Annotated in this window: 125 protein-coding genes, 5 tRNA genes, 2 pseudogenes and 1 riboswitch (2 of these 133 running past the window's edge); of the genes and pseudogenes, 56 read left to right on the top strand and 76 right to left on the bottom strand. The window is 53.7% G+C overall.

All coding sequences use genetic code 11. The annotated features are described in order from the left end of the window. From dgcQ to ACS0RQ_RS10000, 3 genes are all read right to left on the bottom strand, one after another. A protein-coding gene (dgcQ, locus tag ACS0RQ_RS10010; RefSeq protein WP_271849126.1) for a cellulose biosynthesis regulator diguanylate cyclase DgcQ crosses the window boundary here: on the bottom strand, window positions 1-1,330 show its 5' portion. 383 nt of this gene lie to the left of the window's left edge; the window shows 1,330 of its 1,713 coding nt (coding positions 1-1,330); its start codon is at window positions 1,328-1,330; its stop codon lies off the left edge, out of view. Between the two features lie 103 nt (window positions 1,331-1,433). Further along, the gene (locus ACS0RQ_RS10005; RefSeq protein ID WP_041851843.1) at window positions 1,434-1,616 is read right to left on the bottom strand and encodes a YodC family protein; all 183 of its coding nucleotides are present in this window, start codon (window positions 1,614-1,616) and stop codon (window positions 1,434-1,436) included. 79 nt (window positions 1,617-1,695) lie between these two features. Beyond that, window positions 1,696-2,607 (bottom strand): DUF808 domain-containing protein, encoded by a 912-nt coding sequence (locus tag ACS0RQ_RS10000; RefSeq protein ID WP_271849127.1) that lies wholly within the window; start codon window positions 2,605-2,607, stop codon window positions 1,696-1,698. Window positions 2,608-2,799: 192 nt separating this feature from the next. Between ACS0RQ_RS10000 and yedA the strand changes: the two genes are divergently transcribed. Next, a complete protein-coding gene (yedA, locus tag ACS0RQ_RS09995) occupies window positions 2,800-3,711 on the top strand; it encodes a drug/metabolite exporter YedA (RefSeq protein ID WP_271849128.1) in 912 nt (303 codons plus the stop codon). A gap of 3 nt (window positions 3,712-3,714) precedes the next feature. Here the strand turns inward: yedA and ACS0RQ_RS09990 are convergent, their stop codons facing one another. Beyond that, window positions 3,715-4,179 carry a very short patch repair endonuclease gene (locus tag ACS0RQ_RS09990; protein WP_193793812.1) on the bottom strand — a complete coding sequence of 155 codons (465 nt, stop codon included), beginning with the start codon at window positions 4,177-4,179 and terminating at the stop codon, window positions 3,715-3,717. An 18-nt stretch (window positions 4,180-4,197) separates the two neighbouring features. After that, the gene (locus ACS0RQ_RS09985; protein ID WP_271849129.1) at window positions 4,198-4,899 is read right to left on the bottom strand and encodes a phosphohydrolase; all 702 of its coding nucleotides are present in this window, start codon (window positions 4,897-4,899) and stop codon (window positions 4,198-4,200) included. Window positions 4,900-5,676: 777 nt separating this feature from the next. On the opposite strand from ACS0RQ_RS09985, the gene ACS0RQ_RS09980 reads away from it, so the two are divergent. Further along, a complete protein-coding gene (locus ACS0RQ_RS09980; protein WP_271849130.1) occupies window positions 5,677-6,753 on the top strand; it encodes a porin in 1,077 nt (358 codons plus the stop codon). A gap of 161 nt (window positions 6,754-6,914) precedes the next feature. Here the strand turns inward: ACS0RQ_RS09980 and ACS0RQ_RS09975 are convergent. Beyond that, window positions 6,915-7,004 (bottom strand) — tRNA-Ser (locus ACS0RQ_RS09975). 93 nt (window positions 7,005-7,097) lie between these two features. On the opposite strand from ACS0RQ_RS09975, the gene mtfA reads away from it, so the two are divergent. Then, a complete protein-coding gene (gene mtfA, locus ACS0RQ_RS09970; protein WP_271850586.1) occupies window positions 7,098-7,895 on the top strand; it encodes a DgsA anti-repressor MtfA in 798 nt (265 codons plus the stop codon). A gap of 100 nt (window positions 7,896-7,995) precedes the next feature. After that, a tRNA-Asn gene (locus ACS0RQ_RS09965) sits at window positions 7,996-8,071 on the top strand. A gap of 52 nt (window positions 8,072-8,123) precedes the next feature. Here ACS0RQ_RS09965 and ACS0RQ_RS09960 read toward each other — a convergent pair. Continuing rightward, entirely contained in the window at window positions 8,124-9,047 is a 924-nt protein-coding gene (locus tag ACS0RQ_RS09960) for a LysR family transcriptional regulator (RefSeq protein WP_271850587.1), read from the bottom strand. Window positions 9,048-9,138: 91 nt separating this feature from the next. Between ACS0RQ_RS09960 and ACS0RQ_RS09955 the strand changes: the two genes are divergently transcribed. Further along, on the top strand, window positions 9,139-9,615 hold the full coding sequence (locus tag ACS0RQ_RS09955; RefSeq protein WP_271850588.1) for a GNAT family N-acetyltransferase: 477 nt from the start codon (window positions 9,139-9,141) through the stop codon (window positions 9,613-9,615). 50 nt (window positions 9,616-9,665) lie between these two features. Here the strand turns inward: ACS0RQ_RS09955 and cbl are convergent, their stop codons facing one another. After that, window positions 9,666-10,616, bottom strand: a complete 951-nt coding sequence (cbl, locus tag ACS0RQ_RS09950) for an HTH-type transcriptional regulator Cbl (RefSeq protein ID WP_041851852.1) — start codon at window positions 10,614-10,616, stop codon at window positions 9,666-9,668. 101 nt (window positions 10,617-10,717) lie between these two features. Beyond that, window positions 10,718-11,635, bottom strand: coding sequence for a nitrogen assimilation transcriptional regulator NAC (gene nac, locus ACS0RQ_RS09945; protein WP_041851853.1), 918 nt, complete (start codon window positions 11,633-11,635; stop codon window positions 10,718-10,720). 332 nt (window positions 11,636-11,967) lie between these two features. On the opposite strand from nac, the gene ACS0RQ_RS09940 reads away from it, so the two are divergent. Together ACS0RQ_RS09940 and ACS0RQ_RS09935 are read left to right on the top strand one after the other, a co-directional pair. Next, window positions 11,968-12,043 (top strand) — tRNA-Asn (locus ACS0RQ_RS09940). 190 nt (window positions 12,044-12,233) lie between these two features. Beyond that, window positions 12,234-12,422, top strand: a complete 189-nt coding sequence (locus ACS0RQ_RS09935; protein WP_041851854.1) for a YjfB family protein — start codon at window positions 12,234-12,236, stop codon at window positions 12,420-12,422. Between the two features lie 92 nt (window positions 12,423-12,514). Here the strand turns inward: ACS0RQ_RS09935 and ldtA are convergent, their stop codons facing one another. After that, window positions 12,515-13,465, bottom strand: a complete 951-nt coding sequence (gene ldtA / locus ACS0RQ_RS09930) for a L,D-transpeptidase (RefSeq protein WP_041851855.1) — start codon at window positions 13,463-13,465, stop codon at window positions 12,515-12,517. 211 nt (window positions 13,466-13,676) lie between these two features. Here ldtA and acuR point away from each other — a divergent pair. From acuR to ACS0RQ_RS09900, 6 genes and pseudogenes are all read left to right on the top strand, one after another. Beyond that, window positions 13,677-14,383: pseudogene (gene acuR, locus ACS0RQ_RS09925) on the top strand (acrylate utilization transcriptional regulator AcuR). Next, window positions 14,380-15,357, top strand: coding sequence for an acrylyl-CoA reductase (NADPH) (gene acuI / locus ACS0RQ_RS09920; protein WP_420372487.1), 978 nt, complete (start codon window positions 14,380-14,382; stop codon window positions 15,355-15,357). The pseudogene acuR and the gene acuI overlap by 4 nt, the downstream one beginning before the upstream one ends. A gap of 204 nt (window positions 15,358-15,561) precedes the next feature. After that, on the top strand, window positions 15,562-17,016 hold the full coding sequence (locus ACS0RQ_RS09915; RefSeq protein WP_041851859.1) for an AMP nucleosidase: 1,455 nt from the start codon (window positions 15,562-15,564) through the stop codon (window positions 17,014-17,016). Window positions 17,017-17,034: 18 nt separating this feature from the next. Then, a complete protein-coding gene (locus ACS0RQ_RS09910; protein WP_271850589.1) occupies window positions 17,035-18,813 on the top strand; it encodes an aminopeptidase P family protein in 1,779 nt (592 codons plus the stop codon). A 368-nt stretch (window positions 18,814-19,181) separates the two neighbouring features. Beyond that, window positions 19,182-19,805: a helix-turn-helix transcriptional regulator gene (locus ACS0RQ_RS09905; RefSeq protein WP_271850590.1), complete on the top strand. Its 624-nt coding sequence runs from the start codon at window positions 19,182-19,184 to the stop codon at window positions 19,803-19,805. 20 nt (window positions 19,806-19,825) lie between these two features. Beyond that, on the top strand, window positions 19,826-20,605 hold the full coding sequence (locus ACS0RQ_RS09900; protein WP_271850591.1) for an EAL domain-containing protein: 780 nt from the start codon (window positions 19,826-19,828) through the stop codon (window positions 20,603-20,605). Between the two features lie 3 nt (window positions 20,606-20,608). On the opposite strand, the gene ACS0RQ_RS09895 is transcribed toward ACS0RQ_RS09900, so the two are convergent. The 5 genes from ACS0RQ_RS09895 to ACS0RQ_RS09875 form a co-directional block, all read right to left on the bottom strand. Beyond that, window positions 20,609-21,421, bottom strand: coding sequence for a DeoR/GlpR family DNA-binding transcription regulator (locus tag ACS0RQ_RS09895; RefSeq protein ID WP_271850592.1), 813 nt, complete (start codon window positions 21,419-21,421; stop codon window positions 20,609-20,611). A 150-nt stretch (window positions 21,422-21,571) separates the two neighbouring features. Next, entirely contained in the window at window positions 21,572-22,195 is a 624-nt protein-coding gene (locus ACS0RQ_RS09890; protein ID WP_271850593.1) for an HAD family hydrolase, read from the bottom strand. Further along, window positions 22,192-23,703, bottom strand: a complete 1,512-nt coding sequence (locus ACS0RQ_RS09885) for an FGGY-family carbohydrate kinase (protein WP_271850594.1) — start codon at window positions 23,701-23,703, stop codon at window positions 22,192-22,194. Before ACS0RQ_RS09885 ends, ACS0RQ_RS09890 begins: the two co-directional genes overlap by 4 nt. Before the next feature lie 27 nt (window positions 23,704-23,730). Beyond that, the gene (locus ACS0RQ_RS09880) at window positions 23,731-24,531 is read right to left on the bottom strand and encodes a BtpA/SgcQ family protein (protein ID WP_108701022.1); all 801 of its coding nucleotides are present in this window, start codon (window positions 24,529-24,531) and stop codon (window positions 23,731-23,733) included. Window positions 24,532-24,573: 42 nt separating this feature from the next. Then, window positions 24,574-25,431, bottom strand: a complete 858-nt coding sequence (locus ACS0RQ_RS09875) for a DeoR/GlpR family DNA-binding transcription regulator (protein WP_271850595.1) — start codon at window positions 25,429-25,431, stop codon at window positions 24,574-24,576. Window positions 25,432-25,575: 144 nt separating this feature from the next. Between ACS0RQ_RS09875 and ACS0RQ_RS09870 the strand changes: the two genes are divergently transcribed. The 5 genes from ACS0RQ_RS09870 (at window position 25,576) to ACS0RQ_RS09850 (ending at window position 30,692) form a co-directional block, all read left to right on the top strand. Beyond that, a complete protein-coding gene (locus ACS0RQ_RS09870; RefSeq protein WP_052249323.1) occupies window positions 25,576-26,376 on the top strand; it encodes an SDR family NAD(P)-dependent oxidoreductase in 801 nt (266 codons plus the stop codon). 99 nt (window positions 26,377-26,475) lie between these two features. Next, entirely contained in the window at window positions 26,476-27,612 is a 1,137-nt protein-coding gene (locus ACS0RQ_RS09865; protein ID WP_271850596.1) for an ABC transporter ATP-binding protein, read from the top strand. Window positions 27,613-27,621: 9 nt separating this feature from the next. After that, entirely contained in the window at window positions 27,622-28,422 is an 801-nt protein-coding gene (locus ACS0RQ_RS09860; RefSeq protein WP_169039138.1) for a carbohydrate ABC transporter permease, read from the top strand. A 65-nt stretch (window positions 28,423-28,487) separates the two neighbouring features. Beyond that, window positions 28,488-29,762 carry an extracellular solute-binding protein gene (locus tag ACS0RQ_RS09855; protein ID WP_271850597.1) on the top strand — a complete coding sequence of 425 codons (1,275 nt, stop codon included), beginning with the start codon at window positions 28,488-28,490 and terminating at the stop codon, window positions 29,760-29,762. An 18-nt stretch (window positions 29,763-29,780) separates the two neighbouring features. Further along, window positions 29,781-30,692 (top strand): carbohydrate ABC transporter permease, encoded by a 912-nt coding sequence (locus ACS0RQ_RS09850; protein ID WP_271850598.1) that lies wholly within the window; start codon window positions 29,781-29,783, stop codon window positions 30,690-30,692. A 65-nt stretch (window positions 30,693-30,757) separates the two neighbouring features. On the opposite strand, the gene ACS0RQ_RS09845 is transcribed toward ACS0RQ_RS09850, so the two are convergent. The 3 genes from ACS0RQ_RS09845 to ACS0RQ_RS09835 form a co-directional block, all read right to left on the bottom strand. After that, a tRNA-Asn gene (locus ACS0RQ_RS09845) sits at window positions 30,758-30,833 on the bottom strand. Window positions 30,834-30,944: 111 nt separating this feature from the next. Further along, complete coding sequence (locus tag ACS0RQ_RS09840; RefSeq protein ID WP_107224097.1) at window positions 30,945-32,378, bottom strand: EmmdR/YeeO family multidrug/toxin efflux MATE transporter; 1,434 nt, start codon at window positions 32,376-32,378, stop codon at window positions 30,945-30,947. A gap of 88 nt (window positions 32,379-32,466) precedes the next feature. Further along, window positions 32,467-32,559: a DUF5951 family protein gene (locus tag ACS0RQ_RS09835; RefSeq protein ID WP_222556193.1), complete on the bottom strand. Its 93-nt coding sequence runs from the start codon at window positions 32,557-32,559 to the stop codon at window positions 32,467-32,469. A gap of 6 nt (window positions 32,560-32,565) precedes the next feature. Here ACS0RQ_RS09835 and ACS0RQ_RS09830 point away from each other — a divergent pair. The 6 genes from ACS0RQ_RS09830 to ACS0RQ_RS09805 all read left to right on the top strand — a co-directional run bounded on the left by ACS0RQ_RS09830 (window position 32,566) and on the right by ACS0RQ_RS09805 (window position 40,166). Beyond that, a tRNA-Asn gene (locus ACS0RQ_RS09830) sits at window positions 32,566-32,641 on the top strand. 384 nt (window positions 32,642-33,025) lie between these two features. Continuing rightward, window positions 33,026-33,622, top strand: coding sequence for a hypothetical protein (locus tag ACS0RQ_RS09825; protein WP_271850599.1), 597 nt, complete (start codon window positions 33,026-33,028; stop codon window positions 33,620-33,622). Window positions 33,623-34,947: 1,325 nt separating this feature from the next. After that, window positions 34,948-37,455 (top strand): type VI secretion system Vgr family protein, encoded by a 2,508-nt coding sequence (locus tag ACS0RQ_RS09820; protein ID WP_334633521.1) that lies wholly within the window; start codon window positions 34,948-34,950, stop codon window positions 37,453-37,455. 3 nt (window positions 37,456-37,458) lie between these two features. Beyond that, entirely contained in the window at window positions 37,459-38,226 is a 768-nt protein-coding gene (locus ACS0RQ_RS09815; protein ID WP_271850601.1) for a hypothetical protein, read from the top strand. A gap of 5 nt (window positions 38,227-38,231) precedes the next feature. Further along, on the top strand, window positions 38,232-38,894 hold the full coding sequence (locus tag ACS0RQ_RS09810; protein ID WP_334633523.1) for a hypothetical protein: 663 nt from the start codon (window positions 38,232-38,234) through the stop codon (window positions 38,892-38,894). Between the two features lie 60 nt (window positions 38,895-38,954). Next, entirely contained in the window at window positions 38,955-40,166 is a 1,212-nt protein-coding gene (locus ACS0RQ_RS09805) for a KPHS_23130 family T6SS system protein (RefSeq protein ID WP_334312442.1), read from the top strand. A 419-nt stretch (window positions 40,167-40,585) separates the two neighbouring features. Here ACS0RQ_RS09805 and ACS0RQ_RS09800 read toward each other — a convergent pair whose 3' ends face one another. The 3 genes and pseudogenes from ACS0RQ_RS09800 to ACS0RQ_RS09790 all read right to left on the bottom strand — a co-directional run bounded on the left by ACS0RQ_RS09800 (window position 40,586) and on the right by ACS0RQ_RS09790 (window position 41,882). Further along, entirely contained in the window at window positions 40,586-40,759 is a 174-nt protein-coding gene (locus tag ACS0RQ_RS09800) for a hypothetical protein (RefSeq protein ID WP_271850604.1), read from the bottom strand. A gap of 27 nt (window positions 40,760-40,786) precedes the next feature. Next, a pseudogene (locus tag ACS0RQ_RS09795) lies at window positions 40,787-40,906 on the bottom strand (type II toxin-antitoxin system PemK/MazF family toxin); the annotation flags it as partial. 64 nt (window positions 40,907-40,970) lie between these two features. Beyond that, entirely contained in the window at window positions 40,971-41,882 is a 912-nt protein-coding gene (locus ACS0RQ_RS09790; RefSeq protein ID WP_271850605.1) for a LysR family transcriptional regulator, read from the bottom strand. Between the two features lie 100 nt (window positions 41,883-41,982). Between ACS0RQ_RS09790 and ACS0RQ_RS09785 the strand changes: the two genes are divergently transcribed. From ACS0RQ_RS09785 to ACS0RQ_RS09765, 5 genes are all read left to right on the top strand, one after another. After that, window positions 41,983-43,092 (top strand): alkene reductase, encoded by a 1,110-nt coding sequence (locus ACS0RQ_RS09785; protein WP_271850606.1) that lies wholly within the window; start codon window positions 41,983-41,985, stop codon window positions 43,090-43,092. 4 nt (window positions 43,093-43,096) lie between these two features. Beyond that, window positions 43,097-43,306, top strand: coding sequence for a hypothetical protein (locus ACS0RQ_RS09780; RefSeq protein WP_271850607.1), 210 nt, complete (start codon window positions 43,097-43,099; stop codon window positions 43,304-43,306). 85 nt (window positions 43,307-43,391) lie between these two features. After that, window positions 43,392-43,931, top strand: a complete 540-nt coding sequence (locus ACS0RQ_RS09775; protein WP_079496546.1) for an ester cyclase — start codon at window positions 43,392-43,394, stop codon at window positions 43,929-43,931. A gap of 257 nt (window positions 43,932-44,188) precedes the next feature. After that, window positions 44,189-44,479 (top strand): DUF3601 domain-containing protein, encoded by a 291-nt coding sequence (locus tag ACS0RQ_RS09770; protein ID WP_110294448.1) that lies wholly within the window; start codon window positions 44,189-44,191, stop codon window positions 44,477-44,479. Window positions 44,480-44,605: 126 nt separating this feature from the next. After that, window positions 44,606-44,941: a gamma-glutamylcyclotransferase family protein gene (locus tag ACS0RQ_RS09765; RefSeq protein ID WP_041851877.1), complete on the top strand. Its 336-nt coding sequence runs from the start codon at window positions 44,606-44,608 to the stop codon at window positions 44,939-44,941. A gap of 54 nt (window positions 44,942-44,995) precedes the next feature. On the opposite strand, the gene ACS0RQ_RS09760 is transcribed toward ACS0RQ_RS09765, so the two are convergent. Further along, window positions 44,996-46,021 carry an LLM class flavin-dependent oxidoreductase gene (locus ACS0RQ_RS09760; protein WP_271850608.1) on the bottom strand — a complete coding sequence of 342 codons (1,026 nt, stop codon included), beginning with the start codon at window positions 46,019-46,021 and terminating at the stop codon, window positions 44,996-44,998. 149 nt (window positions 46,022-46,170) lie between these two features. Beyond that, window positions 46,171-47,055: a LysR substrate-binding domain-containing protein gene (locus ACS0RQ_RS09755; RefSeq protein WP_334633527.1), complete on the bottom strand. Its 885-nt coding sequence runs from the start codon at window positions 47,053-47,055 to the stop codon at window positions 46,171-46,173. Window positions 47,056-47,155: 100 nt separating this feature from the next. Here ACS0RQ_RS09755 and ACS0RQ_RS09750 point away from each other — a divergent pair, with 100 nt between their 5' ends. From ACS0RQ_RS09750 to ACS0RQ_RS09740, 3 genes are read left to right on the top strand one after another with little or no spacing between them, the layout of a single operon-like run. Continuing rightward, the gene (locus ACS0RQ_RS09750; RefSeq protein WP_271850610.1) at window positions 47,156-47,458 is read left to right on the top strand and encodes a carboxymuconolactone decarboxylase family protein; all 303 of its coding nucleotides are present in this window, start codon (window positions 47,156-47,158) and stop codon (window positions 47,456-47,458) included. A gap of 4 nt (window positions 47,459-47,462) precedes the next feature. Continuing rightward, the gene (locus tag ACS0RQ_RS09745; protein ID WP_271850611.1) at window positions 47,463-47,849 is read left to right on the top strand and encodes a tautomerase family protein; all 387 of its coding nucleotides are present in this window, start codon (window positions 47,463-47,465) and stop codon (window positions 47,847-47,849) included. Further along, window positions 47,849-48,349 carry a DUF4865 family protein gene (locus tag ACS0RQ_RS09740; protein ID WP_271850613.1) on the top strand — a complete coding sequence of 167 codons (501 nt, stop codon included), beginning with the start codon at window positions 47,849-47,851 and terminating at the stop codon, window positions 48,347-48,349. The genes ACS0RQ_RS09745 and ACS0RQ_RS09740 overlap by 1 nt, the downstream gene beginning before the upstream one ends. A gap of 133 nt (window positions 48,350-48,482) precedes the next feature. Here the strand turns inward: ACS0RQ_RS09740 and fusA are convergent, their stop codons facing one another. Further along, window positions 48,483-50,585 carry an elongation factor G gene (gene fusA, locus ACS0RQ_RS09735; protein WP_041851882.1) on the bottom strand — a complete coding sequence of 701 codons (2,103 nt, stop codon included), beginning with the start codon at window positions 50,583-50,585 and terminating at the stop codon, window positions 48,483-48,485. Between the two features lie 241 nt (window positions 50,586-50,826). On the opposite strand from fusA, the gene ACS0RQ_RS09730 reads away from it, so the two are divergent. Continuing rightward, the gene (locus tag ACS0RQ_RS09730) at window positions 50,827-51,138 is read left to right on the top strand and encodes an ArsR/SmtB family transcription factor (protein ID WP_041851883.1); all 312 of its coding nucleotides are present in this window, start codon (window positions 50,827-50,829) and stop codon (window positions 51,136-51,138) included. Window positions 51,139-51,212: 74 nt separating this feature from the next. Here ACS0RQ_RS09730 and cobT read toward each other — a convergent pair whose 3' ends face one another. The 22 genes from cobT to pduF all read right to left on the bottom strand — a co-directional run bounded on the left by cobT (window position 51,213) and on the right by pduF (window position 70,138). Then, a complete protein-coding gene (cobT, locus tag ACS0RQ_RS09725; RefSeq protein WP_271850614.1) occupies window positions 51,213-52,271 on the bottom strand; it encodes a nicotinate-nucleotide--dimethylbenzimidazole phosphoribosyltransferase in 1,059 nt (352 codons plus the stop codon). Between the two features lie 29 nt (window positions 52,272-52,300). Further along, window positions 52,301-53,041: an adenosylcobinamide-GDP ribazoletransferase gene (cobS, locus tag ACS0RQ_RS09720; protein WP_271850615.1), complete on the bottom strand. Its 741-nt coding sequence runs from the start codon at window positions 53,039-53,041 to the stop codon at window positions 52,301-52,303. Then, window positions 53,038-53,583, bottom strand: a complete 546-nt coding sequence (gene cobU, locus ACS0RQ_RS09715) for a bifunctional adenosylcobinamide kinase/adenosylcobinamide-phosphate guanylyltransferase (protein WP_271850616.1) — start codon at window positions 53,581-53,583, stop codon at window positions 53,038-53,040. The genes cobS and cobU overlap by 4 nt, the downstream gene beginning before the upstream one ends. Continuing rightward, the gene (locus ACS0RQ_RS09710) at window positions 53,577-55,100 is read right to left on the bottom strand and encodes a cobyric acid synthase (RefSeq protein WP_271850617.1); all 1,524 of its coding nucleotides are present in this window, start codon (window positions 55,098-55,100) and stop codon (window positions 53,577-53,579) included. The genes cobU and ACS0RQ_RS09710 overlap by 7 nt, the downstream gene beginning before the upstream one ends. Next, window positions 55,097-55,912 (bottom strand): energy-coupling factor ABC transporter ATP-binding protein, encoded by an 816-nt coding sequence (locus tag ACS0RQ_RS09705; RefSeq protein ID WP_271850618.1) that lies wholly within the window; start codon window positions 55,910-55,912, stop codon window positions 55,097-55,099. Before ACS0RQ_RS09705 ends, ACS0RQ_RS09710 begins: the two co-directional genes overlap by 4 nt. Before the next feature lie 8 nt (window positions 55,913-55,920). Continuing rightward, window positions 55,921-56,601 carry an energy-coupling factor ABC transporter transmembrane protein gene (locus ACS0RQ_RS09700; protein ID WP_271850666.1) on the bottom strand — a complete coding sequence of 227 codons (681 nt, stop codon included), beginning with the start codon at window positions 56,599-56,601 and terminating at the stop codon, window positions 55,921-55,923. Beyond that, window positions 56,585-56,866, bottom strand: coding sequence for an energy-coupling factor ABC transporter substrate-binding protein (locus tag ACS0RQ_RS09695; protein WP_041851889.1), 282 nt, complete (start codon window positions 56,864-56,866; stop codon window positions 56,585-56,587). Before ACS0RQ_RS09695 ends, ACS0RQ_RS09700 begins: the two co-directional genes overlap by 17 nt. Before the next feature lies 1 nt (window position 56,867). Continuing rightward, entirely contained in the window at window positions 56,868-57,605 is a 738-nt protein-coding gene (cbiM, locus tag ACS0RQ_RS09690; RefSeq protein WP_271850619.1) for a cobalt ECF transporter S component CbiM, read from the bottom strand. Then, window positions 57,602-58,312, bottom strand: coding sequence for a cobalt-factor II C(20)-methyltransferase (locus tag ACS0RQ_RS09685; protein WP_271850620.1), 711 nt, complete (start codon window positions 58,310-58,312; stop codon window positions 57,602-57,604). Before ACS0RQ_RS09685 ends, cbiM begins: the two co-directional genes overlap by 4 nt. Further along, window positions 58,309-59,103: a sirohydrochlorin cobaltochelatase gene (gene cbiK / locus ACS0RQ_RS09680; protein ID WP_041851892.1), complete on the bottom strand. Its 795-nt coding sequence runs from the start codon at window positions 59,101-59,103 to the stop codon at window positions 58,309-58,311. Before cbiK ends, ACS0RQ_RS09685 begins: the two co-directional genes overlap by 4 nt. 10 nt (window positions 59,104-59,113) lie before the next feature. Further along, window positions 59,114-59,899: a cobalt-precorrin-6A reductase gene (locus ACS0RQ_RS09675; protein ID WP_271850621.1), complete on the bottom strand. Its 786-nt coding sequence runs from the start codon at window positions 59,897-59,899 to the stop codon at window positions 59,114-59,116. Further along, window positions 59,896-60,621, bottom strand: a complete 726-nt coding sequence (locus tag ACS0RQ_RS09670) for a precorrin-3B C(17)-methyltransferase (protein WP_103278899.1) — start codon at window positions 60,619-60,621, stop codon at window positions 59,896-59,898. Before ACS0RQ_RS09670 ends, ACS0RQ_RS09675 begins: the two co-directional genes overlap by 4 nt. Then, window positions 60,621-61,676, bottom strand: coding sequence for a cobalt-precorrin 5A hydrolase (gene cbiG / locus ACS0RQ_RS09665; RefSeq protein ID WP_271850623.1), 1,056 nt, complete (start codon window positions 61,674-61,676; stop codon window positions 60,621-60,623). The genes ACS0RQ_RS09670 and cbiG overlap by 1 nt, the downstream gene beginning before the upstream one ends. Continuing rightward, complete coding sequence (locus tag ACS0RQ_RS09660) at window positions 61,657-62,430, bottom strand: cobalt-precorrin-4 methyltransferase (RefSeq protein WP_107224085.1); 774 nt, start codon at window positions 62,428-62,430, stop codon at window positions 61,657-61,659. The genes cbiG and ACS0RQ_RS09660 overlap by 20 nt, the downstream gene beginning before the upstream one ends. Further along, window positions 62,423-62,992 carry a decarboxylating cobalt-precorrin-6B (C(15))-methyltransferase gene (locus tag ACS0RQ_RS09655; RefSeq protein ID WP_271850624.1) on the bottom strand — a complete coding sequence of 190 codons (570 nt, stop codon included), beginning with the start codon at window positions 62,990-62,992 and terminating at the stop codon, window positions 62,423-62,425. The genes ACS0RQ_RS09660 and ACS0RQ_RS09655 overlap by 8 nt, the downstream gene beginning before the upstream one ends. Then, window positions 62,982-63,587, bottom strand: coding sequence for a cobalt-precorrin-7 (C(5))-methyltransferase (locus ACS0RQ_RS09650; protein WP_222556203.1), 606 nt, complete (start codon window positions 63,585-63,587; stop codon window positions 62,982-62,984). Before ACS0RQ_RS09650 ends, ACS0RQ_RS09655 begins: the two co-directional genes overlap by 11 nt. Continuing rightward, the gene (cbiD, locus tag ACS0RQ_RS09645; protein ID WP_271850625.1) at window positions 63,581-64,720 is read right to left on the bottom strand and encodes a cobalt-precorrin-5B (C(1))-methyltransferase CbiD; all 1,140 of its coding nucleotides are present in this window, start codon (window positions 64,718-64,720) and stop codon (window positions 63,581-63,583) included. The genes ACS0RQ_RS09650 and cbiD overlap by 7 nt, the downstream gene beginning before the upstream one ends. Beyond that, window positions 64,717-65,349, bottom strand: a complete 633-nt coding sequence (locus ACS0RQ_RS09640; RefSeq protein ID WP_271850667.1) for a cobalt-precorrin-8 methylmutase — start codon at window positions 65,347-65,349, stop codon at window positions 64,717-64,719. Before ACS0RQ_RS09640 ends, cbiD begins: the two co-directional genes overlap by 4 nt. Before the next feature lie 8 nt (window positions 65,350-65,357). Beyond that, window positions 65,358-66,320, bottom strand: a complete 963-nt coding sequence (cbiB, locus tag ACS0RQ_RS09635; protein WP_271850626.1) for an adenosylcobinamide-phosphate synthase CbiB — start codon at window positions 66,318-66,320, stop codon at window positions 65,358-65,360. Next, a complete protein-coding gene (locus tag ACS0RQ_RS09630; protein WP_271850627.1) occupies window positions 66,317-67,696 on the bottom strand; it encodes a cobyrinic acid a,c-diamide synthase CobB in 1,380 nt (459 codons plus the stop codon). The genes cbiB and ACS0RQ_RS09630 overlap by 4 nt, the downstream gene beginning before the upstream one ends. A 99-nt stretch (window positions 67,697-67,795) precedes the next feature. Further along, a riboswitch (cobalamin riboswitch) is annotated at window positions 67,796-67,974 on the bottom strand. A gap of 218 nt (window positions 67,975-68,192) precedes the next feature. Further along, on the bottom strand, window positions 68,193-69,104 hold the full coding sequence (pocR, locus tag ACS0RQ_RS09625; protein ID WP_271850628.1) for a transcriptional regulator PocR: 912 nt from the start codon (window positions 69,102-69,104) through the stop codon (window positions 68,193-68,195). A 224-nt stretch (window positions 69,105-69,328) separates the two neighbouring features. Beyond that, window positions 69,329-70,138, bottom strand: a complete 810-nt coding sequence (gene pduF / locus ACS0RQ_RS09620; RefSeq protein WP_271850629.1) for a propanediol diffusion facilitator PduF — start codon at window positions 70,136-70,138, stop codon at window positions 69,329-69,331. Window positions 70,139-70,665: 527 nt separating this feature from the next. On the opposite strand from pduF, the gene pduA reads away from it, so the two are divergent. The 22 genes from pduA to ACS0RQ_RS09510 are packed head-to-tail and all read left to right on the top strand — an operon-like array spanning window position 70,666 to window position 88,163. Continuing rightward, window positions 70,666-70,950 (top strand): propanediol utilization microcompartment protein PduA, encoded by a 285-nt coding sequence (gene pduA / locus ACS0RQ_RS09615; RefSeq protein WP_271850630.1) that lies wholly within the window; start codon window positions 70,666-70,668, stop codon window positions 70,948-70,950. After that, entirely contained in the window at window positions 70,947-71,759 is an 813-nt protein-coding gene (gene pduB / locus ACS0RQ_RS09610; protein ID WP_071196325.1) for a propanediol utilization microcompartment protein PduB, read from the top strand. Before pduA ends, pduB begins: the two co-directional genes overlap by 4 nt. Before the next feature lie 18 nt (window positions 71,760-71,777). Beyond that, window positions 71,778-73,442, top strand: a complete 1,665-nt coding sequence (gene pduC / locus ACS0RQ_RS09605; RefSeq protein WP_334633537.1) for a propanediol dehydratase large subunit PduC — start codon at window positions 71,778-71,780, stop codon at window positions 73,440-73,442. Between the two features lie 10 nt (window positions 73,443-73,452). Next, entirely contained in the window at window positions 73,453-74,124 is a 672-nt protein-coding gene (locus ACS0RQ_RS09600; protein WP_041851907.1) for a propanediol/glycerol family dehydratase medium subunit, read from the top strand. Window positions 74,125-74,136: 12 nt separating this feature from the next. Further along, entirely contained in the window at window positions 74,137-74,664 is a 528-nt protein-coding gene (pduE, locus tag ACS0RQ_RS09595) for a propanediol dehydratase small subunit PduE (RefSeq protein ID WP_132439144.1), read from the top strand. Window positions 74,665-74,679: 15 nt separating this feature from the next. Continuing rightward, window positions 74,680-76,512, top strand: coding sequence for a diol dehydratase reactivase subunit alpha (locus tag ACS0RQ_RS09590; RefSeq protein WP_271850632.1), 1,833 nt, complete (start codon window positions 74,680-74,682; stop codon window positions 76,510-76,512). Then, a complete protein-coding gene (locus ACS0RQ_RS09585) occupies window positions 76,502-76,840 on the top strand; it encodes a glycerol dehydratase reactivase beta/small subunit family protein (RefSeq protein ID WP_271850633.1) in 339 nt (112 codons plus the stop codon). Before ACS0RQ_RS09590 ends, ACS0RQ_RS09585 begins: the two co-directional genes overlap by 11 nt. A 32-nt stretch (window positions 76,841-76,872) precedes the next feature. Continuing rightward, on the top strand, window positions 76,873-77,148 hold the full coding sequence (gene pduJ, locus ACS0RQ_RS09580) for a propanediol utilization microcompartment protein PduJ (RefSeq protein ID WP_041851911.1): 276 nt from the start codon (window positions 76,873-76,875) through the stop codon (window positions 77,146-77,148). Window positions 77,149-77,170: 22 nt separating this feature from the next. Further along, on the top strand, window positions 77,171-77,662 hold the full coding sequence (locus ACS0RQ_RS09575; protein ID WP_271850634.1) for a BMC domain-containing protein: 492 nt from the start codon (window positions 77,171-77,173) through the stop codon (window positions 77,660-77,662). Between the two features lie 2 nt (window positions 77,663-77,664). Continuing rightward, on the top strand, window positions 77,665-78,297 hold the full coding sequence (locus ACS0RQ_RS09570) for a phosphate propanoyltransferase (RefSeq protein WP_041851913.1): 633 nt from the start codon (window positions 77,665-77,667) through the stop codon (window positions 78,295-78,297). Further along, on the top strand, window positions 78,294-78,785 hold the full coding sequence (pduM, locus tag ACS0RQ_RS09565; RefSeq protein WP_271850635.1) for a microcompartment protein PduM: 492 nt from the start codon (window positions 78,294-78,296) through the stop codon (window positions 78,783-78,785). The genes ACS0RQ_RS09570 and pduM overlap by 4 nt, the downstream gene beginning before the upstream one ends. A gap of 3 nt (window positions 78,786-78,788) precedes the next feature. Further along, entirely contained in the window at window positions 78,789-79,064 is a 276-nt protein-coding gene (locus tag ACS0RQ_RS09560; protein WP_271850636.1) for a EutN/CcmL family microcompartment protein, read from the top strand. Window positions 79,065-79,073: 9 nt separating this feature from the next. Continuing rightward, complete coding sequence (pduO, locus tag ACS0RQ_RS09555) at window positions 79,074-80,078, top strand: two-domain cob(I)yrinic acid a,c-diamide adenosyltransferase PduO (protein ID WP_125124220.1); 1,005 nt, start codon at window positions 79,074-79,076, stop codon at window positions 80,076-80,078. Further along, entirely contained in the window at window positions 80,078-81,469 is a 1,392-nt protein-coding gene (gene pduP, locus ACS0RQ_RS09550) for a CoA-acylating propionaldehyde dehydrogenase PduP (protein ID WP_271850637.1), read from the top strand. Before pduO ends, pduP begins: the two co-directional genes overlap by 1 nt. A gap of 11 nt (window positions 81,470-81,480) precedes the next feature. Beyond that, window positions 81,481-82,593: a 1-propanol dehydrogenase PduQ gene (locus ACS0RQ_RS09545; protein WP_108700995.1), complete on the top strand. Its 1,113-nt coding sequence runs from the start codon at window positions 81,481-81,483 to the stop codon at window positions 82,591-82,593. 35 nt (window positions 82,594-82,628) lie between these two features. Continuing rightward, the gene (locus ACS0RQ_RS09540) at window positions 82,629-83,960 is read left to right on the top strand and encodes a 4Fe-4S dicluster domain-containing protein (RefSeq protein WP_271850668.1); all 1,332 of its coding nucleotides are present in this window, start codon (window positions 82,629-82,631) and stop codon (window positions 83,958-83,960) included. Window positions 83,961-83,962: 2 nt separating this feature from the next. Then, window positions 83,963-84,517 carry a propanediol utilization microcompartment protein PduT gene (gene pduT / locus ACS0RQ_RS09535; protein WP_041851919.1) on the top strand — a complete coding sequence of 185 codons (555 nt, stop codon included), beginning with the start codon at window positions 83,963-83,965 and terminating at the stop codon, window positions 84,515-84,517. Then, window positions 84,517-84,867: a propanediol utilization microcompartment protein PduU gene (gene pduU / locus ACS0RQ_RS09530; RefSeq protein WP_041851920.1), complete on the top strand. Its 351-nt coding sequence runs from the start codon at window positions 84,517-84,519 to the stop codon at window positions 84,865-84,867. Before pduT ends, pduU begins: the two co-directional genes overlap by 1 nt. A 4-nt stretch (window positions 84,868-84,871) precedes the next feature. Next, window positions 84,872-85,324 (top strand): EutP/PduV family microcompartment system protein, encoded by a 453-nt coding sequence (locus ACS0RQ_RS09525; protein WP_271850638.1) that lies wholly within the window; start codon window positions 84,872-84,874, stop codon window positions 85,322-85,324. Beyond that, complete coding sequence (locus tag ACS0RQ_RS09520) at window positions 85,309-86,517, top strand: acetate/propionate family kinase (protein ID WP_271850639.1); 1,209 nt, start codon at window positions 85,309-85,311, stop codon at window positions 86,515-86,517. Before ACS0RQ_RS09525 ends, ACS0RQ_RS09520 begins: the two co-directional genes overlap by 16 nt. Then, window positions 86,514-87,257, top strand: coding sequence for a uroporphyrinogen-III C-methyltransferase (gene cobA / locus ACS0RQ_RS09515; protein WP_271850640.1), 744 nt, complete (start codon window positions 86,514-86,516; stop codon window positions 87,255-87,257). Before ACS0RQ_RS09520 ends, cobA begins: the two co-directional genes overlap by 4 nt. 39 nt (window positions 87,258-87,296) lie before the next feature. Continuing rightward, a complete protein-coding gene (locus ACS0RQ_RS09510) occupies window positions 87,297-88,163 on the top strand; it encodes an L-threonine kinase (protein ID WP_271850641.1) in 867 nt (288 codons plus the stop codon). 26 nt (window positions 88,164-88,189) lie between these two features. Here ACS0RQ_RS09510 and ACS0RQ_RS09505 read toward each other — a convergent pair whose 3' ends face one another. The 12 genes from ACS0RQ_RS09505 to ACS0RQ_RS09450 all read right to left on the bottom strand — a co-directional run bounded on the left by ACS0RQ_RS09505 (window position 88,190) and on the right by ACS0RQ_RS09450 (window position 97,255). Beyond that, window positions 88,190-88,525, bottom strand: coding sequence for a DUF496 family protein (locus ACS0RQ_RS09505; protein WP_041851925.1), 336 nt, complete (start codon window positions 88,523-88,525; stop codon window positions 88,190-88,192). A gap of 162 nt (window positions 88,526-88,687) precedes the next feature. Next, a complete protein-coding gene (locus ACS0RQ_RS09500) occupies window positions 88,688-89,746 on the bottom strand; it encodes an FUSC family protein (protein ID WP_271850642.1) in 1,059 nt (352 codons plus the stop codon). 143 nt (window positions 89,747-89,889) lie between these two features. Then, the gene (sbmC, locus tag ACS0RQ_RS09495; protein ID WP_271850643.1) at window positions 89,890-90,363 is read right to left on the bottom strand and encodes a DNA gyrase inhibitor SbmC; all 474 of its coding nucleotides are present in this window, start codon (window positions 90,361-90,363) and stop codon (window positions 89,890-89,892) included. 110 nt (window positions 90,364-90,473) lie between these two features. Continuing rightward, complete coding sequence (dacD, locus tag ACS0RQ_RS09490) at window positions 90,474-91,637, bottom strand: serine-type D-Ala-D-Ala carboxypeptidase DacD (RefSeq protein ID WP_041851928.1); 1,164 nt, start codon at window positions 91,635-91,637, stop codon at window positions 90,474-90,476. A gap of 407 nt (window positions 91,638-92,044) precedes the next feature. Then, entirely contained in the window at window positions 92,045-92,227 is a 183-nt protein-coding gene (locus ACS0RQ_RS09485; protein WP_317078596.1) for a hypothetical protein, read from the bottom strand. Window positions 92,228-92,242: 15 nt separating this feature from the next. Continuing rightward, complete coding sequence (locus ACS0RQ_RS09480) at window positions 92,243-92,665, bottom strand: tail assembly chaperone (protein ID WP_334633550.1); 423 nt, start codon at window positions 92,663-92,665, stop codon at window positions 92,243-92,245. 1 nt (window position 92,666) lies between these two features. Continuing rightward, complete coding sequence (locus tag ACS0RQ_RS09475; protein ID WP_499079305.1) at window positions 92,667-93,974, bottom strand: gp53-like domain-containing protein; 1,308 nt, start codon at window positions 93,972-93,974, stop codon at window positions 92,667-92,669. After that, complete coding sequence (locus ACS0RQ_RS09470; RefSeq protein ID WP_334634794.1) at window positions 93,974-94,654, bottom strand: baseplate wedge 1 family protein; 681 nt, start codon at window positions 94,652-94,654, stop codon at window positions 93,974-93,976. Before ACS0RQ_RS09470 ends, ACS0RQ_RS09475 begins: the two co-directional genes overlap by 1 nt. Beyond that, a complete protein-coding gene (locus ACS0RQ_RS09465; protein WP_334634792.1) occupies window positions 94,651-95,850 on the bottom strand; it encodes a baseplate J/gp47 family protein in 1,200 nt (399 codons plus the stop codon). The genes ACS0RQ_RS09470 and ACS0RQ_RS09465 overlap by 4 nt, the downstream gene beginning before the upstream one ends. Continuing rightward, the gene (locus ACS0RQ_RS09460; protein WP_334634790.1) at window positions 95,851-96,204 is read right to left on the bottom strand and encodes a contractile injection system sheath initiator; all 354 of its coding nucleotides are present in this window, start codon (window positions 96,202-96,204) and stop codon (window positions 95,851-95,853) included. It lies immediately after the preceding gene. Beyond that, window positions 96,204-96,956 carry a Gp138 family membrane-puncturing spike protein gene (locus ACS0RQ_RS09455; RefSeq protein ID WP_334634788.1) on the bottom strand — a complete coding sequence of 251 codons (753 nt, stop codon included), beginning with the start codon at window positions 96,954-96,956 and terminating at the stop codon, window positions 96,204-96,206. The genes ACS0RQ_RS09460 and ACS0RQ_RS09455 overlap by 1 nt, the downstream gene beginning before the upstream one ends. A 59-nt stretch (window positions 96,957-97,015) precedes the next feature. Next, the gene (locus ACS0RQ_RS09450) at window positions 97,016-97,255 is read right to left on the bottom strand and encodes a DUF4282 domain-containing protein (protein WP_334634786.1); all 240 of its coding nucleotides are present in this window, start codon (window positions 97,253-97,255) and stop codon (window positions 97,016-97,018) included. 141 nt (window positions 97,256-97,396) lie between these two features. Between ACS0RQ_RS09450 and ACS0RQ_RS09445 the strand changes: the two genes are divergently transcribed. Continuing rightward, entirely contained in the window at window positions 97,397-97,585 is a 189-nt protein-coding gene (locus ACS0RQ_RS09445; protein ID WP_334634784.1) for a hypothetical protein, read from the top strand. A gap of 41 nt (window positions 97,586-97,626) precedes the next feature. Here the strand turns inward: ACS0RQ_RS09445 and ACS0RQ_RS09440 are convergent, their stop codons facing one another. The 18 genes from ACS0RQ_RS09440 to ACS0RQ_RS09355 form a co-directional block, all read right to left on the bottom strand. Continuing rightward, window positions 97,627-98,661 (bottom strand): baseplate hub protein, encoded by a 1,035-nt coding sequence (locus tag ACS0RQ_RS09440; RefSeq protein ID WP_334634782.1) that lies wholly within the window; start codon window positions 98,659-98,661, stop codon window positions 97,627-97,629. A 6-nt stretch (window positions 98,662-98,667) separates the two neighbouring features. Then, window positions 98,668-98,970 carry a phage baseplate plug family protein gene (locus tag ACS0RQ_RS09435; RefSeq protein WP_334634780.1) on the bottom strand — a complete coding sequence of 101 codons (303 nt, stop codon included), beginning with the start codon at window positions 98,968-98,970 and terminating at the stop codon, window positions 98,668-98,670. Next, window positions 98,967-99,542, bottom strand: a complete 576-nt coding sequence (locus tag ACS0RQ_RS09430) for a phage baseplate protein (RefSeq protein ID WP_337259689.1) — start codon at window positions 99,540-99,542, stop codon at window positions 98,967-98,969. Before ACS0RQ_RS09430 ends, ACS0RQ_RS09435 begins: the two co-directional genes overlap by 4 nt. Next, complete coding sequence (locus tag ACS0RQ_RS09425) at window positions 99,542-101,824, bottom strand: transglycosylase SLT domain-containing protein (RefSeq protein ID WP_334634698.1); 2,283 nt, start codon at window positions 101,822-101,824, stop codon at window positions 99,542-99,544. Before ACS0RQ_RS09425 ends, ACS0RQ_RS09430 begins: the two co-directional genes overlap by 1 nt. Beyond that, window positions 101,814-101,993 carry a DUF6889 family protein gene (locus ACS0RQ_RS09420; RefSeq protein ID WP_334634704.1) on the bottom strand — a complete coding sequence of 60 codons (180 nt, stop codon included), beginning with the start codon at window positions 101,991-101,993 and terminating at the stop codon, window positions 101,814-101,816. The genes ACS0RQ_RS09425 and ACS0RQ_RS09420 overlap by 11 nt, the downstream gene beginning before the upstream one ends. An 11-nt stretch (window positions 101,994-102,004) precedes the next feature. After that, a complete protein-coding gene (locus ACS0RQ_RS09415; protein ID WP_334634696.1) occupies window positions 102,005-102,448 on the bottom strand; it encodes a phage tail assembly chaperone in 444 nt (147 codons plus the stop codon). A 3-nt stretch (window positions 102,449-102,451) separates the two neighbouring features. Continuing rightward, on the bottom strand, window positions 102,452-102,892 hold the full coding sequence (locus ACS0RQ_RS09410; RefSeq protein ID WP_334634694.1) for a DUF3277 family protein: 441 nt from the start codon (window positions 102,890-102,892) through the stop codon (window positions 102,452-102,454). 9 nt (window positions 102,893-102,901) lie between these two features. Beyond that, window positions 102,902-104,047, bottom strand: a complete 1,146-nt coding sequence (locus ACS0RQ_RS09405) for a DUF3383 family protein (RefSeq protein ID WP_334634692.1) — start codon at window positions 104,045-104,047, stop codon at window positions 102,902-102,904. Window positions 104,048-104,050: 3 nt separating this feature from the next. Continuing rightward, window positions 104,051-104,599, bottom strand: coding sequence for a phage neck terminator protein (locus tag ACS0RQ_RS09400; RefSeq protein ID WP_317078809.1), 549 nt, complete (start codon window positions 104,597-104,599; stop codon window positions 104,051-104,053). Continuing rightward, on the bottom strand, window positions 104,592-104,996 hold the full coding sequence (locus ACS0RQ_RS09395; protein WP_317078810.1) for a head-tail adaptor: 405 nt from the start codon (window positions 104,994-104,996) through the stop codon (window positions 104,592-104,594). Before ACS0RQ_RS09395 ends, ACS0RQ_RS09400 begins: the two co-directional genes overlap by 8 nt. Further along, complete coding sequence (locus ACS0RQ_RS09390) at window positions 104,996-105,613, bottom strand: hypothetical protein (protein WP_317078811.1); 618 nt, start codon at window positions 105,611-105,613, stop codon at window positions 104,996-104,998. The genes ACS0RQ_RS09395 and ACS0RQ_RS09390 overlap by 1 nt, the downstream gene beginning before the upstream one ends. Next, window positions 105,610-106,017: a DUF4054 domain-containing protein gene (locus ACS0RQ_RS09385; RefSeq protein ID WP_317078812.1), complete on the bottom strand. Its 408-nt coding sequence runs from the start codon at window positions 106,015-106,017 to the stop codon at window positions 105,610-105,612. The genes ACS0RQ_RS09390 and ACS0RQ_RS09385 overlap by 4 nt, the downstream gene beginning before the upstream one ends. Window positions 106,018-106,027: 10 nt before the next feature. Beyond that, window positions 106,028-106,351, bottom strand: coding sequence for an STY1053 family phage-associated protein (locus ACS0RQ_RS09380; RefSeq protein ID WP_317078813.1), 324 nt, complete (start codon window positions 106,349-106,351; stop codon window positions 106,028-106,030). Between the two features lie 36 nt (window positions 106,352-106,387). Next, window positions 106,388-107,335 (bottom strand): DUF2184 domain-containing protein, encoded by a 948-nt coding sequence (locus ACS0RQ_RS09375; RefSeq protein ID WP_317078814.1) that lies wholly within the window; start codon window positions 107,333-107,335, stop codon window positions 106,388-106,390. 11 nt (window positions 107,336-107,346) lie between these two features. Further along, window positions 107,347-107,847, bottom strand: coding sequence for a structural cement protein Gp24 (locus ACS0RQ_RS09370; RefSeq protein ID WP_317078815.1), 501 nt, complete (start codon window positions 107,845-107,847; stop codon window positions 107,347-107,349). A 10-nt stretch (window positions 107,848-107,857) separates the two neighbouring features. After that, window positions 107,858-109,126 (bottom strand): DUF2213 domain-containing protein, encoded by a 1,269-nt coding sequence (locus ACS0RQ_RS09365; RefSeq protein ID WP_317078816.1) that lies wholly within the window; start codon window positions 109,124-109,126, stop codon window positions 107,858-107,860. A 265-nt stretch (window positions 109,127-109,391) separates the two neighbouring features. Beyond that, window positions 109,392-109,940, bottom strand: a complete 549-nt coding sequence (locus ACS0RQ_RS09360) for a phage head morphogenesis protein (RefSeq protein WP_317078822.1) — start codon at window positions 109,938-109,940, stop codon at window positions 109,392-109,394. Between the two features lie 55 nt (window positions 109,941-109,995). Further along, window positions 109,996-111,323, bottom strand: the 3' portion of a protein-coding gene (locus ACS0RQ_RS09355) for a DUF1073 domain-containing protein (protein WP_317078817.1). 148 nt of this gene lie beyond the right edge of the window; 1,328 of the gene's 1,476 nt are visible here — the last part of the coding sequence; the start codon falls outside the window, past its right edge — the gene reads right to left on this strand; its stop codon occupies window positions 109,996-109,998.

Here is a 111,323-nt window from a genome sequence, read left to right as displayed (position 1 = left end):
TAACCCGTTTGAAATGGTCGAGGTCGATTTGAATCACCGAGAGCGGGAGATTTTGCGCCGCACACTCAGTTGTCAGCACCTGGGCGCGTTCAAACAACGCGCCGCGATTATTCAGCCGCGTCAATGGGTCATACCAGGCCTGCCATTGCAAGGTATGCTGGAGCTGAAACATGTTGCTGACCATCCGGCGAATCACCCCCCAGGAGAGCAACAGCATGGTGGTAAACAGCAGCCATAATAAAGCCAGGGCGATGCTGATACTGCCAAAATCACCGCGCAACCCCTCATGCAAGGTCTGGATACGCAACACACTGCCTTCGAAATGTTTCATTTTTACCCAGCTCACGAACCGCGTTCCCAACCGCAACCCGCCCGCTGTATCTCTGGACATTTCCCGTTGCAGTTGCGCATGTTCATCAGGGGAAAATTGCTGGCCCGTCGTTCCGTCGTTTGCGGTAGTGGTTAGCAACGCAAACTGCGCATCATATAGCTGGTATTCTCCTTTATCCTGACTCTGTCGTGCTTCGGTCAGCAATGCCTTCATTGACGACACGGGAAAACTCATGGATAGCACGCCATACCAGTAGTTTTGAAAATCCAGCGGTACACTGGCGGTCACCAGCGAATCGGCAATATTCGGTGCGTGTGCTTCATCGCTAAACCAACGTACCCCGCGCAGTCTGTTTTCACGCTCACTTTGCCCACTAAACCAGGGGCTGGTCAGATGCTGGTAGTACTGCTGTACGATTTCATTGTTATTCCCGACAGGCAGAGTAGAGATAAAAAACCCCGCCCGGGAAACATAAAGCGCACGGCGCGGAAACATCGTGGCACTGGAGGAAAAACGGAACAGATACCCGAGTTCCATCGCTGCAGTCAGCTCATTGTGCAACAACGGGTTGTCACGGCTTAGCGAGGCACTTTGGTCAACAAAATAGTCCGACACGCCATATAACGGCAGCGTCCGGCGGTTATCCAGCTCTATTTGCCAGTAAGGAAGTATCCGCTCCTTTTCGAACTCCGCCTGAATGTTACGCAAAACGTCAAAAGCCAGCGGAGTTTGGACCGCAGACTGCATACCATTGCGGAAAAAGAGCAGACGATCGATACCTACCTGCATCTGCCTGTCCAGCACGTTGGCAACGTTATCCAGCGCGTTTCGCTGACTAACGACATAGGCGCCTCGCATCACAATGACTTCACGCCATGTAAGTACCGTAGAACAGACCAGCACAATAACAAAACAGAGATTCACGACCCGGCTGGGAACAAACCAGGTTTTGACAAACGCAAGTCGCGGAGGACTTTTTACGACTTTTTCCTGCCCCACAAAGACTCCCTGAATAAACGCAACGCTGATGCGTTATGCGATCGCCAATGGCAAAAAAACTGTAAGAAGAAAAACGCCCGGACATGCCGGGCGTTTTAGATGGCTATGCCTCTTCGCAAAGCTTTTGTCCTTCACCGGGAACCAATTCATCTTCCCGAAAGGCTTCGCGTTTCACCACGTGACCGTCATACCAGCGGCACTCCACCATTCCACTGGAATAGCCGGTGACAATCATACGTGGCCCACCATTTTTTGCTTTTACTTCATCACTGACCAAAAAGACCATCTTTGCCTCCTGTATCAGGGTGAAACGATTTCACCTTAGACGAAGTTTCAACCTTTTGCGTAGTGGCAAAATCGAGAATTCAGGCATGCGTACCACGCAACCGTGCAATAAGTTTCACCGCCGACAGAACTATCGCACCGATGATAAAACCCAGGACCAGATTAGCCAGCACAGGGAGCAACGCCGCAACGACGGTATTACTGCCTTGAGCCATATGTTCAATGGCGTGGTGTAACGGCGCAATACCATGAACCACAATGCCACCGCCGACCAGGAACATGGCCAGCGTCCCGACGACTGACAATATTTTCATCAGCCATGGCGCAATAAATAACAAGCTTTTACCCAGCGCCTGCGCCAGAGCTGCCCGTTTTTCTGCCAGCCAGTAACCCATATCATCCAACTTGACGATAATGCCCACCAGGCCATACACCCCAATGGTGACCAGTACCGCAATTCCGGACAGAATCAGCACCTGATTTAACAGCGGTGCTTCGGCCACAATGCCCAGAGTGATGGCGACAATTTCCGCCGACAGAATAAAATCAGTGCGGATTGCGCCTTTCACTTTATCGCGTTCAAATTCGCGCGGATCTTGTGCGGCCATCGCGTTCAACCGCTGCTCACGCGCTTGCGCTGTCTCTTTATGCTTACGGGCCTCCAGGCTGTGCAAAACTTTCTCGACACCTTCAAAGCACAGAAATGCCCCGCCAATCATTAATAACGGCGTAACAGCCCAGGGTATAAAGGCGCTTATCAACAGCGCCAGCGGCACCAGAATTACTTTATTGAGCAGTGACCCTTTAGCCACGCTCCAGACGACAGGTAATTCGCGGTTTGCGCGTACGCCAGTAACCTGCTGGGCATTGAGGGAGAGATCGTCCCCCAGTACACCTGCGGTCTTTTTCGCCGCCAGTTTCCCCATCACCGAAATGTCATCCAGCAATGTGGCTATGTCATCGAGTAAAGTTAATAAGCTACTGCCTGCCAAAATGGTCTTCCTTATTGATTGTCTGTAATTTTTTGCCCGTTGATTCCCTTAGTATGATGTAAAAAGGCGGCAGCGAAAATCCTTCGGAGCAATACAACAAAAATTTAACAGATAAAATACAATTAACCGCTCGCCAGGGCGATAGTTTTGGCGTTTACTATATGCTTCCTTTTTATTTCGCTGTGAGGGAGTATGCGTTTCAGGCAGCTTTTACCGCTTATTAGTGCACTTTTCGCGCTGTATATTATTTGGGGTTCCACGTACTTTGTTATTCGCATCGGGGTTGAAAGCTGGCCACCGTTTATGATGGCTGGTGTACGTTTCCTTTCTGCCGGCATTTTGTTAATGGCGTTCCTGCTCATTACCGGCCATAAACTTCCCGCTTTACGTCCCCTGCTTAATGCAGCACTGATTGGCGTGTTACTGCTGGCCGTTGGTAACGGTTTTGTTACCGTTGCAGAACATCAGAACGTCCCTTCCGGCATCGCTGCCGTCGTTGTAGCGACCGTTCCGCTCTTTACACTCTGCTTTAGCCACTTTTTTGGTATCCAGACCCGCAAATTGGAATGGATGGGTATTGCTATTGGTCTGGCAGGTATCATCCTGCTTAATAGCGGCGGCAACCTGAGCGGTAACCCATGGGGCGCCCTGATGATCCTCGTTGGCTCGTTAAGCTGGGCATTCGGTTCCGTCTATGGTTCCCGCATTGAATTACCCACCGGTATGATGGCTGGTGCAATCGAAATGCTGGCGGCAGGCATCGTACTGTTGGTCACCTCGGCGCTCAGCGGCGAGCGGATGACCACATTACCAACCGTGCAGGGCTTTATGGCTGTCGGCTATCTGGCGATTTTCGGTTCAGTGATTGCCATCAATGCCTATATGTATCTGATACGCAATGTCAGCCCGGCTATCGCCACCAGCTATGCCTACGTTAACCCGGTGGTAGCCGTTTTGCTGGGTACCGGTTTTGGCGGCGAGCATCTCTCCAGCATCGAGTGGCTCGCGCTCGGGATTATTATTATGGCTGTCGTACTGGTGACGCTGGGGAAATACCTCTTCCCTGCCCGCCCTGTCGTGACCCCTTGTGAAGCGGAAAAGTAGCGTTCATTGATGAATGCCACGTGTGTCGATCTGCGCGGTGTCGCCTCCCCCGCAGATCCACTCTTCAAGCCGCTCGCCCAGCGCATCGTCCGTTAATTTAAGCCGCCCGCGTAACGCACACTCCCAGACAATTAAGACCCGCCACCCCTGTTCATGCAAAAGTGCGCTATCGCGCTTATCACGCACGACATTTTTACCGATTTTTTCCAGCCAGAATTCAGTTCGCGTCGCGGGGACTTTAAATAAATGGCAGTCGTGGTGATGCCAGAAACAGCCATGGGTAAAAATGACGGCGCGGTACTCATCCAGCACAAAATCAGGGCGCCCGGGTAATGCGGCATCCTGGACACGATATGTCAGGCCTAGTGTTTCCAGCAGCGAAGCAAGCCGTTTTTCAATTGCCGTGTCACGGGTGGCAATGGCACGCATGTTTTTGCTGCGCGTCGCCTTATCGTGGACATCTGCCATTCGCTCCCCCTCACGTTATCAGTCGGGTTGGTGATGAGCAAAACGATGTAATACATCATTGTCCAGCCCGTGATAATCACCCTGCAATTCGGCGCTGATTTTCGCCATAAATTGCACCAGATAATCGGCATTATGCTGCGCCAGCGCCCTACCCTTTTCCGTCTGCATGGTGGCAGGTAACGTCAGCAGCTTGGTCTGAAAATGATCAAGCGCATAACGTTTATCATTGAGTTCGCGCCCGTCGGCGAAGGGATCGTTGCTATCAAATAGCACCACACCCAGCGAACCGGCCACCGCAAAAACGCGCGCAAGCCCAATCGCACCCAGGGCTTCAAGCCTGTCGGCATCCTGGACAATTTTCGCTTCCAGCGTTTGTGGCACGATCCCGGCGCTATAGCTGTGCGCCTCAATAGCATGGCGTACCGCAGAGTAGCGCTCTTCCGGAAAGAGTGGAAAATCTGCGCGCAGGATCGCTGTCGTTTTTTCCGCTGCCATGCGTGAGGCTAATGACCGCTGCGGATCATTTTTTGCCAGGCTCACAATATCGTGAAAGTAGCAGGCCGTCAGAATCACCAGCCCATCCACCTCCTGGCCCGCCATTAGGTGCTGTGCGGTACGCCAGACCCGGCGAAAATGGGCGACATCATGAGCGGCGTCCGCCTGGGTGTAATGTTGTGCGACCCATGCGTCAAAGCGTTGTTGCCATTCAGTTAAGATCATTGTCACTCCTTCCAGGGAAAGCCGTAACCATAGCACTATTTTATTTCATTGCTTAGGCGTCCTTCCTTTTATGGGCGGAGCAGCCCCTGCTATGCGCCAATATGAGCTCCGTTGCGCTATCATCGCCATTGCGACAACACATATCATTTCACCAAAAATGCGAAATCATCGTATTACACTGGCTGAGCAACCCTTTCATAAAATTTTATACAGTATCAAAAGATAACCTTTACCTATATTCATATTATAAACCCGCACTTTTTTGTCTATTTTCTCACCGCATTGATTCACTTTAAAAATAATTAATCACTGCCGGACACAATGCATGACATAAAAAACAACAGTAAAACATTAGTATATTATTTTCATTTGCATGGCATGCGTTGACAGCTATCAGCATTGAGTCGCTTCTACTTTATACATCGTCTTCAATGATGTGCCCGGGGAGAACACCCCGGGCTTTTTTTGCCGTTCAAATTCACCACCCGAATACTAGCGATTCAAATATAAAACTGAAAAATAAAATACATTTAAACTATGTTATTAACGAAATGATAAAAACAACAAATACAATAAAATCAATAAAATGAATAGATCCAGCCACTTTAAATTCACAGGAAAAATACCACCATCAAAAGAAACATTTTGCAATATTTTAAATAATTTGCTTACATATTTGACGTAAAAATTAATGAACTTAATAGAATAGTATTCAGTTTGTAATATCGGATGAAATTGCAAATATTCATATAAATTATGATCTCAAGGGAATAGATTATGGAAAGAAAAGTACTGGCAACTTTAGTGCCTGCGTTATTATTCGCAGGCGCAGCAAATGCGGCGGAAATTTATAACAAGAACGGAAATAAAGTCGATTTCTACGGGAAAATGGTCGGCGAACGCATTTGGTCTGACACCGATAAACACAACAGCGAAAATCAAGATACCTCTTACGCCCGTATCGGTATTAAGGGCGAAACCCAGATCAACAGCGAACTCACCGGCTTTGGTCAGTGGGAATACAATATGGATGCCAGCCATCCTGAAGGCGGCCAGGATGAGAGTACACGTCTCGCCTTCGCTGGTCTGAAATTTGGCAACTTTGGTTCTTTCGATTATGGCCGTAATTATGGTGTCGCTTATGATGTCGCGGCATACACCGATATGCTGGTTGAATGGGGTGGTGATTCCTGGGCTTCCGCCGACAACTTTATGAATGGCCGTACCAATGGCGTTGCCACTTACCGTGTCACTGATTTCTTCGGTGAAGTTGAAGGTCTGAATCTGGCGCTGCAATATCAGGGCAAAAACGACAATCGTATCGTAAAAAAACAGAACGGCGATGGCTACAGCATGTCAGCCTCTTATCAGTTCGATGGGTTTGGTTTTGCCGCAACCTACGGTAAAGCGGACCGTACTGACGAGCAGGCTGCTGACCGTAAAGGCGATAACGCAGAAATCTGGTCCATCGCGGCAAAATACGATGCAAACAATGTTTACGCTGCAATGATGTACGGCGAAACCCGTAACATGACCGTCGAAAAAGACGGCCAGTTTGCTAATAAAACGCAGAACTTCGAAGCCGTTATCCAGTACCAGTTTGATTTCGGTTTGCGCCCTTCTCTCGGTTACGTCTACTCTAAAGGCGATGACCTGAGCCGTCGCGGTAGCTTTAAAGGCGGCGACGCTGCGCGCGTAAACTACATCGAGCTCGGTACCTGGTACTACTTCAACAAAAACATGAACGTTTACGCGGCATACCAGTTCAACTTGCTGGATGACACGCGCTACGTTCGTGAAACAGGCACCAATAAAAACGACCAGTTCGCACTGGGTATTGTTTACCAGTTCTAAGCATACTTTTCTTTCAAAAGCCCGCCGCGAGCGGGCTTTTTTGTGGCAAAAGCACAGGCCGGCCGCATGATATGGCATGCAGTGATAAAATTTACGGGAGTAATGAGAAAAACATCTGTGACAAGAGTCGTTGAAAGCAAAGCGCGTAACTGTTTGAATAGTGGCGGAGAGAGGGGGATTTGAACCCCCGGTAGAGTTGCCCCTACTCCGGTTTTCGAGACCGGTCCGTTCAGCCGCTCCGGCATCTCTCCGTTTCAATGGTTGCCATGATGCCAGGTAATTTGGCATTTTAACAGACCCTGTCCCGTTAATTTGGTTCAAGTGGCGAGTTTGCGAGCAAAGCGATGATTAAGTGGCCCTGGAAAACAAAGGAAGCCTCTCACGGTGCGGAATTCCCATGGGAAGAAGCGTTAAGTATCCCCGTGTTAGCGAGCCTTTCTTTAGATGAACAAGAGAAACTGGTTCACCTTGCTGACCGTTTTTTGCAACAAAAACGGCTGGTTGCCTTGCAAGGTTTCGAACTGGATGCGCTAAAGAGCGCACGTATCAGCCTGCTCTTTTGCCTGCCGGTACTGGAACTCGGCCTTGAATGGCTGGATGGCTTCCATGAAGTGCTCATCTACCCTGCTCCGTTTGTCGTTGACGATGAATGGGAAGACGGTATTGGTCTGGTGCATAGCCAACGTATCGTCCAGTCGGGGCAAAGCTGGCAGCAGGGACCCATTGTCCTGAACTGGCTCGATATCCAGGATTCGTTCGATGCATCTGGTTTCAACCTGATCATTCACGAAGTTGCACACAAACTGGACACGCGTAATGGCGATCGTGCAAACGGTATTCCATTGATTCCTCTGCGTGAAGTCGCGGCATGGGAACATGACCTGCACGCAGCGATGGAAAACATTCAGGATGAAATCGACCTGGTGGGAGAAAGCGCAGCCAGTATTGATGCCTATGCGGCGACCGATCCTGCGGAGTGTTTTGCCGTGCTTTCGGAGTATTTTTTTAGCGCACCTGAGCTGTTCGCCCCGCGTTTCCCGGCGTTATGGCAACGTTTCTGTCACTTCTATGGCCAGGATCCATTATCGCGCCTGCGCGATCGGCCTTACTCAGCAAATGATCCCGTAAGTCGTGTGCACTAAAAAGGCAATTTGCACTTTAATTCACCAATTGAATCAGCAAGTTAAATTAGGTATTGACACATATGAACGTGGCAAGTAGTATGCGCCCCGTTCACACGATTCCTCTGTAGTTCAGTCGGTAGAACGGCGGACTGTTAATCCGTATGTCACTGGTTCGAGTCCAGTCAGAGGAGCCAAATTTAGAAAACCCGCTTAAGGCAACTTAAGCGGGTTTTTGCTTTTATGGCCTCACATCCCCTTCTCTGCCAGCGCCTGTAATTCGCCTTTCAGCCAGTCCGTTGCCGCACGCTTACCACTGCGCTTATGCGAATAAATTTTTACCTCAAAGGGCGGCACAGCAAAGGGGAGATCAAAAAGCGCTAATTGCGCGGCCAGCTTCATCTTCCCGGCGGCAAAACGCGGAATAGCGAGCAACAGGTCGCTCTGCTCAATAATGAACGGCGCGCTGAGCATCGAGGGTGTTTTTATCGTCACCTGCCGCGTATACCCCATCCGCTCCAGTTGCAGATCCAAAATACCCTGCTTCTCGTTCCAGGGGGTGACAACCAGATGCCTGGCCGCAAGATAATCTTCGAGCGTGAGCCGTGTGCGCTGGCTGTTACTGATGACGACATACTCATCTTCAAACCAGACAATTTCATCCAGTTCTGGATGCGCCTCGTCATCCGGTGCACTGAACCCCAGCGCCAGATCAATCTCGCCGGCAAGCAATTCCGTCAACGCCGGGCTATGCGGTAAATAACGCAACTCAAAACGCAGTCCTGGCGCAGTCTCCTGCAACCGATTCATCAAGGCCGGAAAGATAGAAAACGCTGTGAAATCCGTAATAGCAATCTGAAAGCAATCGGTACTGCTGGCCGCGTCAAACGCAGGTTGTGGCGTCAGTTCCTGATTAAGGGACTTCAACGCCGGGGCGATAGCGGGTGCGAGCTGGGTCGCATACACGCTGGGGCACATCCGGTGACCTTCACGATAGAACAGTGGATCGTTCAATGTGACGCGCAGCCGCGACAGCGCATGACTGAGCGCAGACGTACTCATAGCCAGCTCCTCGGCGGCCGCTCTGACAGAACGATGCCGATAGATAGCGTCAAAAACGGGCAAAAGGTTTAGATCAAGACGTCGCAAAGCATGATGCATAATATTCATCAACCAGTGATTTCATTGCACTTAATTCTTTTAACAATACCCCTTATGCTTAACGCCAGCAATTTGAACCCACGCATAACAGACAGGAAGAGAAATGAGCATCACAATTCGCCAGGCACGCCCAACGGACGCAAATGCAATTTATGACATGATTTATGAACTGGCGGTGTACGAAAAAGCCCCGGAAGAAGTGGTGACCACGCCGGACGAAATTAAGGCCACTCTGTTTGGTTCCGACAGTAAAACCGAAGCGTTAATCTGTGAGATCGACGGTAAAGTGGCGGGTTATGCGGTCTTCTTCACCAGCTACTCGACCTGGCTCGGACGCAACGGTATCTATATGGAAGATTTGTACATTTCCCCGGACTATCGCGGTGCAGGGGCAGGCAAAGCCTTACTGAAATACATTGCGCAATGCGCGGTGCAGCGCAAATGTGGTCGTCTGGAATGGAGCGTGCTCGACTGGAACAAACCAGCAATTGATTTCTACCTGAGCATCGGCGCACTGCCGCAAAGCGAGTGGGTACGCTATCGTCTTGATGGCGATGCGCTGCTGAAATTTGCGGAGTAACCTGCAACGCGCGTATCCCCCGCCGCATCCGTACGCGGGGGATGCTGTTTTCAAATCTGGTAATCAATCACCTCTTCGTCCGGCTCCATCACCTGACGTTTGATATCCTCAACCGACAGCCCTGCATTACAGAGCTCAATAAAGCGCCAGACATAATTGCGCTGTAGTTGACCACGTTTAAGCCCAAGCCAGACGGTATTGGCATCGAACAGATGACGCGTATCCAGCCGCACCAGCTTGCCCTCTTCGTTCTCCCCGCTCGACTGCTCGGCCACCAGCCCAACCCCCAGCCCCAATTCCACGTAGGTTTTGATGACATCCGAATCCTGCGCACTGAGCACAATATCCGGCAGCAGCCCCTTGCGACCAAACGCTTCATCAATACGCGAACGTCCGGTGATCCCCTGTCGATAAGTGATCAGCGGCCAACGGCTGATCTCTTCAAGCGTAAGAGGAGAGGTTTGCAATAAGGGATGATCTTTAGGAACCAGCAGACTGTGGTGCCAGCGGAACCAGGGGAAAGCAGCGAGAGTGCTGTCGTTACTGAGTCGCTCACTGGCGATGCCGATATCCGCGCCGCCATTGTGCAACAGCGTCTCAATCTCCTGCGGCGTCCCCTGAATCAGCTCAAGACGAACTTCGGGGAACAACGCGCGAAACGATTTAATCACCGTAGGCAGGCTGTAGCGGGCCTGTGTATGCGTTGTCGCAATCGTCAGCACGCCGGATGTGTCATTCGTGAAAAGGTCAGCGAGGCGGCGCACATTGCTCGCCTCATTGAGAATACGTTCGGCTATTACCAACAGCGCTTTACCCGGCTCGGTCATCCCCAGCAGCCGTTTGCCCCGACGGATGAAAATCTCAATCCCCAGCTCTTCTTCAAGCTCGCGGATATGACGACTCACCCCGGATTGCGATGTATAGAGCATGTTGGCGACTTCGGTCAGATTATAATCCCGGCGCGCCGCTTCCCGGATAATTTTCAGTTGCTGGAAATTCACCCTTCCCTCCAGGGCCATCAGACATGACGCTATTGTTAAAGTCTGAGGCCTGGCAGAACAAATAATAAAAACCAGCATGTTATTCCGTAATGGAATAACGCTTAACTTACCAACTGCAACTCCTGGCTGTCCATCGCCGGGCGGCTTACCAGAGACATAAGAATATCTTTTACCGCCTGAGCCTGTGGCGAGAGCGTACCGCGGGCAGAGACGTTCAGAGAGAGCGGTAAATTCATCGACGGCGTGGTAATACGCGCCATCCAGCCATTCGCCGCACTGCTCAACGAGCGGGCGGCGGATTCCGGCAGCACCGTTACGCCCATACCACTGGCAATCGCCGCCGTAAGGGTCGCGATAGATTCGATTTCGCCGATGATTTTTGCCGTCAGGCGACGCAATGAGAACGCTTCGTCAACCCGCAAACGCACCGCGCTGTAGTCACGTGGCAGAAACAGGTTCATCTCTGCAACGGCTGTCAAATCAACGCTTTGTCCTGGGCAATCGCGCGTACCGACCAGATACAGATCTTCTTTCAGCAGCGGTAAGCTGTTGATGCCAGAACCGGGTGCGCGCTCATACAGCACGGCCATATCGAGTTGACCACTCAGGAGCTTGTCGTTCAGCACCGTACCGCTATTTTCATGCAAATACACGGTCACTTCCGGTAACTCGGAGCGCACCGCCTGCAATAGCGGCATCGTTACCGAGGAGGCTGCCGTGCCCGGAGCAAGACCGATGGAGACCTGTCCACGCAGGCATTGCCCCACGTTGTTCACCGCCAGTTGTGCCTGTTCGCACTGACGCAGGATAGTCCGCGCATGGGCATAGAGGATCTTGCCCGCTTCGGTCGGTGTCACACCGCGCTTAGTGCGAATCAGCAACTGCTGATCCAGTTCGCCTTCCAGCGTAGCCACCTGCTGGCTCAGCGCGGGCTGCGCGATATGCAGTACCTCAGCGGCCTGAGTCAGGCTGCCGATATCGACGATTTTTACGAAGTATTTCAGGCGTCTTAAGTTCATTTTGCCTCCTGTTCGGAATACCAGTGCCAACGCCGGCAGTCATGTTGTCGGAGGAGTTGCAATATGCTTGCCAGTTTTAGATAAGTCATCTGACCATCGCTAACAGGCTGGATAATAAGAGATTCTGATAACCAGAGGGGATATGATTACTGAAACAGTGGTTTGGCCGATGCCCCATAAGAGACTCCTCTGCCTCATGATGGTGCAAACAGGCGGCAGACTGGCTATCTTGCAGACGCATTGTCGAAATAGTCGACAAACAGAACGAGAAAGGTATTGCAGCCTTTGACAAGGCGATCAGGCATCGTTAATATGCGCCCCGTTCACACGATTCCTCTGTAGTTCAGTCGGTAGAACGGCGGACTGTTAATCCGTATGTCACTGGTTCGAGTCCAGTCAGAGGAGCCAAATTTAGAAAACCCGCTTAAGGCAACTTAAGCGGGTTTTTGCTTTTCAGCGCAGCGCACGCCGTTCATTCGACAAATCCGCAGCGGGCACTTATTCTTTTCTAAGGTTTTACCGGAAGATGCCGATAATACTGTGAGGCTTTGTCCTCGCACTGTTAGATTTTTTGTTTGTTAACAATAGGATGATCGAAATGGATACATTGCAAATCGCATCATTATCGACCAGTCTCAGTGCTTATAACCTCCAGAACCAGGTCAGCACCATTGTCCTGAGAAAAGCGCTGGATAACCAGGAGGCAACGGCAACCGGTATCATTAATCAGATACCTCAGGTGCCGGCAAATCCGTCAATTGGTCGTCACGTGAATACCACCGCATAAGCAAGTTTGCCCAATTACGCTTGCGTTTATTGGGCATTCCTGAGTACCTATGCTGCCAGGCCCGCCCAGATGCGGGCTTTTTTATTGGTGATTTACAACCGTTCTTTACTCAAACCAGCGCTGTGCGCGGACTCGCTGATGTTCACTGGCATCCCGGAGCGGCGTTCAAGCACCTCAGCCGCCCTCAACGCATCCACACCCTCGCCTTTAATGACGGCATGTAACGCTGGCGTCAGAGGCAACGGCACTTTATTGGTGGATTCAAACTCGGCGCGATTGCGCGATAGCGGTTCGTGGACTTCAACCCAGCGGCTGCCATCCGGCTCTACGGTCGCTTTCACCGGCTGGTCAATCAACTGCACACGGGTGCCCACCGGCACATTATCGAAGAGATATTTGATGTCGTCATTACGCAGGCGAATGCAGCCCTGGCTGACGCGCAGCCCGATGCCGAAATTGGCGTTGGTCCCGTGGATGGCATACAGCTTGCCGATATAAATAGCATACAGCCCCATCGGATTATCCGGCCCGGCAGGCACCATCGCAGGCAGGGTTTTCCCCTCTTTGGCATATTCGCGACGGGTGTTCGGCGTAGGAGACCAGGTGGGGCCTTCCTGCTTACGTTCAACAGCAGTAACCCAGTTACGTGGCGTTTCGCGTCCGGCCTGACCAATGCCAATAGGCAGGATCTCAACGGTATTGCTGTCTTTGGGATAGTAGTAAAGGCGCATTTCAGCGACATTCACTACAATGCCCTGACGTACCGTGTCGGGCAGAATGATCTGCTGCGGCACAATCAGTTCGGAACCCGCTTTCGGTAAGAAAGGATCAACACCGGGATTCGCCTCCAGCATATTGCTCAACCCCTGGCCGTACTGCGCGGCGAAGGCCTCCAGCGGCAGCGTATTACCCTGCGGCACGGTGACGACCTGCACGCTGCCGACCAGGCGGCTTCCCTCCGGCGGCAACGGGTAACTCACCGCCAGCACGCTCTGACTGGCGAGCAAAATAAAAAGGCCATAAAACAGTTTAATACGACGCATGATTTCCTTTCCTCAGACGCGACAGGCGTAGCCTAATCATAGTCTTTTTTGTCCCTGTCTCGCTAATGCTCACGGGTTATACAACGAAGGCGTAATGCGATCCATCAGGCATCTTCATGTACCGTAAAGCCCTTCCCTTCCCTTCGCTTCGCTTGCTAAGCATTTCAATTGCGCGTAGGCTGGCGACAATTAAAACCAATCGGTCTAAATTATGAGTAACGAAACGGTCGTTGCGCAAAAACCCCGGCGTGGCAGGCCTCCAAAGGTCGAACGCGCGTTTACTGACACACGCCAGGAACTGATTCGTTCGGGTCTGGCGGTGCTAACGGAGACGGGATATTTGTCGGCGGGTATCGATGCGGTCATTAAAAATATCGCTGTACCGAAGGGATCGTTTTACCACTGCTTTAAGAGCAAACAGGAATTTGGCATGGCGGTGCTTGCAGCCTACGGTTCCTTTTTTGCCCATAAATTAGACAAATTCCTGCTTGATGGCACCCTGCCGCCGCTTGAGCGGATGGCCGCTTTTGTGCTTCATGCAGGTCAGGGGATGGCGAAATATCAGTTCCGCCGCGGTTGTCTTGTTGGCAACCTGCTACAGGAGTCCCCCCTCTTACCCGAAGCGTTCCCCCAACGATTAAAAGCGATCCTCGAAGAGTGGGAAACGCGCGTCGCCCGTTGCTTTACCGAGGCGCAAGCGCAAGGCGTTATCCCGCAGGACGCTTCGCCGGAAAAACTGGCGCGGGTGTTCTGGTCCGGCTGGGAAGGCGCGGTGATGCGCGCCAAACTGTTCCAGTCCGCCGACCCGCTCAATCAGTACTGGGAATTCTTTTTGTACAGCATTACTCAAAAATAACACCTGCACAGGACGGCCCTGGCGCCGAAAACCACAGTCAGACGAGGAAAACTCAGTCATGAAAGCTTTAGTTCTGGAACAGATTGAAAACAAAACCCTGGCAGCCGTGAAAGATATCGCTCTGCCCGCCCTCGCCGATGGCGATGTGCTGGTCAACATCGACTGGTCCAGCCTTAATTACAAAGACGCGCTGGCGATCACCGGCAAAGGGAAGATCATTCGTCAGTTCCCGATGGTACCGGGCATCGATTTCTCTGGTCGCGTCAGCGAAAGCCGCGATCCGCGCTTTGTTCCCGGCCAGTCGGTGATCCTCACCGGCTGGGGCGTGGGTGAAAACCACTGGGGCGGTCTGGCCGCACAGGCGTGTGTAAAAGGCGACTGGCTGGTTTCTCTGCCAGACGCGCTCAGCGCCCGCAACGCGATGATCATCGGTACCGCAGGTTTTACCGCCATGCTGTGCGTGGATGCGCTGGTTGAAGCTGGCGTGAAACCGGAAAGCGGTAAAGTGCTGGTCACCGGGGCCAGCGGCGGCGTTGGCAGTACCGCCGTTGTGCTGTTGAAAGCGCTGGGTTACACCGTTGTCGCGGTCTCTGGCCGTGAATCCACACACGACTTCCTGCGCCAGTTAGGTGCCGATGAAATACTGCCGCGCAGCGATTTCGAAGAGACCCGTCCGCTGGAAAAACAGCTATGGGCCGGTGCCGTCGATACCGTCGGCAGTAAAGTGCTGGCAAAAGTACTGGCACAGACAAACTACCGTGGCTGCGTTGCCGCCTGCGGCCTGGCGGGTGGCTTCGATCTGCCCACCACCGTGATGCCGTTTATTCTGCGTAACGTCCGCCTGCAGGGTGTGGACTCCGTGATGGTGCCGACCGCTGAACGCGCTGCGGTCTGGGCGCGTCTGGCCAGTCTGTTGCCGGAGAGCTACTACCAGCAGGCATCCACTGAAATCGGCCTGGAGCAGGCTCCGGCGTTTGCCGCCGATTTCCTGAGTAACAAGATTCAGGGCCGTACGCTGGTGAAAATCAACGGCTAACTGTTACCCCGGCGCGCCCTGTCGCGCCGTCTTCGCACCATACGTCCCGTTAGCACCCCATTATCATTAGATTTGCGCACTCAATGCGCGGCAATGGCATTGAAGGCAGGCATCCTCCGAAACCCATCATGCGGAGTTATTGTTTCATAAAGCTGTGACATACTATCGTCTACAGCCGTACACCTGTGAAACAAGGAGTTAATGATGAATAAAAAGGGTGCACATCTGACCCCGGAACAGGCACTGGATCAACTGGAAGCCCTGTATGAGCAGTCAGTGTCGAACCTGCGTGCAGCCATCAGCCGTTATATCGAAGATGGCACGCTACCTACGCACGAAGCACGCGCCAACGGCCTTTTCGTCTACCCTGAACTGTCGGTAAGTTGGGATGGCAGCGCCACCAACCCACCGAAAACCCGCGCTTACGCCCGTTTCACCCACTCTGGCTGTTACACCACTACCGTCACCCGCCCCGCCCTGTTTCGCAGCTATTTACACGAACAACTCACGCTGCTGTGCCAGGACTATGGCGCACACATTGAAGTAGGGCTATCAGCACATGAAATCCCGTATCCCTATGTTATTGATGGCTCGGAACTGACGCTGGACCGTTCAATGAGCGCAGGGTTGACCCGCCATTTCCCCACCACCGAACTGGCGCAAATTGGCGATGAAACCGCCGACGGTCTGTTCCATCCTACCGAGCTCTATCCGCTGTCGCATTTCGATGCCCGCCGCGTGGATTTCTCACTGGCCCGTCTGCGCCACTACACCGGCACCCCAGTGGAACACTTCCAGCCGTTCGTGCTGTTCACCAACTATACCCGCTACGTAGATGAGTTTGTCCGTTGGGGATGCAGCCAGATTCTGGACCCGGAAAGCCCCTATGTTGCCCTCTCCTGTGCGGGCGGCCACTGGGTCACCGCTGATACCGATGCCCCGGAAGAGGCCATCTCCGATCTGGCCTGGAAAAAACACCAGATGCCGGCCTGGCATTTAATCACCGCCGACGGTCAGGGCATCACCCTAATTAACATCGGCGTCGGCCCGTCAAACGCGAAAACCATTTGTGACCATCTGGCGGTGTTGCGCCCGGATGTATGGATGATGATTGGCCACTGCGGCGGCCTGCGTGAAAGCCAGTCGATTGGTGACTATGTGCTGGCGCATGCTTATCTGCGAGATGATCACGTGCTGGATGCCGTACTGCCCCCGGATATCCCCATTCCGAGTATCGCCGAGGTGCAGCGCGCGCTGTACGATGCCACCAAAGAGGTGAGCGGCATGCCCGGCGAAGAGGTCAAACAGCGCCTGCGTACCGGCACAGTGGTCACTACCGATGACCGTAACTGGGAGCTGCGTTATTCCGCGTCGGCGCTGCGTTTTAACCTGAGTCGCGCGGTGGCTATCGACATGGAAAGCGCCACCATTGCCGCCCAGGGTTACCGCTTTCGCGTGCCGTACGGCACATTACTGTGTGTCTCTGATAAACCGCTGCACGGCGAAATCAAACTGCCGGGTCAGGCCAACCGTTTTTATGAAGGGGCGATTTCCGAGCATTTGCAGATTGGTATTCGCGCCATTGACCTGCTGCGGGCAGAAGGTGATCGGTTACATTCACGTAAACTGCGCACCTTTAACGAACCCCCGTTCCGCTAACAATAAGGAAGGATTCTTATGCAAACCCCAACACCGCTGGCAGCACTGCGTACACAGCTGGCGGCCATGGATGTCGACGGCATGATTGTGCCACGCGCTGATGCCTACCAGAGCGAAGACTGCGCGCCGCACGATAACAAACTGGCCTGGCTGACCGGCTTTAGCGGCTCGGCGGGCCTGGCGCTGATCCTGCGTGACCGGGCGCTGATGTTTGTCGACGGACGCTACCAGGTGCAGGTTCGCCAGGAGGTCGATCTCAACGCATTTGAGATCCACCACCTGCACAATGAGCCACTGGCGCAGTGGCTTAACGACTCGCTGCCCGCTGGTAGTCGTATCGCCTTTGAGCCGTTGCTGATGGTCAACAGCCAGTTTACCGCACTGGAGGCGACCCACTGTGAACTGGTGGCGCTGAATAACGATCCGTTTGACGCCATCTGGCACGACCGTCCGCCGGCCCCTTGCGGTGCAATCCGCGAAATGCCGCCGGAAATCAGCGGTGAAAGCAGCGAGGCGAAACGTGCACGCGTTGCACAGGTTCTGGCAAAAGAAGGTGTCGATCTGCTGGCCATCACCCAGCCGGATAATATTGCCTGGCTGTTGAATATTCGGGGGTCGGATGTGGCGATGAACCCGGTCGCTCACTCATTCGCCCTGCTCAGCCGTGACGGAGAGATGGAGTGGTTTATCGATGCAGCGAAAACGCATGCCTTATCGGATGACCTGAAATCTTCCCTGCGGATCTCCGCATGGACCGATTTTCTGCCCCACTGTCAGCAAGCGGCCGCTGGCAAGAAAGTGATGTTGGACGCCGATTACGCCCCGGTCGCCCTGCGTTTTGCTATCGAGCACAATGGCGGCGACGCGGTCTGGCACGCGGACCCCATTACGTTTATCAAAGCGCACAAAAACCCCGTTGAACTGGAAGGTTATCGCGACAGCCACCGTCAGGATGGCGCGGCGTGGGTTAACTTCCTGGCATGGCTGGCGCGTGAAGTTCCGGCACGTGAAGCCGCAGGCAACCCGCTGACCGAACTGGAAGCGCAGGCAAAACAGCTCACTTTCCGCCAGCAACAGGACGGTTTCATTGAGCAGAGCTTTAGTACCATTTCCGCTTCTGCCAGCAACGCTGCAATGTGCCACTATCACGCCAGCGAAGCCACCAACGCCGCCATTACCCGCAGCAATTTCTACCTGAATGACTCAGGCGGTCAGTATCGCAATGGCACAACCGATACCACGCGCACATTGTCGTTTGGCCCCCTGTCTGATGAACAGCGTTTGCACTATACCGCCGTACTGAAAGGCTTTTTGTCGATGCTGACGCTGCAGTTCCCGAGCGGCACGCAAGGGCACCAGATCGATGCCTTTGCCCGCCGCGCGCTCTGGGAATTAGGCCTCGATTTCGACCACGGTACCGGGCATGGTGTGGGACACCAGTTGTTGATCCACGAACAGCCACATCGCATTGCCAAAAAGGTCAACCCATGGCCGCTGGTCGCCGGGAATATCATGACCATCGAACCGGGCTATTACCTGGCCGATCGCTACGGCATTCGCATTGAAAACCAGGTGGAGGTCGTAGAAAGCCAGCCCGGATTCTGCCGCTTCTCATCGCTGACGCTGGTGCCTGTGGATCTTAGCCAGGTGGAGTGGTCGCGGCTCTCGGAGCAAGAAAAACAGTGGCTTGATACCTACCACCAGCAGGTTCGCGACACGCTTTCACCGCTGGTCGGCAGTGATGCGCGAGCATGGCTGGATGCAGCGACGGCCCCCGTGTGCACATATATTGGTTAAACAATATAAAGCCTGCATATGTTTAATGTGCAGGCTTTAATGTAATGGCCAGATTTGACCGTTTGTTTTAAGAATTATCCTTATTTTTATTCAAAGGTTATTTGCACGTCTCCTTTACCGCCACTATTTAATATTGCGGATAAAATACATCAATCACATACCTTTCTTGACATAGCCTTACTAATAGCATGGTATTGTGTTTCCGCATTAACACCTCGATTGATATTTAAATATTCATTAGGATTTTTCCTAAGTCAAATTAACAAATTCTCATTTTCCTTAAGATTATGAGAGAGTTATTGCTTTTGTTTTATTCAGGTATATAGAATAAACCAGCCAATACCAGGATGCCCAGAGGTTGCAAGGGAATGAAATTTTTAATAAATATTGATAACGACACATTATTCTCTACTGGCATCGTCGGTTTAATTCGTGACGCTATTAAAGAATGCAATGTCTCTTCGCCTTCTCTTTCCTGGGATTTTAGCGTTGAGAATATTCATAAAGCAGATTTTATTTTCATGACCGTATGCGCGGGAGAATATTACTTATGTTTTAGAGACTTAATTAACAGGAAAAAGTCAGGGAAGATTTTTATCTTTGTCGCCGGCGATACGATTCCAGCGAGACATATCCTGCCTGACTGCATTAAAGACGCACAATTCTTTCTCCGCAAAGAGCGTTCGGCTGTGGTTTACGACGCCATCGTCAAAGCGATTCATGGCAACCCTGCGGCAAAAGAACGCGCCAAAAGTGCAGGAAAATGCGCCTATTCCTGTATTAACTGTAACTATAGAGCCCTCTCGTTTACCCAGGAGAAAATTGCCTATGGCTTACATGCCTGCATGGGCATGAACGATATCGCGGATCGTATTGGTATTACCTACAAAACGGCCATTAGTCATAAAAAGAATATTATGAATAAATTCGACCTGAACAGTAAACGCGAACTGTATGAATTTATTGCCTGTTATCACAAAAAGAAGCATTAGTGCTTTTCATGGAGCTAACGATGCTTTGCCGATTAAAGCATGCCTTACTTGCCAATAATATCAACCTTTACTACCAACCTATTTACTCTGCCTGCACAAAAAAGATTGTCGGGTTTGAAGCGTTATTGCGATGGCGTGATTCGCGATTCGGACGAGTCTGCCCGGAAACATTGATCGGGCTCGCCGTTGAAAATGGCCTGATGAGTACCGTTTCGCTCTACGTTATTAAAAAAGCCATTGCCGAAATGGCGACATTATTGGCCAGGCACGGACTCTTATTAAACCTGAACATCACGCCTGGCGATCTGAATTCAATCTCATTTAAGAAAACGCTGCTTAATGAACTTGCGCGCCATCAGCTCAATGCCTCGTCCATTGTGCTGGAGATAACCGAGGTCAGTTGCAACGATACCCGGGCGCTCATGACTAACGCGACACAGTTCAGACAGCACGGCTTCCACCTGGCGCTGGATGATTTTGGTAAAGGTTGTTCAAATCACGAAAGGCTGCTCAGCCTTCCCGTAACCGATGTCAAAATAGATAAATCCCTGACTCAGGCACTGTGCGCAAACACTCTACACGGAGAAAAAACCCTGAGCATGTGCAGGGCGCTGTATGAACGACCTTACCGGTTAATCTTTGAAGGGATTGAGTTCGCGGAACAACTGGGCTGCATCGCACAATGGTTTCCCCGCGCCCGCGCGCAGGGCTGGTATTTCTCTAAAGCGCTGCCTATAGAGGGTGTGCGGGCGTTATTGAACGAAGCCTCACCCGACGCCGTCATACAACGCCTGGCCTGACGGTCAGGTTGCAATCATCACCTGCACATTCGCCAGTTCAAGGGCGGTCGCCAGTACCGCAGGCGGTGCGCTATCTGTTATCAGCAGATCAATATCCTGCCACTGCGCCACCTGCACCAGCGACATATGCTGGAATTTTGCAGAGTCGCAGAGCAGCACTTTAAAGCCGGAACGGCGAATCAAAACCCGTTTCATTTCCGTCTCATCCAGAGCGCTATCGTAAATGCCCTGGCTGGTAATGCCCGATGCGCCAATAAACGCAATATCAAACCAGAACTGCTGGAACTGCTCAATGGCAGACGGCCCGACAATCGCCATCTCGTCATCACGCATCATCCCCCCTGCCAGATAGACTTCCGGTGCCTGCGCATAGCGGCCCAGCGCATGGGCAATGCGCACACTGTTGGTGAAGATTTTCAGACGCTCATGCTTCACCAGCTCGTCGACCATAAACAGGGTTGTGGTGCCGATATCAAGCGCCACGCTCTGGTAACGTCCGGCCACCTCAGCAGCCATGCGGGCAATGCGCATTTTGCTCTCCCGATGAAGGGAAAGACGGGCGTCAAAATGCGCCGGAAGCGGGTCCATAATCGGCTGGCTGACCGTTTCGGTCAGTACCGCACCGCCGTGTACCCGGCTGAGTTTACCCTCGGTTTCCAGTTCAGCGAGATCCCGGCGTACTGTCATCTCCGAGACCGCCAGCTCCGCTGAGATATCTACCACTGTCACGCGCCCCTGCTCGACCAGCATGTTAAGGATCCGCTTTTTGCGTTCCTGAGGAAGATAACGGGCCTGAATCTCGGGTTTCGCTGACATAACGATAGGTACTCTGTTTCGGGTTAAGGAGGGGCTTAAACGATATAGCTCACAATATTAAGGGGAAGTGGTGTGATTTAAAACCCAATTTGTTCGAATGTGTTCATTTCTTTGCACGGAACATCCCTTTCCCGCGCGAAACTGTGCGAATCAAAACCAGTCGAGGATCCGCGTCAGTGAGGTGATTTCTGTTACCCCCAGCTCAGAGGCGGTTGACGCGCCATAAAAAGCGACGTGCATTCCCGCAGCCTGCGCCGAGCGCATCCCGGTCGCGCTGTCTTCAACCGCCAGTACCGCCGCCGCAGGCAGTCCGAAGGCCCCCAGCGCATGTTGATAAGGTTCGGGCGCCGGTTTGCCATGGTGTACATCATCCAGCGTCACCACCACATCAATAAACTCACGGACACCCAGTGCCTCAAGATTCGCTTCGACTATCCGTCGGCACGAATTCGACACGCAGGCCTGTTTGATACCTTTCGCCGCCAGCTTGCGGATGGTTTCGCGGCTGCCGGGAATAGCAACCAGTTCGTGGCGGTGGTCATGGTAGTAGTCTTCAATTGCCGCCAGCCACACGGTCTGGTCCAAATCGGCAGGCAACTCTGCGCGCAGGGCCAGCCAGACATCGTTAATGTGCACACCGTAAAAACGCGTCTCGGGAATATGGCTCAGATCCAGCCCGAAGCGATGGCAGACAGCCAGCAGTGCCCGGTGATGAAGTGGTTCGCTATCGACCAGCGTGCCGTCAACGTCCCAGGCAATGGCAGTAAATTTCATGGTGTCTCCTGGCGGGTCAGTGGACGACAGGCTTCATAAAGCTGGCGGAAACGCGGATATCCCTCATGGTAAACATCGGCATGTTCAGGCCGTGGCGTAATCACATCTTTGAGGTTGACCCAGGCGCTGGCCCCCTTCCAGTCTGTCGATATCCCGACACCCATCGCCGCCGTCCAGGCTGCCCCCAGGCAAGAACCGGGGTGGCCATCCAGGCGAGTCAGCGGCTCACCCAGCACATCGGCGACAATCTGCATCCACAGTTTGCTTGCCGAACCGCCATCAGAGACGATGTAGCGTTTTACCGGATAGCCGATATCAACCAGCGTGTCGATATGGTGTTTGATGGCATAGGCGTAAGCTTCGAGCAGCGCGCGCCAGAGATGCCCCGCGCTGTGGCTGAGCGTCAGGCCAAAGAGGATACCCCGGGCATTTGGATCATGTAACGGGGTTTTCTCCCCCAGAAAATAGGGCAGGAAAATCAGGCCGTCACTGCCCGCCGGGCGGTTTTCCGCCATCGCGTCCAGGTACTGATGGATACTCATTCCCTTTTCACGTGCCGCCGCTTCATGCTGCGCCGCGAAGTTCTGCACAAACCAGTTCAGCCCCGAACCGCCGGTCGACATACAGCCGTTGGGCATATAGCAACCCGGCACAAGGTGATAATCCAGATACAGACGCGGATCGGGGGTAGCGGTTTGCGTTACGGTCAGAATATCCACCGAGCCGCCGAATTTGAGCAGCACTTCGCCAGGCGAGGTCACCCCCGCGCCGAGCGCTGAGGCAATCAAATCCGCCGCCCCGCCAATCACCGGTGTGCCTTCACTGAGCCCGGTCCAGGCCGCCGCCTGCGCGGTAACCGCGCCGATAATGTCATGAGAGCGGACCAGACGGGGGACTGCATAGCGGGGAAGATGGGCAAAGGCAATCAGTTCGTCATCCAGCGTATTGCTGCTGATATCAACAAAACCCGCCTCCAGCGCCCAGTTCTGCTCAATGATTTTCTCACCCGTGAGCTTCCAGTTAATAAAATCATAGGAACCGAACACCGTCGCAATCCGTTCAAACACTTCCGGTTCATGGTGTTCAATCCAGCGGATTTTTGCTCCCACCAGTTGCTGGTTAATACCATTTCCGGCGCGCTGTAAAAAGTGCTGACTGTCCATTTCACAGCGCATCTGCTGCACTTGTGCGCCGCTGCGACCATCGCTCTGTTGAATGCTCGGACGCAGCAGGCGGTCTTCGCTATCCAGCAAAACCACGGCAGGCAACATCCCGGTCACACCAATGCCACAGATTTCACTCGCCGCAATACCGCTTTGTGTGAGCAGTTGCTGGCAGATTTCGCCGACATTCGCCCACCACTGCTCCGGCGACTCCTCCGTCCAGCCGTTGTGCGGGGCGGAAAGCGTAACCGGTCGGGAGGCCGTACCGAGTACCTTATCGGGCAGGCCGATAAGGATGCCAATGGTTGAGGTCGTACCAATATCAATACCTAACAGATACTGCATCTTATCCTCCCGTTCCAGGGGTTGTGTTTAGCGCAGCTTTTCGACCACATCCATAAAGCGTTTTACCCGATCCCCGTCCACCTGATTCCAGGTGTGCCCGTCGACCTTAAAGTGTGTGCCGATGACCACACCGCTGGCAATGCTCAGAATGTCGGTGACGTTATCGATGTTAGTGCCGGTGTTGGCAAAAACCGGAACGCCCTCTACCGCTTCGCAGACTTTGCGCAGATTAGAATGTTCAGCCGGTTCACCGGTGATCGGCCCGGACACCAGAATGGCATCTGCCAGTGACGAGAAAATGGCGCTGCGCGCGCGCAGTTCGATGGGGCGCGCATCCAGAGAATGGGCGAATTCGGCGTTGATGTTAAAGAGCAATTTCATATCTTCACGGCCCAGGTTGCGGCGCAGGCGAGACGCGCTGGCACAATCCGGCTCCCAGATCCCCATATCAGAGGCAAACACGCCGGTGAAAATTTCACGCACGAAGCTCGCCCCGGTGGCAGCACCAATGGCGACACTGGCGTTAGGATCCCACAGGTAGTTCACGCCGAACGGCACTTTCAGCACCGATTTCGCCGCCTGTACCACAGCCGACATGGCCGAGACGCCTTCCAGCGACGCTTTAAACACATAAGGACGGTCATTTTCGTTGCCGAACATAATCGCATCCACGCCACCTGCCTGTAGTTTCTCTACATCACTGAGTACATCGTCGATGAGCTTATTGAGTCCACCTTTAGCGTCGTACAGCGGCGCGCCAGGCAGCGCGCCAATATGGGCCATTGCGATAACCGCTTTTTTCTTATTACCCAAAAATTCAAAGATCATAACTTTCTCCGGTGTTGGCTGATATGTCATGGTAAAAAGCGATCACGCGTCTTTCGGCAACGCAGGCGCGATGATCACATCAATATTTGCCGCCTCCAGCATCGCCGACAGCGCGGGCGGCGGTGCCTGTTCGGTGATCAGGATGTCGAATTGCCTCAGCGTGGCGAGGTGCACCAGCGACATTCGTTGAAACTTGCTGGCGTCACACAGCACCACTTTCAGGCTGGAACGGTTGAGATAAAGACGTTTAAGTTCCGCATCCTCAAAGGCGTAGTCATAAATTCCATCGGCGGTCAGACCAGAGACGCCAATAAAGGTGATGTCGAACCACAGGCTGGAAAATTGCTGTAGCGCCGCAGAGCCGCCGGTCGACATTTCATCCGGGCGCATCCGCCCGCCCGCGAGGTAGATTTCTGCCTTCGCGGGGGCAATGTCATGCGCCACGCGAAGGCTGTTCGTGAAAATTTTCAAATGTGAACACTGGCTGAGGTAACGTGCGGCAAGATACGTCGTGCTGCCGACATCCAGAGCCAGCGTGCGAAATTTCTTGCCGAGCTCTGCCGCCGCCGCCGCGATGCGCAACTTAGCCTCATGGTTTTGCAACAGCCGGGACTCAAAGCTCGGTTCCACCTTGTCAATCGCCACTGCGCTTGCGCTCTGCGGTAAAACCGCCCCGCCATGCGTACGGCAGACACTGCCCTTCTGCTCCATCTCCATCAGATCACGACGGATAGTCATTTCGGAAACGGCGAACTTCGCGGCCAGATCCGGCACAGACACCGCACCTTGCTGAACCAGCAGTTGCATGACTTCACTTTGACGCGACGCAGCCGAACGGCGTAAACGCGCACCGGATCCGGGAGCGTCAGGCTGAAAAGGCAGAGCGTCGTTGTGCATCATCGGCTGACTCCGAACATTGAAATTAACAAAAACAAACATACAAAACAAAATTTGTGATCGCAATTGTTTTTATCATAAGAAATATGTTTTGTTGTGTTCGTTATATTGGTGTAAAAAATAATCATCAACACAGGGGAAAAGAACATGCACACATCACATTTGACGTCCGGACACTATCCGGACCTGCAAGGTAAAGTGGCGATTGTTACCGGCGGCGCTACGGGTATTGGTTATGCCATCGCCCGCAATCTGATTCGCCAGGGCATGCGGGTCGCTATTGGAGACATCAACGAAGAAGCCGCCTGGGCAGCCGCCACCGAACTCGGCGCGAACACGGTGGCGTTTCATCTGGATGTTCGTTTACGTGCGTCCGTTGAAGAAGGCTTTGGCTGGGTAGACAAAACGCTGGGGGACTATGATCTGCTGATCGCCAACGCGGGCGTATCAACGATGCAAAAAGCCCTGGCGATAACAGATGATGAGTGGGATTTTAATTTTGACGTCAACACCAGGGGTATTTTTCTTACTAATCAGATTGCCGCACGCAAATTTGTGGCGCGTAAATCCGGTACTATCGTGAACACAGCGTCGCTTGCCGCCAAAGTTGGCGCGCCGCTGCTGGCCCACTACTCCGCCAGCAAGTTTGCTGTACTCGGCTGGACTCAGGCGCTGGCACGGGAACTGGCCGCTGACGGGATCCGCGTGAATGCCGTCTGTCCGGGTTTCGTTAAAACCGGCATGCAGAGCCGCGAAGTACAGTGGGAAGCACAGTTACGTGGCATGACGCCTGAACAGGTCATTGATGATTACATTCGCCAGACGCCGCTTGGCCGCCTGGAAACGCCCGAAGATGTCGCCGAAGTGGTGGCCTTTTTGAGTTCCGACGCCGCCCGTTTTATGACAGGTCAGGGCGTGAACGTGACCGGCGGGGTGTATACGGGCTGATAACACGCCGTTGTGAACAAAGCTGCTTCATTTCGAACAAAACCGAACATGGATGTCACCAGTCCCAGGACGGGCAACACGTAACAGAGGTAACCCAATATGGCCTCCATTGAATTACGGAACGTGTCGAAATCCTACAACGGCAATCAGCACAGCGTCCGTAATGTGAATTTACACATCCGGGATGGTGAATTTGTTATCTTCCTTGGCCCTTCCGGCTGCGGAAAGTCCACCACACTCCGCATGATTGCCGGACTTGAAAGCATTACCGATGGCACATTGTTAATCGACGGGCGCGACGTGAGTCATGTGGCGCCGCGCGATCGCAATATCGCCGTGGTATTCCAGAGCTATGCGCTCTACCCGCACATGACCGTCGCCGAAAACATGGCCTTCGGCCTGAAAATGCGTGGCGTGCCGGGCAACGTCATCAACAGTAAAGTGGCCGAGAGCGCTGCAATGCTGGGGCTGGATAAATTATTACACCGTAAACCGGCCGCGCTTTCCGGCGGGCAGCGCCAGCGCGTCGCCCTGGGCCGCGCTATCGTGCGTGAACCGCAGGCCTTTTTGTTAGATGAACCCCTATCAAACCTTGATGCTCAGTTGCGCGGCGAGATGCGTAGTGAGCTGATCAAGCTTCATCGTCGGCTGGGCAAAACCATGGTCTACGTCACCCATGACCAGGTAGAGGCCATGACGATGGCGGATCGCATTTGCATCATGCGTGATGGCCATTTGATCCAGTGCGGGACGCCGCTGGAAGTCTATAACTACCCGGTAAATACGTTTGTTGCCCGTTTTCTCTCCTCTCCGTCCATCAACCTTCTTCCCTGTCTTGTGCAACGGACGGGCATGGATGTCAGCCTGCAACTGTCCGACGGCCCACAGCTTCCGGTGCCGGGCTGGATGGCCGCCGACTATCAAAGCCTGGCGGGAAAACAGATGACCCTCGGCGTGCGACCGGAAGATTTTCACGCCCACCCACGCAGACCAGACTGGATCCCGCTGGAAATTGCCGTCAGCGGGGTGGAAGCGCTGGGCGCGGAAAACATTGTCAGCGGCACGCTCGGTAAAGTGCCGGTGGTGATCCGCCTTGATCACCATACGCACCCGAAGGTGGGCCAGACGCTCAGCATCTGGCTGGATCCCAACTCACTGCATCTGTTTCATCCTGGCAGCGGAGATGTGGTTGAGCGCCGTAAAACACCGGACAACACTGACACCCCAGGCGCGTGAGGAGCGAACATGCTACGAAAAATTGGATTGCATACCGGGCTGGTGCTGGCCTGTCTTTCAATTTTACTGCCGGTGCTGTGGATTGTGAGAACCAGCCTGGTGCCGGAATCGATGGCCTACAGCAGCGATATTTTCCCGCAGTTTTCCGGGGAAAATTTCCGCTCGCTGATTGAGAACAACGGTTTTTTACGTCATTACGCCAATAGCCTGATTGTCGCCACCGGGTCGGTTGTCCTCGCCCTGCCGTTTGCCGCCGCCACCGGGTATGCCTTTGCCCGCTTTAAAACGGGCGGTAAAGCGGCGCGCTTTATTATGCTGGCGACTCAGATGCTGCCAGCGGTAGCGCTGGTGTTACCTGCCTTTGCCATGCTGCGAACCGTTGGGCTGACCAACTCGCTCTTCGGGCTGACGCTGGTCTATGCCGCGTTAAACCTGCCGTTTCTAACCTGGATCCTGATGGGCTTTTTCGAAGGGATCCCGGTGGATCTGGAGTGGGCCGCGATGACCGACGGTGCCACCGCCTGGGGCGCGTTCTGGCATGTGGTGCTGCCCGTCTCACTGCCGGGTCTTGCTGCCTCCGCCGTGCTGGGCTTCATCCTGTCGTGGAATGAGTTTCTTTTTGCCCTGGTGCTTAGCGGGCCAGAGACCGCCACGGTCCCGGTGTCGCTTGCCGCGCTACAGACCTCGAACGGTGTACAGATTGGCAAGGTTTCGGCAGGCATTGTGCTGGCCGTGCTGCCACTGATGGTCGCCTCACATTTTATTCAGCGTTACATCGTCAAAGGACTCACCTTCGGCGGTGTTAAGTAAAGTCATGCCATCCAGACAGAAAATTGTCGCCGTTAACACTCCGGCACCTTCTCCAGGAGTTAATTATGTTGAATCGTAAGAAAGTCACATTGTTATCGGGTCTGATAGTCCTTAGCCTTTCGGCGTCCGTTCGGGCGGAAGATGTTGTGCTGCGTGCGTTGATGGAAGATGTTCCGGAAACGAAAATCATTGAAAAAATGCTGCCTGATTTTGAGAAGCAGTACCACATCAAAGTGCAGTTCGAAAAAATCGGTTACGGCGATATGCATGACAAGCTGGTATCGCAACTGATTCAGTCGCAGAGCTATTACAACCTGCTGGAAGTGGATTTTTTGTGGGCGGGGGAATTCAGTAAAGCCGGCTGGCTGACTGATCTCACGCCGGATGTAAAAAAATCGAACTTTGATATGTCGGCCTTTATTCCGGCCACCGTGTCGCTCATTAATGTGACGCCCAATAAAACCACGCTGATCCCGATGTACAACTATTCCATGGGGCTGATTTACCGCACGGATGTGTTGCAGGATGAGAAAATAAAGAGCGCCTATCAGGCCGAGTTTAAAAAACCGCTTGAGCAGCCAAAAACCCTGGAAGAGTACGTTACGCTTGCCAAATTTATCAATAAAAACAGTGATATGGCCGGGGCGGCTATGCAGGGGCAGCGCGGCGACCCGAACAGCATGGAGTTCTCTAATTACCTGTTCTCCAGCGGCGGCGCTTACGTAGACGACAAAGGCAAATCCGCACTGAACAGCCCGGCGGGGAACAAAGCGATGACGCTGTATGCGGATGCTATCAAGAATGCCGCGCAAACCGGTGCGCTTTCCGCCACCCTCGACGATACCGTGCGTCTGATGTGCAGCGGTAAAGCGTTCAGTATGTTGACCTACTGGTGGATGCTGCCGCAACTGGACAACGCTACCGCCTGCCCTGCCGTGGCCGGTAAACTCGCGCTGACAACCGTTCCTGGTGGTCACGGGGAGAGCGGCGGCTGGGGTTGGGGCATTCCGAAAAACGTCTCAGATAAAGAGAAACAGGCCGCCTGGACCTTTATTCAGTGGGTGCAGAGTAAAGAGGTCACTACCGCACGCGCATTGCAGGGGCACGCGCCTGTTCGTTCCGATGTCTATGAAAACGCCGAGGTACTGAAAAAGTATCCTTACTATAAAGACGCTCTGAATATTGTGGCGTCCGGTAAGTCCTTCCCGGTCTTCTCCTATTCCGCTCAGTATGAAGATGTTCTGGGGACGCAGCTCTCCCTGCTGGCGAGTGGCGAAAATACCGTCGATAAGTCGCTGAAAAATGCATCCGACCAACTGGATAAGTTGCTGGTGAAATAAGACAAAGGGGGCCGGCAGATGGCTTTAGCTGAGGAATTTAGCGTGAAACCGAAGTACCGTTTAACAATAGACAGATTCCGGGTAACAGGCTGGGCATTCGCCCTGCCTGGTTTACTGGCTCTGGCGATTGTGCTCGGCTTCCCTGTTATCTATTCCGTTGTACTGGCTTTTTCTTCGTATACGCTGATGCATACGGAGATCTTCCCTTTTGCAGGGCTGGATAATTTTATCAGCGTGCTGAGCAGCGATACCTTCTGGCACTCTGCCTGGCTGACTATCCGTTACTCATTATTGACGGTAACCGGTGAGTTTATTGTCGGGCTGGGTATCGCCCTGATGCTAAACCGGGTGGTGAAAACCCGCCCGGTCTATTTCGCGTTACTGACCATTCCGATGGCGATGTCGCCGGTGAGCGTGGCGCTGATCTGGCGTATGTTGCTGCAACCGAACCTCGGGATTATCAACCATATGCTGCAAAGCGTTGGCCTGCCGGGCGTCGACTGGCTGGGTAACCCTACGCTGGCGTTCTGGAGCATGGTGTTTATTGATGTCTGGCAGCAGATGTCATTTGTGGTGCTGATCCTCGCTGCGGGGCTGGCGTCGCTGCCTAAAGACCCGTACGAGGCCGCCGAAATTGACGGTGCAAATAGCTTGCAGCAGTTCTGGTATATCACCCTGCCGATGCTGCGCCCGGTTTCGGCAATTGCGATTGTGATTCAGTTAATTAACGAACTTCGTACCTACGACCTGCCCTATATCCTGACCCGTGGCGGGCCGGGGAATGCCACCGAAGTGCTGAGCTTCTTTGCCTATCGCCGGGCGTTTCTGGGGCTGTCGCTCAATGAAGGGGCCGCCGCCGCGCTGATTTTGCTGTTAATTGTGCTGGCGATGACCATCGTCTATTTCGTGCTGCTGGAAAGGCGCAGATAAACGCGAAGTGGAGGAAGCAGAAAAGCAAAAACCCGCTTAAGTTGCCTTAAGCGGGTTTTCAAATTTGGCTCCTCTGACTGGACTCGAACCAGTGACATACGGATTAACAGTCCGCCGTTCTACCGACTGAACTACAGAGGAATCGTGTGAACGAGGCGCATATTAACGAGGCCTCTTGCCCTTGTCAAAGGCTGTTTTCACAAAAATGTCCGTTTGCCGATTTATTCTCCACTCTGCGGGAAAATGAAGCGGTTACGTGTGATCTCGCGGTACTTTTGGGTATTTCCACAGCCAACGGCCACTCACCATTCGCCAGTAGAAGAGCGCTCCTCGCACCGCCCAGTCGAGCACCATCCCGAGCCACACGCCGACGACGCCCATACCGAGCATAATCCCGAGCGTATAGCCCGCCACCACGCGACAACCCCACATACCGAGCATCGACACCCACATGGCGAAACGGGCATCGCGCGCCCCTTTCTGCCCCGCAGGCAGTACCCAGGAAGCGGCCCAGATCGGCATAAATGCGGCGTTCAGCCAGAGAAGCGTCTTGACCACCTCTTTTACATCTTCTTCATGGGTATAGAACGACGCCAGCAGCCCGGCGAACGGCGCCGTGCCCCACGCGATAAGCGTCAGTATTATTGTCGACAGCCAGAACACGTGGCGTAGCTGTCGTTCGGCCTGGCTGCGTTGCCCCTTGCCCAGTCGCTTACCGGTAATGATGGTCGACGCCGAGCCCAGGGCGTTACCGGGCAGGTTAATCAGCGCGGCGACGGAGAAGGCAATAAAGTTACCGGCGATAACGTTGGTCCCCATCCCGGCGACAAACATTTGTGTCAGCAATTTCCCGCCGTTAAACAGCACCGACTCAATACTCGCTGGAATACCAATCCCCATCACTTCCCAGATAATGGCGAAGTTCAGCGGCTTGAAATAGCTTTTCAGCGGGATGCGCAGCGCCGGGTTAAAGCCAATCATCAGCACCCAGATAATGGCAATCGCGCCGATATAACGGGCAATAGTGAGCCCCAGCCCGGCACCGGCAAAACCCAGCCCCGGCCAGGAGAACGCGCCGTAAATCAGGATGCTACTGATAATGATGTTGAGGATGTTCATCCCGCCGTTTATCAACAGCGGAATCTTGGTGTTCCCGGCCCCACGCAGCGCGCCGCTACCGATGAGCGCAATAGCCGCCGCCGGATAACTCAGCACGGTGAGTTCCAGATAGGTCAGCGCCAGCGCTTTGACCTCCGGCGTGGCCGCCCCGGCGATAAAGTCGATGATTTGCGTGCCGAAGTAGTGAATAACCGCCGCCAGAATAATGGAGAACAGGGTCATGATCACCAGCGACTGCCGCGCTGCCGCCCTCGCCCGCTTTTTATCGAGCTTGCCGAGGCTGAATGCCACGACAACGGTGGTTCCGAGGTCAATCGCGGCGAAAAACGACATGATGACCATGTTAAAGCTGTCGGCCAGCCCCACTCCCGCCATGGCTTCTTTACCGAGCCAACTGACAAGGAAGGTACTGAGCACACCCATTAACAGGACGCAGGTGTTTTCAAGGAAGATCGGGATGGCGAGCGGCGTGATTTCGCGCCAGAACAGGACCTTGTAGCTCTTGCGTTTGGCGTACCATGGCGTGCGCATGATAGCCTGGCGTATCGGGGCGACGACGTTCAAAATTGACCTTAGTGAGAAAGATGAAACTTCATTTCAAATGATGGGGTAGAATTCGTGATCCTGCAAAGCATTTCCAAAAAATTGTTGTTAATTACAGCAAACTGCCGTGATTTGCGGCAGTTGCACAAAACCGCCTGAAATCAGGTTTGACAAAAGTTTTTTCGCCGCTAAGATACGACTCCACACCGATTCCTCTGTAGTTCAGTCGGTAGAACGGCGGACTGTTAATCCGTATGTCACTGGTTCGAGTCCAGTCAGAGGAGCCAAATTCCTGTTTTCAGGCGTTCTTATAAGTTCCTATTCAATTAGGTTTCAATAAGCGTTATATAAGAAATAAACTAACAGAAACGACAGAACGCACTGAACACATTCTAAAATCCAGCAATGAAATACGAATTGCCGTTGAAAAACTGGCATTAGCGATAAGCATAACCCACAAACGAACCATCAACATTGCTGAAGTACCTTCTTCCGATCCAGATTCATTAGATCCAACCAGAATACTGACGGACTGATCTTAAAAAGAAATTAACTCGTTACTCAGGCTGGCTATTTTTGATCCGGCAACATATGCGCGCGTACGCTTTCATCATCGTTCAGTACAGGAGTATCTGACTGCCTGTCGGTTGCAGTACCTGACCAGCAAAGGAATGTCGGTCAATGAGCGATTCAGTCTTTTATTCTCAGAACGCTATAATATACCGGTAGTACTTCCTTCCATGCGCTCAATTGCTGCCTGGCTGTCGCTTCATGATAGTGAAATACGAAAAGAGCTAATGAAAAGAGAACCAGAAACATTGCTCCCTAGTGGTGATCCCGGTTCTCTACCCATCGAAATTCGTACTGAACTCTTAAAACATTTTATTGAACTTTACAGCGAGGGAACATCGAGAGGAATAAATATCCCTTTATCTCAGGTTGCAAAACTGTCTCATCCTGAACTTAAACCTGCCATTGAACATTTTTGGAGTAAGGGTTACAGGAATGATGATGTCAGAGAATTATTGCTTGAAATTATCTGGACCAGAAAAATTCAGGGATGTAGTACGCTTCTAAAAGAAGCCATATACGATCAGCTTATTCCAGTGGAAGTTCGACTGATTGCCCTGAAGGCAGTTGATGCCACCGGAGATATCGCTCTTCTGAATAGTATTATTGACGATATCATTCATCAGCCTTCGTTATGGCCTGACAAGTTTATTTCCTATTTTTCCGAGGAGTTTCCCCCGTTTTATTTCAATACATGATTTATCTATTTTAGTTCAAAGGACACCAGAACCTAAAAGTGCTAAAAGTGGTTTTAAATGGGTATTACATAATGTAGCCGAAGAGATCCCCCCATTATCTGACTCATCTATAGCATCCCGTAATATGCTAATTCGACTAACCGTTGACAATATCATGCCTGACAATAAAAGGTATTATCAAAAAAGTCGTTTTGGCTATTTATGCCGTGCTCTGGTGAAGATTTGCGCAAAACAAATTATGAACAACGTTCAGCCAACTGATAAAGATATGATCCTTTCATGTCTGGTTAGTTGTTTATTTATGAAAGGAGACGCTTATCTTTGCCAAAATAACATAACAACAATTCGTTCAACACTAAATAGTGTGTCACACCCTACGTGAGTATATCTTTAAAACAAAATACGGTTTAATAAAAAATTCAGTAGAGAGGATATTGATACAGGAAATATTTCAGCAAATACATTACTTTCATCGTTCACCGAAGAAGATTTTACATGGATGCTTCGCTTACTTCATCAGAAGAGCGAAGAAGCATCTAAAATGGCATTGCTGATATTTATATTGCGCTTCGTTTTATCAGGAAAGATTATTGCTAAATATAGAGAGCAACTGATTCCTGCTTAGTCTTCTGTCTGTCATTGAGTGATGGTTCACCCCAGAAGCAGTTTCCTCTTCGCAAATTATAAAAGAGCATTCATGGGAAAAAAGAGACAAGGAGCGTATCAGGGAAAATGAACAAAAAAATGCGAAGATAAATTTAGTATTTCAAAGATAAAGTTATCAGCGCCATTCACTAGACTAGCCTCCTGATTATAAAAAAATCCATTATATTACATAAAGATAATGTGAGATATCATACTAATAACATATTGCTACTCATGCAATGAATATACAAATTATATCTGTTGGTTTTGAATACAAAAACCATGAAAAGAACTATTCCCTCTTACTATTTCGGCACATTGTTCACCCTGCCTTTCTTCAAAATTTCTTACATACACTACTCTCACATCCCATCACGCCAAATTATTACTCACACGAGAGATATGCACAAAAACTATTAAAGCCAGCCTCCCTGCTGAAATTAATGGCAATGTAGAATAACACTCCTACCTTAGAGTAAATACATAGATTAGATCTTTATCACAATCCCTATAAGGAAAATGGCTTCTAATTAATAACAGTACTTTTACTATATGAAACCCTTATGCAGCATTCTCTGGCATCAGGCGATATTAACAAATACAGATATGGATAATATTGCCTCTACCTGAGTGAATAGTCTGAGGGGAAATGGATAATTTACTTCAGGGAGCCTGTCGCAATGAATTCTGTGCCCACACTGAATTTCGACCACTCGCACCACAAGCTAAAAATTCGCGGCCTGAGCAGCGCAACGGACGTGCTGTCCTTTGAAGGCAGCGAACAACTGAGTGCACCGTTTCGCTACGACATTCAATTTACCAGCAGTGATAAGGCGCTAGCGCCGGAGTCGGTGCTGATGCAGGACGGGTTATTCAGCCTGACGGCGCCGCCGGTGCAGGGAATGCCGGTACAGAAGCCGCTGCGCACCCTGTACGGGGTGATCACCGGCTTTAAGGTGCTTTCGTCGTCACGCGATGAGGCCCGGTATGAAGTGCGGCTGGAACCGCGTCTGGCGCTGCTGTCCCGCAGCCGACAGAACGCGATTTACCAGAACCAGACGGTGCCGCAGATTGTGGAGAAGATACTGCGTGAGCGGCACGGGATGCGCGGTCAGGACTTCGTGTTCACCCTCAAAAGCGAATACCCGTCACGCGAACAGGTAATGCAGTACGGTGAAGACGACCTGACGTTTATCTCGCGCCTGCTGTCGGAGGTAGGCATCTGGTTCCGCTTCAGCACCGATGCGCGGCTGAAGATTGAAGTGGTGGAGCTTTACGACGACCAGAGCGGGTATGAGCGCGGCCTGACGCTGCCGTTACGTAACCCGTCCGGAATGAGCGACAGCGGAACGGAAGCGGTGTGGGGGCTGAACACGGCATACAGCGTGGTGGAGAAAAGCGTCACCACGCGGGACTACAACTACCGCGACGCGACGGCAGAGATGACCACCGGCCAGCTTGACGTCACGGGCGGGGACAGTGCCACCTACGGGGAAGCCTACCATTACGCTGACAACTTCCTGAAAACGGGTGATAAAGAGACGCCGGAAAGTGGCGCATTTTACGCACGAATCCGCCACGAGCGCTACCTGAACGGGCGGGCCATTCTGAAAGGAAAGAGCACCAGCTCACTGCTGATGCCGGGTCTGGAGATAAAGGTTCAGGGAGACGATGCGCCGGAGGTGTTCCGCAAGGGCATGCTGATAACCGGCATCACGTCGAGCGCGGCGCGCGACCGCAGTTATGCACTGACATTCACCGGCATCCCCTACTCCGAACGCTACGGCTACCGCCCGCCGCTCATCCAGAGACCGATGATGGCCGGAACTATCCCGGCACGGGTGACCAGTACGACGGCTAACGATATTTATGCCCACATTGATAAAGACGGTCGTTACCGGGTGAATCTGGATTTTGACCGCGACACGTGGAAGCCCGGTTACGAGAGCCTGTGGGTGCGGCAATCACGCCCGTATGCCGGAGACACCTACGGTCTTCACCTGCCGCTGCTGGCGGGAACGGAGGTCAGCATCGCCTTTGAGGAGGGCAACCCGGACCGACCATATATTGCAGGCGTGAAACACGACTCGGCGCACACCGACCATGTGACCATCCAGAACTACAAGCGCAACGTCCTGCGTACCCCGGCGAACAATAAAATCCGGCTGGATGACGAGCGCGGGAAGGAGCATATCAAGGTCAGCACGGAGTACGGCGGGAAGAGCCAGCTGAACCTCGGCCATCTGGTGGATGCCGGAAAGCAGCAGCGTGGTGAGGGTTTTGAGCTGCGTACCGATATGTGGGGTGCGGTGCGGGCGAAGAGAGGGATTTTTATCAGCGCTGATGCGCAGGATAAGGCTCAGGGGCTGGTGCGGGAGATGGCTCCGGCAATGGCGATACTGGATGCTGCACAGTCGCAGATGACGTCACTCTCCACGGATGCTGAAACAGCAAAAGCTGCTCCCGCAGACTTACAAACACAGGTCACATTACTGCAACAAGAGGTAAAAGATTTAAAGCAGGCCGTAATATTGTTAAGTGCCCCAAAGGGCGTGGCAATGACCAGCGGGGAAAATCTACAACTGGCGGCCTCGAAAAACCTGATCGCGAACGCAGGAAACCACGCCGATATCGGTGTCGTGAAAAATATGTTTGTCGGTGTGGGTCAGGCGCTGAGCGTGTTTGTGCGCACAGCGGGTATTAGATTATTCGCCAATAAGGGCGCGATATCGGTGCAGGCGCAAAACGATCTGATGGAACTGCTGGCTAAAAAGTCGATAGAGATCACCAGTACGGAAGACGAGATAAAGATCACTGCGAAGAAGAAAATTATTATTAATGGTGGAGGAAGTTATATCCGACTAGAAGGAGGGGGAATAGAAGTAGGGACGCCCGGTGATTACAACGTTAAAGCTACCTACTATGGACGTAAGCCGGGGGAAAGAATGCAACCAGAGCTAATGTCACTGCCAGTCATAACATCGGAAGATGATGACTCTTCATTTGATGAGCAGTTTTTACTTCAGGATAATGAGGGGAATCCAATCGCGTTTCAGAAATACAAAATTTCAACAAGTGATGGGCAAGTTTATAGAGGAATGACAGATAAAGATGGTAAAACTCTGCGAATCAAAACGCCTTCTGCTGAAGAGCTTGTTTTTGAATATGATATAGACGACATGGAGTAGTATATGCCTGTAACTAATAATAGAGGCTCATCAAATCAATCATCAGGAAGTATACAGGTTGTGAAAGGTGAAGTCGTTTACAGTAACATCAGACCACAGGATAAAGATGGATGGCTTTTGGTAGCATTAGAAGGTGGTGGTACTAATAATATTCATGAAAATATCAAACTTCTTACATTGGGTGAGAAAAACGGTAGAGTCTATTATAAAATATTAAGCGACAGAAGGGATTTAATAGGAAAGACTGTTAGTTTAAAGAAGGAAAATGCCATACTTTGCACACATAAAGCTGGTCCAGTGCAAAAAAGTGCCATTCTGAAAGTAACATATAACGGCGGGCGTGTTGATGAATATTCGAGATTTAAAAGGGGTATGCTTTCCCAACAATTTGCCATAATGAATGTTAATGGTGCAAATATCAAAGTAACATTAAATAGTGCATGGCCTCCTTCTTTCTCATACTCCCCTATAATTCCAGGCACTCATAAAATAATGGCTCCAGATTATTCTCATAAAGTGGAAGGTGATACAACTGGGTATAGAGATGCATTTCCCCCAGGTACTATTAGATGTAACGATATTTGGTTTCCTATTGAACTAGAAGGAACAAAAGGTAATAGTTCGAGATATGTCCACCTTGGCAACGTTTCGCATGGGTGTGTAACTGTTTATGATGTGGAGAAATGGAATATTGTTTATAACTATCTTATTTCTCACAGAACGCCGGGAACGGATGGGACGTACGTAGATAAATTGGTTGTAGTGAGGTAATATTCATGAGATATTATATTTTATTACTTTTACTATTTTTCTCTATCGATGTATCAGGAGAAGAAGTCTGTGAAAAAGAACCAGAATATTTGGAATATTACCACCTCAAGCAAGAATTAGAAAATAGTCACACATCAAATGAAAAGATTTATCATATACTAGAGCAACAAATTAAAATTCTTGAGACATGTTATGAAAAACCCAGAGAGGACCTTTATGATTTCAGAAATAAAATCTATTCATATAAAATCAAAGGCAATAAAATTAAAGCAAGTAATATTTATGATTGTGATAGTATTTCCAGTAATAACCTATGTCTGAAAAAAGGCCGTGTTGACTGGGATTGGACTGATAGGATATATCCAAGATCCAGTTCAACGTTAAGAAGACCGATACCAGATAAAAATAATATAGAATTCCCATTTAGAGTTGATGGATATGAATTAGCCACAATAACCCTCACATACATTGATAACTTGGGAAGTAAAATTAATCGCCCAATAAAATATAAGAAAAATAACAATTTTGTTTATACTTCAGTAAATTTAAGTGAAGTTTATGATAAAAAAATTGTTATTGACAATCAATTCTCAAATTCTTGGTTGATTGTTATTTATAAAAACACAAACGGAAAATATCTTAAGGCCGTATGGTATTATGCTGAATGAGACCTCTTGCAAACTGATTTATTAAGACATAATGAAATATATAAACATGGAGTTGGTATAATGCCTGTTAGACTCAATACTATTCCTGGTCCTAAAATGTATCCAGTATCGCCTGGTTATATAAAATGGGGGAGCATGTTAGTTCTTTTACTAACTGTAGGAGTTGCAATCACTTCACTATTTGCAAGTGATGAACTAGTTAAAAATAGCCAGTATTTCTGGTACATGGCCTGCGGCATACCAGTATTAATATGGTTACTACTAGTGGCGATACGCTGGCTCGTATTTATAACATTCCAAATACAGGCCGACGCATGGAACCAGCGACGGGAAGAAGTGATTTTACAGGAAACGCGCCGAGGAAGGCGGGCACTACAAGTTCTTCATGTTTCTTTGTTAGTGGCAATAGAACGAGACGAGGAAGAAGATCTACTTGATGCTTTCCTTAATCGCAAGCAGATGCTAAATGCACGCTTTGTGCCAAAGAGCAATAACTGGGTACGCCATAGCATGGTTCCGGTACTTATCGGTGAAAATGTTTCCTGCCGTCTATCAAGAATCCTTTTGCAGCAGTTTATCGAGATCAAACAACAACTGGAGCTATTATCTGAAAATTTCCATATCAAAGTACTTCTGGATATTCATACTCCTCTTTCTGAGACAGAAGTAATAGCTATATGGCAGGATGAATGGCAAAAAAATGGGCTTCCTAAAGCACACCCATTTTCCACTTCAGAGCCGGGATTAGCCAATGTAGATGATTGGCTGGATAACCACATACAGGAAAAAGCCGTTCTACTAGTGAGTTCTGTATATCTGGAGCCAGAAAACCTTGCAACGACAGCAGAGTCCGCCTGTGTGCTATTACTGGCAAATCGACTAACTCAGGATGAACTTATTCCACGAGCACTACTACATCGCCCAGAGCGCATTACCACCATTGAGGCAATTGCAACAGGCGTTGAACAAGCACTGGACTGGGTACCTCTTTATCCCGAGGCTATATCAGGTACATGGGGCGCAGAGCTGAATACGAAACAACGCGCTGTACTGTTATCACTCAACCAACCGTTTTGCCAAGAGAGGACCCTGTATGATCTCGATACCTTTCTTGGCCGTTCCGGGCCTGTTGCACCGTGGTTATCTACTGCTATCGCAGCTCTGGCTGCAATATATTCACAACATCCCCAACTGACGTTCAGTGGAGTACCGAACAAAGATCATTTATGGGCAACCGTAGTATCGCCGTATGTTATTCCACTGGAGCATTGATAATAAAAAGGTAAGCGTCCAGTGACGGCGCCTTACCGTATGATTTCAGAACGCTATCCTTTCCTCAACCGAAGTGTTTTTCCGGATAAGACAGCCGTTCGCGCAGCTAAGTGCTGGGGCACTGCGGTAAGTGTCAACAACGGGTAAGCACACTAAGCAGTCAGCGGATAGATAATCGTTTACGACTTGCAGGACGGTTTAGGATGGGGTTCTACAAATTGCCTCACAGGGAATCGTATCTAAGGATCGAACCCAGAATTTGTTAACCGCCACTCAGATAAATGCTGCAAAAATAGCCTTACCATCATAAAGACACAGCAGCATTCAGAACAACTTATGAACACAGCAATCACAGCAGCGTGTAGAAAATGAGGTCCCGAAAAGGTGGTCATTCTGGTGGCCTTGATAAAACTGGATTTTTAATTTAGCTTAATCTTCAGCCAGTTAATGGCAAAGGCGATCCCAGTCAGAGGAGCCAAATTTAAGAAGCCTGCTTTCAAGCAGGCTTTTTGTTTTTCTGGTCCCTGATTTTTCTTCTGCACCCGATATGCAGTCGGGCTTTGGGCATTTCGCTTCGATGATGTAACACTCACCAAACTTCCCTGCCTTGCCGCAAAATCTCAACTCAGAATGGCTTCCAGTCGGGCCAGCACTTCATTCACGACAGCATCGGGTATACGTTCCAGACGCTTGCCATTTCGGGCGTCCATATCAATGGTTCCCGGCTGATCGCAGCGAATAGAGAGTAATGGAGCCGTCTCTGGGGTTCAATAATCAGGAAAACGAGCAGCAGGTCATAGACTTCTACTCATTTTCCAGCCAGTCAATGAAGAACTGGGTGAAGGCGGTAACCGGCAGCGGCTGAAGCCGTCGCTGCGGATAGACAAATTGCAGGCCGACATTTTTTTTATCAAAGCGGCTAAAGCCAATAAAACTTTCCGCAAACAGCAGTTGCAGCCTGCCCTGCTCCACATCACGCTTTACATCCCACCATGATTTGCTGGCAATACCCGCATCAGCCAATACCCACTGGCGGAGTAGCGCACCATCGTCACACACCATGGCTGGGGTAAAACGTAATGCGCTCTGTTTACCATCGTGCTCAAAACGCCATTCGTTCATGACCATGCCACGCAGCTCCAGGGCCAGGCATCGGTGGCGGTGTAAGTCCTCAATGGTATTGGGTGTGCCTGCCGCCCGGAGATAATTGGCTGAGGCGACCAGTACCCTATGATTCGGGCGGATATTTCTGACGACCAGGCTGCTGTCTGGCAGGTTTCCGAAGCGAATGCTCATATCCAGACGGTTGGCGACCAGATCTTCGACATTTTCGCCCAGGTATACCGAGCATTTCACTGTCGGATGCTGGCGGGAAAAATCGAGCAGCGCCGGGCTGAGGTACTGTCGGCCAAAATCAGAGGGGGCCGAAATGCGGATATTACCGCTGAGCACCCCTTCTTTTTGCGTAAGCAGCGACTCCGCGTGGTTCATTTCCTCCAGCACACGTAGTGCCGCGTGATAGAACTCCTCACCGGCACGCGTCATCGTAATGGCACGGGTGGAACGGTGGAATAGCCGGGTCTGATAACGCTCTTCAATCGCCTTTAGTCTGGCGGTCATGGTGGCCGCTGAGAGTCCCATACGGCGACCAGCGGCTGAAAGCCCGCCAGCCTCCACCACTGCAACCAGCAGTGCCATATCTTCGAGCTTTCCCATTATTCAGAAATCCTGAAAAGACAATCATATTTTAATGCCATTATCAAAATATCTCTCGCCACGTAAAGTATTTTCACAGATACATTACGGGGGACAGAAAATGCAAAATCGGACACTTTTTGACAGCTACCACTTAAAGGCTCTGAGCCTGAAAAACCGGATCGTAATGGCACCAATGACCCGGGCGCGGGCGTTACAGCCGGGAAACGTTCCTTCCGCATTAATGGCGGCGTATTACCAGCAGCGCGCCAGCGCGGGTTTGATCATTACCGAAGCCACGCAGATTTCACCGCAGGGCCAGGGATACTCCTGGACGCCAGGTCTGCACTCCGCTGAACAAGTTGAAGGATGGCTATTGAGTACAGAAGCCGTTCACCGTGCCGGAGGGATTATCTTTTCCCAGCTCTGGCACGTGGGGCGCATGTCATATGCGGGTTTCCATGAGGATGGTAAACCTGTCGCGCCGTCTGCACTCGCGCCCGATGCTCAGGTATGGGTTGTTGATGAGCAGGGGAAAGGACATATGGTTGACTGCCCGCAGCCGCGGGCACTTGAGCATACCGATATTCAGCAGATTATTGCTGATTATCGGCAGGCCGCATTAAACGCCATTAACGCCGGATTTGATGGTGTTGAGGTACATGGCGGTAATGGTTACCTGATCGATCAGTTTCTTCGCCGGACATCGAACAAACGTACCGATGAGTACGGCGGCAGCCTGGCTAACCGGATCCGTTTTGCGCAGGAGGTGCTGGATGCCATCAGCGACGCCATCGGCAATACGCGCACGGGCATACGCCTTTCCCCATTCATCACCCAGCGCGGAATGAACGACCCGCAGGTGACTGAGGCGATCCTCGCGCTGGCTGCATGGTGTGAAAAGAAAGGTATTGCCTATATCCACCTGGCAGAGGCTGACTGGGACGATGCCCCACAGGTACCTGCTGATTTTCGCGAAACTTTACGCGCCACCTTTAGCGGTACCCTTATTGTCGCTGGAAATTATACCCTGGACAAAGTGGACAAACTCCTTAAGGCGGGGCTGGCCGACCTGTTTGCCTTTGGCCGTCCGTTCATTGCCAACCCTGACCTGCCGTACCGGCTCAGGAATAACCTTCCATTAGCGACCATAAGCGATCCCGCCACGCTTTTTGGTGGAAACAGCGCAGGCTATACCGATTACCCATTTTATAAAACTGACGAGACGTAACAGGATGGTGAAAAAAACAGTAATCATCGGCGGAGCTTCCGGCATTGGCTTTGCCGTGGCTGGCGCTCTCGCTGAACAGGGAGAAAGCCTAATCCTTGCAGGACGGGACAGCGGAAAGCGGATGCAGGCCAGGGACATCGCAAAAGCTATCTGTTTGTTATGGACAATCCGTTTGTCACCGGAACCCTACTGGATATCGAAGGCGGCGCGCTGATTAACTCATCCTGACGTTACACCCACAGGCGGCTGAAATGCGCCCGAGTCACCTGTTTCCCTTAGGCAACAAAAAGGACATTCTTATGAAAAAGTTGACGCTTTATCCTCAACGACTGGCGGCACTTATGCTTCTTCCCATGGCCAGCGCTGTGTTTTCTGCACCGCTTGAACTGGTAAAACCCCATGAATTAATTGCGGAAAGCCAGTTATCTTCCGCACACGTGGCGATGCTTGAAACTGTCGCAAGACGTTACGCAACATTCTGGAATACGGGCGATGAAGCCCTGGCCCGTGAGGCATTGGCCGATAATTTTGTCGATAAGACACCGCCCGAGGGGCGCAAACAGGGACCAGAAGGCGCGCTTCTGGCCTCACGTGCCTTCCGTACCGCCGTCCCGGATCTGAGTTGCGAGGTTGAGCAGATGATCATTGCAGGCGATCGCGTGGTATCGCACCTTCATTTTCGCGGGCATTTCACGGGAACCTTCGGCAAATTGAAAGGTACAGGCCAGAAGGTTGATTTTATCGCGACGGATATCTATCAGGTCAGGAACAATAAAATTATTGCGAACTGGCATCTTGAAGATAACCTGACCCTGATGAAACAACTGGGCGTGTTATAAAATGGCTGCCCGGAGCGGTGATATTGTCAGGCAGTTTGGCAAGGGTTGAAATATTTCAATATCCGTCCCTGGCATCTGCACGCCGATACCGCGCAAGGTGGCGATAAATAAGGGGCAGAGGTGCACGCTCTGCTCAATTCTTCGCTCCCGGATAACATCCAGACATTTTGCGCATACAACCTATTATTCGACCTCGCCGATGATCATTCCTCTCTTCTCGCCTATTATCGCCAACGTCAAGCAAAGGAACCCACCACATGGACACCCGCCAGCTCAAACAAGCCTACGCACACCTCGTTGCCGGTAAATATTATAAGGTGGCGAAAACCTTCGTCGATTACGACGGAGTCACCCGTTTTGAAGGCGAAGTCTGGAAGTTTGTTGGTTCCAGTTTTTTGGCGTATGAAAGTGGGCTGTCGCTGTTTTTCAAAATCAAAGGAAAGGTCGTGCAGGTGAGATTACAGGCTATCCCGGAAGAACAAAGCCATATCACTGAACATCTCGACCAGTATTTTGTTGAACATAACCCGTGGTGGCAGTTCTGGTGATACGTCGCGCCGCAGAGTGATAATAAAACGCGATGAAGAACGGGTTGCGACACACGTGATAACCTCTTATTTTGAAGACATTTCTTCCCCATTGAGGGGCAATATTGCGTCAGCTAACGAGGGAAAATGGAGCGCTTGTTTGTCTACGGGACACTACGTCCGGGTCACTCTAATGCTTATATTCTGGAAAACATTGGTGGTGAATGGCTGCCGGGTTATGTGACGGGCACGTTTTACGAACGCGGCTGGGGTGCAGCAGCGGATTTTCCGGGGATTGTGTTACACAAAAACGGGCCGCAGGTTCAGGGTTACCTGTTTACCTCGGATAATCTTGAGGCGCACTGGCCAATGCTGGATGAATTTGAAGATGGCTACGATCGCGTTGAAGTTGACGTCATCACCACAAATGGCGAGCAGCTCAGCGCATGGATTTATCAGCTACAACCGCAAACGCAGCCGTAAGCGATGTGAATGTAACGCCTCGCCTGTTTGAACAGTGCGAGGCGTTATTGCTTTTTAATCGCGCCAGCCCATCGCCGGCGCAACATGTTTCAGAATGGACTCAATTACGTGCACGTTGTACTCCACGCCCAATTGATTCGGCACCGTCAGCAATAAGGTGTCCGCTTCGGCAATCGCCTCATCCTGTTTCAACTGTTCAACAAGCTTGTCCGGCTCGGCGGCAAAGCTGCGCCCAAAAATCGCACGGGTTTTCTCGTCGAGGAAACCGACTTTATCGCTGTCATCACGGCCTGAGCCGAAATACATCCGGTCCTGATCGTTCATCAGGGCAAAAATACTGCGGCTGACCGAAACGCGTGGCGTACGGGTGTGCCCTGCTTCCGCCCAGGCTTCTCGATAGGCGCGGATCTGTTTTGCCTGCTGAATGTGGAACGGCTCGCCGGTTTCATCATCTTTCAACGTCGAGCTTTGCAGGTTCATCCCCAGCTTCGCCGCCCATACTGCGGTGGCGTTAGAGCCTGCGCCCCACCAGATACGCTCACGCAGCCCGTCGGAAAAAGGCTCAGGACGCAGCAGGCCCGGCGGATTTGGGAACATCGGCTGCGGATTGGGTTTCGCGAAACCTTCACCACGCAGCACATCCAGCAGCACTTCAGTGTGGCGACGCGCCATATCCGACTCGTTTTCCCCCTCAGACGGGACGTAGCCAAAGTAGCGCCAGCCATCAATAACCTGTTCCGGGGAGCCACGGCTGATGCCCAGTTGCAAACGCCCACCGGAGATCAAATCGGCTGCACCCGCGTCTTCTGCCATATAGAGCGGGTTCTCGTAGCGCATGTCGATAACGCCCGTGCCAATTTCAATGTTGCTGGTTTTCGCCCCAATCGCCGACAGCAGCGGGAACGGCGAGCTTAACTGGCGCGCAAAATGGTGCACCCTGAAATAAGCGCCATCGGCTCCCAGTTCTTCGGCGGCAACCGCCAGATCGATGGATTGCAGCAGCGCGTCAGCGGCCGAACGGGTTCCCGACTGCGGCGACGGCGTCCAGTGACCAAATGACAAAAATCCAATCTTCTTCATGACGTGGGTCCTTATTCTCAGGGATATGTCGGCAGCAAATAACCTCGCTGCCTTTGATGCTCACTACTCTACGCATTACCCGATGAGAATAAATATCGTTTGTTTAACATAATGCATCAAATTAATTGACTAACCTGCGGGAAAACCGCTTATTTCACATTCAACAACGCCGCTTCCATCAGTTCCCCCAGCTTCGCTCGCGCACCGGTATCTGCCACCTTCCCGTGCCCGTGCGCCAGCATAATCCCCAGATTGCCCGGCGATGGCAGCGTACTTCCCGCTACGCGAAGATGAGCGGGCATCCCGACACGCGTGCGTAGCGTGATGCCAAGCCCCGCCTGCACCGCCGCCCAGATACCGCTCAGACTGTGGCTGACAAACACCACGCGCCAGGGAATTCCCGCCCGATCCAGGCAGGCGATGGCGCGTGAGCGCATCAGGCACGGGTTTTCAAACATCACCAGCGGCAACGGCTCACCCTGTGCCAGCAGCGCACTAATATCCGTTTCCGGATGCTGTATCCACTCAAGCTGACACTGACCGATAAGTTTCCCCTCGCGCGGGCTGTTTTCCGATTGCCACAGAAGCGCCATATCCAGCGCGTCGTCATCCAGCGCCGAGAGCAGCGCCTGATTGCGATCCACCCGGGCAATGATCCGCAGCCCCGGATGGTGGCGCCTGAACTCGCCCAGAATGCCGGGCATCAGCGATTCGCCAAAGTCTTCCTGCATACCAATACAGATCTCCCCCTGAAGCAGCTCGCCTTTCAATGCCCGCTGCGCCTCGTCATTAAGCGCCAGCAGACGACGGGCGTAGCCCATCAGGATCTCGCCATTGCGGGTTAATGCCAGGTGGCGGCCCTGCTTCACCACCAGTTCGGCATCGCACTGCTGTTCCAGCTTTTTAAGCTGTGCGCTTACCGCCGAGGTCGAGCGGCACAAGCGGCTTGCCGCCAGCGCAAAGCTGCCGCACTCAATGCCGGTTACAAAACTGCGCAGCGCGTCGAGGTCGAGCGTTAAGGGAAGTTTGTCCATTATCGTCCTGAAATACGGGATGGTAGATTGCAGATAATTTGATTTTCAGGACGAAACTATGGCGCCAGAATCGCTTTACTGTCAATACGGAGAGAAAACCATGGCTAAATCCCTCGATCGTGGAACCCTGGCCCGCGTTGCGCCGAAGCTGGCCGAACTGAGTCAGGACGTGCTGTTCAATGATATCTGGCAACGGGAGACGCTTTCTCCACGTGAGCGCAGCCTGGTCACACTGGGTGCGCTGACGGCGCTGGGCCGCGTGCAGCAGCTTCCCTGGCATATCAATTTCGCACAGCAAAATGGCCTGAGCCGCGAAGAGTTAGCCGAAGTCTTCACCCATCTGGCGTTCTATGCGGGCTGGCCTGCGGCAGTATCTGCCCTCGGCTGTCTGGAAGAGGAGTAAGCGTATGCCCTTCACCCGTATCACTCTGCGCCAGGGGTATAGTGACGCGCAGATAACGCAGATTTCCGGCATCCTGCAGCAGACGCTGGAGGACGAATTTTCCGTTCCAACCGGTGACCGTTTTCAGGTATTTGAAGCGCTACCGGTCAACCAGCGCGTGTTTGACCGCCACTATAAAAGCGGCGGGCGCAGCGATAATTTCATTCAGTTTCATATTCTCGCGGGGAAACCCCGCACGCCTGAGCAGAAGCAAAATCTCTGCCGCGTACTCTGCCAACGGCTACAAAGCGCGCTGAATATTCACCCGGATGATGTGATGGTGATGATCCAGTTCAATACCGTCGATGAATGGAGTTTCAGCCAGGGTCGGTTGTTGTCGAAGGAGGCGTGATGATTGTGATGCAATACCGCTTTACTCTGCCTGCCGACTACGACATGGCGGTGATTGAGACGCGCATCCGGGAAAACGGCGCGAGGCTGGACGGCTTCCCAGGCCTGCTGGTTAAGGCGTACCTTTTTTCCCGGCGCGAGGACGCACATTGCGCTGAGAATCGCTATGCGCCGCTGTATGTCTGGAGAAATCCCGAAGCGATGACGCGGTTTTTACAGAGTCCCGGCTTTAAAAAGCTGACAGAGGATTTTGGCTGGCCGCAGATTGATACCTGGCTGGCGCTGCGTCTGCCCGATATTGATGAGGTGCGCAATGCCGCCTGGCTGTCGATGCGAAAGCTGCCGATTGCCGCACACAGCGACCTGGCGACCTTGCCGCCAGAGGGGCAGCTTTGCGCGTGGGATGTGAGTCGCTGGCAGTGGTTGCAGGTGGATCCTGGTGCTGCGCCGCAGGCGGGGAGCGAGAATTACCGGGTTGGCTATGTGGCAAGTGGGGTGTAATTCGGGAAGGTTGTGAATCGCAGATATCCCGGATGGCGCTTCGCTAATCGGGTATACATCCGGGGTAAGGGTGAGGAGGACAACGCCCATAAAAAACCCCGCCGGAGCGGGGTTTTGAGTTACAGCCAACAGATTACGCTTTGGCGCGACTGGCAATGATATCGTCCGCCACATTGCGCGGGGCTTCCGCGTAATGGTGGAACTCCATGCTGTAGGTCGCGCGGCCCTGTGACATGGAACGCAGCGTGGTGGAGTAACCAAACATCTCCGCCAGCGGCACGTCGGCGCGGATAATCTGGCTACCGAAGCGCTCTTCCATGCCCTGCACCATCCCGCGACGGGAAGAGAGATCGCCCATGATATTCCCGGCGTACTCTTCCGGTGTTTCCACTTCCACATGCATAATCGGCTCAAGGATCGCCGGGTCCGCTTTGCGCGCGCCATCTTTAAAACCGAAGATCGCCGCCATACGGAAGGCCATTTCCGAGGAGTCGACGTCGTGATACGAACCAAATGTCAGGGTCGCTTTTACGTCCACCACCGGATAACCCGCCAGCACGCCGTTGTTCATGGCTTCGCGCAGCCCTTTTTCCACAGACGGAATGTACTCGCGCGGCACCACGCCGCCTTTGGTGGCATCTTCAAACACGAAGCCACTGCCCGGCTCCAGCGGTTCAAGGCTCAGCACAACATGTCCGTACTGCCCCTTACCGCCGGACTGACGCACAAATTTCCCTTCAATCTCTTTCACCGCTTTACGCAGGGTCTCGCGGTAAGTGACCTGCGGACGCCCGATATTCGCTTCCACGCCAAACTCACGTTTCATACGGTCGACGATAATTTCCAGGTGTAACTCACCCATCCCGGAAATGATGGTCTGCCCGGACTCTTCGTCAGTGTGCAGACGGAACGACGGGTCTTCAGACGCCAGGCGCTGCAAGGCGATACCCATTTTTTCCTGGTCCGCTTTGGTTTTCGGCTCAATCGCCAGCGAAATCACCGGCTCCGGGAACTCCATGCGCTCCAGAGTTATCACCGCATCCGGATCGCTCAGGGTGTCGCCGGTGGTCACATCTTTTAGCCCCACACAGGCGGCAATATCGCCCGCCCGCAGCTCGTCGACTTCATGGCGATCGTTGGCATGCATCTGCACGATACGACCAATACGCTCTTTTTTACCTTTCACCGGATTCCATACCGCGTCGCCTTTTTTCAGCACGCCGGAATAGACACGGATAAAGGTCAGTTGACCCACGTACGGGTCGGTCATCAGTTTGAACGCCAGGGCCGAGAACGGCTCATCATCGTTCGGATGACGTTCCGCAGGCTGGCCTTTTTCGTCGACGCCCTGAATCGCCGGAATATCCAGCGGCGACGGCATCAGCTCAATCACCGCGTCGAGCATGCGCTGCACGCCTTTGTTTTTAAACGCGCTACCGCACAGCATCGGTTGGATTTCCCCGGCCACGGTGCGTTTACGCAGCCCGGCGATGATTTCCGCTTCGTCCAGATCGCCCGTTTCCAGGTATTTGTCCATCAGCTCATCGCTGGCTTCGGCCGCCGCAGAGACCATTTTTTCACGCCACTCCTGGGCGGTGGCCAGCAAATCATCCGGCACAGGCGCATAGCTAAAGGTCATACCCTGTGTGGCGTCGTCCCAGACAATGGCGCGCATTTTGATGAGATCCACCACGCCAGTGAAATGCTCTTCCGCACCGATAGGGATAACAATCGGCACCGGGTTCGCTTTCAGGCGGTCAATCATCATCTGCACCACGCGGAAAAAATCCGCGCCGGGGCGGTCCATTTTGTTGACGAACGCCAGGCGCGGCACATGGTATTTGTTGGCCTGCCGCCAGACGGTTTCCGACTGCGGTTGTACGCCGCCAACGGAGTCATAAACCATCACTGCACCATCCAGTACTCGCATGGATCGTTCCACTTCAATAGTGAAATCCACGTGCCCTGGGGTGTCGATGATATTGATGCGATGCGGCTCATAACCTCTGTCCATACCTGGCCAGAAGCAGCTTACCGCCGCGGACGTAATGGTAATCCCGCGCTCTTGCTCCTGTTCCATCCAGTCGGTTGTTGCCGCGCCATCGTGTACTTCACCCAGTTTGTGGCTCATCCCGGTGTAAAACAGGATGCGCTCTGTGGTTGTCGTTTTACCGGCATCGATGTGCGCGGAGATACCGATGTTGCGATAACGTTCGAGGGGAATGGGTCGGGGCATGATGCGTCCTTAGTCAGTTTGACAATAAATGGCCGATATGGCCGGTTAGGTTTCGCAAACTATAATAGTCCAATTGTACGAGTATTCTAGTACTATTTTTAAATTTTGCGCTATCATTGAGATTGTTGGTCCTGATGCATGGCGCATAGCCGTGCCTGTACGCATCGGGTATATTACCGGCCAGCCGCCGATACGGGCTGCTGCTCATGATGAGCAGAGCAACCGCCGACTCAGGAAAACTATGATTGCGAACCACCCCGATACCGAACAAATATTGCTGGAAAACGTCCTTTTTGCCCTTGGTAACCCTTTACGTCTGGCGATGATCAAGCGGCTCGCCGATGGCAGTGAGTTGAGTTGCAATGCATTGCGCCCGGAGGATGTGGCAAAGTCCACCATGACCCATCACTGGCGCGTGCTGCGCGACAGCGGCGTGGTCTGGCAGCGTCCGCAGGGGCGGGAGAATATGATTTCGCTACGCAGGGAAGACCTGGACGCCCGTTTTCCCGGGCTGCTGGATACGTTGTTGCAGGTGATGCAGGCGGGAAGGTAAGCCCCCCCTCCCCTAAGGAGAGGGACGCAAACACATCATGTAGCCCCGGTAAGCATCGCGCCACCGGGGACATTTTACTTACTTTCGGGCAACACAATATTGCTGTTAGCCAGCATTCCCATCTTATTGTGCATGGCGCAGGCGGCATCCACCAGTTGCATGGCTAATGCCGCGCCGCTGCCCTCGCCCAGACGCATCCCCATATTCAGATACGGCTCCAGACCGAGGTTTTGCAGGGCGATACGCGCGCCTTTCTCCGCCGAAAGATGCGACGGGATCAGATAATCCTTCACTTTCGGCTCGATACGGCACGCCGCCAGCGCCGAGGCATAGGATAAGAACCCATCCAGCACCACCGGCAGGCCGCATGACGCGGCACCGATCATCACGCCCGTCATCCCCAGCAGGTCAAAACCACCGACTTTCGCCAGCACATCCAACCCATTGTTTGCATCAGGCTGGTTAATCTCAATGGCGCGACGCACCACCTGCGCTTTATGTCCAAGCTGCGACTCAGGCAAATTCGCGCCAATGCCCACAACCAACTCCGGCGCTTCCCCGGTCAGCACGCTGACAATCGCCGCTGCCGGTGTCGTGTTCGCCATACCCAGCTCGCCCACGCCAAAAAGCTGCACGCCATCGGCCGCCTGTTCGCGGGTATAGCGAATGGTTTCCAGCAGCAGTTCCTGCGCTTGTGCGGCACTCATTGCCGGACCCTGGGCGATGTTGTTACTGCCACGCGCGACTTTCATATTGATAACGCCGGGAATCGGATCGCTGTCGATACCGACATCCAGCACATGCACTTTCGCCCCGGCCTGCGCTGCCAGCACGCAAACACCCGTGGTGCCCTGCGTCATATTCGCCGCCTGAATAGCCGTCACAATTTGCGGTGAAATCGCCACCCCTTCGTGCCAGACGCCATGGTCAGCGCACATCACGATAATGGCCTTCTTCCCGGACTGTGGTTTGCCGCCTAACCCCGGCATCCCGGCGAGCTGCACCGCCAGCGACTCCAGACGCCCCAGGCTTCCGGGCGGCTTGAGTAACCCATCAATATGCTGTTGCGCCTGCGCCATCGCACCCTGATCGAGCGCGGGAATTGCTGCCAGTAACGAAGTCAGTGTTTGCATAGGAATTCTCAGTAGTGGTAAGGCGCCGCTCAAAGCAGCGCCAGAAGGAAGACCAGTTCACCCAGTTCAATGGCGGCACCCAGGGTGTCGCCCGTTTGCCCGCCCAGCGTGCGTTTAAGCATCAGGCCGAGCAGAAAAATCGCCAGCACGGTTATCAGCACAGCCGTCAGGCCGCGTGCCCCTTCCAGCCCCACCGCCACCAGCAGCGCAAGCGCCAGAGTGATAACAGTCTGCATGAAAGTGACTTTGCCGATAAACAAATTACCCAGCCCCTCCTCGCGGGCGTAGCGATGACCATACATCATCACCACAGCGCAACCGCGCCCGGCTGCACAGGCCGCGGCTAACGCCGCCGGAACCGCAAGCCCACGCAAAGAGAGTTCGCTGATAACAAGCATTTTCGCCACCAGCACAAACACCAACGCCAGCCCACCGTGAGTACCCAGACGGCTGTCGCGCATGATTTCCAGCATCCGCTCGCGTGTGCGGGCAGAAAAGACGCCATCACAGGTATCCGCTAAACCATCGAGATGAAAGCCGCCGGTCAGCAACGCCAGCGCCAGAACCGCAAAGAGGGCCGCCAGCGGCGCACCGCACCAGGGCTGGAGCAGCATAAACACACCACCGCTGATACCGCCAAGTACCACGCCAACAAACGGAAAGGTGACGATACCACGCACGTAGTCCTGCACCTCCAGCCCCTGAACCAGGCGGGATGGCACCGGCAAACGGCTGATAAACGACAGCGTGGCAAAAAACAACCTGATCATTTGATTTTGACTCCGATCCCCGACACCACCAGCCAGACGTTATCCGCCGCCTGCGCCAGACGTTGATTCACCCGCCCGGCGATATCGCGAAAATGCCGCGCCAGACGGTTTTCCGGCACAATGCCCATCCCCACTTCGTTGGTCACCAGCACCACCGGCGCCGGGCAACGTTCACAGGCGGCGATTAATCGCTCAATCTCTTCCTGCACCTGCGCTTCCAGCAGCGCATAGTCCCAGCCGTCCGGGTCGCTCTCGCCACCCTGCGCGAACAACAGATTGGTCACCATGGTGGTGATGCACTCCAGTAAAATGGCCTCATCCGGGGAGTTATTCGTAGTGATGATATCGGCCAGCCCCTGCCAGCGCTCTTCGGTGCGCCAGTGCGCCGGGCGACTATCCCGATGATGCTGAATGCGGGCCGCCATCTCTTCATCAAAGATTTGCGAAGTGGCGATGTAGAGAACCCCCTTCGCATTTGCGACCAGCGATTCGGCGTGGCGGCTTTTGCCGCTGCGCGCCCCACCCGTAACCAGCGTTAACATGCGCGTTCCTGATGTTGATGCATAATCTGATAGATCCTGTCGATGTCGATATTCTTACGCATGGCATCTGCCAGCAGGTCAAACTGCTGCGCTTTGTAGTGGGCATAATCCACCGTGCTATCCAGCGGCGGCAAGCCTTTGCGCGCCCGCAACGCGTTAATCAACGTACGGGTAAAATCATTGCTGTCAAAAAGCCCGTGCAGATAGGTGCCAAATACCAGCCCGTCTTCACTGACCGCACCATCGGCGATGCGTTGCCCCTCTTTTTCCAGCCACAACATCGGACGACACCCTTCATGCAGCGTGGTTTCACCCATATGGATCTCATAGCCGTGGAGGAGAAGATGCCCGCAGCCCGCCAGCAGTCCGGGAAGTTCGCCCTGCACGGAGGCCGCCACCAGGGTGGTGGTTTTGTTCTGCGCAAAATGAGTAACGGTATTGAGCAGCCCCAGCCCCGGCTGCGTACCCAGGCCAGATTCCACCTCATCGACAATGGTTTCGCCGAGCATCTGGTAACCACCACAAACACCCAGTACGGGCACGCCCTGGCGATGCTGTTGTAAAACCGCCTGCGCCAGCCCGCTCTCCTGTAGCCAGGCAAGATCCCCCAGCGTGTTTTTGCTGCCGGGGAGGATAATCAAATCGGTGTTGTGCAGCTCTTGTGGCGAGCGAACATAGTGCACGCGCACGTCCGGTTGCGCGGCGAGGGCGTTAAAATCGGTGAAATTAGAGATGTGCGGCAGTTGCACCACGGCAATATCGATGGCCCGCTCGCCGGTGCGCAGGTATTTGCCACGCTGCAGCGCCACGCCGTCTTCGTCTTCTAAATCTACCTCCAGCCACGGCATCACCCCCAGCACCGGCACCCCGGTCAGGGCTTCAATCTGTTTAATGCCGGGGGTGAGCAAGGCCACGTCGCCGCGGAATTTATTAATGATGACCCCTTTTACGCGCCAGCGTTCATGTTCCTGCAACAGCGCAAGGGTGCCATAAATCGCAGCGAAAACGCCGCCCCTGTCGATGTCTGCTACCAGCACCACCGGGCAACCGGCCATCTCCGCCATGCCCATGTTGACAATATCGCGATCGCGCAGGTTAATCTCGGCCGGGCTGCCCGCCCCTTCCAGTACAATAGCGTCGTATTCACGATTCAGGCTCTGGTAGACGCTGATAATCTGCTCGCGCAGACGCGGTTTGTAGTCGTGATAGCTGACGGCGTCCATATCGCTCGCCACTTTGCCCATCAGCACCACCTGCGCTTTACGGTCGCTGGTGGGTTTGAGCAGAACCGGGTTCATGCGCACATCCGGGATGATACCCGCCGCTTCCGCCTGAAAAATTTGCGCACGCCCCATCTCTTGCCCGTCCGGGGTGATACCCGAATTAAGCGCCATATTCTGCGATTTAAAGGGGGCGGTCTTTAATCCATCCTGATACAGGATGCGGCACAGCCCCGCCACCAGCACGCTTTTACCCACGTCTGATGCCGTGCCCTGGAGCATAATCGCCAGCGTCATGACGCCTCCTTAATGTACGTTTCCCGCATGCGGGTAAAGAATTCGGCTTCACTTTTACACAGCGGCATTCCCAGTTCGCTATGCAGTTTTACCAGCCAGGGCTGCGTTAACCCCGCCTGTTCAATCTGTGCTTTTTGGGCAAAAACCTCACCCGGCGTGCCGTACGCCAGCCTTTCGCCGCGGCGTAGAACATACACCGCATCGCAAATCTCATAAATCAAATCAATATCATGGCTGGAGATCACCACATGATTCCCCTGCGCCACAATCCGCTGAATGATCGCGATCATCTGGGTGCGCCCCGAGGGGTCCAGCCCGGCGGTGGGTTCATCCAGCAGCAGATACTTCGCCTGTAAGACCAGCGCCCCGGCAATGGCGACGCGCTTTTTCTGCCCGTGGCTGAGGCACTGAATCGGCTGATGGCGAAAAGAGTACGCATCCACCAGCGTCAGCGCATCATCGGTGCGCCGGGCAATCTCCGCTTCCTCCACGCCAATGTTGCGCAGGGCAAAGGCGATATCGCTGTCGATATCGGTATAAAAAATCTGCTGATCGGGATCCTGAAAGACGGTAGCGACCTGCTGGCGCAGCGCAAGCAGCCCGCGCTTGCTGTAATCCAGCGGTTTTCCCTGCCACAGCACCGCGCCTTGTTGCGGACGTAAAATACCGCTCAGGTTCATAAACAGCGTCGATTTCCCGCAGCCGTTCGCCCCCACCAGCCCGGTGACCGGCTGGCGCGAAAAATCGAGCGTTAACCCTTTCAGAATGGGCTCTTCCTGATAACTGAACCACAACCCCTCGGTCGCCAGCATGCCATTCCTTACAGGTGAAAATCACCCTGATAGAGTTTGATATCCAGCGTGGTTGCCATCTCTTTGTAGCGCAGCAACACGCGGGTAAATAAAAGCCCAACCAGCATCGCCAGCGAGCGGTAGCCCAGCGGCAAGGTTCGGTAACCAAAGCGCAGGGTTTGCGCCCGGTGAATTGCCGCGGCCTCTTCCAGCAGGATAAAGATAAACCGCCAGGTCAGCAGGATTTGCTCGGTCAACAGACGCGGCACTCGCCCCTTTCTGAGTAACACGATGAGCTGCGGAAACGGCAGGTTCAGCACCAGCCAGAAGGTGGCCGCCAGCGCCGCCAGGCTGCGCCAGAAGGTCGTATTGGCCATCGCCAGCCCTTCCGGCAAAACGCCCAGCCAGTAGCTTCCCAGTGGAATGCCCACCAACAAGTGCTGCGGCTGCTGGGTGATGCTAAACAATATTGTCACCACCCCCACCAGCAGAAAACCAATGGGGATCGCCATCCAGCGTAACCAGCGCCAGAACGAAATGCGTAGTAGCCAGCAGGTAAACGCCGCCAGCACAACCAGCAAGGCTCCCTGCCCGACCGGGGGCAGCGAAAACGCCAGGACCATCATCGCCAGCCAGAGAAAGAATTTGCGCTCCGGGGCAACAGTAAACCAGCGGCTCTGGTAGCTCAGCCGGTCAAGCCCGTTCGTCAGCACGCTGTCTGCCTTTCATGTAACCCAGAATGTAGAAAATAACCGCCGCGCCCAGCGATCCTTGCAGGGTAAAGAGCAGGCTTTCAATTTCCCCGCTGGCGGGTTCATACAGCGGCTGGAACCAGGGTTTATAGTGTGGCGCAACGGCCTGAATCTGGCTTTCCGCCTCGCCGTCAGAGCCACCGTACTCGCCGCCGTGATTGATAAAGAACGGCAGAATCACCAGCGCGATAACCATCGCGAGCAAAATCAGTGTCTTTTTCATCTTAATGTCCCTGTGCGGTGATCAACTGACGTTTAGTGAGCTGGTCGTAGATCATTACCGTGAGCAGCCCTTCGGCAATCGCGATAGGGATCTGCGTCAGGCAAAAGATACCCATAAACTTGATGATGGAAGCGCTCGCCCCAGCCTGCGGATCCGGGAAGGCCACGCCAAGCTGCACAGAGGTGACAAAGTAGGTCACCAGATCAGCGAGCATGGCACATAAAAAGACCCCAACATCACGGCGAATACCCGCGCGACAGGCCATCTGCCAGACCAGATAACCGACGACAGGCCCGATCACCGCCATCGACATGCCGTTTGCCCCAAGCGTTGTCAGGCCGCCGTGCGCCAGCAGCAGCGCCTGAAACAGCAGCACAATCGCGCCGAGGACAGCCACCACGCCCGGCCCGAAGAGGATAACCGCCAGGCCCACCCCTGTCGGGTGTGAGCAACTGCCCGTCACGGATGGAATTTTCAGCGCCGAGAGCACGAAGATAAACGCACCGCAAAGCGCCAGCAGCACCTTTTGATTACTGTCTTCCGCCACGATACGGCGCAGACGCACCAGCCCGTACCACAGGCAGGGTAAAAACAACATCCACCAGGCCAGCGCCCATAACGGCGGTAAAAAGCCTTCCATGATATGCATGGCAAATGCCTGCTCCGGTACGACAAGCAGTAACAGACCTGCTGCCAGCCCGCTTAACGACAGGCGTTTAAGCTGTTGTTCCCGTTTCATCGCCTCTCCCACTGTTTATTAACCAGAATGGTCGAAAAATACGGCAGTGGCTGTTCGTCGCTCACCTCAGCGAGTTGCCGCCAGCACTGCTCTCCCGGCAGGGTTGCTTCGGCCATCATCACTGCGCGGTCAAGCAATCCGGCATCGGCCAGCAACGCTTTGACGCGTGCGAAGCGGCCATAGACTTTCATCAACACCAGGCTGTCGTGGTTCGCCAGCGCCTGTTTAATCTCCGCCTCCGGCGCGGTACAGGAGACCACCGCCAGCGACTGCTGCTCCATGGCGAGCGGCGTTTGCGCGCGCGCGGCAATGGCGGCAAAAGAGGTCACCCCAGGCACGATTTCCAGCCAGTCAGGACGCCCCAGACGCTGCAATAAGAAGACCCAGGTGCTAAACAGCATGGCGTCGCCCAGGGTGATGAAACCCACCTGTTTTCCGGCCAGAGTTTCTGCGCTAAGCGCGGCAGCAACTTCATCCCAGACGGCCTCTTTTTCCGCACTGTCGGCGCTCATCGGGAAATGGGTACAGCGGATTTCCGTCTGCTCGCCCAGATATTCCCGCACAATGGAGAGCGCCAGACTGTCGCCTCCTTTGCGCCCCGCCGGGGCATAGAGCACATCAAGTTTGCCGAGAATGCGCGCAGCACGAACGGTGAGAAGGTCGCTGGCGCCGGGGCCAATCCCTAATGCGTAGAGTCTGCCGCTCATGCCGCCACCTCCAGAGACTGGCTCAGCGCCTGATGCAGGTGCGCGACAAACATCGCGCGGATAGCCGGGTTTTCGCCCAGCCCCTGCAACCACGGCGTTGCGGCAATCCCGACCCGCTCAAACTGCGTTTTCCACGAATCTTCTTCATCAGAGGCCATATCGTTAATGGCATGATCGCCTGCCACCAGCATCAGCGGCATCAGGTGTACCGCGCTGATCCCTTCGCGGCGCAGACTGTCGATCAACACATCTACCTCCGGGTAGCTTTCCACCGCACCGACACGCGCCGGGAAACGGTGTGCCGCCATCATATGATCGAGACAGGCGTAAGCGGCGAAGGCGTGATGGCTGGCGCCGTGGCCCATAAACACCACTTTTTCACCGTCTGCCAGTACCGGCATCTGGCGGGCCAGCGCCTGCATCAGATGCATGTAGTCGTCGTGGCTGCTGAGCAGCGGTGCGCCGATCACCATGCGTTTGAACAGATGCCGCAGGGTTTGTACCTCACGAACAATTTTTTCGTATTCGTCACCGTTAATGATGTGCAACGACTGGATAGCCACATCCTGATAGCCCAGGTCTGCCAGTTTTTGCAGTGCCTGCAAAGGGGTGTCGATGTGCAGGTTGTCGCGGCGTTTGAGCTTGCGAATGATCATTCCTGAGGTAAATGCCCGAAACAGCGTGCGATCGGGGCAACTGGCGGCCAGTTCCCGTTCACAGGCCACAATGTTCTTTTCGCAGGTGTCGTGATAGCTGGTGCCGAAACTCACCACCAGAAGCGCTTTTTTCATGTTCTTTTCCTCACTGAGTAGCAAGCCAGCGCAGCAACCGCTGCGAAAATGCATCCAGGCTTTCCAGTAGCTCCTCACCCGAAACCGCAGGCTGCGGGCGTGTAATAACAATGCAGGGGATCCCCGCGTCCAGACACGGCTGAACTTTTTCCTGATAGCCGCCTTCCGCACCGGAGGCTTTGGTGATCATCACATCAGCGCGGCACTGTCGGTAGAAGGCGGCGTTGAACTCTGCGCTAAACGGCCCGCACATGGCGTAGATCTCGCCAACACCAAAACCGTTCTCGGCGCACTGCGCCATCACATCGGCAACCGGCAGCACTCGTGCCAGCAGGGTCTTCTCACCAAGCCCCGCACGCCAGAGTGCCAGGTCTTTACTGCCAGTGGTCAACAACACGCGCTGCCCGAGTCCGCGCGCGACTTTACAGGCTTCATCAATCGAGGCGACCTTGTGCAACAGGGGATGTTCCAGCTCCGGCAGTTGTTCGGGGCGCTGGTAACGGCTTAACAGCACATGTGCCTGCCGACAGGCCCCGGCAATGTTCTGGCTGACCACCTCGGCATAAGGGTGTGACGCATCCACCACCCAGCGGGTCTGGTTATCGGTAAGCCAGCGCAGCATGGCGTCAGGATCCATCCGCCCACAGCGCACCTCGCCGCGAATATCGCCCGCCAGATGCTGTCCGGTGGGGGTTGCCACCGACAGGGTGTAGCGCACCCCGGCGGCGTCGAGCTGCTGGCAAATGGCCCGCGCATCGCTGGTTCCGCCAATTACCAGTATGTCGCCTGGCCTCACAGCTCATAGCCTCGCGGTGTAATCATCAAGCCATCCGCTACGTAGGTGGCCTTATTGCCGACAATCACCAGGCTGGTCATGTCGACCGGTTCAAAGTCCATCTCGCCGAGGGTGGTTATCCACTTCTCTTCTTTTTTACGTCCGGCGGATTTCACAATCCCCACCGGGGTTTGCGGGCTTTTGCTGGCCGCCAGCAGTTCAAATGCGCGCGCAAGGTGCCCTTCGCGGCCTCGGCTACGCGGGTTGTAGAAGCAGATAACAAAGTCAGCTTCCCCGGCGGCGACAATCCGTTTTTCAATGACCGGCCACGGAGTCAGTAAGTCGCTCAGGCTGATATGGCAGAAGTCATGCATCAGCGGTGCGCCGAGTAGCGCCGCCGCGGCAATACTGGCGGTCATTCCGGGGATCAGACGCACTTCCACGTCCAGTTTCTGTTTACTGACCAGCTCAAGAACCAGCCCCGCCATACCGTAAATCCCGGCATCGCCGCTGCTGATAAGCGCCACGTTATGCCCGGCCTGCGCCAGTTCAATCGCCGCCTGGCAGCGCTCAATCTCTTTGCACATGCCGGTTTTGATCACCTGCTTGTCGCCCGTGAATGCTTTCACCAGATGGGTGTAGGTCTTGTACCCCACCACGATTTCCGCAGCCTGCAAGGCTTCGATCGCCTCCATGGTCATCATTGCCTGTGAGCCAGGGCCAATCCCGATAACGGTTAACATCAGTGTGAAACTCCCAAAGTAATAGTGACGCCCTGCTCACGCAGAGTCTCGCCAACCAGTTGCCCACGACTCATCAGCCAGGCTGCGGGTCCGGATACGCTTCCCACACCAGTGGTCTGACGCACAAAGTCAGAGGCAGGGAAACGATGCTCATGCTGACGCAGGGCATCAGCGGTAAAAATTTCAAACGGCACGCGCAGGCTTTCTGCCAGTTGCGTGAGCGCTTTCTCATGCTCTTTCAATGTGATGCTCCCTATCGCGCGCAATGCCAGCGGGTCGAATGCGTGTACCTGCAACTGTTGCTTAAGCAGCCCTGACACCACCGCAAACGGGGTATCGCGACGACAACCAATGCCTGCCACCACACGGCGGGGAACCAGTTTGTAGACCGGTACCGGGAGTTCAGGCAGCGCAGCGTGCACGGTCACGCAGATCAGTGCCGTCAGCTCGGGCAGACCATTGAGAGATGTCACCGGAATAAACCCGCGCGTGTCGCAGCGTTCGACTTCTTCACGCAAGGCGTCTTCACACCACAGGCCAATACGTTCGCCGCTGACCAGCCAGTGGTTGATTGTCTTTACTGCTGCACGCAGATCCTCCATGCGCGCATCCAGTTGACAGGCCAGCGTATCGAGCGCTGCCAGTTCGTTAACATCCGTTGCCGTGGTGATCACCGGGTCTGCGCCCAGCACGCCCGCAAGATAGCGGGCCAGCGCATTTGCCCCACCAAAATGGCCAGAAAGCAGGCTGATGACGTGCTGTCCGCGCTCATCGATAACAATCACCGCCGGGTCGCTGAATTTGTCATTCACCAACGGGGCCAGCACGCGTACGGCAATCCCCGTCGCGCCGATAAACACCAGCGCTGAGTGTTGGGTGAAGGCATCACGCAACGCAGGGGCAAAGCCGCCGTCGAAAGGAACAAACCCCTCTTCCAGCAATTTCTCACTGGTGTAGCAGGTCATAGGCAGCGCCAATTTCAGCCGGTTCGCCAGGGCAACACCGCCGGGCGTCAGGCAGAACAGCGCAATGGATTCAGGCTTTACGGTATTCATGGCTAAAGTCCGCCGCATAAAGACGTGAGTAGTGGTACTCCTCGCCAAGAAATGCGCCAACGAGGATCAGTGCGGTTTTACGAATACCGGCATCGCGCACTTTGTCAGCAATGTCCGCAAGGGTCCCGCGCACCGTCTGGCTTTCCGGCCAGGTGGCTTTATAAATGACTGCCACGGGCGTGGTTGCCGGATAACCACCCTCAATCAGACGCTCAGCAACGCGATTGATGCGTTGTACGGAGAGATAAATCGCCATTGAGGTCTGGTGGCTGGCAAAGGATTCCAGTTGTTCAAGTGGCGGGACCGGGGTACGTCCTTCGAGGCGAGTGATGATCAAACTCTGCGACACTTCCGGCACGGTGTATTCCACACCCAGCTCTGCCGCCGCCCCGAGGAAGGCACTCACGCCAGGAACGACCTTCCACTGAATACCACGCTCAGTCAGCACTTCTCCTTGTTCACGCACGGAGCCATAAAGGGAGACATCACCGGTTTGCAGGCGCACCACCACTTTTCCCGCTTTCACACCGGCTTCCATCAGGTCGATGATCTGCTCCAGGTGCAGTTCGGCGCTGTCGTGGCACTCGGCGCCCGGCGGGCAGTATTCGAGCAGCTCGGTATTAATAAGCGAGCCCGCGTAAATGACGACCTGTGCCTGCTGCAACAGGCGGTATCCTTTCAGGGTGATAAGCTCGCGGTCACCGGGGCCAGCACCGACAAACCAGACGGTTTGCGTATCAAATTGTTCAGCCATGAGACTCTTCCTTCTCGCAGGAAATCACAAAAACAGGGTTATTCGGTTTGAAGTAGTGGCCGCTGCCCAGCGCATGAAGAAGCGAAACCTGAATTTGCTGGCAGTCCAGCGCGGCGACCTCGCAGGTAGCGAGGTGGCTCAGCGCGCTGCTGAGGTTCTCCTGCAAAATAAAAGTCATCACCAGGCGTCCACCGGGGATCAGTTGGGCCAAAGACCAGTCAATCAGTTGGGTCAGGTTGCCACCGCTGCCGCCCATAAAGACCGCGTCAGCGGGCTGTTCGACAAATAACGGCGCCACGCCCGGGACAATGGTGATATTGCGACAGCCAAAGTGCTGGCAGTTCTCTTCCAGCAACCCCAGCGCCGCCGGATTGCGCTCAATGGCGGTCACCTGCAACTGCGGGTGGCAGACGGCAGCCTCAATCGAGACGCTGCCTGTGCCTGCGCCGATATCAATAAAATGGCGGGCAGCGGATAAGTTCAGCCGCGAGAGCGCCAGCGCGCGGACCACTTCTTTGGTCATCGGGACACTTTCACCGCGCAAAAACAGTTCATCTTTCATTGAGGATCACCACGACATTCATCTCATACTGCGCCTGGACATCACGGGCGGGCAGCCAGTGAATGCGTTCATTGTCCATCGCCAGATTTTCGCCAATCACCAGCCAGCGCTCTCCCGCACCGCGCGCCACCAGGGCCGCGGCAATTTCCCGCGGGCCACAGCGGGCATCAGTCACCATCGCGGTTTTAGGGGAGCGAGCCAGGGCGTCAAAATCCACATCGCGCCCGTGGGAGCTGGTCAGCCAGATATCATTCATATCGATGCCGGTCTTAGCGCACAGGTACTGCACAGCGCTGATGCCCGGAATAATGCGCACCTGTTCAATGCCGAACTCGGCCACCAGACGTTTGCCAATGCCGTAAAAAAGCGGATCGCCGGATGCCAGCACCACGACGCGCTGATGCATCCGCTGCGCAATCCAGCGTATTAATCCGGGGATGTCGGCATCCAGCGCACGACGTTCGCCAGCAAAATCAGGGAACTGCTCAAGATGGCGTTTACCGCCGACCAGGACATCCGCCTGCGCGACGGCATCCAGCGCCATGGGGGTCATTAAGGCCAGTGAGGCAGGCCCCATGCCTGCGACGGTCAACATTGCAAATCCTCCACAATGTCCTGGAACGGGCGGTTCGTGCCGAGGATGTGGTTATCAAACGAAAACATAATGGCGTCGCACTGGGGGGGATTTTTGGTAAAGCGCAGGTTCTGCATGACGCGCTGGCAGATACGCTGCGCCAGATGGTTGTACAGATGGCTGAATCCCGCCGCGTCGATGTACTCCATCGCCGCTTCGGTGGTGTCACACTCGCTGACTTTTTGCAGCAACTCATGGGGTGCGCCAAGCAGCGCCAGATGCGCCACCAGCGTTTCCATGCGCGCATCGGCGATATGGCTGTGGGTGTGGAAAATCCCGGCGGCGATTTTTACCAGCTTGCCCGGATGACCAATCAACACAATTTGCCGGTAACCGAGGCGAACAGCCTCTTCAATCATGTAGCCCACGAAGTTGCTCATGGTGACTACGATGTCGCTGGAAAGCCCCATTTGCTCGCGGACAAAGCGCTCCCCGTGATTGCCTGGCACCAGTACGACCTGCTCCAGCCCCGCTTCGCGTTTGATTTCCAGCTCCAGAGAAAGCGAGCGTTTCCAGCTCTCTTCAGACATCGGCGTGACGATACCCGTGGTGCCGATAATCGAGATACCGCCAAGTATGCCCAGCCGGCTGTTGTAGGTTTTTTGCGCCCGCGCTTCCCCTTCAGGCGCGAAAATTTCCACGTCGGCGCCACGCGAAGGACCAATCACTTCGCGTACGGCGGCTTCGATGGTCTGGCGCGGTGTGCGGTTAATGGCGGCGCTGCCAACCGGCAGGCCAATGCCTTTGCGGGTCACGGTGCCCACGCCTTCGCCGCCGGACAGCACAATCTCACCGCCATCATTCAGCGTGACACGCGCAAAAATCAGCATGCCGTGGGTGGCATCCACATCATCGCCGCCGTCTTTACGGATAGCGGCAATCCCTTGCTGGCCTTCAATATGCGGCGATTCAACGTTAAGACGCAGCGTGACGCCAGAGGGCGTGACAATCGACACCTGATGGATAATGTGCTGGCGCAGGACCATCAGTGCAGCGACTTTTGCCGCCGCCGTTGCACAGGAACCGGTGGTATAGCCTTTGCGTAGCGCTTTGCCGTTGTGCCACACCGGGGCGTCGAATGTCTCTTCGCTCATTGCGCCTCCCGCATGAAATATAAAAAGGCGTTAACGATCGCCGCAGCCACATTGCTGCCGCCTTTACGTCCCAGCGCGGCAATTCCCGGCAGCCCGCTTTCCACCAGCGCATCTTTCGATTCTGCCGCACCGACAAACCCGACCGGGACGCCAACCACGCCACACACCTGAGCGTTTTGCTCCAGTAAGCGGAACAGCGCGGTGGGGGCATTACCGAAGACGAAGATTTTTTCGCCCTCTTCGCTGAGCGCCAGATCCACCGCCGCCATCGAGCGGGTGATCCCCGCCTCTTTTGCTTTACGCACCACGCGCGGGTCGCTGATGTAGCACTTCACCTCGCCGCCAAATTTTGCCAGCAGGGTTTTGTTTATCCCGGAAAGGGCCATGGTGGTGTCGGTATAAAGCGTACAGCCGCTGCGAATCGCACTGCCGAGGCTTTCAAGGGCATCCGGGGAAAACCACAGGATGTCCAGCCAGTCGAAATCGGCGGTGGTGTGGATCACTCGTTTGATGATGGCTTCGTGCAGAGGGCTGGCAAAACGGTAATCAGGCCGCGTTTCGTGAATGATATCGCCAATAATGACAAAACTTTTGTCTTCAATGGCCTGGGGTTGCTGCAAATAATCCATTGTTTTCATCAGATTGCTGCTCCTGCGAGCGTAACATGCGTAAGCGCAAATACGGCCAGTGCCAGGGTGGAGGCTACCCACATAAGGCGTATGGTTTGCGTAATATCGTCAACGGTGATGGCGCGAGTCTCATCGCCAATCCAGGGTTTTTCGACGCGCTGGCCGAAGTAGTCATTTGGGCCGCCAAGCTGCACGCCAAGCGCACCTGCAACGGTGCCTTCCGGCCAGGCGCAGTTGGGGCTGCTGTGATTGCGGCGATCGCGCCAGCCGATACGCAATGCCCGTGCCGGGTTCAGGCGGCAAAACCAGGCGGCAACGCTCAGCAGTAGCCAGCTCAGGCGGGCCGGAATAAAGTTAGCCACGTCATCCAGACGCGCGCTCACCATGCCAATAGCACGATATTTTTCGTGTTTGTAGCCCACCATCGAATCGAGGGTATTTACCGCTTTGTAGGCCATCGCCAGCGGCGCGCCGCCCAGCAATAAAAAGAACAGCGGGGCAATAACGCCATCCACCGTATTTTCTGCCACGGTTTCCACGACCGCGCGGGTGATCTGCGGTGGCTGTAGCTGCGAGGTGTCGCGCCCGACTATCCAGGAGAGTTTCTCCCGGCTTTGGGCAAGCGTGCCGTGGCGCAAGGCATGCCCTACTTCCCGTGCCGCATCTGCCAGGCAACGCGCCGCCAGCAGGGTGTAGATCATCCACACCTCCACACACCAACCGAGCCACGGATGGATGGCTTGCGCGCAGGCCAGCACGCCATATGCCACACTCCAGGTCACACCCACGACCACCAGCCACATCACCCCACCACCAATACGCAAGGCGGTATCGGAATGGCAAACCCGGCGAACGGCACGCTGTGTCAGCGTGATCAGTGCGCCGATCCAGCGGACCGGATGCGGCCAGTGCGGAGGGTCACCCAACCATCGGTCAAGAAGCCATGCGGCAAACCAGGCAAGGATCGTCATAAGACACTCCTTGCAGCGGCAATCCAACGGCTCAACATGGTCGGGCGTTGCGCAAAATGGATGTGCAAATAGCTGGCGTAGGTGTTGCCCACCTGCCAGCCACCCTTCCACTGGGACAACATCCTGCCATCGCGGGTTTTTCGGCACTGCATGACCGCATCCTGCTCAGGAGTAAAATCGGAGTAGTGGAATTCATGGCCGCGCAGCGTCTCGCCTGCATCGGCAAGCAGCGTGGGCTGGCTGGCGGTGGCTTCACAATAGCCAAAGCGGGTCAGGCGTTTTCCCATCTCGCTGCCACCGGGTATCACCCCCACCATAGAATGAATGTCACCTGCGGCATCGCGAAGCGTAGAGCCGAGATACATCAGGCCGCCACACTCGGCGTAGATCGCCACACCACGCCGGTGCGCCGAACGGATAGCATCAAGCATGGACCTGTTAGCAGAAAGGGCGCGGGCGTAGAGTTCCGGGTAGCCGCCGCCGAGCCAGAGCATCTGGCATTCGGGCAATTCCGCGTCGTGCAGCGGACTAAAGCGCACTATCTTCACACCCGCATTGCGAAGCAGTTCTATGTTATCGGGGTAATAAAAGTTAAATGCCTCGTCATCGGCCAGCGCGAGCGTTATCCCCTCCCCTTCGTCACGCGCCGGTAAAGCAGGCCATTGCCCCTCGGGTAATGACGGGAGCGTGCTCAGAGAAATCAACTTATCGATATCCAGCGTTTGCGCGATGCGCCCGGCAAAATCACGCCAGGATTGGGAATCAATGACAGATTCACGTGCGGTGACCAGCCCCAGATGACGCTCCGGCAATGCCACTCCGGCAGTCACGGGCACATAGCCCAGTGCAGGAATGCCGCAATAGTGTTCGATAGCGTGTTTGAGCAACTGGTAATGGCTGTCGCTGTTGACGCGGTTAACAATAACACCCGCAATAGTGAGCGCCGGGTCGAAATGTTGAAAACCCATCACCGTGGCGGCGATTGAGGTCGACACCGCTTTTCCGTCGACCAGCAAGATGACCGGTACGCCAAGCTGTTTTGCCAGTGCGGCGCTGCTGCAATAATCAGGGTCAGTGCCATAGCCATCATAAAGGCCCATGACACCTTCAATCACGGCGATATCGGCGGCGTGCATTTGCTGGTTAAACAAGGCATTCAGCGTCGGGGCAGGCAGCATAAAGCTGTCAAGATTGCGGGATTCCACGCCCGTTACGGCGGTATGCCAGGCGGTATCGAGATAGTCCGGGCCGACTTTAAATGGCTGTACCCGCATACCGCGCTGCTGTAAAACGCGCAGCAGGCCGAGGGTGACGGTGGTTTTACCACAGCCACTTCCGGTACCGGCAAGGATAAAGGCGCGACGCCCGTCAGACATACCTTAAAGCCCCGTTCAGGGTGGAAAGGCTGTGTCAGGCTGTGCGTAGTCCCAGTCAATGACTGTACGCGTCTGAGCAACCGACTTCCCACCGAAGTTGTTGAGAGTAACCATCAGGCCGGTCTTCTGGCTTAGCGTCGTCCTCGCCCGTCCTTCCCAATCTTGCGATCAGTGGTGATTACGGGGTCGTCAGCATCACAGCAGCGGGGGCTGCGGGGGATTCTCACCCCCTTCCCAGCCGCGATAATTTGCGGCAAACCTGTTGGCTTCATTGTTCGTTTCACTCATACAGCATATTGCTGAAAAAGTGATTTTGCTCCTGACTGCAATCTATCGCATCAGGGAAATAAAAACTGGTTCAGTTTATCCCTGCATGGGCAATAATTTGTTGCGCTATAACAATTTATTGTCCGGCCTTTTCTCAAATCTCTTATTTTGACGGTCTTTCAGGCAATTTTATTGGTTTTAGGAATAACAAAATATTGTTATCGGAAATTTAATCGCCGTCATAGTTTGCATTATTCTGCAGGCGAAAAACTTGTGGCGTCACCTGATATGTCTGGCGAAATACTTTGCAGAAATAACTTGTTTGAGAAAACCCTAAATTGCGCGCGATGCTGGCGATACTCCAGTCACTGTGACACAGCATTTCTTTTGCGCTGGCCATACGCTGGCGATTGACCCAGGCATTAAAGCCAATTCCCTGATATTTTTTGAACAGCTTACTGAAATAGTACGGGCTAAGATAAACATGCGCCGCCACGTCTTCCAGGCGCAACTCATCAGAGAGATGGGCATCAATATAGCGCAACGCCTTCTTCATCTTACTGTCATGCGGCCCCTGATTTCGACTCGTTCGCCCCGCCTCCTGAGCCTGTTGCTGATCTTTGATGACAACGAAATTGAGCTGTTTTTTAAGGCAATTTTCGACTATCAGCTTAAGCAGATCGGCTGATGCAATGACCCGCGAGTAATCCATCTCAGGTACGTTCAGAAACTCATCCATCAGTTTCTGATCCGCCTGCCAGCGATCGTCAATATTAAGGATATTAATGAGTTCAACACTATCGCCTTCCCGCAAACGTACCTGCCCGCACAGTACAAACCCGACCAGGTGCCCGGCAATGACCAAAGGAATAGAAAAGTCGGTAAGTCCGGCATGGCAACGGTAGATGCAGGGTTGGTTGGATTTAGAGGCTTCGAAACCGCCACAACGATCGCTCATACGACACCGTGCACTGTGTTGCGGGTTCTGACGCATCAACTGACAAAATTGGGTGAAGTTGAAAAGCTCGGAAATTTCTTCGCCGTGGATATTAACGACAACAACGGCCAGACCGGTGGCTTGTGCAAAATCCTGGGCGATTTTATTAATGAGTTCGGAGTTTAGTGCACTCGCAGAAATCATGATAAAACCTCTCAGTTAATTTTAATTTATTGTTATAAACAAACCTATATTGTTTACACATCATTCATATTAAATGGCAATCAATAACACTGAATGACCATAGGCTGAATTCAAGATAACAAAAGTCTCCCATCCCTGGGAGACGATTTAGTGCGTTCGTGAAAGCAGATCACGAAATAAATAATTGCTGAACAGCAATTTCAAGACGCTATTTCGAAGAGGCGTCAGTTTTTGCTCTCTTCCAGCTTACAGGCATTGCAAGGGAGGTTTTTGCCAATCAAATAACGGTAGCAGGCTGCCCCTCCGCAAGCCCCAATAATGGGGGCAATAATCGGTACGAGGAAATACGGAATATCGCGGCCCCCCGTAAACGCAATGTTTCCCCACCCCGCGAAGAAAGTGAACAATTTCGGACCAAAATCACGCGCCGGGTTCATCGCAAATCCTGTTAATGGCCCGGTAGCCGCACCAATCACCGCCACAAGCACACCGATCAACAGCGGTGCTAAAGGACCACGTGGTACACCATTGCCATCATCGGTCAGCGCCATGATCATACACATCAAGATTGAGGTAATGATAATTTCCACCAGGCCCGCTTCCCAGATACTCAGCGCGGCAGCCGGATAAGTACTGAATAACGATGCCAGTTGCAGGCTCTCCACACTGCCTTTAACGATATGATGAGCGGTTTCATATTCAATGAACACGCTGTGATAGAGCAAATAGGCGACCGCGGCCCCACCGAACGCACCCGCAACTTGCGCCACAATGTACGGCACCACCTTACGTACAGGGAAGCAGGCAAACAGCCACAAGGCGATGGTAACCGCTGGGTTCAGGTGCGCACCAGACACTGCGGCGGTCAGATACACGGCCAGTGAAATGCCCAGCCCCCAGATAATGCAAATCTCCCATAGCCCCAGCGTAGCCCCGGCAACTTTCATGGCGCACAGACAGCCGATTCCGAAGAACAAGAACAGCCCTGTGCCTAAAAACTCGGCAATGCATTGTGCCTTAAGTGAATCATTCATTTGTGTCACCTTCCAGGTAGAGTCACGATCTCACCAGCACGCCTGAAGCTGGCAGCAGAGTACAACGCCGCTCACTATAGGAATGCGATATTGAAAAGTGTTGGCAACCTCAGGGTAAAAACGCCAAAAAAATCGCCTCTCAATAACAATATTTTGCCATTCAGACTAAATGAATATGGGGCTGAGCCCTAATTCACTCACTATTATTCGTCTTATTGAAATAACAAATTATTGTTATTTTTCGTGTGTCGTTTTACAGCATTGCTCACAGAATGATTTCGCCCGTGCAAATATCACATCGTTTTTATAAAGTCACTATCAAAAATGTAAATGTGAAATTAACATAGCAATATTTTGCCATGTTAATGCCAATAAAAAAACATTAAAAATCATATATATAATAATTATAAAAGCAATTATTTCACTTAATTAAACCAGGATGTTCCGAATGTAATTTAAAGACAGCCATTCTTTTTCCTCGCTTATTTGTATAGTCCAAAAATCGGGACAACCTTATCGAGGTCTTTATGCAACAAGAAGCATTAGGAATGGTGGAAACCAAAGGCTTAACGGCCGCAATTGAAGCCGCAGATGCAATGGTGAAATCCGCCAATGTCATGTTAGTGGGCTACGAGAAAATAGGTTCTGGCCTGGTGACAGTCATTGTTCGCGGCGACGTTGGCGCCGTGAAAGCAGCAACGGATGCAGGTGGTGCCGCAGCCGCTCAGGTGGGTGAAGTGAAAGCCGTACACGTCATCCCGCGTCCGCACACTGATGTTGAAAAAATCTTACCTAAGGGAATTAGCCAATGAGTAGCAATGACCTGGTGGAACAGATCATGGCTCAGGTGATCGCCAAAGTGTCTTCACCGACACCCGCGACCTCCCCCACTGTAACCCATCCCAAACGAGAGACGGCTATGGCAGAAAAAAGCTGCAGTTTAACGGAATTTGTTGGTACGGCGATTGGCGACACCGTTGGTCTGGTGATCGCGAACGTCGATAGCGCATTGCTTGATGCAATGAAGCTGGAAAAGCGCTACCGCTCAATCGGTATCCTCGGCGCACGTACTGGCGCAGGTCCGCACATCATGGCGGCAGATGAAGCCGTCAAAGCAACCAACACCGAAGTGATCAGCATCGAATTACCGCGTGATACCAAAGGCGGTGCGGGCCACGGCTCACTGATCCTGTTCGGCGGTAATGATGTCTCTGACGTCAAACGCGCCATCGAGGTTGCGCTGAAAGAACTCGACCGTACCTTCGGCGATGTTTATGCCAATGAAGCTGGCCACATCGAAATGCAATACACCGCTCGCGCCAGTTACGCGCTGGAAAAAGCGTTCGGCGCGCCGGTTGGCCGTGCCTGCGGCGTGATTGTTGGCGCTCCAGCCTCCGTCGGCGTGTTAATGGCCGATACGGCACTGAAATCTGCCAATGTGGAAGTGGTGGCGTATAGCTCCCCGGCAAAAGGCACCAGCTACAGCAACGAAGCCATATTGGTCATCTCCGGCGACTCCGGCGCTGTACGTCAGGCCGTCATTTCTGCCCGTGAAATCGGCAAAACCGTACTGGGCACAATGGGCTCTGAGCCGAAAAACGACCGTCCGTCCTACATCTGATAACAGAGAGGCTGTTTCATGAGATCGAAACGATTTGAAGCGCTGGCGAAACGCCCTGTTAACCAGGACGGCTTTGTGAAGGAGTGGATTGAAGAAGGCTTTATCGCAATGGAAAGCCCGAACGATCCCAAACCCTCTATTCGCATTGTCGACGGCGTGGTTACTGAACTGGACGGTAAACCCGCCAGTAAATTTGACCTGATTGACCACTTTATTGCCCGCTACGGTATCAACCTGAATCGCGCGGAAGAAGTGATGGCGATGGACTCTGTCAAGCTCGCCAACATGCTCTGCGATCCTAACGTTAAGCGCAGCGACATTGTGCCGCTCACCACCGCAATGACGCCGGCAAAAATCGTCGAAGTGGTGTCGCACATGAACGTGGTGGAAATGATGATGTCGATGCAGAAAATGCGCGCACGTCGTACCCCATCACAGCAGGCGCACGTCACTAACGTTAAAGACAACCCGGTGCAAATTGCCGCCGATGCCGCCGAAGGTGCGTTCCGTGGATTCGACGAACAGGAAACCACCGTCGCGGTCGCCCGTTATGCCCCCTTCAATGCCATCGCACTGTTGGTCGGTTCGCAGGTTGGTCGCCCTGGCGTATTGACCCAATGCTCACTGGAAGAAGCAACCGAACTGAAACTGGGGATGCTCGGCCACACCTGCTATGCGGAAACCATCTCCGTTTATGGTACTGAGCCTGTGTTTACCGACGGCGATGATACTCCGTGGTCAAAAGGTTTCCTGGCATCTTCCTACGCCTCGCGTGGCCTGAAAATGCGCTTCACCTCCGGCTCCGGGTCAGAAGTTCAGATGGGTTATGCCGAAGGTAAATCCATGCTGTATCTGGAAGCACGCTGCATTTACATCACCAAAGCTGCCGGTGTTCAGGGTCTGCAAAACGGCTCGGTAAGCTGTGTGGGTGTGCCTTCCGCCGTGCCGTCAGGTATTCGCGCCATTCTTGCCGAAAACCTGATTTGTGCCGCCCTGGATCTGGAGTGCGCATCCAGTAATGACCAGACATTTACCCACTCGGATATGCGCCGTACCGCCCGCCTGCTAATGCAGTTCTTACCGGGTACGGACTTTATCTCCTCCGGTTATTCCGCTGTGCCGAACTACGACAACATGTTCGCAGGCTCCAACGAAGATGCGGAAGACTTTGACGATTACAACGTTATCCAGCGTGACCTGAAAGTTGACGGCGGTTTACGTCCGGTGCGTGAAGAAGATGTCATCGCCATTCGCAACAAAGCGGCTCGTGCTTTGCAAGCCGTCTTCGCAGGAATGGGATTACCCCCTATCACTGACGAAGAAGTGGAAGCGGCAACCTACGCCCACGGCTCAAAAGATATGCCAGAGCGCAATATCGTCGAAGACATCAAATTCGCCCAAGAAATCATCAATAAGAACCGTAACGGTCTCGAAGTGGTGAAAGCCCTGGCCCTGGGCGGCTTTAAAGATGTCGCGCAAGACATGCTGAACATTCAAAAAGCCAAACTGACCGGTGACTACCTGCATACCTCAGCCATCATCGTCGGCGACGGGCTGGTGCTCTCAGCGGTAAACGATGTAAACGACTATGCCGGTCCGGCAACAGGTTATCGCCTGCAAGGTGAACGCTGGGAAGAGATCAAAAATATCCCGGGCGCACTTGATCCGAACGAATTGGGCTAAGGGGTGAATGATGGAAATCAACGAAAAATTGCTGCGCCAGATCATCGAAGATGTGCTGGCAGAGATGCAAACCAGCGATAAAAAAGTCTCGTTTAGCGCCCAACCTGGCGGTACCGCAAAACCTGCAGCAACGGCTGAGGGCGGCTTTCTGACGGAAATTGGCGAAGCGAAACCCGGCACCCAACAGGATGAAGTGATCATCGCCGTTGGTCCTGCTTTCGGTCTTTCGCAAACCGTGAATATCGTCGGTTTACCGCACAAGAGCATCCTGCGCGAGGTGATTGCCGGTATTGAAGAAGAAGGCGTGAAAGCACGCGTGATTCGCTGCTTCAAATCGTCTGACGTGGCGTTCGTCGCCGTGGAAGGTAACCGTCTTAGCGGCTCGGGCATCTCTGTGGGTATCCAGTCAAAAGGCACAACGGTCATTCACCAACAAGGATTACCGCCGCTTTCTAACCTGGAACTTTTCCCGCAGGCACCTTTGCTGACGCTTGAAACCTATCGTCAGATTGGCAAAAACGCCGCGCAATACGCGAAACGCGAATCGCCGCAGCCTGTGCCGACACTGAACGATCAGATGGCGCGTCCGAAATATCAGGCCAAGTCCGCCATTCTGCATATCAAAGAGACCAAATACGTCGTGACCGGGAAAAACCCGCAAGAGCTGCGCGTTGCGCTTTAAAAGGACAACACCATGAATTCTGACGCAATTGAATCAATGGTTCGTGATGTGCTGAGCCGTATGAATAGCCTGCAGGGGGCAACCCCGGTAACGGCGCCAACCGCGCCATCAGGTGGCACCACGCACCAGGCCAAAGTTAGCGATTACCCGCTGGCGAATAAACATCCGGAGTGGGTGAAAACATCCACCAATAAAACCCTGGATGAGTTAACTCTGGAGAGTGTGCTGGACGGGAAAATCACCGCACAAGATATGCGTATCACCCCGGAAACCCTGCGTATCCAGGCGTCTATCGCCAAAGATGCTGGGCGTGACCGACTGGCTATGAACTTCGAGCGTGCGGCGGAACTGACCGCCGTACCGGATGACCGTATCCTGGAGATTTACAACGCACTGCGTCCCTACCGTTCAACCAAGCAAGAGTTGCTGGATATCGCAGAAGATCTGGAAAGCCACTACAAGGCCAAAATCTGCGCAGCATTTGTACGTGAAGCGGCAGCGCTTTACGTCGAACGCAAGAAACTCAAAGGCGACGATTAATCACAGGGATGACTTATGCGTTATATAGCTGGCATTGATATAGGTAACTCGTCAACCGAGGTGGCACTGGCCACCATGGATGAGACTGGCGCACTGAACATTGTGAGCAGTTCGCTTGCGGAAACGACGGGTATAAAAGGCACGCTGCGCAATGTATTCGGCATTCAGGAAGCGCTGAACAAAGTTGTCGCCAATGTGGGTATCTCTGTCAGCGATATTTCGCTTATTCGTATTAACGAAGCGACACCGGTGATCGGTGATGTAGCGATGGAAACCATCACGGAAACCATCATTACCGAATCAACAATGATAGGCCATAACCCGAAAACACCCGGCGGTATCGGGTTGGGGGTAGGTATCACTATCACACCGGAAGAGCTTCTGACGCGTCCAGCGGATCAACCTTATATTCTGGTTGTTTCCGCTGCATTCGATTTTTCCGATGTTGCGCGCATGGTTAACGCCTCAACGCAAGTCGGCTATCACATCAACGGCATCATTTTGCAGCGCGACGATGGCGTACTGGTCAATAACCGCCTCGAGCGCCCTGTCCCCATCGTTGACGAAGTGCTGTATATCGAGCGCATTCCGATGGGGATGCTCGCCGCTGTTGAAGTGGCGATGCCGGGCAAGGTTATCGAAAGTCTCTCTAACCCTTACGGCATCGCTACTGTCTTCTCCCTGAGCGCCGATGAGACACGCAACATCGTGCCCGTGGCCAGGGCGCTGATTGGCAACCGTTCCGCCGTCGTCGTGAAAACACCGTCCGGTGATGTCAAAGCCCGCTCAATCCCCGCAGGGAATATTGAGTTAGTCGCCAAAGGCAGAACGCTCAAGGTCGACGTTGCCGCCGGGGCCGATGCCATCATGAAAGCGGTGAATGAATGTCCAACACTGGATAACGTCACCGGCGAGGCAGGCACCAATATCGGCGGCATGCTGGAACATGTCCGCCAGACCATGGCTGAGCTCACCAACAAACCCAGCAGCGATGTATTTATTCAGGATCTCCTCGCTATCGATACCGCTGTACCGGTCAACGTGACCGGGGGGCTGGCGGGTGAGTTCTCGCTCGAACAAGCCGTTGGCATCGCCTCGATGGTCAAGTCGGACCGCCTACAGATGGCCATGATTGCCCGCGAAATTGAGCAAAAGCTACACGTTGATGTGCAGGTGGGCGGTGCAGAAGCAGAAGCCGCTATCTTTGGTGCGCTCACCACGCCGGGCACATCGAGGCCGCTGGCCATTCTTGACCTTGGCGCCGGTTCTACCGACGCCTCCATTATTACGCCGCAGGGGCAAATTACCGCCACCCATCTGGCAGGAGCCGGAGACATGGTGACGATGATCATCGCTCGCGAACTGGGGCTCGAGGATCGCTACCTTGCGGAGGAAATCAAAAAGTACCCGCTGGCGAAAGTCGAAAGCCTTTTTCACCTGCGCCATGAAGACGGCAGCGTGCAGTTTTTCCCGACACCTCTTCCACCTGCGGTGTTTGCCCGCGTGTGTGTTGTGAAACCCGATGAGTTGGTACCGCTACCGGGGGACATGGTGCTGGAAAAAGTACGCATTATTCGCCGCAGCGCCAAAGAACGCGTGTTTGTCACCAATGCCCTGCGCGCGCTGCGCCAGGTAAGCCCTACCGGAAACATCCGCGATATTCCATTCGTGGTGCTGGTTGGCGGCTCCTCACTCGACTTCGAGATACCGCAACTCGTCACCGATGCCCTTGCCCACTACCGACTGGTGGCCGGGCGGGGAAATATCCGGGGCGTTGAAGGTCCACGCAACGCGGTGGCAACGGGGCTAATCCTCTCCTGGCAGAAGGAGTATGCCAATGGACGTTAAGCAGGACAGTCCGGTCATCGTTATCACCGCGCTCGCAGAGTGCCAGCCGCAGTGGCAGGAAGTGCTGTGGGGAATTGAAGAGGAAGGTATTCCCTGGCGCTGGCAACAGGCCTCCGGGCTTGATGTCGTCGCCCATGCCTGGCAGGCGGCCAACCAGTCAGCACTGCTGGTTGGCATCGCCTGCGATAACCAGCAACTGGTTATCCATTACCGAAATTTACCCGCATCAGCGCCGCTTTTTACGCTGATGCTTCATGAAGACCTCCAGTCCAGGCGCAACGCAGGTAATAACGCCGCCAGACTGGTGAAGGGGATACCGTTCCGGTAACCACTTTTATCCATAAACAGGAGAAACGCAGTATGAACAACGCATTGGGACTGGTTGAAACAAAAGGTCTGGTGGGTGCAATCGAAGCCGCCGATGCCATGGTGAAATCCGCCAACGTGCAACTGGTAGGTTACGAAAAAATTGGTTCGGGTCTGGTCACCGTCATGGTGCGCGGTGACGTGGGTGCAGTGAAAGCCGCCGTTGACGCAGGCGCTGCGGCAGCCAGCGCGGTGGGTGAAGTGAAATCTTGTCACGTAATCCCGCGCCCGCACAGCGACGTCGAAGCCATTTTACCGAAATCAGCCTGACTGGCAGATAAAGGAGCACAGCGTGAAGCAATCACTCGGATTACTTGAAGTTAGCGGTCTGGCGCTGGCTATCAGTTGCGCGGATGTTATGGCGAAAGCCGCTTCCATCACGCTGCTGGGTATGGAAAAAACCAATGGCTCTGGCTGGACGGTAATCAAAGTCGCTGGTGATGTGGCCTCTGTTCAGTCAGCCATCATCACTGGCGCCAACTTTGCGCAAACGCGTAACGGGCTGGTGGCACAAAAGGTCATTGCGCGGCCTGCTGAGGGGATTCTGGCCTCTGCGCCAACGCGTGCAGCCATCCCTGAAACGCCGCCTGTGTCGATAACAACAACGGAAAAACCGGTTCAGAGCATTGAGCACGTGCAGCCATTGCGTGAAGAAATATCCGCCGCTTCCGAATCGGCGGCGATTCAACTGGTGACCTGCAATCTTTGCCTTGACCCGGCGTGTCCACGCCAGAAAGGGGAACCACGCTCGCTGTGTATTCATAGCGGTCAGCGAGGGGAATAAACATGGATAAACAGTTAGTCGAAAATGTGGTCACTCAGGTTCTGGATGAGATGCGTGCGCGTCCCATCCCTCTGGGTATATCGAACCGACATATCCATCTTTCACCTGAGGATTTCGAGCGGTTATTTCCCGGTCAGACGGTGACGATTAAAAAAGCGTTGCTGCAACCCGGTTATTTTGCAGCGGAGCAAACCGTCACGCTGGTAGGACCAAAAGGGCAACTGAAAAATGTGCGCCTGCTTGGCCCGCTACGCGGCGCCAGCCAGGTCGAGATTTCACGTACGGATGCCCGTACGTTGGGTATCGCCGCCCCGCTGCGCATGTCCGGCAATCTGGCGGGTACACCAGGGATCAGGCTGGTGAGTCCGTATGCGGAAATCGACTTACCCAACGGCGTCATCGTCGCACAACGGCACATTCATATGTCGCCGCTGGACGCCCTGGTTCTGCGCGTTTCCCATGGCGACAACGTCTGCGTTGCAATTGAAGGCACCGGGCGCCGGGTGATTTTTGATGATGTCGCCATCCGCGTGGCGCCGGGTTTGCTTCTCGAAATGCATATCGATACCGATGAAGCGAATGCCTGTGGCGCAGACGAACCTGGCGCTCGCGCTCGCCTGGTACCACGCGCATGAACAGCGAACAGTTAGCGCACATCGTCGGGCTGATCGTTGCCCGCCTGCAGGCCAGGCAGGGCAACACCCTCACGCTCAGTCAGGAAGAGCTGCGTCATGCTTCTGTGATGAAGTTTTTTCTGAACCATGACGCGCTCTGCGTGCAACAAACCGATCTGTGTTTTCTGGGGGCGCTGGCAGACGGCGACCAGGACAACACCGCCGTTGCACACCTGTTTGAAGCCCTGGCGTTGGGCATGTCCGTGAGCATTACGTTAAACAGCAGGCTGCTGCCCTGCTTGCCCCTGAAAACACTGGCAAAACTGCCTGTGACGTTCATGGATGAGCAAGGCGTCACGGTGGTTATCCATCAGGCAAAAGTATTGAGCTACCGCGATGTCGCTGGCCTCAACGCGTGCTGGTTTGCTGTCTCACGTAAAACGGTTATCACGGCACTGGCCCGTGACGCAGTGATTTCGCAACACATACGACTCGTGAAGCAGGAGTAAAGCATGCATCTCGCAAGGGTAATTGGCTCGGTGGTCTCGACACAAAAATCCGCTTCTCTGGTGGGAAAAAAACTGCTGCTGGTCCGGCGGGTTACGGCAGACGGCGAACTTCCCGCCAACCCATTACAGGGTGATGAAGTAGCCGTTGATTCCGTTGGTGCAGGTGTCGGCGAACTGGTTCTGCTCAGTAGTGGCTCCAGTGCGAGGCATGTTTTTTCCGGCCCGAACGAAGCCATTGATTTGGCGGTGGTGGGCATTGTCGACACCCTGTCGCGCTAAGGAGGAATAATGGCCATTTATACCCGCACTGGCGACGCTGGTACGACGGCTCTGTTTAGCGGCCAGCGCGTCAGCAAAACCCATCCGCGCGTCGAAGCATACGGCACGCTGGATGAACTCAACTCTCAGTTGAGTCTCTGTGCCTGCGCCGTGCAAGCCCTCGCCAGCAAGCCATTCCTGGAAGCGGTGCAACTGCAGATTTTCTGGTTTAGCGCAGAACTGGCAAGTGAAAGCGAAACACCCTCGCCAAAACAGCGCTATGTCAGTACCGAAGATATTGCTGCGCTGGAACAAGCAATAGACAACGCGATGTCCCAGGTCGACAACGTCCACAGCTTTGTGCTGCCAGGCCGCTGCGAAGCAGCAGCCCGTTTGCATGTTGCCCGGACACTGGCCCGCAAAGCCGAGCGTCGCCTGGTGGAGTTAAGTGAACAGGTAAACGTCCGTCAGGTGCTGATGCGCTATATCAACCGCCTTTCCGACTGCTTGTACGCGCTGGCCCGCCTTGAAGACCATCTGGCGCACCAGGAAAAAGTCATTCACGAAGTCGCGGCGCGTTATCGCGCTGCGGCACAAGCCATACCGGCGAAAGGCACCTCTATGTCACTTTCATTTCATGACCTTCATCAACTGGCCAAAGCCGCGATGACACGCGCTGGCGAGCTTAACGTGCCGGTGGTGATAAGCGTCGTGGACGCCCATGGCATCGGCATGCTGACCTGGCGCATGCCAGACGCGCTGCTAGTCAGTAGCGACCTGGCACCGAAAAAAGCCTGGACGGCGGTCGCGATGAAATCGGCCACACACGAACTTTCAGACGCAGTGCAACCAGGACGCGCGCTGTATGGGTTAGAGGCGCACATGGAAGGCAAAGTTGTCACTTTTGGAGGCGGTTTCCCCATCTGGCGTGACGGCAACATTATTGGTGGTCTTGGCATCAGCGGCGGTTCCGTTGAACAAGACATGGACATTGCTCAGACCGCACTTGCGGCGATTAACATGGGAAAAAAATAATGAATACGACCGAACTTGAAACCCTTATTCGCACCATCCTGAGCGAACAACTCACACCGACACAAGAGAAAAAAGAGAGCTGCACCAAAGTGGTATTCGCCACGCCAGCAGAAGCTATCGACGCAGCACACCAGGCCTTCCTGCGCTATCAACAGTGTCCCTTAAAAACCCGCAGCGCCATTATTGGCGGTATTCGTGATGAGCTGGCTCCCTATCTGGCCGAACTGGCCGAAGAGAGCGCCACAGAAACCGGTATGGGCAACAAAGAAGACAAGTTTCTCAAAAACAAAGCCGCATTGGAAAACACCCCGGGTATAGAAGATCTCACCACCTCCGCGCTGACCGGCGACGGCGGCATGGTGTTATTCGAATATTCCCCGTTTGGCGTTATTGGCTCCGTTGCGCCAAGCACGAACCCGACCGAAACCATTATTAACAACAGCATCAGCATGCTGGCGGCTGGCAATACCATCTATTTCAGCCCGCATCCGGGTGCGAAAAAGGTTTCGCTCAAGCTGATCCGCATGATTGAAGATATCGCGTTTCGCCATACGGGTATTCGCAACCTGGTAGTAACCGTTGCCGAACCTACATTCGAAGCCACTCAGCAGATGATGGCGCATCCCAAAATCGCCCTGCTGGCGATTACCGGTGGCCCAGGCATTGTGCTGATGGGCCTAAAAAGTGGCAAGAAAGTGATCGGCGCAGGTGCCGGAAACCCACCCTGTATCGTCGACGAAACTGCCGATCTGGTGAAAGCAGCGGAAGACATCATCAACGGCGCATCCTTCGATTACAACCTGCCCTGCATTGCAGAAAAGAGTCTGATTGTTGTCGACTGTGTTGCCGACCGCCTGATGCAACAGATGCAGGCATTTGGCGCGCTGCGCATTACCGGTGCGGATATCGATAAACTGCGTGCCGTCTGTATCCAGGATGGGGTGGCCAATAAAAAACTGGTCGGTAAAAGCCCTTCACACATTCTGCAAGCGGCCGGTCTGAGTGTGCCGCCTAAAGCGCCTCGCCTGTTGATCGCCGAAGTACAAGGCAACGATCCGTTGGTTACCGCAGAGCAATTAATGCCCGTACTGCCTGTCGTTCGGGTTAACGACTTTGATGCCGCCCTCGCCCTTGCCCTCGTTGTTGAGGAGGGTTTGCACCACACGGCGGTGATGCATTCACAAAATGTCTCCCGCCTGAACCTGGCCGCGCGCAGCCTGCAGACCTCTATTTTTGTGAAAAACGGACCGTCTTATGCGGGGATTGGCGTCGGCGGTGAGGGCTTTACCACGTTCACTATCGCAACACCCACCGGCGAAGGCACGACATCAGCAAAAACCTTTGCACGTTCGCGTCGTTGCGTACTGACCAACGGTTTCTCCATTCGCTAATTGAGGCCGATATGAAGAGATTTTCGCTGCAAACGCGACTCTACAGCGGAGCGGGAAGCCTTGAGGTGCTTAAACGCTTTCGTAACAAGCACATATGGGTTGTCTGCGACGGTTTTCTTGCCAGCTCGCCGCTTATAGAACTGCTGCGCAAGGCAATCCCGGCAGATAACCGCATCAGCGTCTTTAGCGACATTACACCTGATCCAACCATCGCCACGGTTGTGGAAGGTATTACACAGATGCATTCACTCCAGCCGCAGGTGGTTATTGGTTTTGGTGGCGGCTCCGCGCTGGATGCGGCGAAAGCGATCGTCTGGTTCAGCAAACAACAGGGCGTCAATATCGAAACCTGTGTCGCGATTCCGACCACCAGCGGCACCGGCTCAGAGGTGACCAGCGCCTGCGTGATAAGCGATCCCGAAAAAGGCATCAAATATCCGCTGTTCGATAATGCGCTCTATCCCGATATCGCAATCCTGGACCCGACGCTTGTCGTCAGCGTCCCGCCCGCTATTACGGCGAATACCGGCATGGATGTACTGACCCACGCCCTTGAAGCCTATGTGTCGCCTCGGGCCAGCGATTTTACCGATGCGCTGGCAGAAAAAGCAGCACAGTTAGTGTTTCAGTATCTGCCAACGGCGGTACGTAAAGGCGACTGCCTGGCGACGCGAGGCAAAATGCACAACGCCGCGACCCTCGCTGGGATGGCGTTCAGCCAGGCGGGGTTAGGTATTAATCACGCCATTGCCCATCAGTTGGGCGGGCAATTTCACCTGCCGCATGGGTTAGCTAATGCGCTGCTGCTGGGGGCGGTCATTCGCTTTAATGCCAGTGATAAACGTGCGGCGAAGCGTTATGCCCGGCTGGCTAAAGCCTGCCATTTTTGCCCGACAGGCGCGAATGAGTTGGTCGCCATTCATTCACTGATTCGCCAGATAGAGCAGCTTCGTCAGCAGTGTGAGATGCCGACGCTCTCGGTCGCGCTAAAAGCAGACAAAGATAAATTCCGTGAGCGGATCCCCGCCATGGTTCAGGCTGCACTGGCGGATGTCACGCTGAAAACCACGCCTCGCCCTGCCGATGGCAATGACATTCGACATCTTCTGGAGGAATTGCTGTGAGTGAAGCGGCCCTTCTCCCGTCCCCATGGGGCGAATTGACTCCGGCAACGGCAGAGACCATTCGCCAGCGCGTACGCGAAGCAGGCGTCGTCGGCGCTGGCGGCGCCGGGTTTCCAACCCATGTAAAACTACAGGCACAGGTCGAGATTTTTCTGGTTAATGCCGCCGAATGCGAACCGATGTTGAAAGTCGATCAGCAGTTGATGGCGCAACAGGCGGCACGACTGGTGCGTGGCGTACTTTATGGCATGACGGCAACGGGCGCGACAGAGGGCATTATTGCGCTCAAAGAAAAATATCGCGCCGCCATCGCCGCACTTACTCCACTGCTACCTGCGCAGATTCGTCTGCATATTCTGCCTGACGTCTACCCCGCCGGAGACGAAGTTATCACTATCTGGATGGCGACAGGGCGTCGTGTACCGCCTGCCGCGCTGCCGGTCAGCGTGGGGGTTGTCGTCAATAACGTGCAGACCGTTCTCAATATTGCACGCGCGGTGGAACAGCAATATCCCGTGACCCGCAGAACCCTGACGGTAAACGGCGCGGTACGTCATCCACTGACCGTAACGGTCCCGCTGGGTATGTCGTTACGGGAAGTGCTGGAAATGACGGGTGGCGCCACGGTAGAGGACCCCGGTTTTATTAACGGTGGCCCGATGATGGGCGGCCTGCTGCCATCATTGGATGTGCCGGTGACAAAAACCACGGGTGGCCTGCTGGTACTGCCGAAATCACACTCGCTGATTCAGCGCCGTCTGCAGGATGACCGCACCGTGCTGACCATTGCCCGTACCGTCTGCGAGCAGTGTCGGTTATGTACCGATCTCTGCCCCCGGCATTTAATTGGCCACGAACTCTCGCCTCACCTTCTGGTGCGGGCCGTCAATTATCAGGACGTCGCTACGCCGCAAACGCTGCTCAGTGCCCTGACCTGTTCTGAATGCAACGTCTGTGAAAGCGTCGCCTGCCCGGTAGGCATCTCACCGATGCGGGTTAACCGTCTCCTTAAAGTTGAGTTACGCGCCAACGGCGCACGCTATGAGGGGCCGCTTCGCGAGGCTGATGAGATGGCGCGCTATCGCCTGATCCCTGTCAAGCGCCTGGTGGCCAGGCTTGGCCTGCGCGACTGGTATCAGGATGCGCCGCTGGAAGAGCACGTCATTACCCCTTCACAGGTCGTATTGCCGTTGCGCCAGCATATTGGTGCGCCAGCGATTCCTTGCGTAAAAGAAGGCGACGTCGTCATCCGGGGGCAGCGCATTGCCAATATCCCCGAAGGTGCGCTGGGCGTTCCCCTTCATGCCAGTATCGATGGCGTTATTGCGTCGGTCACAGATAAAGCCATTACGGTTGTACGAGGATAACCATGTCACAGGCTATTGGAATACTTGAATTAACCAGCATCGCCAAAGGCATGGAACTGGGTGATGCCATGCTCAAAAGCGCCAATGTGACGCTTCTGGTCAGTAAGACGCTTTGCCCCGGTAAATTTTTGGTCATGGTGGGAGGCGATGTCGGCGCAGTCCAGCAGGCTATTGCCACGGGCGACAGCCAGGCCGGAGAGATGCTGGTCGACAGTCTGGTCCTTCCCAATATTCATGCCAGCGTCCTGCCTGCCATTAGCGGTCTCAATGCCGTCGAGCAACGTCAGGCAGTGGGTATCGTTGAAACCTGGAGTGTAGCCGCCTGCGTGAGCGCGGCCGACCGTGCAGTGAAGGCGTCGAATGTCACCCTGGTACGCGTTCATATGGCGTTCGGTATTGGTGGCAAATGCTACATGGTCGTGACCGGTGATATTTCGGATGTGGAAAATGCCGTCGCCGTTGCCAGCGAAAGTGCTGGCGAAAAAGGTCTGCTGGTGTACCGCTCAGTGATCCCGCGTCCCCATGAAGCCATGTGGCGACAGATTGTGGAGGGGTAATGGAGACACAACGCAGTACTGAACGCATGATTCAGGAGTATGTGCCCGGTAAACAGGTCACCCTGGCCCATTTGATCGCCAATCCAGGCAAAGATCTCTACAAAAAGCTGGGCTTAAGCGAGACGGCCTCTGCCATTGGCATTCTGACGATTACGCCCAGCGAGGCCTCAATCATCGCCTGCGATATCGCGACCAAATCCGGGGCAGTTGAGATCGGTTTTATCGATCGTTTCACGGGTGCCGTGGTCCTCACGGGGGATGTTTCCTCGGTGGAGTATGCACTACGTCAGGTGACGCGTTCACTCGGCGAAATGCTGCATTTTACGACCTGCCAGGTCACAAGGACCTGACGCGATGAAACGAATGATGTTAATTGGCCCAAGCCAGTGCGGTAAGACATCGCTAACACAACGCTTGCGCGGTGAGGCAATACGCTATCAAAAAACGCAGGCCATTGTCTGGTCACCTGAGACCATCGATACGCCGGGGGAGTACCTCGAAAACCGATGTCTCTACAGCGCCTTACTCACCAGTGCCTGCGAAGCAGATGTGGTAGCGCTGGTACTGAATGCCGATGCCGAATGGTGCCCATTTTCACCCGGATTTACCTTGCCGATGAACCGCCAGACGATTGGCATCATCACCAAAGCCGACCTTGTCGCAGAACACAAGATCACGCAAATCGGCGAGTGGTTACGGCAGTCAGGTGCAGAGCACCTTTTTATCACCAGCGCGCAAACAGGTCAGGGTGTCGCTGAGGTCATCGCTTTTCTTCAACCCCAGGAGCACGCATGTCCCGAACAATAATGGCAATCAATGCCGGTAGTTCTTCGCTTAAATTTCAGCTTCTTATTATGCCTGCTGGTACGCTTCTCTGTCAGGGTCTGATCGAACGTATCGGGCTGTCCGATGCCATTTTCACCCTCAAGCAGGGGGAACAAAAATGGCAGGAGACACGTGCCATTGCCGACCATAAAGAGGCGGCGGAATTACTGCTGGAAAAATTGCTTTCACATAACATTATCTCCTCCTTATCGGCAATAGACGGCGTGGGGCATCGTGTCGCACATGGTGGAGAAACTTTTAAAGACTCGGCGTTGATTACCCATGACGCACTGGCAGAAATCGAACGCCTTGCGGAACTGGCACCATTACACAACCCGGTCAACGCAGCGGGCATTCGCATTTTTCGCCAGGCGCTGCCGCATGCCCCGGCGGTTGCCGTGTTTGATACTTCATTTCACCAGACGCTGGAACAAAGCGCTTTCATCTACCCTCTGCCCTGGCGCTATTACGCGGAACTTGGGATTCGCCGTTACGGGTTCCATGGCACCAGCCATAAATTTGTCAGCCAGCAGTTAGCCGAAAAACTGGGCGTTCCATTAAGCGCATTGCGGGTTATCTCCTGCCATTTAGGCAATGGCAGCAGCCTGTGCGCCATTAAAGGTGGGCGATCCGTCAACACCTCTATGGGGTTTACACCGCAGTCGGGAGTAATGATGGGTACCCGCAGCGGGGATATCGACCCCTCTATTTTGCCCTGGGTTGCGTTAAAAGAAGACAAGTCGCCGCAACAGCTTAACGCTCTGCTAAATAACGAATCGGGGCTGCTCGGGGTCTCTGGCGTATCGAACGATTTTCGCGATGTCGAACAAGCATCGAATGCTGGCAACGCGCGCGCAACACTGGCGCTCACTCTATTTGCCGAACGTATTCGCGCCACTATCGGCAGCTATGTAATGCAATTGGGTGGCCTGGATGTTCTGTTATTTACTGGCGGCATTGGTGAAAACTCCGCACGAGCCAGAGCGGCCATCTGTCGCAACCTGCATTTCCTGGGGCTGGACATTGATGCCGGGAAAAACGACCGCAATGCCACGTTTATCCAGACTGACCATTCTGTGGTGAAAGTCGCCGTGATCAATACCAATGAAGAACTAATGATTGCCCGTGACGTAATGCGCATCGGGCTGCCGGAATATGCGGAGGCAGAAGTATGACAGGTAAAGTCTGGCTGGTGGGCGCTGGCCCGGGCGACCCGGGTCTGATGACCGTAAAAGGATTAAACTGCCTGCGTGAAGCCGAGGCCGTTGTTTTCGACAGGCTGGTTAATCCGCTCCTGTTACAGGAAGCCCCGGCGGGTTGTGAGTTGCACGATGTGGGCAAAGAGGCGAATCGCCACCCTATCCCACAGCCACAAATCAACCAAATCCTGATTGATTGCGCCAGCAGAGGCCTTAGAGTTGTGCGCTTAAAAGGCGGTGATCCCTTTGTTTTTGGTCGCGGGAGCGAAGAGATGCAAGCGCTACGAGAGTGTGGTATCGAGTGCGAGGTGGTACCAGGTATCACCTCCGCGATTGGCGGGCTTGCAGCAGCGGGTATCCCGGTCACGCACCGCGATTTTGCCTCCAGTTTTCATGTTGTGACCGGCCATTTACAGGACGGTAAAGAACCCCAGGACTGGGGTAAACTTGCGGTCCTGCCGGGGACGCTGGTGATCCTGATGGGGATGTCGCAGATACAGACCATCTGTGCCGCTTTGATGTGTGCAGGTAAACCAGCCGATACACCTGCAGCCGTGGTGATGCGTGCCAGCACACCGGAACAGAAAGTTCTCTGCGCACCGCTGTCTGCGCTGGCACAAGAGAGCGAAGCCGCCGGGTTTCACGCCCCCGCGCTGATCGTGATTGGCGGCGTGGTGTCGTTACGCGAAATTCTGGCCTTCAGCGGATCGGCATGACACTATCCTGACGTTACGCACCACAATGAGAGGTTGAACTTGGCGCTGGCACAGTGTCCCGCATCCTGCGGCGAAATCATTCAGGGATGGATCCTGGGCAGTGAAAAGCTGGTTTCCTGCCCGATCGACTGGTATAGCGAGGTTGAAGTCACAGCCGGTGCGCCAGTGCCTGCTGAACGCCCCCTGGTACGAGCGATGGTAAAACAGGTGCTGGCACACTGGCAGCTACCTGCTGCATTAAGTGATGAAATCCGCATTGCCTGTCGCTCAACCATTCCCGTTGCCAAAGGGATGGCGAGCAGTACCGCAGATATCGCAGCCACAGCGGTTGCCACATCACGTCATCTTGGGTTTACGCTTGATGACATCACCCTTTCTCAGCTTTGCGTCGCGCTGGAACCCACCGACAGCACCGTTTTTCGCTCGTTGACGTTATTTGATCACAACACCGCACAAACACGGATCTCCTGTGAGCGTGTTCCCACCCTCGATGTCTTATTACTGGAAAGCCCGTTAACGCTTCGCACAGAAGATTATCATCGCCTGCCCCGACAGGCCGCGCTGATGACCAACGCCGATGCTCTCGACAGCGCCTGGCGTAAAGTGCAGCGCGCCTGCGTGACAAACGATCCGGCACTACTGGGCGAGGCGGCATCGCAAAGTGCCATGGCAAGCCAGACACTGCTGCCTAAGCCGGGTTTTAATTCACTGATGGGGATAGTGGAACAGTGCGATTTGTATGGGCTGAACGTCGCCCATAGCGGTAGCGTTGTGGGCTTATTTCTGGACAGACAACGTCATGATTTGGCGAAAGTACGCGCGTTACTGAGTAAATCTGCATTGCAACAGCACTGGCCGCAACAACATCTGTTGCGCATGGTGGAAGGCGGAGTAAGAGAACGGTGAGAGAGGCCCTCTCACCGTCAGAGTGATTACTCTTCTTTTGGCTCAACGGGTTTCTGCTCACCCATTGTTTTCAGTTTCTTGGAGATCTCACGGCGTTCTTTGGAAATCTCGGCGTTTTTGATGATGTAATCATCAACGCGGTCTTCGTAATCGCTTTTCATGCTGGCGATAATGCCCTGGATAGCTTCAACGCTCATACCCGGCTTGATATAGTCGCTCAGGTTGTCCAGCAGCAGTACACGTTTCTGGTTATCACGGATCTTTTTCTCAACATCCTGGATTTCGCGCTGCAGTTTATTCTTACGACGGAACAGACGAACAAACTCCAGAACGTCCTGGAATGAAGGCTTACTTGTTTCCATTTTGATACCCCTGCTAATGTGAGATTCGGATTCGTTAAAGCAACCGCCTAAGACCTTACTTTTAGCTGTTGCTGATGACAATGATTTTATCCTTTTCTCTATCATAACCCCAAATTGGGCTGAATCGAAACAGCCTGACTGTTTTTCCGAATTGTGTGAAGCTTATTTGCGCAGCGCCCGACACATTAAATGTGACATCAACTCCAGTTGCCGTGCCAGTTCCATGCTCAGCCACACATAGCCGTGAATCGAATTCTCTGCCAACGCATCGCCCTGATGATCGCGGAGCAGGTCGCGCAATTCCGTCACAATGTCAGTCAGTTTTTCCGTATTGGCCAGAATCGGTTGCGGATTTCCTTCATAGAGCGCATGAACGATAGTCAACAGCGTCTGCTGCGTCATTTGCTGCGTTTCACGCAACGTACTGGCGTTGAGCATAACGAAGTGGCTGGCGCGGGATGCCCAGTGCGCGTTCATTTGCAGTTCCAGCACACACACCATATTGCGGCTTACGGTTTGAATCGCTTCAAAAATGGGTTTCTGGATATGCGTCTCTTTACTGGCGGGTGTAATCAGGCCGCGCATTTTCACCACATCATTGAGTATTTTTTGCAGATGCCTTTCCAGCCTCGGGCGCTCAACGAGGTTACGCGAAAAACCGGCCTGATAAACCCGGTTAAAGGCGGTAACGTAGTTCGCCATTTGGATACGCCAGTGCAGGAAGGCTCGCTGCGGCCAGATACCGGTGAACAGCATTGCCAGTAACGAGCCAAAAATGACGTCGCCACTTCGCCACAACGCCGTATTCATATCCCCGGCCGGCGCGCCAACCACCACCGACAGCGTGATACCGATAAGCAATGCCTGATAGGGCTTTTTACCCAGCGCCAGCCAGCCACAGAGGAACATGGCTCCCGCACACCACATCACCATCAGCGGAAGGGAGATCAGCTCAAGCTTAAGTGCGACAAGCCCCAACACAGAGCCACAGATTGTGCCACCAATGCGCTCAAATGCTCTGGGAACCACATTTCCCCAGAATGAAATCGGCCCCATGATCACCACCAGGGTGATGAGTGGCCAGGTGCCCTCGGGTACATTGAGCAGACGAACCAACAAAAAGGTCAGGATAAAAGCAAGCGCAATACGTACGCCGTGAACCACGCGATAATGTCGGTAAAGACGGATCTCAAAAGGACTGAGTGATTTGTCGGGACGCACACCCGCTCTCCAGTCAAAAAACAACGAAGGCGCAATTGTAGCGATCTTTCTGCGGCAAAGGTCACTGTTTAGAACAAAAAAAGGGTTCACTGCTTAAAATCCGCGTGTACAGATTGAACAGTGAACCCTTTAAACGTTTACGATCAGAGCACTTTTGGTTCTACGGGAATGTACATATCGATTTCCCAGTAGCCATCCTCCTGCGCTGAATTCAGATAGACTTCAAAACAGGGGCGTAAAGCAATCTGATACTGCTCGTCTGCCATCAATTCATCAAAAAAAGCATCCCACGCCTGTTCGAACTCTTCGTTATAGACGCGAGCACGTGCCACTGCGTTCAGGCCTGCCGGAATCTCAGTACGCATCACCCCTTCACTGTTTTCAGGAATGACGAAATCAGCCGGAACCGAAACAACCACATCAGCACGCAACTTTTCCGCGGGAACGTCATCGGGATTGTCATAGTAAACCGTGATCCATTCCTGAGTCTGAATCTGTTTACCGTTAACCCACATCGCTAACTGCTCGAACCCTTTCTTGACGGTGACATCCCAGGGGCCAACCAGATGAAACCCGGCGATAGTGCGCTTATCAACCTGTCTTACGGTGTATGCCATGTTACCCTCCCTTCACTGTTTATTTGTACAGTGTAGTGAAATCATCGAAACCGGGCACTCACAACAGATCAATTATGTGAGCAGACTCGCGTCACAGCCAGTCCGCATCATCAGGCTTTGTGGTGCAGATAGTCGCTCAACCGCGAGAACAAGCCACCCTTACCGACATCATCCAGCGTCACCAGCGGCAAGTGCGCCACCACTTTGTCACGATCGTAAAGCTGGATTTCGCCCACGCGCTGATGAGCGGCAAGCGGGGCTTCGAGCTCTTTAGCGTCTATGACATAGCGTGCTTTGATATTCGGGAGTTCCGCTTTCGGCAGCGCCAGCCAAAGATCCTGGTCGGTACCGACCGTCATCTGTTCCTTATCGCCATACCAGATACGCTCGCTGCCAACTTTTTTACCTTTCTGCAGAATCTGCACGGTATCAAAATTTTGCTGGCCCCAGTGCAGCAACTTCCGCGCCTGGTCTTCACGGCCTTTCGGGCTTTCCGCCCCCATCACAACCGCAATCAGGCGACGCTGCCCATCAACGCTTGATGCTATCAGGTTAAAACCGGCACCCGAGGTATGCCCGGTTTTCAGGCCATCAACATTCAATGATGAATCCCACAGCAGCCCATTACGGTTCTGCTGGGTGATACCGTTCCAGGTCAGGCTTTTCTCACTGTACATATGATAAAAATCCGGCTCACCGCTGATAATGGCGCGGGAAAGCACCGCCAGATCATATGCCGAACTGTGCTGGCCGGGCGCGTCCAGGCCATGTACCGTTTCAAAATGGGTATCACGCAAATTTAGCTTTTGCACATAGTCGTTCATCATGCTGACGAACTGCGGCTGGCTTCCCGCTACATAATCGGCCAGCGCGACGCAGGCATCGTTGCCGGAATCGACAATCAGCCCGCGGCTCAGGTCGCGCACCGTTACGCGATCCCCGGCTTTCAGGAACATTAATGAAGAGCCGTCAAAGACCGGATTCCCTCGCGCCCAGGCATCCTTACCTACCGTCACCACATCGCTGGCGCTGATACGGTGGCTGTCGATGGCGCGATCCACAACATAGCCAGTCATCAGCTTGGTCAGGCTGGCCGGATTACGCTGCTGATGTTCATTGCCTGCAGTGAGGATCTGCCCGGTGGTGTAATCCATTAAGACCCATGAGCCCGCCTGAATTTCCGGCGGCTGGGGAGAAATCGGCATATCATCTGCCAACGCGCAATGGATTGTCGCGGACAAAAGGGAGAAGGCAAAAAACAAACGGCATTTCAAAGAAATATCCTCATTTACGTGAAATTAGCCGTTCTTTTTACGCAACTTAATATGTCGATACTGGGACAAATTGCAAACAAATGTGACGAGAGTCATTTTTTGCGTCCTGGATCTTGCTCCCGAATAGCGCTCTGCAACGCGTTTTCCTTCGGAAGATGCGACGCAATGGTTTACCATAGGCAGGTTATTGATCAACAGGATGAGCTCAGGTGTCTGATTCAACGGCAACGCCCACATTTCTTTTCCATGACTACGCACAGTGATATCTATCACTTTGTTTTTAAATAATTAATACAATTTAAATATTGAAATTGTACTAATTATTGTACTCAAAAAATCAAACGCCACTCGACAATACTTCAAACGTCGGATAGAAAACCCGCCGAAGCGGGCTTCCTTTTTTCCGTTTAAATCGGAATGATGAAATCACAGTCGGGGTCGGGACAAATCCAGCACAGCAATCCGTAACGCATCCCCTGATACATCTGCGATCCACAAATAGGGCAAAATTTTACTATCTGCGCCTGAGCATTGCCTTCCTCGACTACCGGGCTTTCTTGAGTCGTAGTCGTGGTGGTTTTATCTGCCATTATGAGATCCTTATTTTAAACGGGATATTGCGCAATCACTGCCGCGCGATCTGATGCGTACTGCGTTTTTCGTGCTGCAATCTGAGAAACAACAGCGCTTTTTTTGGCGCTCTCGGTTGTACCATCGGCAACCGCAGCAGCCAGCCACGCGCGATTTAGCGATTCAATATCGGCCTGATACTGAATGGTCAGGTTTTGCAGGGCTATTTTCAGAAGCTCTGAGTTTGGCGGTTGCGGAATATCGACCCAGGATGGCTCGCCATCAACCGCGCCGAGTTGCTTGCCATCTGGTGGAGTTTGCTTCCAGAAAGTCTGAGCCACTTCGTCTGTAATCAGTACCGCATCTGCGGGCCAGGTCTCAGTTGTGTAAGTGCCGTCGTCTTTCCATCTGGCAGGAATGAATGACAGTAATGACGGCGAAAAATAAACACTTTCCATATTAATACCCCAGTACAAAGTAACGGATTGCAGCTCCTGGCGCGGCTGCGCCAGTTGAAGAGACTGACGCAAATAACTGAATTGTGGTCTGAGTAATAGACGCAACCTGCGTTGTAATCGCGTTCCGGCTGCCGCTGTAATATGCACAAACGGCGCAAATTCCGTTCCCGTTCGGGAATGTTGTCGGTAATGTGGTTGTGATTAGACCATCTGACCCGGTACCGGCAGTTGTCCCCCACTGGAAAATCAGGCCGCCAGGCACGTCGGGAATGCGGATGAAGTCATTCAGACCGAATGATCGTTTAGGCAGAAACGCAGTAAGTGCAGCCGTAACAAAAGCCGTCGTTGCCAGCAATGTTGAGTTATCACCAGCAGTGGCGGTTGGTGCTGTCGGAGATCCGGTTAATGCGGGGCTGGCCAGCGGTGCTTTCAGGTTTAGCGCAGCATTAACGTTGGTTGCAAATGAGGAATCGTTATTAATCGCCGTCGCAATTTTGTTAAGGGTATTCAGGCCCGTAGGAGCGCCACCGATAAGAGCAGAGATCAGCGCCTGCGCGAACGCAGTCGTCGCGATCTGGGTATTATTGGTGGCAGCCGACGCAGTCGGCGCGGTTGGCGTTCCTGTCAGAGCCGGGTTTGCCAGTGGCGCTTTCAGAGCAAGAGCAGCATTGACGTTAGCGGCATAAATCGGGTCGTTATTAATTGCTGACGCGATTTTATTCAGCGTGTTTAGCGCGGTTGGGGCGCCGTCCAGCAATGCAGTAATCAACGACTGAGCAAACTGCGTGGTTGCGATTTGCGTATTGTTCGTTCCAGCCGCTGCTGTCGGGGCAAACGGTGTCCCCGTAAACGACGGGGAGTTAATTGGTGCTCCCTGCAGGTAAAAAAGCGCGTTTGCAATGGATGTCTGACTAATAAGGTTACGTCCGACCGACGTCAGGGAGGTCAACGAAAACGTATCCAGGCCTGTAAAATATGGCAGTGTGTCAGCAGCACCGACCAGCGCCGCCAGAGAGGTCAGCCCGGCATCAAGCGCCTGAAAATCATGGCCGAACGCCGCTGCCATTTTGGTAATGAACGCAGCTATATCGCCGTTATCAAGTACATCCTGACCGGTTTTATTGGTCATGTATTGCGCCAGCGCTGCCGCAACAAACGTTGCCTGCCGGATAGCCTTGTTAACCTGCGCAGAGCTGGCCTTTCCGGACTGAAACCCTGTCAGTAACGCCGTCAGTGCTTCATAATCCGCCTGGGGTGTTACGTTCGCCCCGGCGCCTGTAGCAAATGGTTTAAAGTTATTTGTTGCCATTACAGTAAAGTCCCCCATGCGCCGGTATCGAAACCCGCTATGTATTCGTTATCCATGTCAAAACCAAAAAAGCGGTTTCCATCGGATGGTGTTTCAATCGTGGGTATCTGAATTGATCCTCCCCATACCCCCGCCGCCTTAATCGTCAGGTATCCCTGCTTGATGGCAGCAATGAGTTCCAGAGAGACGCTGGCGATATCCACTTCCGGGAAAACCCAGATAGAGATAGTCATGTCCTGGTTATCAACGATCTGCATTGTCAGACCGGAACCTGCCAGAGCGGCATCAAGGATGGGCGGTAACGTATCGTTCGTTCCGTCCCAGTTGTTGATTGCGATTTTTGCTTTGAGGATGATTCGATAAGTTTCATCACTCAGTGCGGTATACCCTGAATCCGGGTCATATGGCCCTTGCCAGACGCCCTGGTCGTAGCCGAGCCCGTCCGTATCCCAGGAAAAGAAAATGCCTGAGATAGGGACAGCCACATACCGGCTACGCCCTATCCATTCCCCCAGAATGTCAAGTTGCACTCCCACCGCAGTATCAATATCAAATGCCGTCACCAGGCGGTTTAACGTAGTGCTGGTATCCAGAAGCGGACGTGTTGACAAATCGACGTGCTGGAAGAAAAGGGGCTTTGTGGCGTGATAATTGGTAATCAGGTCGGTGTATTTGCTCATGACGTCACCGTGAGAGCGATATTTGCAGTTAAGCAACTGGCCGCTTCCGCATAACCGATATCAATATTGGCAGCCGCCACGCTGCCCGCTGTTTTCCCGATCTGCAGGCTGGTTATATCGTAATAGCGGGAATTTCCTCCGCTCACGACACCGAGGTTAGCTGGCGAGTAAACACGGCTCAGAAGCACATCATCACCAATTTTCAGTGAGTTGATGTAGTCAGCAATGGCCGCTTTGATCTGGTCACCAATCAGCGACGTATAGCCTGCAAATACGCGGATAGTGATGGCGACATAAATCGGCACGTTAACCGGACGGGAAAAAGATGTCGGGTGTGGATTTCCCCAGGCATCCGGGACAACGATAGTGGTTGTGCCGTAGGTTGCGACGCCCTGGCCCTTTTTGCCACGAACGGTCTGAGCAATCGTGGTTGCGTCACCACCGTCGACAATGGCCGAAATGGAGTGAGCGGGCAGCCCGTTAATATCCACCGAGCCAGTATCGTTTTCATACAGCTTGTGACGGGTTACGCCGGAAATATTCGCCAGCGCGCCATCAACTGCATCGAACGGGGTAAGGGATGGCAATGCCACGCTTTGCCCCTGGCGTACACGCAATTCGGCATCGGTTTCTGCCGCGGCGCCCACGGTAGCCGCTAATGGGTTTGTCACCGTCAGCCAGCCGCGCGTCGGCGTGTTAATACCCGTTATGCTGCCTGCGACCGCTGCTACTGCGCCGCTGGTCGCGCAAATGGCCGTGACTGTTACCGTACTGTCAACGTCAACAGAAACCGATGCCGGGAGATTCCAGATAATGCCGTTAGTATCCTTCGCCGAACCGTTGGTAATGGTGGTTCCCGGGGTGCAGGTAAGAAGCAGGTCAACTGTAGAACGCGTCTCCCCCTTACGCGCAATGCCGTTAATTTTGACATTGCGTGATAGCGCGTCGCTGAGCGCTGTAGACGGAGAAAAGCTGTTGTACACGCCAATAGCCGTCGTGTTGGCGTCGTGAATGGCCAGCGCCACCAGCGCCACCATCTGACCGTCTTTGCTGTCGGGATCCAGATAAGCATCGGTACCGTAAATCTGCTGGAAATACCCGGTGATAGTGGAAAGGATTGTCTGATAATCAGGCGCACTAATCCCCTGGGCGGTTATCGTTGCCGATAAACCCAGCGTATCGAGATTGAGGGACATTTATGCCTCGCTGGTTACTGTCGTTGTTCCGTAGATTGTTTCTACCGTCGCGGTGAACGACACACGCCGGGTTGAGGTGTTCACCGTGGTATCGAATGCGGTAATTGAGCTGACGCCTGCCGTTTCCAGAATGCGCTGGCGAATGGCGAGGTTGTAAATCTCGGGTTTCTGTTTGCCCAGTACGGACTGTATCCACGGTGTGCCTGTGGTCGTATCGAGGAACCACTGCCCGTACCGCAGTTCGAACCGGGTTTTGATGGCCTGCGCCACCGCTTCCGGTGAATTAATCAGCCAGGTGTCATCCCCCTGACCAAAGGTGTACTCACCGTTATCATCTTCTCGCCGGTATCGCATTAGTTAGGCCCATCCGTACTAGATCCACCTCTCTGCACACCGCCATGCGTGTGCGTCATCAGGCTCTTACCACCCGCGGTAACGTCGTTTATCACAGTCACTGGGCCGCGCATTGTCGCGCTGCCGCCACTGGCACCCATGCCCTGCGACAGATTGCCGTTAATCGTGACGTTGCCGTTCAGTACAATGGTCGGAGAGGTAATCTCGGTACCACCGTCGGCGTTGGCCGTCAGTTTACCAGGCGTTTTAACGGTAATGGCATGCCCGGCGGCCACTTCTACAAACGCAGCCCCGTCATCAGTGCGCAGTTGTGCAGCGCTGGTACTGATACCGATTATTTTGTGTGCCTGCGATTGTGGGCCGACAATGGCGAATGCGTCAGACAGGTCATGCATACGCAGGTCTACCGGCTTCTGTATGCCGCCGTTCTGCCACCAGAAATCAATGCAGCGGTCACCAAAAATTAGCAGGCATTCATCACCCGCTTTGACCGGGAACGTCAGCGTGCAGCCACCACCACGCGGAAAAATTACAGGCACGTCCACCAGCAGCGGCAGTTCAATCCAGCCATCATCTTCTGTACCGCCGTCATAACCTTTTATTGCGGGGCGAACAGAGGCGGTCACAGAGTCAGGATCAAACGATTCGATAACTCCGGGCATGGCGACTTTCAGCGTGGAAAAAACTTTTTGGACTAGCTCGGCGTTGTACTGCTCCTTACTGCCGATTTGGGAGTTTAGTGAAGCGGGCATGTTTTCTCCGGGCAATAAAAAACCCGACGCGATGGCCGGGTTATGTTGGAAGATTTCTTTTAATCGGTTTTTCTTTCAAGCGCTTCTGTTATCCTGCGCAGATATTCGTTATTTTTGAAAGAAACCATAATGCATTCAAAGAATATCCGGCAAAAAACGGCCAGAACAATTCCTATAATGGCAGCAGCCACATTGCCATTCACCATAGCAACAACCGAAACAATGAGAAGAAGTATTACCGTGATGATATATAAAGCAGAGAGTATCTTGGGTGTAATTAGATTATCAAAACCGATCATATAACTTTCCTTGCTGTATGTGATAATTACCAGAGGCTGAATTAAACCAGCAAATAAGTTATATCACTCTGCACCGGCATAGGTACACCATCCCTCGGAATTAAACCCCTACACCTGTTTTAAGGGGTAGATTTAGTCGCAATGCGTCGTGCCTGTTACGGTGGTGTGACATTCACGATTAACCTGCCTGTCACCCTCTTTACCGGTCGTCGTAGTTGTACCGGTAATGGTCGTTGTGGTCTGAGTATCCACTGTGCGACCAGCGCTGTCAGTACCTGTGCAATAAGTCGTACCGGTTATCGTTTTTGTGCAGGTCACCGTTGCCAGTGAAGGCAGTGAAAAAATCAGAAATGAAAAAACAATGATATTTTTCATGATGCTGTTGTCGTTTTTGCGATGGTGGATTGCGACTGAAGCTCTGCCGCCCCTTTAGCCAGGCAAAGCAGGTCCATGTACCACGCCTGCCCCCGCGTATCGCCAGTATAATCAATACTACCTACGATGTAATCACCATCAGCGTTAATAGCACTAAGCTGCCCCTTATCCGGAATGCCATCAACATAGATATTGCCCTCAGTGGTGCTTTCTCCAAGCCTTGAAGGCGACTTACCTATCTGCTCGTTACTGAGGGATGCGCGGTACACTGACGCCTGATCCAGACGAATCAGTCCACCCAGCTTAATGTTCGGATTAATCAGGCAGCGAACGTTAACCCCGGCCCCCATCGTCTGCTGCGGCATGCCGATCAAACCTGTCTGGCTGTTGAGTACAATCGCTTCCTCAATGTACTTATCATCCGGAACGATATTTACCTGGTTATTTTCATACCACCAGTTGCCATTGCACTGTCTGGCAATACTGTTCATCAGTTCCGATGAGTTCTGGTAAAGCACACGCCCGCGCGGAAACACAGTTGCAGGAAATTCAGGGATAGTGCCAGTCGTAATACCGTAGGGTTTATAGGATTCCATACCGAGACTGAACAACTGATCGTACTTCCAGTCAGCAGCAACCGTGGTTTTCACGCTCGACTTAAGATGCCCTTCCCAGGCATCAATGCACTGAATCAGCACCCATGTGTCAGTAGGGTTATCGCGCCCTGAAATGGTAAAGCGAATATCACCGTTGAAAATCAACCCTACATTGCGATCAGGGTAATTACCAGACTCATCTGGGTTTCCGTCATAACCAGCAATGACCTGAACTCGTGAAAATTCATTGCTTTTAATTCGATTCTGAGTTTCATCAGAAAGGTTATAAACCTTAAAATTCCCGACAAATCCATTAAAAATAGTCGCTGGCATTTTCTGGATCTGAAAAGTAACTTTCAGGTCAGAGAATTTAATGCCATTTCCGTCTTTATCCAGCAGCAGTAACTCAAAATGCCGCATCCAGTTTTTTGACATGGCTATTCACTCCGTAACAGCGTAGAGGTGACTGGTGATACCTAAATCTGTTTTTGTCGGGTATTCCTGTCCGGGGATATCGCAAACCACCGCCAGTTTAAAACCGAGATTCAGATACGAATACTGAGCCAGTAATTCAGCTCCGGTAACCAGAGGCAGATTCAACGCCAGCGGCGTTTTATCGCTGTGCATCAGATCCAGACACCAGACCGGATCACGCCAGATAATGCGCATCCGGTAGGTTGTTCCTGCCAGCGTGATAGCGAATTGCTGATTATCGGGCGATAGAGGTATTTCATTGACCGTCATTTATTCCACCACCAGATCAGTTTTTGCAGAAATGATGCATCATCACCAGGTATCGTCGATTTAGTTCCGGCGTTCTGCACCTGAGACGTTTCCACCGCCTTTTGCATCTCGGATTTATCGGCAACCTGCACCGTCTGGGTTGAAGTGATGATCACCTCTCGCAATGAAATCACCGCAGATAACACGTTTTCCGTGGCTTTATCCGTATTCACTTCCAGCGACCGGATCAGCATATTTTTATAAATGCGCTTCCCGGTCACCACATCAAACGGGGTGCGACTGGATTGCAGATCCAGCAGCTTTTGATACGTTTCGCGTGGACTCATACCCAGCAATGACGTACTGGTCAGGCTGCTGGCGAAATCAAGCAACGCACCGCCACCAGCAAAGCCGACTTCCATCACCACCTCAGACGGTCGCTTGTAGGCGTGATCGGATATTGCCGCGCCAGTTTCCACGGGATGTTCCGTTATCTCCAGAGCGTCGCTGTGCTTTTCAGAAACAACCACATCCGGAATAATCACCCCTATCTTTCGGCTTTGCAGCCTGAGCAGTGTCGACAAAATATCCATTAACGCGGCCCTGTGGTGAGTTGCTGAATACCGTTAGACATGATGCCCTGCTGTTTACCGGCCACAATATTTCCAGCCTCCCGGGGGTCGGTAACGCCGTGAATATTGATGGTGGTTTGCTGGTTGTAAGACGGGCTGGCCGCCTGCGGCATATTGCTCATAACCTTGGGGACGTATTCCCGGGTTTCGCGCGGCAACAGGCCCATCCCGTATTTCTCGACATTGCCCATACCCCAGTTGTAGGAGGCCAGGGCTTTATTCAGGTCACCACCGCTGCGGCGCAGTAACTGACTGAGATAGCGAGCTGCTGCATCGGCGGATTTCATCGGGTCGAATGCATCATTGCCCTTAAGGCCCAGGTCCTTAGCCGTGTCAGGCATAAACTGAAACATGCCCTGCGCGCCTGCTTTCGAGGTGGCAAACTGATCTCCGCCAGATTCAGCGAGCGCAACGCTACGCAATAAGCCGGCAGGCAGGTTATAAAGGCGTTCCAGATTCGCCAGCGCCGGACGCATCCAGCCCAGAAGCGCGGCACCTTCTTTCGTCGGTTGCGGGACTTTGACAGGAGGAGTTCCTTCCTGCTGACCACGCATCAGATACGGTGCCTGCTCGCCTATATTCCCCTCAGTTTGCTGTGGAGCCAGCGCATCATGTAGTTGCTGAATACCCAGCGAAATACGGCCCAGCCATGTGTTAGCCATAGAAGATGCTGCGTTGCGTTCCTGACGGCTTTTCGCTGCATCCTGACGTGAATCTGCCTGCGTCCTGTTTAGCGTATCCAGTTGGGGATTTTTAACGGACTGCGCGTGCTGTTCTGGTTCAGTCTCTGATTCTGCTGGTTTACCCCCCATCCATTCCGGCAGGTATTTCCTGGCAGCATCGACTGCTTTATCAGCCAGACCGACAGCGACTTTTGTCACACCTTTTGCAACAGGGCTGTCGGCAAGGATTTTCGCCGCGTCGACCATCGAATCCCACGCGCCGGAGAAATCGCCTTTAACCAGTTTTTTCATCACATCGACCAGCGCACCAATATATTTGATGGTACTGCGGACCGACTCGATTATCTGGTCGAAAAGCCATTTACCGGAAAAATGCGAGGTGTCGATGTTTAGGAATTCGAGAAAGGCCTTTCCTGCATCGACAAGGGCGCTACCCAGCTCGGAGACCTTGTCATAAAGATCACCGAAGTCACCGCCCAGACTCTTAATGCCTTTCATGGCATATTCAATATCCGGTTGCCATTTACTCCAGTCGATAAGCGACTTGCCACCTTCTTTCCAGGTGACGTAATCCTCAATCAGCGCGCCCAGCGCCGCCGCCAGCGCGATAATTATGCCAATGGGGGATTTGATGAACGCACTGTTGAGCACCTTCCATGCGACCACCAGCGCACCCAGCACCTCAATCACCCGCTGCGTGGATTTATCGAGCGAATTCCACCAGTCGATGATGCCGCCCGCCGCCTGAATCAGCCGGTAGACAACGCGGCCAACCACATCACCCAGCCAGAGGATCCCCTTGATAACGGCAGTCATTGCCTTCTCAATTTTCGGGAAATTGTCCAGAATCTGCTTACGCAGGCGGTCAATAGAGCCCGCCAGCCCGTCAGTCAGGCTGGAACCGATTTTATCCCGCGCCATGCCCGCCATTTCGCCGAACGCGCGCATTGAGGTCATAAAGCGATTGCTGCTCGCTGCAGCAGCATCAGGATTAAACCCGATAGCCTTTTTCATGGCGTTATACTGCGCGGTAAACTCACCCATGCCACGGCGCATCGCCATCAGGGTGTTTTCATCAATGCCGAGCATCTGTGCGTACTGGTTAGCCCGGTAATACGGCATGGTGCTGAGTTTTTGTCCCAGCCCCGTGAATACAGCCTCCAGGCTGCGAGCCTGTCCGCTGGCGTCGCGGGTCTCCACGCCCAGACGGTTCAGGAACCCCTCACCGCCGGGATTGCTGCGCAGGAACCGGGCGAGCCCCTCCAGCGAACCACGCGCGGCAGCAACGCTGCCCCCTGTTTGTGATGCTGCATACCCGAGAGACTGGATACCTGCGACCGTCGCGCCGGTGCGCTGTGATGCCCAATACAGATCGTCCAGTCCCGCCGCTATTTTAGTGGTAAACGCCACCACTGACAGAGCCGCGCCCTCAACCACCGCACCCAGTTTAATAACAGATTTGGTTACACCCAGAATTGTGGCGTCAAATTTCGCGGCACCAGCACCGTCGATATCGAACCCAAGGGAGATCAGGAACGATTTAATTGTTTCAGTGTTCACTGTTTTCTCTCTCCCAGCGCTCAATGCGCATATCGTTATCGGCTTTAACGTCGATCCAGTCGTTCATGCGTGCGATGTCCGCCAGGTCAACGGAACCGTCAAGCAATGCGGTGTAGGGGATATAGCCCGCTTGAACCGGACGGCGCAGGAAATCTTCACCGTCCGGCAGGGTGTTTAGCGTCAGGCTGACTGCTGGTCCTGCGTCACGCTCGTAGGGGGTACGGGCAAAAAATTTCCCAGGTTATCGGCTGCCACCCGGCCAGCGATATTCAGCATGGTAAACAGGTCAATATCGTCGAACATCAGTTCACCGTTACTGAAAACAGGCGTCCAGTTTTTGGCGATTGACTGGCGGCTGACGACTGACAGGCAGGGATGCAGGATTGCGTTCACGTCCTCTTCGGGCATCCCGGCCACCACGTCAGCAATTTTCGGCAGGATAGTACCGATCACCTGAGAGGTTTTTTCCCGGTCACCCGCCGTCGCTGCCGCTGTTTCACGCAACTTAGCCAGGTCAGGGACGATACTGGACAGTACAGGCAGTAATTTCCGGCAGACTTTCAACTGGTCAAACACACTCAGCTTAGTGGCGCGGTAATCCACGCCGTTGATCGTAAATTCCATCTATTAAAATTCCCCTAACGTCTGGTCGATTTTGCCGCAGTCAAATACCCAGGAAACGGTCGCGCCGACTTTTGCGTTAGCATGATCGGGCTGTTTCTGAAAGGCCACAGTACGCGCGACAGTGGTATCCCCGGAGACGTGGTTACGCACCAGAATCACGTTGTTTCCCCAGAGGGAAGATGAAAGCGACTGTGCGTTGTAGGCCAGCGACAGCTTTTTGTTGACCGGGGACGTTTTCAGCAGGGTGACTGTAATAGTTCCCGCTTTGCCAGCATGCAGTGAATGCATTACTTCACCATCAGCACCGACGGTCATGGTGTTTTTGGCTTCTGTCATTGTGACAGTAATGCCCTCTTCGGCGTTGGCTGAACCGTAGCCCAGGTCAATATCACCCGTCGGGCCAGCCAGTGTCGCCGTGACGTCCATAAAAGAATAAGTAGCCATGGTTTCCCCTTATCGAACAACGTTGATCTGAACGTCTGCGTAATGCACTGCGCCAGCGAGCTTACAGGCCACCTGAATGAGCGGTGATTTGCGGGCTTCACGGTTTGCCTGCGCCTGCTCTGAAATCGGCTGCGCATAGACGTAATACCCTTTCGTCAGCGTGTCGCCGGGGGCCAGTTGACCAATCGGGCCACCATTCCACACACCAGCCGCCACCAGCCCGTTAGTCACCGCCTGATCCATAGACTGCTCGACGTTAGTCAGCAGGCGGGTAACGCCAGCGTCGGTCTGTGGAATTTTGGTGGTGCTGGTATAGAGCAGGTTATACAGGTTGGTCTGCACGTAGTTCTGCAGCCAGTCGAGGCCGTGGCGCTCATCGAAGAAATCACCGTTAGCCATTACACCCTGCTGGATGATGGCGGTATCGTTCTGGTAATAGACGAAGACGTTACCGTTGATCGCATCGATGGCGTTTGCCTGCGCCAGCGTCAGCGTTTCGTAGGTGATGCCCGGCTCCTGTTTGAATTTCAGGGTAATGGTGGTATTGCTGCCCGTGAAATTCACCGTAAACGCACGGCCAAACGCGGAAATTGCCGCATACTTGCTGGACGAACTGTACTGCCAGAAGGTGCGCGCGTAGCCAGCCGTTTTCAGTTTGTAGCCGAGGTTGGTCGTGTCACCCGCAGTCAGTGTTTTAACGTCACTGGTCGTCACCGCCAGAATACGGCTCAGGCTGGATGCCTCAATCGCACCAGCAACGGAAAGCACGTCAGCATCCACCAGTGCGGCACTGTCGGCAATCGCCAGTCCGTACCAGTTGGTGTACTGGAGGCAGGCATTGACCGCAGCAATCATTGTCTCAACCGTTCCCGTCTCACCCGATGCGAGCGTTTTCGCCCAGCGGCCAATCAGTACCATGGTTGGTTTTGGTGACTGAGAAAAGAAGACCGTAGCGGCAGCATACTCCGGCGAATCAGTGCCAAAATCGGTACCAATGTCCTCAATGCTGGAATACTGGCGGATGCGCTCAGTTACCGGAATCACCGTGGATGTGCCGAGGATCAACAGTGCGCCAAAATTTCGACCAGTGGCCGCCGTTGGCGCCATGATCACGTCGACGTTAACGACGTTTGAGACAGGTAAACCCTGTGCCATAACTTAATCTCCGAAGAATTGTACGGGGGCTGACTGGATGGTTTTGATATTGAAGTTTCGGGTGTTTTTGCGCTGCAGCGTCACCGTGATGTCATACCGGCGCACCCACTGGTTATTGATTAACTCCGGCAGGTTGTAGATCTGACCATTGTCCACCAGCGACAGTCCGGCAGCAGTCCGCAACGTTGTGTTGTTCTGTTCAACGTATAAACCGTCACGAAACCGCGCAGCCATGGCAGCACCTTGCGGGCCGTAGAAACAGGCAAGTACCGTGACCTGTTCCCATGACCATTGCTCGCTCTGTTCGTCGCTGATCTGAATTTCAGCAGGCATATTCTCCCGTGGCATTGTCGTTATGCCGAATGCAGCCCACGTTATGCCATTTTTCGGGATACTGGCTTGCGGGTCGGTCCAGCGCGGATAAACCTGATCTGCATCCAGGCCTGTAACACCCCGAATCCAGCGGCTTATCTGCCGCTCCAGTTCCTGGTCATAATCAGGCTCTGCGCCGACGGGCGTCAGGTATCCCGGTGATGTGCTGTCGTTACTCAATCGGCGAACCTCCGTCAAAGTCCAGTAGCTCGCAATGTGCCTGGACAAAACCTGTACCGTAACGCGTGTACGGGTCGACAAACGTCACGCGATAGTCGCGCCCGCTGTACGTCACAATGTCGGCATCAAGGCTCTGGTTTATGTCCGTTTGCGCCTGCCCCTGGGTAAGCCGGAACTGCGTCACGATGAGGATTGCACCGTTGATGTTCTGCCCTGCCGTCATACGTTTCGCTTCCAGCGAACGGTCAACAGTCACAATCCCGGAAAACGGGAAATCCTGCGGCGTGTTAACTGGAAAATTGTCGGCGTCACGCGTCTGAATCTGCCGATGGCAAACCAGCGACGTATCAAGGAAATCCGGATCCATCAGGACATCAGACATATCGAGAAACGGCATTATTTTTTCCTCACGACGTAGGTGATCGAGCGCAACAGATAGCCGTGAGCCCAAAGCGGCTTGTCTCCGGGTAACCCCTGAGCGCGACGGGCTTTGAGCGTTTTCTCCGAAAGTGGAGTGAGGCGGTCACCAGTCGAAATAACCGCCTTTGCTCCATCAGAGGCGATAATCCCGGCGCGTTCCAGTTCACGCTCTGCACCTTCCGCCTTACCTTCCAATGCATACTGTGCCGCGGCCTTAAGGTGTGCCGTTGTGCGCTCCTGCGTATCTTCAATGCCGATGTCCAGAAAAGGCCTGGGCGGTAACGTCACTGTTTGAGCGGGTACGGTATGCGTAGTAGCAAGGTTGCTTTTCCTGGCTTTCACGAAACGACCATCGTTTTTCAAATCTCCGTTAGCATCAACCTGACGATAAATAGTCGTGGTGTGCTCAGGGATCTGAATTGTTGCTCCCACTGATTGCAAATAGCCCAACTCCGCGTTGTTATAAGGAGCTCCATCCTCGCGCGCGGCGTTGCCCTCCGGTATGCCGACAAGCACATCCATACCGGAGAGTTTCGCCAGTGCAGCAAGTACCGCATCAGCATTATCAGTCGTTACCGTCAGGCCGTTTTTCATAACAACTGTCTCCCGCCCGCGCCGTACATCGACCACCACCAGAAGAACTCGCGCCCGAAACTTGTGTTGTTCCAGAAACCAGCATCAGGATCGACAATCCCCGATACGTCGTAGCTGGCTGACACCTTATCCACGGATTTTGATGTCAGCACACCGCCGCCAGCAGTACTCACACCCCCAGCAGCAGACGCGGCCAGTGTTTTACCGCCCAGTTCGGTGTAATGCGCCGCACACAATTCTGCGAGCTCAACAAACTGGCTGCCCTGGATATTCTGATCAAGGATTGCATCCGCCTGTCTCAGTGCGCGACTGATAATCGGGTCCGGATAGCGGGTTTCGTTTGCAAACTCTGGATAGTCAGTGCGGAATTGCTGGATGGAAGGAAGCAGGTCATTTTTAGGCATTTTTCATCACCTATTTTTTGTCAGTCTTCCCGCTTTTATCAGCGTTCAGTGCCGCCAGTTGCGCTTTGAGATCTTCCAGTTCGGTATCCCGAGCGGTCAGTTGCTGTGTCAGTTCTGCATTGGTTTCCGTCAGTGCCGCCAGTTGCGCTTTGAGGTCTTCCTCACCTACAAAATGCACTGCTGCCGCATCATCGGTGATTTTCTCAGCGTGATGCGAGAAGGCCCAATGCGCCTTTACCTCTTCCGGGAAATCGTCATGAATCCCCGGCGTGAGAGAAAAGGAAGTGCCATCAGCGAACCGCAGATTCGCCGAGCCCGTAACGATGTATTTCATGCGAAAACTCCAGTGAGGCGGGTTTCCCCGCCATTATCAGGATGCCGGAACGTCCAGGTAGGAAATGGTGTTGATGTACGGCGTTTCGACCTGGCCCAGGCGTCCGTAGTAGTTCGTGAGCTGGAACAGACCTCGATATTCCAGCGGCGTATTCAGCAACGGAACCATAGGGAAGCGAATGAATTTTTCTGCCTGGGTGTATGCAACAATGCGATGTGCGCCGCCGGTACCCCGTTTTGACGCCCATTTCATGGAGACAATCTCCAGCGGCTCGCCGTTTTCCTGGAATGAAATCGTGTTGATTTTCAGGAATTCCAGTACGGAGATATTGCCCGCAGAGGACACTTTTTTGCTTACGCAAAGACTGAACAGTTCAGGCGCGAGGCCGATCTTACCGGGGCATACCGCATAGCCGGAACGTACCCAGGCATCGTTGAGCAGGAGGTTAACGTCCTGAACAATGACGTCGGGATCAGTGGTTGCCGTCCATGCTGCCGCTGCCGCGATGGGAGTCACACCGGAAAGGTTCAGCATGCCGTTGAAACCCGCCTGTGGATCACCGATGTATACCACCTGGTCGGTATCCATATTCCATTTCATCTGCATCGCATCGTACTTCTGCGCATCAATGGGGCGTCCCACTTTCTGAGCAGCGGCCAGTTCCAGTACAGACCAGCCCAGTTCAATACCCCACGGGCGCAATGGCTGTGGTGTTTTGTCGATGTCCAGATTAATACCCGGCACGGCGGTAGATTCTTTGCCGATCCAGTTGATGCCGTTCGGATTCGGGCCACCCACACCAGCAAAATCGGTGTTGGTGTAAGACGACACTTCATCAGCGATAGATACATCACTACGCAATGGCATGTCGCGGGACCACTTATACGATACCAGCGGCAGATTAAGCGTCTGATCGAGACGCTCCAGTTCCCCAACGAGGAATACGCCAGCCGCGTCAGCAGTAGCTCTGTCAATTGTAAACATCTGGCTTTTCCTTAAATGTTGTAAGCGATTTCAACAAGGCCGGTTGGATCACCTGGCCCCATAACTTCGGCTTTGGTGAGTTGCGGCGTGTTGGATGCTGTGGCGTCTGCGGTCAGCAGCAAAGAACCCAGCGGGCTGGATGCTGTCGGTGCGGCAACGCGGACATATACCGGATCACCGCGTTTAGCCGTCGCGGCAGTAGCTGGCGCTTTTACGCAGATGTAACCGCGCGCCAGTTTGTCGCCCACCTGAGTGGTGGTTACGCCGAGATAGGCAATATCTGTCTGCGACATGATCGGGAACGGGCGCACAAAAATACCCTTCACAACGCTCACATCGTCGCCTGCTGCCAGCGGGACGAAATTGTTATTAACGAACTTACCCGCCAGACCGAATCCGGAGAAAAGGTTTGCCGGGTCAAGAGATACCGGCTCAATTGTGCAGTCACGCGGGCGCGTAATTGCACCAGGAATGCCAAGCGGCATGCGTTCGAGGTAGGCTTTTCCACCCATGTCGATCACCTTATTTATTACGTTTCCAGAAATTGGCGTTGAGCTGGTTAAGCTGTGCCGGAGACATGCCTTTGGTGTTGACCGCGCCGTCAGTTGTGCGCGTGGTTACCGATGGCGGCATGATGTGGTTTTTGGTTTTTTGCATTTCCACCGCAGCGCTGAAAACTGCATCTACGGTCGCTTTTGGCACTTTACTGAAATCAGAGATACCAAACGCTTTCAGGCTGTCACCTGTACGCACGGCCTGATTCAGTACCTGGCGTTTCAGTGATTTGTCGCCGTTCGGCTGGAATCCGGGGATCAGGATTTCTGCGTCGGCAATAATGTTGCGTTTAAATGCCGCATCGCAGGTCACCTTCTTATCTTCCTCGGCATCTTCATCACCCGTTTTGTTATTCGGGTCTTCGTCCGTGGTTTTACCTTCCAGCTTTTCGATACGGGCAATCAGCGCCTGGGCCCACGCCGGGGCGTCGTCATCTGCTGTTTTACCCGGTTCGGTAGTCACGCCGGGGCTGTCGTCCGTAGTGGTGCGGTTTTCCGGGGGTAGCGATGTGGCCTGTGACGGGATATTGATGTTGATGGTTGAACTGCCGGGGATAGAACTCATGCCGTCAGAAGGCATGTCCGGCGCTTCGTCGATGAGTTTATTAAGCGCATCCTCATCTTTCGTTTTGATGGCCTGAGCCACTTTTTTCAGCCAAGACATTGGCTTCTCCTTTTTGATGGATGGGGCTGAATCCCCGATTGCACACACGGCACCGGCACGGCCTTTAGGGATGCCTACGGCCAGATGGTTTCCGGTGATTTGGTATTGCCGCCCCTTACCCGGAGCGAGTTGTTTGTACTGTGCGTCGTAGCCGCAGCTCACATCAGTCAGGCCGCTGTTTATTGCGTCGATGGCCTCCTGGCGCTTAACCAGCACGTCGGACAGCAGCAGATCTGACTTGTCTCCGGTACCTCGGCGCACGTTCTGGATATGCCCGTGGGACAGTTCGGCAAAGTTGGAGGGGTTAACGAAAATAATCTCTCCCCCCGGCCCTTCCGGATGTCCCAGGGTTACCGCGACACCCTCAAAGCTCGCCATGGTCTCGGGAGAGAAAACCTCATCCTCTGTGCGCCAGACAGTCACGGTGCCGCTGGCGTCAGGCTCAAGGTCGATTTCTTCCGGCAGATAAACCTGCGTGCCGGTTCGGGCTATCGGGACGTCTTTACACAGCAAGGATCCGTCAGCGGTGAGAAACCGCGTCTCACCCAGGCGGGTAGTGAAAAAATATTGCATGGGGTCACCTGCTGAATTGCGGGCAATAAAAAAGGCCGCGCAGTGGCGACCTTCGGTAAAGGGATAAATGTTCAAAATCACGGGCTATTTAACATAATGACTCTTAACCGCACCGGCGAAAATGGACTCGATTAAATTGTCCCCTCAGTGCCGTAAAAGTTGCTGTTTAACTATCAAAACTGGCCACTTTATCGGAGCAACATTTTTGCAACAAATAGCCACTATTGCAGTTCGGACAAAACAACCGGTATAAGGCGTATTTCTATCACTTTCTCGGTTCAGGAATTTGCACTTCTGACCAGCACTTGCAGTTAGGCAGGCATCCGGCGTGCCCGGTCATACCGTCCAGCGTCGGAGGGTCATCCCAGCGAACAAACTTATCTTTCATTTTTCGATGTGAGGGACGTGTTCCGGCCCCCTCAATACGCCACCAATAGCCCTCAGAGCCAACGGAAAGGGCGCGGGCCTGCGTGAGTGCACCTGTAGCTCTGCCAATCTCGGTACGCGCTATCATCTGCGCCCTGCTGGCTGCAACGTCCCCGGAGGCCATAATCATTGCGTACAGCGCGTCAGGGCGCTCACCACGAATCACCGCCTCTATTGCCCGTGCCTGAATTTCAGAAACGCGGCTGGCGGCTTCAAGGGGCAGCGACTTCATGTACTGGACCTGACGGGCCACAATATCGCGCGCAACAGCACCGACAGGCGTATTACCGACAACGTCACGCAACCCGACAGATATTTGTTCGGACACAGAGCGCCACTGATTCCACTCTTCCTGCTCGACCTGGGCGAACATCTTCTTGCCGACCATTTCAGCCCAGGAGGAAATCAGATCCGAATAGTCCACCAGCGTGCTTGTCGTCTTATCAGCGCTTGCCTGTGAACCATCGTAAGAGCCCGCCACTATTTCGCCGATCTGGTTGGCTATCGCCAGTAGGCTCTTTCTGTACTGTCGCTCCGATTTGCGGCGGAGGTTCGGTTTCAGATTCAGCCTCCTCCCATTCTGCCTGGGCATTTTCAATGTCCTTGTCAGTAATTGAACCACCGATACCAATAATGTCTGACATGTTGCGCAGGTCGGTCATTGCAACATGTCGCGGCATGATTTCACGATCAACAAGAGTGCTTAATGCTGTCGCAACGTTGTTAGCCATCGTAGCGCGGTCGGCATCCGACATTTCCCACAGTTTATTAAATTCAAACGTGAAATCGTCTGGCAGTCCGGTACCAAACAGAGACCGCCAGGAGATATCAAGCAACCAGCGGATGTGTCGGCGTAACCGCCGTTCCTGCAGCGAGTTAACGCGGCTGTAATAGTTTTCCAGGTCTCCATCACCAGTACTGAAACCAGATGGAGACTGCCCGAACAGGCGCACTAACGGAATGCCCGTGGCGCCGGAAACCTGTTCAGCGAAACGCAAAATTACATCCGCAATCCCAGCGAATGAGTAACTGTGAGTCTGAAAATCGTCGCTCTTATCCATCAGGGTCATACCCTCGATGGTCTGAAATTCACGGATCATATCCATGTGCTTCATTAAGCCGACTTTTGCGGGGTTATCGTCTGGCATTGCCAGAACGCTACGTAACTTGTCAATGCTGTAAGTGCGAAGATGCGCTTTATGTATCAACTGAGTCGTACCGACTGTAGCGGTGTCGAATGCCTCGATGCGTTCGAAGATACGTTCAACGACTGACATACCCCAGCCGTTTTCAGTTTGTGCCTGCTGAAATGGCAGGCTGTCACCTTCCATGCGAATCAGGCGGCTGTGATGGATTTTCCATGGTGGAATACCCTGCTGGTTGGTGATCACCTTGTAGAATTTAGGTTTACCAAAATTCGGCCCGTAATCAGTCACCAGATCGTAATAGCTCGGGCTAACCATCCAGCGATCCAGGCACAATACGCCCTGAAATTGCCCCTGTTTGATACGGTCGAGTTTAAGCGGCGTGGACATGTCCTGCCCTTCAATGAGCACCACCAGCAGCGCACCGCCATACAGACGTGACCATTTTAGCGTGTCGTTGATGCCATCCCAGATGCCGATTTCATCCCAGAATGTGTCGAGCATTCCCTTCCGCCCAGGCTCCAGCTTCGAACTGATCGTTATGCCCTTGCGGGTCATATCATCAGCCATTGCGTCCACGCCAGCGCCAACCAGGAAAGATGAGCGGTAAGCAAATTCCAACTCTA

The sequence above is a fragment of the Phytobacter diazotrophicus genome, from assembly GCF_052061655.1.
Taxonomy (GTDB): Bacteria; Pseudomonadota; Gammaproteobacteria; order Enterobacterales; family Enterobacteriaceae; genus Phytobacter; species Phytobacter diazotrophicus.
This window is presented reverse-complemented; position numbering and strand designations above follow the sequence as displayed.

Coding starts and splice junctions, on each gene's coding strand:
- ACS0RQ_RS09980 (WP_271849130.1), top strand. CDS start 5,677: ATGGAAAGAAAAGTACTGGCAACTTTAGTGCCTGCGTTATTATTCGCA.
- ACS0RQ_RS09905 (WP_271850590.1), top strand. CDS start 19,182: ATGAAATTTTTAATAAATATTGATAACGACACATTATTCTCTACTGGC.
- ACS0RQ_RS09650 (WP_222556203.1), bottom strand. CDS start 63,587: ATGTTGACCGTCGCAGGCATGGGGCCTGCCTCACTGGCCTTAATGACC.
- ACS0RQ_RS09740 (WP_271850613.1), top strand. CDS start 47,849: ATGATTGTGATGCAATACCGCTTTACTCTGCCTGCCGACTACGACATG.
- ACS0RQ_RS09805 (WP_334312442.1), top strand. CDS start 38,955: ATGCCTGTTAGACTCAATACTATTCCTGGTCCTAAAATGTATCCAGTA.
- ACS0RQ_RS09745 (WP_271850611.1), top strand. CDS start 47,463: ATGCCCTTCACCCGTATCACTCTGCGCCAGGGGTATAGTGACGCGCAG.
- pduO (WP_125124220.1), top strand. CDS start 79,074: ATGGCCATTTATACCCGCACTGGCGACGCTGGTACGACGGCTCTGTTT.
- ACS0RQ_RS09780 (WP_271850607.1), top strand. CDS start 43,097: ATGGTGAAAAAAACAGTAATCATCGGCGGAGCTTCCGGCATTGGCTTT.
- cobA (WP_271850640.1), top strand. CDS start 86,514: ATGACAGGTAAAGTCTGGCTGGTGGGCGCTGGCCCGGGCGACCCGGGT.
- pduP (WP_271850637.1), top strand. CDS start 80,078: ATGAATACGACCGAACTTGAAACCCTTATTCGCACCATCCTGAGCGAA.
- cbiD (WP_271850625.1), bottom strand. CDS start 64,720: ATGAGCGAAGAGACATTCGACGCCCCGGTGTGGCACAACGGCAAAGCG.
- ACS0RQ_RS09435 (WP_334634780.1), bottom strand. CDS start 98,970: ATGACGGTCAATGAAATACCTCTATCGCCCGATAATCAGCAATTCGCT.
- ACS0RQ_RS09660 (WP_107224085.1), bottom strand. CDS start 62,430: ATGGCTGAACAATTTGATACGCAAACCGTCTGGTTTGTCGGTGCTGGC.
- pduU (WP_041851920.1), top strand. CDS start 84,517: ATGGAGACACAACGCAGTACTGAACGCATGATTCAGGAGTATGTGCCC.
- ACS0RQ_RS09480 (WP_334633550.1), bottom strand. CDS start 92,665: ATGGAAAGTGTTTATTTTTCGCCGTCATTACTGTCATTCATTCCTGCC.
- ACS0RQ_RS09590 (WP_271850632.1), top strand. CDS start 74,680: ATGCGTTATATAGCTGGCATTGATATAGGTAACTCGTCAACCGAGGTG.
- ACS0RQ_RS09825 (WP_271850599.1), top strand. CDS start 33,026: ATGTCGGTCAATGAGCGATTCAGTCTTTTATTCTCAGAACGCTATAAT.
- ACS0RQ_RS09430 (WP_337259689.1), bottom strand. CDS start 99,542: ATGGATATTTTGTCGACACTGCTCAGGCTGCAAAGCCGAAAGATAGGG.
- nac (WP_041851853.1), bottom strand. CDS start 11,635: ATGAACTTAAGACGCCTGAAATACTTCGTAAAAATCGTCGATATCGGC.
- ACS0RQ_RS09395 (WP_317078810.1), bottom strand. CDS start 104,996: ATGCCGTTTCTCGATATGTCTGATGTCCTGATGGATCCGGATTTCCTT.
- ACS0RQ_RS09870 (WP_052249323.1), top strand. CDS start 25,576: ATGCACACATCACATTTGACGTCCGGACACTATCCGGACCTGCAAGGT.
- pduF (WP_271850629.1), bottom strand. CDS start 70,138: ATGAATGATTCACTTAAGGCACAATGCATTGCCGAGTTTTTAGGCACA.
- ACS0RQ_RS09885 (WP_271850594.1), bottom strand. CDS start 23,703: ATGCAGTATCTGTTAGGTATTGATATTGGTACGACCTCAACCATTGGC.
- pduJ (WP_041851911.1), top strand. CDS start 76,873: ATGAACAACGCATTGGGACTGGTTGAAACAAAAGGTCTGGTGGGTGCA.
- ACS0RQ_RS09915 (WP_041851859.1), top strand. CDS start 15,562: ATGAATAAAAAGGGTGCACATCTGACCCCGGAACAGGCACTGGATCAA.
- ACS0RQ_RS09910 (WP_271850589.1), top strand. CDS start 17,035: ATGCAAACCCCAACACCGCTGGCAGCACTGCGTACACAGCTGGCGGCC.
- ACS0RQ_RS09875 (WP_271850595.1), bottom strand. CDS start 25,431: ATGATGCACAACGACGCTCTGCCTTTTCAGCCTGACGCTCCCGGATCC.
- ACS0RQ_RS09460 (WP_334634790.1), bottom strand. CDS start 96,204: ATGCGATACCGGCGAGAAGATGATAACGGTGAGTACACCTTTGGTCAG.
- ACS0RQ_RS09560 (WP_271850636.1), top strand. CDS start 78,789: ATGCATCTCGCAAGGGTAATTGGCTCGGTGGTCTCGACACAAAAATCC.
- ACS0RQ_RS09985 (WP_271849129.1), bottom strand. CDS start 4,899: ATGATCTTAACTGAATGGCAACAACGCTTTGACGCATGGGTCGCACAA.
- ACS0RQ_RS09445 (WP_334634784.1), top strand. CDS start 97,397: ATGCGTCGTGCCTGTTACGGTGGTGTGACATTCACGATTAACCTGCCT.
- sbmC (WP_271850643.1), bottom strand. CDS start 90,363: ATGGCATACACCGTAAGACAGGTTGATAAGCGCACTATCGCCGGGTTT.
- ACS0RQ_RS09755 (WP_334633527.1), bottom strand. CDS start 47,055: ATGGACAAACTTCCCTTAACGCTCGACCTCGACGCGCTGCGCAGTTTT.
- pduB (WP_071196325.1), top strand. CDS start 70,947: ATGAGTAGCAATGACCTGGTGGAACAGATCATGGCTCAGGTGATCGCC.
- ACS0RQ_RS09900 (WP_271850591.1), top strand. CDS start 19,826: ATGCTTTGCCGATTAAAGCATGCCTTACTTGCCAATAATATCAACCTT.
- ACS0RQ_RS09385 (WP_317078812.1), bottom strand. CDS start 106,017: ATGCCTAAAAATGACCTGCTTCCTTCCATCCAGCAATTCCGCACTGAC.
- ACS0RQ_RS09765 (WP_041851877.1), top strand. CDS start 44,606: ATGGAGCGCTTGTTTGTCTACGGGACACTACGTCCGGGTCACTCTAAT.
- yedA (WP_271849128.1), top strand. CDS start 2,800: ATGCGTTTCAGGCAGCTTTTACCGCTTATTAGTGCACTTTTCGCGCTG.
- ACS0RQ_RS09640 (WP_271850667.1), bottom strand. CDS start 65,349: ATGGATTATTTGCAGCAACCCCAGGCCATTGAAGACAAAAGTTTTGTC.
- ACS0RQ_RS09520 (WP_271850639.1), top strand. CDS start 85,309: ATGTCCCGAACAATAATGGCAATCAATGCCGGTAGTTCTTCGCTTAAA.
- ACS0RQ_RS09895 (WP_271850592.1), bottom strand. CDS start 21,421: ATGTCAGCGAAACCCGAGATTCAGGCCCGTTATCTTCCTCAGGAACGC.
- ACS0RQ_RS09860 (WP_169039138.1), top strand. CDS start 27,622: ATGCTACGAAAAATTGGATTGCATACCGGGCTGGTGCTGGCCTGTCTT.
- ACS0RQ_RS09750 (WP_271850610.1), top strand. CDS start 47,156: ATGGCTAAATCCCTCGATCGTGGAACCCTGGCCCGCGTTGCGCCGAAG.
- ACS0RQ_RS09465 (WP_334634792.1), bottom strand. CDS start 95,850: ATGTCCCTCAATCTCGATACGCTGGGTTTATCGGCAACGATAACCGCC.
- ACS0RQ_RS09485 (WP_317078596.1), bottom strand. CDS start 92,227: ATGGCAGATAAAACCACCACGACTACGACTCAAGAAAGCCCGGTAGTC.
- fusA (WP_041851882.1), bottom strand. CDS start 50,585: ATGCCCCGACCCATTCCCCTCGAACGTTATCGCAACATCGGTATCTCC.
- cobU (WP_271850616.1), bottom strand. CDS start 53,583: ATGTTAACGCTGGTTACGGGTGGGGCGCGCAGCGGCAAAAGCCGCCAC.
- pduT (WP_041851919.1), top strand. CDS start 83,963: ATGTCACAGGCTATTGGAATACTTGAATTAACCAGCATCGCCAAAGGC.
- ACS0RQ_RS09405 (WP_334634692.1), bottom strand. CDS start 104,047: ATGGCACAGGGTTTACCTGTCTCAAACGTCGTTAACGTCGACGTGATC.
- ACS0RQ_RS09415 (WP_334634696.1), bottom strand. CDS start 102,448: ATGGAATTTACGATCAACGGCGTGGATTACCGCGCCACTAAGCTGAGT.
- ACS0RQ_RS09955 (WP_271850588.1), top strand. CDS start 9,139: ATGAGCATCACAATTCGCCAGGCACGCCCAACGGACGCAAATGCAATT.
- ACS0RQ_RS09670 (WP_103278899.1), bottom strand. CDS start 60,621: ATGTTAACCGTTATCGGGATTGGCCCTGGCTCACAGGCAATGATGACC.
- ACS0RQ_RS09525 (WP_271850638.1), top strand. CDS start 84,872: ATGAAACGAATGATGTTAATTGGCCCAAGCCAGTGCGGTAAGACATCG.
- ACS0RQ_RS09370 (WP_317078815.1), bottom strand. CDS start 107,847: ATGGGTGGAAAAGCCTACCTCGAACGCATGCCGCTTGGCATTCCTGGT.
- ACS0RQ_RS09890 (WP_271850593.1), bottom strand. CDS start 22,195: ATGAAATTTACTGCCATTGCCTGGGACGTTGACGGCACGCTGGTCGAT.
- ACS0RQ_RS09990 (WP_193793812.1), bottom strand. CDS start 4,179: ATGGCAGATGTCCACGATAAGGCGACGCGCAGCAAAAACATGCGTGCC.
- ACS0RQ_RS09935 (WP_041851854.1), top strand. CDS start 12,234: ATGGATACATTGCAAATCGCATCATTATCGACCAGTCTCAGTGCTTAT.
- ACS0RQ_RS09570 (WP_041851913.1), top strand. CDS start 77,665: ATGGATAAACAGTTAGTCGAAAATGTGGTCACTCAGGTTCTGGATGAG.
- ACS0RQ_RS09760 (WP_271850608.1), bottom strand. CDS start 46,021: ATGAAGAAGATTGGATTTTTGTCATTTGGTCACTGGACGCCGTCGCCG.
- ACS0RQ_RS09365 (WP_317078816.1), bottom strand. CDS start 109,126: ATGCAATATTTTTTCACTACCCGCCTGGGTGAGACGCGGTTTCTCACC.
- ACS0RQ_RS09600 (WP_041851907.1), top strand. CDS start 73,453: ATGGAAATCAACGAAAAATTGCTGCGCCAGATCATCGAAGATGTGCTG.
- ACS0RQ_RS09440 (WP_334634782.1), bottom strand. CDS start 98,661: ATGTCAAAAAACTGGATGCGGCATTTTGAGTTACTGCTGCTGGATAAA.
- pduE (WP_132439144.1), top strand. CDS start 74,137: ATGAATTCTGACGCAATTGAATCAATGGTTCGTGATGTGCTGAGCCGT.
- cbiB (WP_271850626.1), bottom strand. CDS start 66,320: ATGACGATCCTTGCCTGGTTTGCCGCATGGCTTCTTGACCGATGGTTG.
- cobS (WP_271850615.1), bottom strand. CDS start 53,041: ATGATCAGGTTGTTTTTTGCCACGCTGTCGTTTATCAGCCGTTTGCCG.
- ACS0RQ_RS09865 (WP_271850596.1), top strand. CDS start 26,476: ATGGCCTCCATTGAATTACGGAACGTGTCGAAATCCTACAACGGCAAT.
- ACS0RQ_RS09655 (WP_271850624.1), bottom strand. CDS start 62,992: ATGAAAGATGAACTGTTTTTGCGCGGTGAAAGTGTCCCGATGACCAAA.
- ACS0RQ_RS09475 (WP_499079305.1), bottom strand. CDS start 93,974: ATGGCAACAAATAACTTTAAACCATTTGCTACAGGCGCCGGGGCGAAC.
- ACS0RQ_RS09850 (WP_271850598.1), top strand. CDS start 29,781: ATGGCTTTAGCTGAGGAATTTAGCGTGAAACCGAAGTACCGTTTAACA.
- ACS0RQ_RS09775 (WP_079496546.1), top strand. CDS start 43,392: ATGAAAAAGTTGACGCTTTATCCTCAACGACTGGCGGCACTTATGCTT.
- ACS0RQ_RS09585 (WP_271850633.1), top strand. CDS start 76,502: ATGGACGTTAAGCAGGACAGTCCGGTCATCGTTATCACCGCGCTCGCA.
- ACS0RQ_RS09730 (WP_041851883.1), top strand. CDS start 50,827: ATGATTGCGAACCACCCCGATACCGAACAAATATTGCTGGAAAACGTC.
- ldtA (WP_041851855.1), bottom strand. CDS start 13,465: ATGCGTCGTATTAAACTGTTTTATGGCCTTTTTATTTTGCTCGCCAGT.
- ACS0RQ_RS09470 (WP_334634794.1), bottom strand. CDS start 94,654: ATGAGCAAATACACCGACCTGATTACCAATTATCACGCCACAAAGCCC.
- cobT (WP_271850614.1), bottom strand. CDS start 52,271: ATGCAAACACTGACTTCGTTACTGGCAGCAATTCCCGCGCTCGATCAG.
- ACS0RQ_RS09710 (WP_271850617.1), bottom strand. CDS start 55,100: ATGACGCTGGCGATTATGCTCCAGGGCACGGCATCAGACGTGGGTAAA.
- ACS0RQ_RS09380 (WP_317078813.1), bottom strand. CDS start 106,351: ATGAAATACATCGTTACGGGCTCGGCGAATCTGCGGTTCGCTGATGGC.
- ACS0RQ_RS09390 (WP_317078811.1), bottom strand. CDS start 105,613: ATGAAAAACGGCCTGACGGTAACGACTGATAATGCTGATGCGGTACTT.
- ACS0RQ_RS09880 (WP_108701022.1), bottom strand. CDS start 24,531: ATGATCTTTGAATTTTTGGGTAATAAGAAAAAAGCGGTTATCGCAATG.
- ACS0RQ_RS09455 (WP_334634788.1), bottom strand. CDS start 96,956: ATGCCCGCTTCACTAAACTCCCAAATCGGCAGTAAGGAGCAGTACAAC.
- pduC (WP_334633537.1), top strand. CDS start 71,778: ATGAGATCGAAACGATTTGAAGCGCTGGCGAAACGCCCTGTTAACCAG.
- ACS0RQ_RS09685 (WP_271850620.1), bottom strand. CDS start 58,312: ATGAGCGGCAGACTCTACGCATTAGGGATTGGCCCCGGCGCCAGCGAC.
- ACS0RQ_RS09815 (WP_271850601.1), top strand. CDS start 37,459: ATGCCTGTAACTAATAATAGAGGCTCATCAAATCAATCATCAGGAAGT.
- cbiM (WP_271850619.1), bottom strand. CDS start 57,605: ATGAAACGGGAACAACAGCTTAAACGCCTGTCGTTAAGCGGGCTGGCA.
- ACS0RQ_RS09695 (WP_041851889.1), bottom strand. CDS start 56,866: ATGAAAAAGACACTGATTTTGCTCGCGATGGTTATCGCGCTGGTGATT.
- ACS0RQ_RS09855 (WP_271850597.1), top strand. CDS start 28,488: ATGTTGAATCGTAAGAAAGTCACATTGTTATCGGGTCTGATAGTCCTT.
- ACS0RQ_RS09810 (WP_334633523.1), top strand. CDS start 38,232: ATGAGATATTATATTTTATTACTTTTACTATTTTTCTCTATCGATGTA.
- ACS0RQ_RS09705 (WP_271850618.1), bottom strand. CDS start 55,912: ATGCTGGCGACCGAGGGGTTGTGGTTCAGTTATCAGGAAGAGCCCATT.
- ACS0RQ_RS09375 (WP_317078814.1), bottom strand. CDS start 107,335: ATGTTTACAATTGACAGAGCTACTGCTGACGCGGCTGGCGTATTCCTC.
- ACS0RQ_RS09630 (WP_271850627.1), bottom strand. CDS start 67,696: ATGTCTGACGGGCGTCGCGCCTTTATCCTTGCCGGTACCGGAAGTGGC.
- ACS0RQ_RS10005 (WP_041851843.1), bottom strand. CDS start 1,616: ATGGTCTTTTTGGTCAGTGATGAAGTAAAAGCAAAAAATGGTGGGCCA.
- ACS0RQ_RS09450 (WP_334634786.1), bottom strand. CDS start 97,255: ATGATCGGTTTTGATAATCTAATTACACCCAAGATACTCTCTGCTTTA.
- pocR (WP_271850628.1), bottom strand. CDS start 69,104: ATGATTTCTGCGAGTGCACTAAACTCCGAACTCATTAATAAAATCGCC.
- acuI (WP_420372487.1), top strand. CDS start 14,380: ATGAAAGCTTTAGTTCTGGAACAGATTGAAAACAAAACCCTGGCAGCC.
- ACS0RQ_RS09545 (WP_108700995.1), top strand. CDS start 81,481: ATGAAGAGATTTTCGCTGCAAACGCGACTCTACAGCGGAGCGGGAAGC.
- ACS0RQ_RS09785 (WP_271850606.1), top strand. CDS start 41,983: ATGCAAAATCGGACACTTTTTGACAGCTACCACTTAAAGGCTCTGAGC.
- cbiK (WP_041851892.1), bottom strand. CDS start 59,103: ATGAAAAAAGCGCTTCTGGTGGTGAGTTTCGGCACCAGCTATCACGAC.
- ACS0RQ_RS09820 (WP_334633521.1), top strand. CDS start 34,948: ATGAATTCTGTGCCCACACTGAATTTCGACCACTCGCACCACAAGCTA.
- cbiG (WP_271850623.1), bottom strand. CDS start 61,676: ATGAATACCGTAAAGCCTGAATCCATTGCGCTGTTCTGCCTGACGCCC.
- ACS0RQ_RS09360 (WP_317078822.1), bottom strand. CDS start 109,940: ATGGTCGGCAAGAAGATGTTCGCCCAGGTCGAGCAGGAAGAGTGGAAT.
- pduM (WP_271850635.1), top strand. CDS start 78,294: ATGAACAGCGAACAGTTAGCGCACATCGTCGGGCTGATCGTTGCCCGC.
- ACS0RQ_RS09770 (WP_110294448.1), top strand. CDS start 44,189: ATGGACACCCGCCAGCTCAAACAAGCCTACGCACACCTCGTTGCCGGT.
- ACS0RQ_RS09505 (WP_041851925.1), bottom strand. CDS start 88,525: ATGGAAACAAGTAAGCCTTCATTCCAGGACGTTCTGGAGTTTGTTCGT.
- mtfA (WP_271850586.1), top strand. CDS start 7,098: ATGATTAAGTGGCCCTGGAAAACAAAGGAAGCCTCTCACGGTGCGGAA.
- ACS0RQ_RS09410 (WP_334634694.1), bottom strand. CDS start 102,892: ATGGCTACTTATTCTTTTATGGACGTCACGGCGACACTGGCTGGCCCG.
- ACS0RQ_RS09790 (WP_271850605.1), bottom strand. CDS start 41,882: ATGGGAAAGCTCGAAGATATGGCACTGCTGGTTGCAGTGGTGGAGGCT.
- pduA (WP_271850630.1), top strand. CDS start 70,666: ATGCAACAAGAAGCATTAGGAATGGTGGAAACCAAAGGCTTAACGGCC.